This is a genomic window from Mesorhizobium sp. B2-4-7 (genome assembly GCF_006442685.1).
Classification (GTDB): Bacteria; Pseudomonadota; Alphaproteobacteria; order Rhizobiales; family Rhizobiaceae; genus Mesorhizobium.
In genome coordinates this window covers 167856-277967 of sequence record NZ_VFVH01000001.1, presented here as the reverse complement: position 1 = coordinate 277967, position 110112 = coordinate 167856, and the positions used below count along the sequence as shown (strand labels likewise).

Annotated in this window: 115 protein-coding genes, 2 tRNA genes and 1 riboswitch (2 of these 118 running past the window's edge); of the genes, 67 read left to right on the top strand and 50 right to left on the bottom strand. The window is 63.4% G+C overall.

Annotated features, from left to right (window positions below; all coding sequences use genetic code 11):
- Both FJ946_RS01400 and FJ946_RS01395 read left to right on the top strand, forming a co-directional pair.
- Window positions 1–481: the 3' end of a Zn-dependent hydrolase gene (locus tag FJ946_RS01400; protein WP_140565081.1), read on the top strand. Its footprint begins 746 nt before the window's first position; 481 of the gene's 1227 nt are visible here — the last part of the coding sequence; the start codon falls outside the window, past its left edge; it ends in the stop codon at window positions 479–481.
- A gap of 18 nt (window positions 482–499) precedes the next feature.
- Window positions 500–1657, top strand: a complete 1158-nt coding sequence (locus tag FJ946_RS01395) for a M20 aminoacylase family protein (protein ID WP_140494367.1) — start codon at window positions 500–502, stop codon at window positions 1655–1657.
- A gap of 213 nt (window positions 1658–1870) precedes the next feature.
- Here FJ946_RS01395 and FJ946_RS30650 read toward each other — a convergent pair whose 3' ends face one another.
- Window positions 1871–2011, bottom strand: a complete 141-nt coding sequence (locus FJ946_RS30650) for a hypothetical protein (protein ID WP_181165131.1) — start codon at window positions 2009–2011, stop codon at window positions 1871–1873.
- Window positions 2012–2121: 110 nt separating this feature from the next.
- Here FJ946_RS30650 and FJ946_RS30645 point away from each other — a divergent pair, with 110 nt between their 5' ends.
- The 6 genes from FJ946_RS30645 to FJ946_RS01370 all read left to right on the top strand — a co-directional run bounded on the left by FJ946_RS30645 (window position 2122) and on the right by FJ946_RS01370 (window position 6649).
- Complete coding sequence (locus FJ946_RS30645) at window positions 2122–2295, top strand: hypothetical protein (protein ID WP_181165130.1); 174 nt, start codon at window positions 2122–2124, stop codon at window positions 2293–2295.
- A gap of 69 nt (window positions 2296–2364) precedes the next feature.
- Complete coding sequence (locus FJ946_RS01390; protein ID WP_140494365.1) at window positions 2365–4458, top strand: ATP-dependent helicase; 2094 nt, start codon at window positions 2365–2367, stop codon at window positions 4456–4458.
- Window positions 4459–4466: 8 nt separating this feature from the next.
- Window positions 4467–5240 (top strand): 4-hydroxy-tetrahydrodipicolinate reductase, encoded by a 774-nt coding sequence (gene dapB / locus FJ946_RS01385; protein ID WP_140565083.1) that lies wholly within the window; start codon window positions 4467–4469, stop codon window positions 5238–5240.
- Window positions 5241–5744: 504 nt separating this feature from the next.
- Window positions 5745–5948: a DUF680 domain-containing protein gene (locus tag FJ946_RS01380; protein ID WP_140494361.1), complete on the top strand. Its 204-nt coding sequence runs from the start codon at window positions 5745–5747 to the stop codon at window positions 5946–5948.
- A gap of 44 nt (window positions 5949–5992) precedes the next feature.
- Window positions 5993–6220, top strand: a complete 228-nt coding sequence (locus tag FJ946_RS01375) for a DUF680 domain-containing protein (protein ID WP_140494359.1) — start codon at window positions 5993–5995, stop codon at window positions 6218–6220.
- A 189-nt stretch (window positions 6221–6409) separates the two neighbouring features.
- Entirely contained in the window at window positions 6410–6649 is a 240-nt protein-coding gene (locus FJ946_RS01370) for a DUF680 domain-containing protein (protein ID WP_140565085.1), read from the top strand.
- 47 nt (window positions 6650–6696) lie between these two features.
- Here the strand turns inward: FJ946_RS01370 and FJ946_RS01365 are convergent, their stop codons facing one another.
- The 5 genes from FJ946_RS01365 to purM form a co-directional block, all read right to left on the bottom strand.
- Window positions 6697–7206 carry a histidine phosphatase family protein gene (locus FJ946_RS01365; protein WP_140565086.1) on the bottom strand — a complete coding sequence of 170 codons (510 nt, stop codon included), beginning with the start codon at window positions 7204–7206 and terminating at the stop codon, window positions 6697–6699.
- A 51-nt stretch (window positions 7207–7257) separates the two neighbouring features.
- Complete coding sequence (locus FJ946_RS01360; RefSeq protein WP_140494354.1) at window positions 7258–7599, bottom strand: type II toxin-antitoxin system HicB family antitoxin; 342 nt, start codon at window positions 7597–7599, stop codon at window positions 7258–7260.
- Window positions 7596–7829, bottom strand: a complete 234-nt coding sequence (locus tag FJ946_RS01355) for a type II toxin-antitoxin system HicA family toxin (protein WP_224519204.1) — start codon at window positions 7827–7829, stop codon at window positions 7596–7598. Before FJ946_RS01355 ends, FJ946_RS01360 begins: the two co-directional genes overlap by 4 nt.
- An 81-nt stretch (window positions 7830–7910) precedes the next feature.
- Window positions 7911–8624: a phosphoribosylglycinamide formyltransferase gene (purN, locus tag FJ946_RS01350; protein WP_140565088.1), complete on the bottom strand. Its 714-nt coding sequence runs from the start codon at window positions 8622–8624 to the stop codon at window positions 7911–7913.
- Window positions 8621–9697 carry a phosphoribosylformylglycinamidine cyclo-ligase gene (purM, locus tag FJ946_RS01345; protein WP_140494348.1) on the bottom strand — a complete coding sequence of 359 codons (1077 nt, stop codon included), beginning with the start codon at window positions 9695–9697 and terminating at the stop codon, window positions 8621–8623. The genes purN and purM overlap by 4 nt, the downstream gene beginning before the upstream one ends.
- A gap of 172 nt (window positions 9698–9869) precedes the next feature.
- On the opposite strand from purM, the gene FJ946_RS01340 reads away from it, so the two are divergent.
- Genes FJ946_RS01340 through hdaA form a run of 3 tightly spaced genes read left to right on the top strand, consistent with a single transcriptional unit; the run spans window position 9870 to window position 12325 of the window.
- Complete coding sequence (locus FJ946_RS01340) at window positions 9870–10427, top strand: CDP-alcohol phosphatidyltransferase family protein (protein ID WP_140495033.1); 558 nt, start codon at window positions 9870–9872, stop codon at window positions 10425–10427.
- Window positions 10399–11586, top strand: a complete 1188-nt coding sequence (locus FJ946_RS01335; RefSeq protein WP_140494346.1) for an AI-2E family transporter — start codon at window positions 10399–10401, stop codon at window positions 11584–11586. The genes FJ946_RS01340 and FJ946_RS01335 overlap by 29 nt, the downstream gene beginning before the upstream one ends.
- A gap of 34 nt (window positions 11587–11620) precedes the next feature.
- Entirely contained in the window at window positions 11621–12325 is a 705-nt protein-coding gene (hdaA, locus tag FJ946_RS01330; protein WP_140515482.1) for a DnaA regulatory inactivator HdaA, read from the top strand.
- Window positions 12326–12721: 396 nt separating this feature from the next.
- On the opposite strand, the gene FJ946_RS01325 is transcribed toward hdaA, so the two are convergent.
- The 4 genes from FJ946_RS01325 to FJ946_RS01310 form a co-directional block, all read right to left on the bottom strand.
- Entirely contained in the window at window positions 12722–13732 is a 1011-nt protein-coding gene (locus tag FJ946_RS01325) for an ABC transporter substrate-binding protein (protein ID WP_140520617.1), read from the bottom strand.
- A gap of 27 nt (window positions 13733–13759) precedes the next feature.
- Entirely contained in the window at window positions 13760–14548 is a 789-nt protein-coding gene (locus FJ946_RS01320) for an ABC transporter permease (RefSeq protein ID WP_140520616.1), read from the bottom strand.
- Window positions 14545–15414 carry an ABC transporter ATP-binding protein gene (locus tag FJ946_RS01315; RefSeq protein WP_140520615.1) on the bottom strand — a complete coding sequence of 290 codons (870 nt, stop codon included), beginning with the start codon at window positions 15412–15414 and terminating at the stop codon, window positions 14545–14547. Before FJ946_RS01315 ends, FJ946_RS01320 begins: the two co-directional genes overlap by 4 nt.
- Before the next feature lie 308 nt (window positions 15415–15722).
- Window positions 15723–15799: transfer RNA gene (locus FJ946_RS01310), tRNA-Pro, on the bottom strand.
- A gap of 141 nt (window positions 15800–15940) precedes the next feature.
- On the opposite strand from FJ946_RS01310, the gene FJ946_RS01305 reads away from it, so the two are divergent.
- From FJ946_RS01305 to FJ946_RS01285, 5 genes are all read left to right on the top strand, one after another.
- Window positions 15941–16246 carry an ETC complex I subunit gene (locus tag FJ946_RS01305; RefSeq protein ID WP_140494338.1) on the top strand — a complete coding sequence of 102 codons (306 nt, stop codon included), beginning with the start codon at window positions 15941–15943 and terminating at the stop codon, window positions 16244–16246.
- 58 nt (window positions 16247–16304) lie between these two features.
- Window positions 16305–16381: transfer RNA gene (locus FJ946_RS01300), tRNA-Arg, on the top strand.
- Between the two features lie 289 nt (window positions 16382–16670).
- Window positions 16671–16895, top strand: coding sequence for a hypothetical protein (locus tag FJ946_RS01295; protein ID WP_140521601.1), 225 nt, complete (start codon window positions 16671–16673; stop codon window positions 16893–16895).
- A 186-nt stretch (window positions 16896–17081) separates the two neighbouring features.
- Window positions 17082–17870, top strand: a complete 789-nt coding sequence (locus tag FJ946_RS01290; RefSeq protein WP_140494334.1) for a GGDEF domain-containing protein — start codon at window positions 17082–17084, stop codon at window positions 17868–17870.
- Window positions 17871–18023: 153 nt separating this feature from the next.
- Entirely contained in the window at window positions 18024–19244 is a 1221-nt protein-coding gene (locus FJ946_RS01285) for an anion transporter (RefSeq protein WP_140521603.1), read from the top strand.
- A 103-nt stretch (window positions 19245–19347) separates the two neighbouring features.
- Here the strand turns inward: FJ946_RS01285 and FJ946_RS01280 are convergent, their stop codons facing one another.
- The 5 genes from FJ946_RS01280 to FJ946_RS01260 all read right to left on the bottom strand — a co-directional run bounded on the left by FJ946_RS01280 (window position 19348) and on the right by FJ946_RS01260 (window position 23549).
- The gene (locus FJ946_RS01280; RefSeq protein ID WP_140565090.1) at window positions 19348–19668 is read right to left on the bottom strand and encodes a cupredoxin family copper-binding protein; all 321 of its coding nucleotides are present in this window, start codon (window positions 19666–19668) and stop codon (window positions 19348–19350) included.
- On the bottom strand, window positions 19665–20189 hold the full coding sequence (locus FJ946_RS01275) for a DUF4142 domain-containing protein (protein WP_140494328.1): 525 nt from the start codon (window positions 20187–20189) through the stop codon (window positions 19665–19667). Before FJ946_RS01275 ends, FJ946_RS01280 begins: the two co-directional genes overlap by 4 nt.
- Before the next feature lie 116 nt (window positions 20190–20305).
- Window positions 20306–20974 (bottom strand): RNA polymerase sigma factor, encoded by a 669-nt coding sequence (locus FJ946_RS01270; RefSeq protein ID WP_140515501.1) that lies wholly within the window; start codon window positions 20972–20974, stop codon window positions 20306–20308.
- Window positions 20975–21064: 90 nt separating this feature from the next.
- Window positions 21065–22153 carry an HPP family protein gene (locus FJ946_RS01265; protein ID WP_140565092.1) on the bottom strand — a complete coding sequence of 363 codons (1089 nt, stop codon included), beginning with the start codon at window positions 22151–22153 and terminating at the stop codon, window positions 21065–21067.
- A gap of 211 nt (window positions 22154–22364) precedes the next feature.
- A complete protein-coding gene (locus FJ946_RS01260; RefSeq protein WP_140565094.1) occupies window positions 22365–23549 on the bottom strand; it encodes a cystathionine beta-lyase in 1185 nt (394 codons plus the stop codon).
- A gap of 592 nt (window positions 23550–24141) precedes the next feature.
- On the opposite strand from FJ946_RS01260, the gene FJ946_RS01255 reads away from it, so the two are divergent.
- The 5 genes from FJ946_RS01255 (at window position 24142) to FJ946_RS01235 (ending at window position 29185) form a co-directional block, all read left to right on the top strand.
- Window positions 24142–25170: an amino acid ABC transporter substrate-binding protein gene (locus FJ946_RS01255; protein ID WP_140494320.1), complete on the top strand. Its 1029-nt coding sequence runs from the start codon at window positions 24142–24144 to the stop codon at window positions 25168–25170.
- Window positions 25171–25235: 65 nt separating this feature from the next.
- On the top strand, window positions 25236–26423 hold the full coding sequence (locus FJ946_RS01250; RefSeq protein WP_140494318.1) for an amino acid ABC transporter permease: 1188 nt from the start codon (window positions 25236–25238) through the stop codon (window positions 26421–26423).
- A 4-nt stretch (window positions 26424–26427) separates the two neighbouring features.
- On the top strand, window positions 26428–27585 hold the full coding sequence (locus FJ946_RS01245; RefSeq protein ID WP_140565096.1) for an amino acid ABC transporter permease: 1158 nt from the start codon (window positions 26428–26430) through the stop codon (window positions 27583–27585).
- Between the two features lie 15 nt (window positions 27586–27600).
- Window positions 27601–28404 (top strand): amino acid ABC transporter ATP-binding protein, encoded by an 804-nt coding sequence (locus FJ946_RS01240; RefSeq protein ID WP_140494315.1) that lies wholly within the window; start codon window positions 27601–27603, stop codon window positions 28402–28404.
- Between the two features lie 115 nt (window positions 28405–28519).
- Window positions 28520–29185, top strand: coding sequence for a TIGR02117 family protein (locus tag FJ946_RS01235; protein ID WP_140565097.1), 666 nt, complete (start codon window positions 28520–28522; stop codon window positions 29183–29185).
- Between the two features lie 30 nt (window positions 29186–29215).
- Here the strand turns inward: FJ946_RS01235 and FJ946_RS01230 are convergent, their stop codons facing one another.
- Together FJ946_RS01230 and FJ946_RS01225 are read right to left on the bottom strand one after the other, a co-directional pair.
- Entirely contained in the window at window positions 29216–30436 is a 1221-nt protein-coding gene (locus FJ946_RS01230) for an FAD-dependent monooxygenase (protein ID WP_140565099.1), read from the bottom strand.
- Between the two features lie 19 nt (window positions 30437–30455).
- Window positions 30456–30701, bottom strand: coding sequence for a zinc-finger domain-containing protein (locus tag FJ946_RS01225; protein WP_140494310.1), 246 nt, complete (start codon window positions 30699–30701; stop codon window positions 30456–30458).
- 202 nt (window positions 30702–30903) lie between these two features.
- On the opposite strand from FJ946_RS01225, the gene FJ946_RS01220 reads away from it, so the two are divergent.
- Together FJ946_RS01220 and ppx are read left to right on the top strand one after the other, a co-directional pair.
- Entirely contained in the window at window positions 30904–33096 is a 2193-nt protein-coding gene (locus tag FJ946_RS01220; protein WP_140494308.1) for an RNA degradosome polyphosphate kinase, read from the top strand.
- The gene (ppx, locus tag FJ946_RS01215) at window positions 33096–34631 is read left to right on the top strand and encodes an exopolyphosphatase (RefSeq protein WP_140515513.1); all 1536 of its coding nucleotides are present in this window, start codon (window positions 33096–33098) and stop codon (window positions 34629–34631) included. The genes FJ946_RS01220 and ppx overlap by 1 nt, the downstream gene beginning before the upstream one ends.
- 280 nt (window positions 34632–34911) lie before the next feature.
- Here ppx and FJ946_RS01205 read toward each other — a convergent pair whose 3' ends face one another.
- The 4 genes from FJ946_RS01205 to FJ946_RS01190 all read right to left on the bottom strand — a co-directional run bounded on the left by FJ946_RS01205 (window position 34912) and on the right by FJ946_RS01190 (window position 38645).
- Complete coding sequence (locus FJ946_RS01205) at window positions 34912–35316, bottom strand: DoxX family protein (protein WP_140494304.1); 405 nt, start codon at window positions 35314–35316, stop codon at window positions 34912–34914.
- Window positions 35317–35487: 171 nt separating this feature from the next.
- Window positions 35488–35910 carry a DoxX family protein gene (locus FJ946_RS01200; protein ID WP_140494302.1) on the bottom strand — a complete coding sequence of 141 codons (423 nt, stop codon included), beginning with the start codon at window positions 35908–35910 and terminating at the stop codon, window positions 35488–35490.
- A gap of 178 nt (window positions 35911–36088) precedes the next feature.
- Window positions 36089–37486 carry a class II fumarate hydratase gene (fumC, locus tag FJ946_RS01195; RefSeq protein ID WP_140515515.1) on the bottom strand — a complete coding sequence of 466 codons (1398 nt, stop codon included), beginning with the start codon at window positions 37484–37486 and terminating at the stop codon, window positions 36089–36091.
- Window positions 37487–37862: 376 nt separating this feature from the next.
- A complete protein-coding gene (locus FJ946_RS01190; RefSeq protein ID WP_140565101.1) occupies window positions 37863–38645 on the bottom strand; it encodes an NIPSNAP family protein in 783 nt (260 codons plus the stop codon).
- A gap of 119 nt (window positions 38646–38764) precedes the next feature.
- On the opposite strand from FJ946_RS01190, the gene FJ946_RS01185 reads away from it, so the two are divergent.
- The 8 genes from FJ946_RS01185 (at window position 38765) to FJ946_RS01155 (ending at window position 43590) form a co-directional block, all read left to right on the top strand.
- Window positions 38765–39430, top strand: a complete 666-nt coding sequence (locus FJ946_RS01185; RefSeq protein ID WP_140494296.1) for a TetR/AcrR family transcriptional regulator — start codon at window positions 38765–38767, stop codon at window positions 39428–39430.
- 113 nt (window positions 39431–39543) lie between these two features.
- Window positions 39544–40677, top strand: a complete 1134-nt coding sequence (locus FJ946_RS01180; protein ID WP_140561880.1) for a metallophosphoesterase — start codon at window positions 39544–39546, stop codon at window positions 40675–40677.
- Window positions 40678–41168: 491 nt separating this feature from the next.
- Window positions 41169–41378, top strand: a complete 210-nt coding sequence (locus FJ946_RS01175; protein ID WP_010915421.1) for a cold-shock protein — start codon at window positions 41169–41171, stop codon at window positions 41376–41378.
- A 334-nt stretch (window positions 41379–41712) separates the two neighbouring features.
- Window positions 41713–41940, top strand: a complete 228-nt coding sequence (locus FJ946_RS01170; RefSeq protein ID WP_140515521.1) for a hypothetical protein — start codon at window positions 41713–41715, stop codon at window positions 41938–41940.
- Window positions 41940–42344 (top strand): hypothetical protein, encoded by a 405-nt coding sequence (locus FJ946_RS01165; protein ID WP_140494290.1) that lies wholly within the window; start codon window positions 41940–41942, stop codon window positions 42342–42344. Before FJ946_RS01170 ends, FJ946_RS01165 begins: the two co-directional genes overlap by 1 nt.
- A gap of 1 nt (window position 42345) precedes the next feature.
- A complete protein-coding gene (locus tag FJ946_RS30640) occupies window positions 42346–42513 on the top strand; it encodes a hypothetical protein (protein WP_181167560.1) in 168 nt (55 codons plus the stop codon).
- Window positions 42514–42517: 4 nt separating this feature from the next.
- Entirely contained in the window at window positions 42518–42901 is a 384-nt protein-coding gene (locus FJ946_RS01160) for a YkgJ family cysteine cluster protein (protein WP_140521623.1), read from the top strand.
- 77 nt (window positions 42902–42978) lie between these two features.
- Window positions 42979–43590: a LysE family translocator gene (locus tag FJ946_RS01155; protein ID WP_140494286.1), complete on the top strand. Its 612-nt coding sequence runs from the start codon at window positions 42979–42981 to the stop codon at window positions 43588–43590.
- A gap of 100 nt (window positions 43591–43690) precedes the next feature.
- Here FJ946_RS01155 and FJ946_RS01150 read toward each other — a convergent pair whose 3' ends face one another.
- The 4 genes from FJ946_RS01150 to FJ946_RS01135 form a co-directional block, all read right to left on the bottom strand.
- Window positions 43691–43969, bottom strand: a complete 279-nt coding sequence (locus FJ946_RS01150; protein WP_140494284.1) for a hypothetical protein — start codon at window positions 43967–43969, stop codon at window positions 43691–43693.
- Window positions 43970–44075: 106 nt separating this feature from the next.
- Complete coding sequence (locus tag FJ946_RS01145; RefSeq protein WP_140494282.1) at window positions 44076–44450, bottom strand: nuclear transport factor 2 family protein; 375 nt, start codon at window positions 44448–44450, stop codon at window positions 44076–44078.
- Window positions 44451–44467: 17 nt separating this feature from the next.
- On the bottom strand, window positions 44468–44914 hold the full coding sequence (locus FJ946_RS01140) for an OsmC family protein (RefSeq protein ID WP_140494280.1): 447 nt from the start codon (window positions 44912–44914) through the stop codon (window positions 44468–44470).
- Between the two features lie 36 nt (window positions 44915–44950).
- Complete coding sequence (locus FJ946_RS01135; protein ID WP_140565102.1) at window positions 44951–45961, bottom strand: NAD(P)-dependent alcohol dehydrogenase; 1011 nt, start codon at window positions 45959–45961, stop codon at window positions 44951–44953.
- A 97-nt stretch (window positions 45962–46058) separates the two neighbouring features.
- Here FJ946_RS01135 and FJ946_RS01130 point away from each other — a divergent pair, with 97 nt between their 5' ends.
- A complete protein-coding gene (locus FJ946_RS01130) occupies window positions 46059–46670 on the top strand; it encodes a TetR/AcrR family transcriptional regulator (RefSeq protein ID WP_140565104.1) in 612 nt (203 codons plus the stop codon).
- A gap of 100 nt (window positions 46671–46770) precedes the next feature.
- Here FJ946_RS01130 and groL read toward each other — a convergent pair whose 3' ends face one another.
- The 3 genes from groL to FJ946_RS01115 form a co-directional block, all read right to left on the bottom strand.
- On the bottom strand, window positions 46771–48426 hold the full coding sequence (gene groL / locus FJ946_RS01125; RefSeq protein WP_140494274.1) for a chaperonin GroEL: 1656 nt from the start codon (window positions 48424–48426) through the stop codon (window positions 46771–46773).
- A gap of 69 nt (window positions 48427–48495) precedes the next feature.
- Window positions 48496–48792, bottom strand: coding sequence for a co-chaperone GroES (gene groES / locus FJ946_RS01120; RefSeq protein ID WP_006203049.1), 297 nt, complete (start codon window positions 48790–48792; stop codon window positions 48496–48498).
- A 395-nt stretch (window positions 48793–49187) separates the two neighbouring features.
- A complete protein-coding gene (locus tag FJ946_RS01115) occupies window positions 49188–49814 on the bottom strand; it encodes a TetR/AcrR family transcriptional regulator (RefSeq protein WP_181167561.1) in 627 nt (208 codons plus the stop codon).
- 126 nt (window positions 49815–49940) lie between these two features.
- Here FJ946_RS01115 and FJ946_RS01110 point away from each other — a divergent pair, with 126 nt between their 5' ends.
- Genes FJ946_RS01110 through FJ946_RS01100 form a run of 3 tightly spaced genes read left to right on the top strand, consistent with a single transcriptional unit; the run spans window position 49941 to window position 53563 of the window.
- Window positions 49941–51122, top strand: coding sequence for an MFS transporter (locus tag FJ946_RS01110; protein ID WP_140515525.1), 1182 nt, complete (start codon window positions 49941–49943; stop codon window positions 51120–51122).
- A 12-nt stretch (window positions 51123–51134) separates the two neighbouring features.
- Window positions 51135–52427, top strand: coding sequence for a D-arabinono-1,4-lactone oxidase (locus FJ946_RS01105; RefSeq protein ID WP_140565106.1), 1293 nt, complete (start codon window positions 51135–51137; stop codon window positions 52425–52427).
- On the top strand, window positions 52424–53563 hold the full coding sequence (locus FJ946_RS01100; RefSeq protein WP_140565107.1) for an alanine racemase: 1140 nt from the start codon (window positions 52424–52426) through the stop codon (window positions 53561–53563). Before FJ946_RS01105 ends, FJ946_RS01100 begins: the two co-directional genes overlap by 4 nt.
- A 138-nt stretch (window positions 53564–53701) precedes the next feature.
- Here the strand turns inward: FJ946_RS01100 and FJ946_RS01095 are convergent, their stop codons facing one another.
- The 7 genes from FJ946_RS01095 to FJ946_RS01065 form a co-directional block, all read right to left on the bottom strand.
- The gene (locus FJ946_RS01095) at window positions 53702–54157 is read right to left on the bottom strand and encodes a DUF2442 domain-containing protein (RefSeq protein WP_181167562.1); all 456 of its coding nucleotides are present in this window, start codon (window positions 54155–54157) and stop codon (window positions 53702–53704) included.
- Window positions 54150–54377: a DUF4160 domain-containing protein gene (locus FJ946_RS01090; protein ID WP_140494264.1), complete on the bottom strand. Its 228-nt coding sequence runs from the start codon at window positions 54375–54377 to the stop codon at window positions 54150–54152. The genes FJ946_RS01095 and FJ946_RS01090 overlap by 8 nt, the downstream gene beginning before the upstream one ends.
- Before the next feature lie 218 nt (window positions 54378–54595).
- A complete protein-coding gene (locus FJ946_RS01085) occupies window positions 54596–55639 on the bottom strand; it encodes an ABC transporter permease (protein ID WP_140565109.1) in 1044 nt (347 codons plus the stop codon).
- On the bottom strand, window positions 55636–56433 hold the full coding sequence (locus tag FJ946_RS01080; RefSeq protein WP_140560600.1) for an ATP-binding cassette domain-containing protein: 798 nt from the start codon (window positions 56431–56433) through the stop codon (window positions 55636–55638). Before FJ946_RS01080 ends, FJ946_RS01085 begins: the two co-directional genes overlap by 4 nt.
- A gap of 85 nt (window positions 56434–56518) precedes the next feature.
- The gene (locus FJ946_RS01075; RefSeq protein ID WP_140565111.1) at window positions 56519–57526 is read right to left on the bottom strand and encodes a substrate-binding domain-containing protein; all 1008 of its coding nucleotides are present in this window, start codon (window positions 57524–57526) and stop codon (window positions 56519–56521) included.
- Window positions 57527–57611: 85 nt separating this feature from the next.
- Window positions 57612–58517: a sugar phosphate isomerase/epimerase gene (locus FJ946_RS01070; protein ID WP_210240086.1), complete on the bottom strand. Its 906-nt coding sequence runs from the start codon at window positions 58515–58517 to the stop codon at window positions 57612–57614.
- A 2-nt stretch (window positions 58518–58519) separates the two neighbouring features.
- Window positions 58520–59551: a Gfo/Idh/MocA family oxidoreductase gene (locus FJ946_RS01065; RefSeq protein ID WP_140565114.1), complete on the bottom strand. Its 1032-nt coding sequence runs from the start codon at window positions 59549–59551 to the stop codon at window positions 58520–58522.
- Window positions 59552–59732: 181 nt separating this feature from the next.
- On the opposite strand from FJ946_RS01065, the gene FJ946_RS01060 reads away from it, so the two are divergent.
- The 7 genes from FJ946_RS01060 (at window position 59733) to FJ946_RS01030 (ending at window position 67716) form a co-directional block, all read left to right on the top strand.
- Complete coding sequence (locus FJ946_RS01060; RefSeq protein WP_140565116.1) at window positions 59733–60758, top strand: LacI family DNA-binding transcriptional regulator; 1026 nt, start codon at window positions 59733–59735, stop codon at window positions 60756–60758.
- A gap of 62 nt (window positions 60759–60820) precedes the next feature.
- Window positions 60821–61030: riboswitch (cobalamin riboswitch) on the top strand.
- Between the two features lie 256 nt (window positions 61031–61286).
- A complete protein-coding gene (locus tag FJ946_RS01055) occupies window positions 61287–62075 on the top strand; it encodes an ABC transporter ATP-binding protein (RefSeq protein WP_140557112.1) in 789 nt (262 codons plus the stop codon).
- Window positions 62076–62114: 39 nt separating this feature from the next.
- Window positions 62115–63062 (top strand): ABC transporter substrate-binding protein, encoded by a 948-nt coding sequence (locus FJ946_RS01050; protein ID WP_140565117.1) that lies wholly within the window; start codon window positions 62115–62117, stop codon window positions 63060–63062.
- A gap of 8 nt (window positions 63063–63070) precedes the next feature.
- A complete protein-coding gene (locus FJ946_RS01045; RefSeq protein WP_181165125.1) occupies window positions 63071–64090 on the top strand; it encodes an iron ABC transporter permease in 1020 nt (339 codons plus the stop codon).
- Window positions 64091–64218: 128 nt separating this feature from the next.
- The gene (locus tag FJ946_RS01040) at window positions 64219–64698 is read left to right on the top strand and encodes a MarR family winged helix-turn-helix transcriptional regulator (protein WP_140495025.1); all 480 of its coding nucleotides are present in this window, start codon (window positions 64219–64221) and stop codon (window positions 64696–64698) included.
- Complete coding sequence (locus tag FJ946_RS01035) at window positions 64695–65873, top strand: HlyD family secretion protein (RefSeq protein ID WP_140565119.1); 1179 nt, start codon at window positions 64695–64697, stop codon at window positions 65871–65873. Before FJ946_RS01040 ends, FJ946_RS01035 begins: the two co-directional genes overlap by 4 nt.
- Before the next feature lie 310 nt (window positions 65874–66183).
- A complete protein-coding gene (locus FJ946_RS01030; RefSeq protein ID WP_140494247.1) occupies window positions 66184–67716 on the top strand; it encodes a DHA2 family efflux MFS transporter permease subunit in 1533 nt (510 codons plus the stop codon).
- Window positions 67717–67769: 53 nt separating this feature from the next.
- Here FJ946_RS01030 and FJ946_RS01025 read toward each other — a convergent pair whose 3' ends face one another.
- Window positions 67770–68276, bottom strand: coding sequence for a CAP domain-containing protein (locus FJ946_RS01025; protein WP_140565120.1), 507 nt, complete (start codon window positions 68274–68276; stop codon window positions 67770–67772).
- Window positions 68277–68605: 329 nt separating this feature from the next.
- Here FJ946_RS01025 and FJ946_RS01020 point away from each other — a divergent pair, with 329 nt between their 5' ends.
- A complete protein-coding gene (locus tag FJ946_RS01020; RefSeq protein WP_140565122.1) occupies window positions 68606–69430 on the top strand; it encodes a DUF2189 domain-containing protein in 825 nt (274 codons plus the stop codon).
- 22 nt (window positions 69431–69452) lie between these two features.
- On the opposite strand, the gene FJ946_RS01015 is transcribed toward FJ946_RS01020, so the two are convergent.
- The 3 genes from FJ946_RS01015 to FJ946_RS01005 form a co-directional block, all read right to left on the bottom strand.
- Window positions 69453–70085 carry a LysE family translocator gene (locus tag FJ946_RS01015; RefSeq protein ID WP_140565124.1) on the bottom strand — a complete coding sequence of 211 codons (633 nt, stop codon included), beginning with the start codon at window positions 70083–70085 and terminating at the stop codon, window positions 69453–69455.
- 113 nt (window positions 70086–70198) lie between these two features.
- On the bottom strand, window positions 70199–72175 hold the full coding sequence (locus FJ946_RS01010; protein ID WP_181167394.1) for a TadE/TadG family type IV pilus assembly protein: 1977 nt from the start codon (window positions 72173–72175) through the stop codon (window positions 70199–70201).
- Between the two features lie 195 nt (window positions 72176–72370).
- Complete coding sequence (locus FJ946_RS01005) at window positions 72371–74290, bottom strand: pilus assembly protein (RefSeq protein ID WP_140565125.1); 1920 nt, start codon at window positions 74288–74290, stop codon at window positions 72371–72373.
- 249 nt (window positions 74291–74539) lie between these two features.
- Here FJ946_RS01005 and FJ946_RS01000 point away from each other — a divergent pair, with 249 nt between their 5' ends.
- Together FJ946_RS01000 and FJ946_RS00995 are read left to right on the top strand one after the other, a co-directional pair.
- Window positions 74540–75400, top strand: coding sequence for a TIGR01459 family HAD-type hydrolase (locus FJ946_RS01000; RefSeq protein WP_140565264.1), 861 nt, complete (start codon window positions 74540–74542; stop codon window positions 75398–75400).
- A 6-nt stretch (window positions 75401–75406) separates the two neighbouring features.
- Window positions 75407–76387, top strand: coding sequence for a bifunctional riboflavin kinase/FAD synthetase (locus FJ946_RS00995; RefSeq protein WP_140495019.1), 981 nt, complete (start codon window positions 75407–75409; stop codon window positions 76385–76387).
- Between the two features lie 43 nt (window positions 76388–76430).
- Here the strand turns inward: FJ946_RS00995 and FJ946_RS00990 are convergent, their stop codons facing one another.
- Entirely contained in the window at window positions 76431–76985 is a 555-nt protein-coding gene (locus tag FJ946_RS00990; RefSeq protein WP_140494237.1) for an HdeD family acid-resistance protein, read from the bottom strand.
- Window positions 76986–77212: 227 nt separating this feature from the next.
- Between FJ946_RS00990 and FJ946_RS00985 the strand changes: the two genes are divergently transcribed.
- Entirely contained in the window at window positions 77213–77983 is a 771-nt protein-coding gene (locus FJ946_RS00985) for a MipA/OmpV family protein (protein ID WP_224519163.1), read from the top strand.
- A 12-nt stretch (window positions 77984–77995) separates the two neighbouring features.
- Here the strand turns inward: FJ946_RS00985 and FJ946_RS00980 are convergent, their stop codons facing one another.
- Entirely contained in the window at window positions 77996–78430 is a 435-nt protein-coding gene (locus FJ946_RS00980; protein WP_140494233.1) for an RES family NAD+ phosphorylase, read from the bottom strand.
- Window positions 78431–78432: 2 nt separating this feature from the next.
- Window positions 78433–78876, bottom strand: coding sequence for an antitoxin Xre/MbcA/ParS toxin-binding domain-containing protein (locus FJ946_RS00975; protein ID WP_140494231.1), 444 nt, complete (start codon window positions 78874–78876; stop codon window positions 78433–78435).
- A 296-nt stretch (window positions 78877–79172) separates the two neighbouring features.
- Here FJ946_RS00975 and ileS point away from each other — a divergent pair, with 296 nt between their 5' ends.
- Together ileS and FJ946_RS00965 are read left to right on the top strand one after the other, a co-directional pair.
- Window positions 79173–82136, top strand: a complete 2964-nt coding sequence (gene ileS / locus FJ946_RS00970) for an isoleucine--tRNA ligase (RefSeq protein WP_140565127.1) — start codon at window positions 79173–79175, stop codon at window positions 82134–82136.
- Between the two features lie 203 nt (window positions 82137–82339).
- Window positions 82340–83017, top strand: coding sequence for a hypothetical protein (locus FJ946_RS00965; RefSeq protein WP_140494227.1), 678 nt, complete (start codon window positions 82340–82342; stop codon window positions 83015–83017).
- Between the two features lie 43 nt (window positions 83018–83060).
- On the opposite strand, the gene FJ946_RS00960 is transcribed toward FJ946_RS00965, so the two are convergent.
- A complete protein-coding gene (locus FJ946_RS00960) occupies window positions 83061–83510 on the bottom strand; it encodes a nucleoside deaminase (RefSeq protein WP_140495017.1) in 450 nt (149 codons plus the stop codon).
- Between the two features lie 182 nt (window positions 83511–83692).
- Between FJ946_RS00960 and FJ946_RS00955 the strand changes: the two genes are divergently transcribed.
- The 5 genes from FJ946_RS00955 (at window position 83693) to FJ946_RS00935 (ending at window position 90033) form a co-directional block, all read left to right on the top strand.
- Window positions 83693–85714 (top strand): pseudouridine synthase, encoded by a 2022-nt coding sequence (locus FJ946_RS00955; RefSeq protein WP_140565128.1) that lies wholly within the window; start codon window positions 83693–83695, stop codon window positions 85712–85714.
- Window positions 85711–86265, top strand: a complete 555-nt coding sequence (rsmD, locus tag FJ946_RS00950) for a 16S rRNA (guanine(966)-N(2))-methyltransferase RsmD (RefSeq protein ID WP_140494223.1) — start codon at window positions 85711–85713, stop codon at window positions 86263–86265. The genes FJ946_RS00955 and rsmD overlap by 4 nt, the downstream gene beginning before the upstream one ends.
- A 140-nt stretch (window positions 86266–86405) precedes the next feature.
- Window positions 86406–87788, top strand: a complete 1383-nt coding sequence (locus FJ946_RS00945) for a pitrilysin family protein (RefSeq protein ID WP_140557097.1) — start codon at window positions 86406–86408, stop codon at window positions 87786–87788.
- 2 nt (window positions 87789–87790) lie between these two features.
- Window positions 87791–89167: a pitrilysin family protein gene (locus FJ946_RS00940; protein WP_181167395.1), complete on the top strand. Its 1377-nt coding sequence runs from the start codon at window positions 87791–87793 to the stop codon at window positions 89165–89167.
- Window positions 89164–90033: a patatin-like phospholipase family protein gene (locus FJ946_RS00935; protein WP_140494217.1), complete on the top strand. Its 870-nt coding sequence runs from the start codon at window positions 89164–89166 to the stop codon at window positions 90031–90033. The genes FJ946_RS00940 and FJ946_RS00935 overlap by 4 nt, the downstream gene beginning before the upstream one ends.
- A gap of 97 nt (window positions 90034–90130) precedes the next feature.
- Here FJ946_RS00935 and FJ946_RS00930 read toward each other — a convergent pair whose 3' ends face one another.
- The gene (locus FJ946_RS00930) at window positions 90131–90673 is read right to left on the bottom strand and encodes a dihydrofolate reductase family protein (RefSeq protein ID WP_140565130.1); all 543 of its coding nucleotides are present in this window, start codon (window positions 90671–90673) and stop codon (window positions 90131–90133) included.
- 171 nt (window positions 90674–90844) lie between these two features.
- Here FJ946_RS00930 and FJ946_RS00925 point away from each other — a divergent pair, with 171 nt between their 5' ends.
- Entirely contained in the window at window positions 90845–91744 is a 900-nt protein-coding gene (locus FJ946_RS00925; RefSeq protein ID WP_140565131.1) for an HNH endonuclease, read from the top strand.
- 37 nt (window positions 91745–91781) lie between these two features.
- On the opposite strand, the gene efp is transcribed toward FJ946_RS00925, so the two are convergent.
- Window positions 91782–92351 carry an elongation factor P gene (efp, locus tag FJ946_RS00920; RefSeq protein WP_140494213.1) on the bottom strand — a complete coding sequence of 190 codons (570 nt, stop codon included), beginning with the start codon at window positions 92349–92351 and terminating at the stop codon, window positions 91782–91784.
- A gap of 123 nt (window positions 92352–92474) precedes the next feature.
- On the opposite strand from efp, the gene epmA reads away from it, so the two are divergent.
- Window positions 92475–93521: an EF-P lysine aminoacylase EpmA gene (epmA, locus tag FJ946_RS00915; RefSeq protein ID WP_140565133.1), complete on the top strand. Its 1047-nt coding sequence runs from the start codon at window positions 92475–92477 to the stop codon at window positions 93519–93521.
- Window positions 93522–93547: 26 nt separating this feature from the next.
- Here the strand turns inward: epmA and FJ946_RS00910 are convergent, their stop codons facing one another.
- Window positions 93548–93964, bottom strand: a complete 417-nt coding sequence (locus tag FJ946_RS00910; RefSeq protein ID WP_140549176.1) for a VOC family protein — start codon at window positions 93962–93964, stop codon at window positions 93548–93550.
- 157 nt (window positions 93965–94121) lie between these two features.
- Here FJ946_RS00910 and FJ946_RS00905 point away from each other — a divergent pair, with 157 nt between their 5' ends.
- The 6 genes from FJ946_RS00905 (at window position 94122) to lpxK (ending at window position 99720) form a co-directional block, all read left to right on the top strand.
- A complete protein-coding gene (locus FJ946_RS00905) occupies window positions 94122–95465 on the top strand; it encodes a TldD/PmbA family protein (protein WP_140494207.1) in 1344 nt (447 codons plus the stop codon).
- Complete coding sequence (locus FJ946_RS00900) at window positions 95452–96255, top strand: 3'(2'),5'-bisphosphate nucleotidase CysQ (RefSeq protein ID WP_140560525.1); 804 nt, start codon at window positions 95452–95454, stop codon at window positions 96253–96255. Before FJ946_RS00905 ends, FJ946_RS00900 begins: the two co-directional genes overlap by 14 nt.
- A 76-nt stretch (window positions 96256–96331) precedes the next feature.
- Entirely contained in the window at window positions 96332–96577 is a 246-nt protein-coding gene (locus tag FJ946_RS00895) for a DUF4170 domain-containing protein (RefSeq protein WP_140494203.1), read from the top strand.
- A gap of 5 nt (window positions 96578–96582) precedes the next feature.
- Complete coding sequence (locus FJ946_RS00890) at window positions 96583–97374, top strand: lysophospholipid acyltransferase family protein (RefSeq protein WP_140560526.1); 792 nt, start codon at window positions 96583–96585, stop codon at window positions 97372–97374.
- The gene (waaA, locus tag FJ946_RS00885; protein WP_140557085.1) at window positions 97371–98687 is read left to right on the top strand and encodes a lipid IV(A) 3-deoxy-D-manno-octulosonic acid transferase; all 1317 of its coding nucleotides are present in this window, start codon (window positions 97371–97373) and stop codon (window positions 98685–98687) included. Before FJ946_RS00890 ends, waaA begins: the two co-directional genes overlap by 4 nt.
- Before the next feature lies 1 nt (window position 98688).
- Window positions 98689–99720 (top strand): tetraacyldisaccharide 4'-kinase, encoded by a 1032-nt coding sequence (gene lpxK, locus FJ946_RS00880; protein WP_140560527.1) that lies wholly within the window; start codon window positions 98689–98691, stop codon window positions 99718–99720.
- 92 nt (window positions 99721–99812) lie between these two features.
- On the opposite strand, the gene FJ946_RS00875 is transcribed toward lpxK, so the two are convergent.
- The gene (locus FJ946_RS00875; protein WP_140494196.1) at window positions 99813–100046 is read right to left on the bottom strand and encodes a DUF2093 domain-containing protein; all 234 of its coding nucleotides are present in this window, start codon (window positions 100044–100046) and stop codon (window positions 99813–99815) included.
- 172 nt (window positions 100047–100218) lie between these two features.
- Between FJ946_RS00875 and FJ946_RS00870 the strand changes: the two genes are divergently transcribed.
- Window positions 100219–100791 carry a hypothetical protein gene (locus FJ946_RS00870; protein ID WP_140565135.1) on the top strand — a complete coding sequence of 191 codons (573 nt, stop codon included), beginning with the start codon at window positions 100219–100221 and terminating at the stop codon, window positions 100789–100791.
- Here FJ946_RS00870 and FJ946_RS00865 read toward each other — a convergent pair.
- Window positions 100772–101698 carry a LysR family transcriptional regulator gene (locus FJ946_RS00865; RefSeq protein ID WP_140565137.1) on the bottom strand — a complete coding sequence of 309 codons (927 nt, stop codon included), beginning with the start codon at window positions 101696–101698 and terminating at the stop codon, window positions 100772–100774. The genes FJ946_RS00870 and FJ946_RS00865 overlap by 20 nt on opposite strands.
- Before the next feature lie 93 nt (window positions 101699–101791).
- Here FJ946_RS00865 and FJ946_RS00860 point away from each other — a divergent pair, with 93 nt between their 5' ends.
- Both FJ946_RS00860 and FJ946_RS00855 read left to right on the top strand, forming a co-directional pair.
- Window positions 101792–102685, top strand: a complete 894-nt coding sequence (locus FJ946_RS00860; protein WP_140565139.1) for an EamA family transporter — start codon at window positions 101792–101794, stop codon at window positions 102683–102685.
- Window positions 102686–102820: 135 nt separating this feature from the next.
- A complete protein-coding gene (locus FJ946_RS00855; RefSeq protein WP_140565140.1) occupies window positions 102821–103564 on the top strand; it encodes a hypothetical protein in 744 nt (247 codons plus the stop codon).
- 37 nt (window positions 103565–103601) lie between these two features.
- Here the strand turns inward: FJ946_RS00855 and mutL are convergent, their stop codons facing one another.
- Both mutL and FJ946_RS00845 read right to left on the bottom strand, forming a co-directional pair.
- Window positions 103602–105479 carry a DNA mismatch repair endonuclease MutL gene (gene mutL / locus FJ946_RS00850; RefSeq protein WP_140557080.1) on the bottom strand — a complete coding sequence of 626 codons (1878 nt, stop codon included), beginning with the start codon at window positions 105477–105479 and terminating at the stop codon, window positions 103602–103604.
- A gap of 67 nt (window positions 105480–105546) precedes the next feature.
- Window positions 105547–106449 carry a LysR substrate-binding domain-containing protein gene (locus tag FJ946_RS00845; RefSeq protein ID WP_140557078.1) on the bottom strand — a complete coding sequence of 301 codons (903 nt, stop codon included), beginning with the start codon at window positions 106447–106449 and terminating at the stop codon, window positions 105547–105549.
- 92 nt (window positions 106450–106541) lie between these two features.
- Here FJ946_RS00845 and FJ946_RS00840 point away from each other — a divergent pair, with 92 nt between their 5' ends.
- The 3 genes from FJ946_RS00840 to FJ946_RS00830 form a co-directional block, all read left to right on the top strand.
- Complete coding sequence (locus FJ946_RS00840; protein ID WP_140515574.1) at window positions 106542–108089, top strand: trimethylamine methyltransferase family protein; 1548 nt, start codon at window positions 106542–106544, stop codon at window positions 108087–108089.
- Between the two features lie 38 nt (window positions 108090–108127).
- Window positions 108128–109777: an ABC transporter substrate-binding protein gene (locus FJ946_RS00835; protein WP_140565142.1), complete on the top strand. Its 1650-nt coding sequence runs from the start codon at window positions 108128–108130 to the stop codon at window positions 109775–109777.
- Between the two features lie 115 nt (window positions 109778–109892).
- Window positions 109893–110112 carry the 5' end (the start) of an FAD-dependent oxidoreductase gene (locus FJ946_RS00830; RefSeq protein WP_140565144.1) on the top strand. 1763 nt of this gene lie beyond the right edge of the window, so only the first 220 of its 1983 coding nucleotides appear in the window; it begins with the start codon at window positions 109893–109895; the stop codon falls past the right edge of the window.

The following is a 110112-nucleotide window of genomic DNA, read 5'->3' as shown; positions in this document are numbered from 1 at the left end:
CGATCGTGCCAAGGCTTCGAACACGCCGACCGTCGCCACCGTCGGCACGATGCGTTTCGAGCCCAACGCCATCAACGTCATTCCCTCGCGAGCGATCTTCACCATCGACCTACGCGATCCTTTCGAGCACCGGCTGCAGGCGGAGGAAGCAGCACTCGCCGCTCACCTCGAAGAACTCGCCGCCGCCGAAGGCGTGACCATCTCGGTCGAGCGGCTGGCGCGCTTCGAGCCGGTGATCTTCGACAGCCGCATCGTGGAGCTGATCGAGGCCGCTGCCATCAGTCGCGGGCTGGTTTCGAAGCGCATGACGTCCGGCGCCGGCCATGATGCGCAGATGATGGCGCGTATCGCACCTGCCGCGATGATCTTCGTGCCGAGCGCCGGCGGCATCAGCCATAATCCGCGCGAATACACCGAGGATACCGAGCTCGTCGCCGGCGCCAACATTCTGCTCGATGTCGTCACCCGACTTGCAACCTAGTTTGAGAGGGGCGGAGAAATGGCCAAAATCGATCTCGATGCCTTGAAGCAGGAGATGACCGGCTGGCGGCGCGATCTGCATGCCCATCCGGAATTCGGGTTCGAGGAAAAGCGCACCGCGGCCTTCGTCGCTGCCAAACTGCGCGAATTCGGCCTCGACGATGTGACCGAGGGCGTCGGCGGCACCGGCGTCGTCGGCACGCTGAAGCGCGGCAGCGGCAACAGGGCGATCGCGCTCAGGGCCGATATGGATGCCCTGCGCATCACCGAGCAATCGGCTGTGGCCTATGGCTCGCAAAATCCCGGAATCATGCACGCCTGCGGCCATGACGGCCACACCACCATGCTGCTCGGCGCGGCGAAGCTGCTGGCCGGGGAGGGCGGGTTCAACGGCACGGTGCGCTTCATCTTTCAGCCGGCCGAGGAGTGGGGCAGGGGCGCGCTGGCCATGCTCGACGATGGGTTGATGCGCCGCTTTCCCTTCGATGAGATTTTCGGCCTGCACAATCTGCCCGGATTGCCGATTGGCCATTTCGAAACCCGCCCCGGCCCGATGATGTCGGCCGAGGATATCTTCGAGATTGTTCTGAGAGGCCGCGGCGGCCACGCTGCCGGGCCGCAGGACGGCCGGGAGACACTGGTCGCCGCTTGCGCGCTGGTCACCAATCTGCAAACCATCGTCTCGCGCCGGCTGAGCCCGGCCGACATATCGGTGGTCTCGGTAACCGAGCTGATCACCGACGGCACCCGCAACGCGCTGCCCGGCCTTGCCCGTATCCTGGGAGACGCCCGCAGCTTTCGCCCCGAGGTCAGCGCCGAGATCGAGAAGCAGATGCGCACCATCGCCGCCGGCACCGCCGCCGCCTACAACGTCACCGCCGAGGTCGCCTACAGCAGGGAATTCGTGCCGCTGCACAACGACGCCGAATTGGTCGACGAGGCCTTTGCAGCCGCCGGAAACGTGTTCGCGCCCGAAGGCGTCGCCGTCGCCCGCGAGCCGATGACCGGCTCTGAGGATTTTGCCCGTTTCCTCGCTCACGTGCCCGGTTGCTTCGTCTTCCTCGGCAATGGCGACACGGCGCCGCTGCACAATCCGAGCTACGACTTCAACGATGACGGCCTGCTGTTCGGCACGAATTTCCATGCCGCGGTCGTCAGACGGCGATTGGGAGCATGAACGGCGCGGTCGTTCCGGAATGTGGCGGGAAGCCAAAGGGGTGGAATCCCCATGACGCTACGGCAAGACTCAGCTAACATCCATATTGCGGCGGACCTGATATCCGCCTGGCCGGCGCTATCAGGCACCTCCCAAGCGGCGCCGGCCGTCCTTTCCAGGCTGTGCTTTGTGCTGTCCCGCCGTGGTCCGCGGCGTTGCTGCACGCATGTCAACTCATTTGCCGGTCTTATCGGCTACAGGATTGCCGTCGGCGTGCGGGTTTTCCGCTGCCGGAGCCTTGGTTGGCGGGACGTTGTTGTCGCAGGCCGACACGGCCAGAACGATCAGCAGAAGGCCTAGGGAGAGCTTCTTCATCGCTACCTCCTCTCGTCTGACAACGAGACGACTTCCGTTTGGTTGCGACGATCAAGCCGAGGAACAAAAGCTCATGTCTCCGGTTGGATCAGGCAAAGGAGGACTGCTGGATGATCCGTCTGCTCTTGGCCTGCACCATCGCCTTCGTCACTTACCGCCTCGCGCGCAAGCTGATCGAGGACGTACCCGACACCGTAGATCCCCTGTTGCTGCCAGTCCCGAAGAATGATCGGGAGACATTGCGCAGGCAGTCGGCAGCGATGGGTGTCGATCCGGAACGCTGACCTGTCGACCCTGAGCTCGCCGCGCCGCTTCCTTGTTGCGAACAAAGCGGAAACGATGCTTGATGGGCGATGAACCTTGCCGCTCATGATTCGACATTTCGGGAACCGACCGACCAGCCTGCTTATCTCGCAAGGCTGAACGATGCCCAACGCCAGGCTGTCGAGCATGGCGACGGCAGGATCGCCGGACCGCTGCTGGTCATTGCCGGCGCCGGCTCGGGCAAGACCAACACGCTGGCGCATCGCGTAGCCCATCTCATCGTCAAGGGCGCTGATCCGCGCCGCATCCTGCTGATGACGTTTTCACGCCGCGCCGCCTCCGAAATGGCCCGGCGCGTCGAGCGCATCGCCGGCGAGGTGCTCGGCCGTGACGCCTCGATCGTCACTGACGCGCTGACCTGGGCCGGCACCTTCCATGGCATCGGTGCACGGCTGCTGCGCGATTACGCGCAGGAGATCGGCCTCGATCCGGCGTTCACCATCCACGATCGCGAGGATTCGGCCGACCTGATGAACCTGGTGCGCCACGAACTCGGCTTCTCGAAGACGGAAGCGCGCTTTCCCACCAAGGGCACCTGCCTTGCCATCTATTCGCGCGCCGTCAACGCGCAGGCGCCGCTCGGCGAGGTGCTGGGCTCCGCCTTTCCATGGTGCGCCGGATGGGCCGAACAGCTGAAGCAGCTGTTCGCCGGCTATGTCGAGGCCAAGCAGGCGCAGAACGTGCTCGATTACGATGACCTGCTGCTCTACTGGGCACAGATGACCGCGGAACCGGAAATTGCGACGCATCTGGGCGGGCGTTTCGACCATGTGCTGGTCGACGAATACCAGGATACCAACCGGCTGCAGGCCTCGATCCTCATGGCGCTCAAACCCGATGGCGCCGGGCTGACGGTGGTCGGCGACGATGCGCAATCGATCTATTCGTTCCGCGCCGCCGAGGTGCGCAATATCCTGGACTTCCCAAACCAATTCGCGCAGGCCGCCGATGTGGTGATGCTGGAGCGCAACTACCGCTCGACCGAAACCATTTTGGCCGCCGCCAATGCGGTGATCGGCGAGGCCTCGGAACGCTTCACCAAAAACCTGTGGTCGGAACGCAAATCCGCCGCCAAGCCGAGGCTGGTGACTGTACGCGACGAGGTCGAACAGGCCAATTTCGTCTGCGAGGCCATCCTGGCCGAGCGCGAGGCCGGCACGGCACTGAAATCGCAGGCGGTGCTGTTTCGCGCCTCGCACCACAGCGGGCCTCTGGAAATCGAGCTGACGCGGCGCAACATTCCCTTCGTCAAGTTCGGTGGGCTGAAATTCCTCGATGCCGCTCACGTCAAGGATGTGCTGGCGGTGCTGCGCTTTGCCGAAAACCCGCGCGACCGCGTCGCCGGATTTCGCGTGCTGCAGCTTTTGCCGGGCATCGGCCCCTCGGCCGCGGCGCAAGTCGTGGAGACGATGACATCGGCGCTGGACGAGGCGATGGGCCTTGCCGGCTGGCGGCCGCCGCAGCGCGCGGCGGATGACTGGCCGGGCTTCGTCTCGCTCTACTCCGGCCTGCGTGCCGGCGCCAAATGGCCGGCCGATCTCGAACAGGTCAGGCTCTGGTACGAGCCGCATCTCGAGCGCATCCACGAGGACGCAACCACGCGCCGGGCCGACCTTCTGCAGCTCGAGCAGATCGGATCCGGCTACGCTTCGCGCGAACGGTTCCTGACCGAGCTGACGCTCGATCCGCCGGACGCGACCAGCGACCAGGCCGGGCCGCCGCACCGCGACGAGGATTATTTGATCCTGTCGACCATCCACTCGGCCAAGGGCCAGGAGTGGAAGAACGTGTTTGTGCTCAACACCGTCGATGGCTGCATTCCGGCCGATCTCGGCGTTGGTACCAGGGAAGATATCGAGGAGGAGCGCCGGCTGCTTTACGTGGCGATGACAAGGGCCAAGGACAGCCTCAACCTGGTCATGCCGCAGCGCTTCTTTGCGCATGGCCAGGCGGCGCGCGGCGACCGCCATGTCTATGCCTCGCGCACGCGCTTCATCCCGGCCTCCCTCCTTGCGGCATTCGAACAGACGGTATGGCCGGCAGCGCAAGCAGCGCCGGGCAGGGCGCCCCGGCCGGAGATACGCGTCGACATTGGCGCGCGCATGCGCGGCATGTGGAAATAGTCGCGGCGATGGCGCCAGTCAGGATCGCAATTGCCGGTGCGCTCGGCCGCATGGGGCGCCAGATGGCGGACGCCGTGCAGGCCGACTCGCGGCTGGCGCTTACTGCCCGCTTTCATCGACCGGGCGTCGTCGGCGATGGCCTGGTCAGTCGCGACGAGGCGCTCGGCCTGGCCGATGTGGTCGTCGATTTCACCACGCCGGCGGCATCGGCCGATCTGGCGAGAGCCTGCGCCGGCCGTCGCGGGCCTGCCATGGTCATTGGCTCGACCGGTTTCGATGACGCTGAATTGGCAGCCATCGCCGATGCCGCGAAAACCGTTGTCATCGTACGCTCCGGGAGCTTTTCGCTTGGGCTCAACATGCTGGTCGGATTGGTCGAGCAGGCGGCGAGAGCGCTCGGTCCCGCGGACTGGGATGCAGAGATTTTAGAGGCGCATCACCGCCACAAGATCGATGCGCCATCTGGCACCGCCCTGATGCTCGGCCAAGCCATTGCCGACGGACGCGGCGTCGAGCTTGATGCGATGGCGAGGCGTGTTCGCGACGGTGTCACCGGTGCGCGGCCTGCCGGCGAGATCGGCTTCGCGGTGCTGCGCGGCGGCAGCATCGTCGGCGAGCACAGCGTCAGCTTCTGCACCGGGGGCGAGATCGTCACCCTGTCGCATGCGGCCGAGGACCGCGTCATGTTCGCCCGTGGCGCCATCGCCGCAGCCCTCTGGGTGACCGGGCGACCGCCCGGTCAATACGATATGCGCGACGTCCTTGGCTTTGGCGCTTCCTGACGGGCCAGAACCCGCCGCTTTCCATTTCTCCAGTCGCCAAAATGATTGAAAGCTTGAGCCTGCCGCGACCGGAGGCGAAGCCTCCGCGTGGAGAATGCGGGGCGCCTTTTGGCGCGTCCTTCAGCCCGTTTGCAGCGACAATGACGACCCAGCCGCGAAGCAAACGCCCGGATGCGGTCACTCGCGCGGGCATCACGTAGATAAAACCGAACCGTTCGGTTCGATTTATGTTGACGGACCGTACATCAAACGGTGAACGTACGCTCTGCGCAAACGGGTGGGCTCAATGGAATTTTCTAAACAACTCATTGATTTAACGGGACAAAATTGTGGCAGCCAGCGATGTCGTTTCAATTTCAAGGGCCGTCCCACAGCTTTTTTGGCACATTTTCGTGACTGGAAACGACAACACCGCAGACCCATCTCGGGGTGGTCCGAGCGACGCGAAATCCTCCCAAGGGCACGCCACTAGACGGACAGAACAAACATACTGGAGTAACCAAAATGACCAAGATCGCTCTTACCGCCGCTGCCATCCTCGTTGCCACGGGCACCGCTTTCGCCGGCAGCGACAATTATGGTTCGGCCAACGCCAATCAGCCCGCCGCCGCTGTCGACCATTCCGTCACCGCTTCGATCTCGAAGACGAATGGAACCGTCCAGGCCCCGGCTTCGCAGGGCGCCGACCGCAACCTTTTCGGCCGTTGATCGCGACTGCCGACATCAACCAACTTGAACTCAGGAGTAAAGAAATGACCAAGATCGCTCTTACCGCCGCCGCCATTCTCATTGCCACGGGCAGCGCCTTTGCCGGCAGCGACAATTATGGTTCCAACAATGTCAACCAGCCGGTTGCCAACCAGTCGACCTCCAACATCGACACCACGCATACCGGCTCGATCACCAAGTCCATAAAGGCGCAGGGCGACGCGAATGCCAACGTGCCGGCTCAGTCTGGCCAGGGCATCTGGGGCCGTTGATTCTGTAAGTCTTCGACCACAAAGAGCGGTGGGCCCGGCCCGCCGCTCTTGTTTTTTGCGCATGACCAATCCTCCAAGCTCGGCAGAAAACAATCCGAGCCCAGGAATAAAACAGAACTGCCTGGGGTCTTGTCCTTAGCGGAACCGTCCTCCCAAGACGCCGCCTAACGGATGAACCAGGAGATTGAAATGAACAAGATCGCCCTCGCCACCGCCGCCATCCTCGTTGCGACCGGCAGCGCCTTTGCCGGCAGCGACCATTATGGCTCCGACAATGCCAACCAGCCCGTCGCCCCGATAGCGGGCGTGGATCACGTTGTCACCGGCGCGCTCACGGAGACGGGCATGGCCGGCCACGAGACAGGCGATGCCAAGACGAAGCCCGCTACCGACTGGCGCGAACCCGGCCAGGGCATCTGGGGCAACTAGCGGCCCGGGCGCGCAGTGGCCCTGGTTGCCCGCTCAACCCTGGATTTCTAGCGCAGATCCTTCAGACGCAGGCAATGCGTCAGCCGCGCGGACGACAGGTTGGACCAGTCGCCCTGGAAAACGAGGCGCGCAAAGGCTGCCGTTGGAAATTTTCCTTCGAGCCTCCTGCGCGCCTTGGCCTCTGACCCTGGCCCGGCAAGCTGTTTCGCCAGATATTGCAGACCGGGATTGTGGCCGACCACCAGCAAGCTGTCGTTCGACGGATCGGCTTGACGAATCTGGCTCAGAATATCCGTCGCCGAGGCTTCATAAAGCGCCTCGGAGAACGCGACTCGTGGATGCGCTGGCAACTCCGCGTCCACCAGCCGCCAGGTCTCACGGGTGCGCAGCGCCGGCGATACCAGCGCCTGGTCCGGCAGCCACCCGCGCGCCGCGAGTTCGCGCCCTATCAATTGGGCCGCCTTCAATCCGCGTTCGGCGAGCGGCCGGTCGAAATCGGGGAGGTTGGGATCGTCCCAACTCGACTTGGCGTGGCGCAGCACAAACAACTGTTTCACGATACTCCCGGTCGAATGGCGGATGCAGATGGAGGCAGGACAGCTGCTGGTTCAGGCAATTTGCTTTTCGGCGGCCTCGCGCAAGACTTCTTCTCCCCACTGGTTCAGGCTCTTGCCTGCGAGTTCCGCTGCCATTGCGACTTTTGAATGAACCGAGGGGTCAACGCGCAACATGAGATTGCCGGAATAAGGTCTTTGCGGCGACTTACCGATTTTCGCGCAAGTTTCGACATAGTCGTCCACGGCTTCATGGAAGGCGGCTTTTAGCCCCGCGACAGTTTCTGAATGGAAGGATACGCCGTCTCGAATACCGGCAATACGGCCGAAGAAAATCTCGTCATCGTCATCATAATCAACACGGGCCGAATAGCCCTTGTAGGTCATCGCATTCATGGCTTCACTCCGATCCTCGACAAGAATTGGCGAGCATCCCGTACTTGATATCGCTTTGCTTCCTTTGAAGGGTGCGGCCGGTGGAACGTCTCGACTTCGCTCTTAAAGACAAAACGCACGCGTGAGCCGCTTCCTTCGATCACCTGGCAACCAACGGCGACCAGCAAGGTTTCGACGGCAATCCATTCGATACTGCCCGAAACTGGATCGGTGAATATCGCCTTGAGCACGCGCCTATGCTTGCTGTTCATGCAAGCATGAGATAGGCGAGTGCGCCAAAGTTTGCAATCAAATTATGACTGCAAAAATGCCTACGGCGTGATCCGCGCCAATTGCTCGAAATCGATTTCCTCGCGCAGCGGGCTCGGTGCAATGATCATCGAGGTTGCATTGTCGGCATCGTCGGCGAAGCGGGCAAACACGGTGTGGCCCTTTTCCATCCGGGCCTTGCCCTCGGCGACCAGCCCCAGCGCCAGCGGATAGAGCTGGTGTTCCACCTTCAGCACTCGTGCGGCAAGTGTGTCGGCATTGTCGCCGACCATTACCGGCACCGCCGCCTGTGCGATGATCGGGCCGTCATCCATCTCGGACGTGACGAAATGCACCGTGCAGCCATGGATACGCATACCCGCCACCAGCGCGCGCGCATGCGTATCGAGCCCCTTGAAGGCCGGCAGCAGAGCGGGGTGGATGTTGATCATGCGACCCTGCCATTTCTGGACGAGGCCGGTGGTCAAAATGCGCATGTAGCCGGCCAGTGCCACGATCTCGGCATTGAAGGCCGTGAGGGCCGCATCGATCGCGGCGTCGTGCGCCTGCTTGCTGGCGTGGTCGGCCCGGGAAATCACCTGGGTGGCGATGCCGCGCGCCCTCGCCATGCCGAGCCCGGCGGCATCCGCCTTGTCGGAGATGACGCCGACGATTTCGGCGGGGAAAGCCGGGTCGCTGGCGGCGGCGATCAGCGCCGTCATGTTGGAACCGCGCCCCGAGATCAGAACGACAGTGCGTTTCTTCTGCGCACTCATAGACCGATCGAACCCCGATAGATGACGCCGGCGTCGCGGCGCGGCACGATCCGGCCGATCGGCGTCACCGTCTCGCCGGCTTCCTGCAAGACGGCAGCGACCTGCGCCGCCTGGCCGGACGCCACCGCCAGGATCATGCCGATGCCGCAGTTGAAGGTGCGCATCATCTCTTCGGGCGCCACACCGCCGGTTTTGGCCAGCCATGAGAACACAGGCGGCACGTCGATGGCGTCGAGATCGAGCTCGGCCGAGAACTCCTTCGGCAGAACGCGCGGAATGTTTTCGGGGAAGCCGCCGCCGGTGATATGGGCCAGCGCCTTGATGCCGTGCGTGTTGCGGATCGCCTTCAGGATCGATTTCACATAGATCCGGGTCGGCTCGAGCAGCGCCTCGGCCAATGTGGCCTCGTCATTGAAGGGAGCCGGATCGGTCCATGCCAGGCCGCTGGTCGCAACGATGCGGCGCACCAGCGAAAAGCCGTTCGAATGCAGGCCCGACGAACCCAGCCCCAGCAGCACGTCGCCCTCGACGATGTCGTCGGTGGGCAGAAGCTGGCCGCGCTCGGCCGCGCCCACGGCAAAACCGGCAAGGTCATAGTCCTTGCCGTGATACATGCCGGGCATTTCGGCCGTCTCGCCGCCGATCAGCGCGCAGCCGGCCTGCCGGCAGCCCGCGGCGATGCCGCCGACGATCGCCGCACCCTGGTCCGGATCGAGCTTGCCAGTGGCGAAATAGTCGAGGAAGAACAGCGGTTCGGCACCCTGCACGACGATGTCGTTGACGCACATGGCGACGAGGTCGATGCCGATCGTGTCGTGCTTGCCGGCGTCGATGGCGATCTTCAGCTTGGTGCCGACGCCGTCATTTGCGGCGACCAGCACCGGGTCGGTAAAGCCGGCGGCCTTGAGGTCGAACAAGCCGCCGAAACCGCCGATCTCGCCATCGGCGCCCGGCCGGCGCGTCGCCTTGACCAGCGGTTTGATCTTCTCGACCATGAGATTGCCGGCATCGATGTCGACGCCAGCCTCGGCATAGGTGAGCCCGTTCTTACGCTTGACTGTATCGCGCTTCATATCTGGCTTGTCGCTGTTTCCTTTGCGGCTCTTCGCATGAACGGTTTCGGTCCGCAAGGAAAACGGCGCTGAAACTGCCGCTCCCCACCAGGGGAAGCTCGGCAGCTTCTCTCTTGCGTCCATCCCCCATCTCCATCATCTATCGTTCAGACAGAAGCGACGGGACATGCGCTTGACCATCCCCAACCTGATCACAATCATGCGCCTTGTCCTGGTGCCTGCCGTGGTGCTGGCCATGCTCCAGGCGCGCTGGGATTGGGCCTTTGCCGGGTTCCTCGTTGCCGGCATCTCGGACGGCGTCGACGGCTTCATCGCCCGCCGGTTCAACCAGCATTCCAAGCTCGGCGCCTATCTCGATCCGGTGGCCGACAAGCTGCTCCTGGTTTCCGTGTTCGTCGTCCTGGGCTTCATCGGGCAATTGCCGCTGTGGCTGGTCGTCACCATGGTGTCGCGCGACGCGCTGATCATTTGCGCGGTGCTGTTGTCCACCGTGATGGCCCATCCCGTCGAGATGAAGCCGCTCCTCGTCTCCAAGGTCAACACCGCCATCCAGATTGTACTGGCGGCGCTGGTACTGGGTGAGCTTGCTTTTTCGATCCATCTCGATCCACTTCGTCCCGCCCTCATAATGCTGTCCGGGGTCTTGACCGTGGCTTCGGCCGCAGCCTATCTCGTGGCTTGGCTGAGGCATATGAGCGGCTATGGCGAAGGCTCCACCCCGGGCACCTGACAAAGAAGCTGCGGCGAGCGCGCCGGCGGCAGCCGGGGATGATCCATCCGCCGGATTCCGCCGGCAGATCTTCTTCTGGCTTGCCGGCGTCGCCGCGCTCGCGCTTTTCCTCTATGTCTTCAGCGCCATCCTCTTGCCCTTCGTGGCCGGCATGGTGCTCGCCTATTTCCTCGATCCCGTGGCCGACCGGCTGCAGCGACTCGGCCTCAGCCGTTTCATGGCAACGGTGGTCATCCTCATCACCTTCCTTGTCGTGCTGGTGCTGGCCTTTGTCATCCTCATCCCGGTGCTGGCGACGCAGATGGCCGATTTTGCCGGCAAATTGCCTGAGTACCTGACGCGGCTGCAGAGCCTGATCACCTCGTTCGATCCAAAATGGCTGGAACAGAAATTCGGCGTCAACGCCAATGGCCTGCGCGACGGATTGAATTCACTGCTGACATCCGGCTTCGGTCTGCTGACAACCGTGTTCACCTCGATATGGAGTTCGGGCGTGGCGCTGGTCTCGGTGATCAGCCTGTTCGTGGTGACGCCGGTGGTCGCCTTCTACATGCTGCTCGACTGGGACCGCATGGTGGCGGTGATCGACAGCTGGGTGCCGCGGGACAATGTCGCCACGGTGCGCGCCATCGCCAGGGACATCAACACGGCAACGGCCGGCTTCGTGCGCGGGCAGGGCACGCTGTGCCTGGTGCTGGGCGCCATGTATGCCACCGGCCTGACGCTGACCGGTCTCAATTTCGGCATCCTCATCGGCCTGTTCGCCGGGCTGATCTCCTTCATCCCCTATGTCGGCTCGCTGACCGGGCTGGTGCTGGCCGTCGGCGTTGCCTTCGTCCAGTTCTGGCCGGACTGGACCATGGTCGTCGCGGTCGCGGTGGTGTTCTTCATCGGCCAGTTCATCGAGGGCAATATCTTGCAGCCGCGGCTGGTCGGCAAAAGCGTCGGCTTGCATCCGGTGTGGCTGATGTTCGCGCTGTTTGCCTTCGGCGCGCTGTTTGGCTTCGTCGGTCTGCTGATTGCGGTGCCTGCATCGGCCGCGGTCGCGGTCCTGGTGCGCTTTGCCATTGCGCGTTATCTGGAATCGCCGCTCTACAAGGGTCACGGCAAGGCCGTGCCGCCATTGCCGGCCGATCGTCGCAAAGGCATCAATCCATGATCCGGCCTGGCCGGGTCGCGCGGCTGAGCCTGGCATGAGCGACCAGAGGGCCGACCCGCCGCGCCAGCTGCCGCTCGATCTCGGCCATGGCACCGGCTATTCGCGAGACGAACTCGTCGTCTCCGGCACCAACAACCAGGCAGTGGCGCTGGTCGACCGCTGGCCGGACTGGCCCTCGCCAGTGGTCGTGCTCGCCGGTCCGGCCGGTTCCGGCAAGACCCATCTGGCCTCGATCTGGCGGGCACGGGCGGATGCCGTTCAGGTCGACGCGCACCGCGTTGGCGACAGCATTGTAAATCTCGGTGCCCGGCCGGCGCTGATCGACGACGTCGATACCGGCACAGTCGACCAGCAGGGGCTGTTTCATCTGATCAATGCGGTACGCGGCAGCGGCTCGCATTTGCTTTTGACGGCGCGCCGCTTTCCCTCGGCCTGGGGCGTCACGCTGCCGGATCTGGCGTCGCGGCTGAAGGCTGCGGCAACCGTCGAGATCCACGAACCCGACGATCTCCTGCTGGCAGGTGTCATCACCAAGCTGTTCGCCGACCGACAGGTCGAGGTCGAGCCGCATGTCGTGCAATATCTGGTGCGCCGCATCGAGCGCTCCCTGGCGACGGCCATGCGCGTGGTGGAGCGGCTGGACCGCGCCGCGCTCGAACGCAAGACGCCGATCACCCGGGCGCTGGCGGCTGAAACCGTCAGCGCCATGGACGAGGGGCAGGGCGAGTTCGAGGTTTAGGGCGCGATGGTCGGCCGGCCAGCAAACGGTGGTTTCCATGTCCCTTTAACCGTCCCATTTCGGGAAACAAAGCTGGCACCGATCTTGCGATACAAGCTTGCCGGCTGACCCCGGTCCTGATTGCGTTCCAAATCAGGTTGTAGGCTCGCCGGGAGTGGGGCGGTTGGGGTTCTCGCCCGGCGAGCTTACCTTCATGTGACTTCAGTCACCCTCACTATTGCTGCGCGTTCGGCTTGCCCGCGCAATGCCAAGCTAGGTGAGAGAAGAACGGGTATTCGTCAATTGACGGATACCAAAAATGGCGACGAGGCCACCGAGTCGCTGAAATGCCGGCGCTCGGTGAACTCCGTGGCTAAGGCGAACGAGCCATATGCCCGCTGCTTGGCGTTGATCTCGTCAGTTGGCCTTCTTCGCCTTGTTCACATAGTCGTTCGTGTACGTCTGCGTGATATCGATCTTGGCGTTGGCCACATCAGGCGAACCGAGAGAGAAAACGTCGAGCACGGCCTGCGCGCCTTTTGGATCCATGAGCCCGGTGGTCGAATACATGGGGATCGCATTTTTCAACGCGGCCAGATAGGCGTCCTTGTCGCTGCCGATCAGATTGTCGGGAATCTGGGCCATGATCTCTTCGGCGCTGTGGGAGTGAATGTAATCCAGCGTGGCAAGCATGGCATTGGTCAATCCCTGCGTTGCTTGGGGATGCGCGGCCATCCATTCCGGCCGGGTGTAAAGCGCTCCGCCGGGATAGTCGCCTCCGAATACCGCCTCGGTATCTTTCTGGGTGCGCGTGTCCGCCAGGATGGTCAGGTCCTTATGCCTGGCCTGAAGCACGGTGACGGCCGGATCGAGCGTCACCACGGCGTCGATCTGCCCTTGCTCCATGGCGGCGACAGCGGTAGCGCCCAGCCCAACGCCGATCACGGCGGCGGATGTCGGGTCGATGCCGTTCTTCTGCAGAAGGAACTTCAGGAAGAAGTCGGTCGAGGAACCGGGAGCGGTCACGCCGACCTTTTTGCCAGCAAGGTCCTTCACTGACTTGATCTTGCCGGTCTGGCCCGGCGCCACCGCCAGCACCAGTCCCGGGAACTGGTCGTAAACGACGAAGGATTGCAGGCGCTGGTTCTTGGCGGCCAATTTCACCGTGTGATCGAAATAGCCGGACACCACATCCGCGCTGCCACCCAATACTGCGGTCAGCGATTGAGAACCGCCCTTGAAATCGACGAGGTCTGCATCGATGCCGGCTTTTTCGTAAGCGCCGATCTGTTTGGCGAGCACGGTCGGCATATAGCAGAGGCATGACGCTCCGCCGATCGAAATGGTGACCTTTTCGGCGGCCCCCGCGTCTGTGGCCACCGCGAGCAATACGACGGCGGCGGCCGCCAGTTTCGAAATGATCCTCATGATCTCCTCCTTGAGCTGGATTGGGCCCTATCGGCCTGGTTTCGAGAATTCAGGCCGCCAGACAAGCAGCCGCTTTTCGACCAGCGTGACGATCCAGTCGATCAAGAGCACAAAAGCGGCGAGGACGAACATTCCGGCAAAGACGCCCGCTACGTCGAAAACGCCCTCGGCCTGCTGTATCAGATAGCCTAGTCCGCCCGCCGCACCGAGATATTCGCCGACCACGGCGCCGACCACGGCAAATCCGACGGAGATATGGAGCGATGAAAACACCCAGGACAATGCCGATGGCATATAGACGTGGCGCAGCAATTGCCGTTCGTTCATGCCGAGCATTCGGGCATTGGCCAGCACCGTCGTGTTCACCTCCCTCACGCCCTGGTAGACATTGAAGAAGACGATGAAGAAAACCAGCGTCACGCCCAAGGCAACCTTGGACCAGATGCCGAGGCCAAACCAAAGCGTGAAGATCGGCGCCAGCACGACGCGGGGAAGCGCATTGGCCGCCTTTACATAGGGATCGAAGACGGCCGCAAGTCTCGGCTTGCGGGCAAACCAGAAGCCGATCGCGATCGCTGCCAGCGAGCCGATGGCGAAGGCCAGCATGGACTCCCACAGCGTGATCCACAGATGATGCCAGATCGTCCCGGTGGCAAACCACTTCCATATCTGGCCTGCCACCGCCAATGGGGTCGAGAAGAAGAAGGAAATATTGTTCGGATCGCCGATCAGGTGCGTCGTCGACGCTGCCTGCCAGAGCGCGATGACGATGACGGCCACGGTTAGCTGTGCGAAAAGCAGCGTCGTCCTTTTCATCGGATCGCTCCTTCTTCAATCTCGCCGTAAGCCTTGAGCACTTCCTTCTTCAGCATGTGCCAGATGTCGCGATGCAATTCCTGGAAGCGCGGTTCCAGCCTGATTTCCGAAATATCGCGTGGACGCGCCAGCGGGATTGGAAAGTCGCCGATGATGCGTGCCGAGGGACCGGCTGACATCACCACCACGCGATCAGCCAGCGCGATCGCTTCCTCGAGGTCGTGGGTGACGAACATCACCGCCTTGCGGTCGTCCGACCACAGCTTGAGCAAAAGGCCGCCCATGATCAGCCGCGTCTGTGCGTCGAGCGGTCCGAAGGGTTCGTCCATGAGGAGGATCTTGGGATCGCGGATCAGGACCTGCGCAAGAGCAACGCGCTTTTTCTGGCCGCCTGAAAGCATGTGAGGGTAGCGCTCGCAGAAAGCAGCCAGGCCGACGCGTCCGAGCCATGCTCGCGCGCGTTCCTTTGCTTCGGAAGAGGGCACGCCTGCCACCTCCAGCCCGATGGCCACATTGTCCAGAGCGGTCTTCCAGGGCATCAATGCATCCTGCTGGAAGAGGTAGCCAGCCTGTCTGTTGAGACCGCGAAGCGGGGCGCCGAACACACGGACGCTGCCTGCCGAAGGCTCGAGAAGCCCTGCGCCGGCATTCAGCAGCGTTGACTTGCCGCAGCCCGTCGGCCCAATGATCGCCACGAATTCCTGGTCGCCGACTTTCAGATCGGCGCGGGCGACCGCCTGGAAGCTACGCCCGGCCGCCAATGCGAAATCTATGGTCACTCCATCGAGATCGACCGCGATCCCGGTTCCGGCTGGCGGCTGTCTGAATTTTGTCTCCGTGCCGCCCGTGGCGGTTTCCGTCGTCATGCTGAATGCCGCCCTGCGCCGAGACGGGTGGGTGTCCAACTGTCGCTCATGGTTCCTCCGTGAGGCTTTAGCGGAGACCGTCGATGTCCGATGGGCATCTGTTGCCCCGCACCGTGTCGTGTTCCGGCTCACAATAGTCGATGCGGTGGAGCAGGCAACTTTGCCGTCCGCGGCTTTTTGTTGCGACCGTGACATGCAGCAGCAAAGACCACTGGGCGCGCGCGGAGATTGCCGACAGCCCCATTCTGCACCCGACACATTGCCATTCGCAGGCGCCAGCGGCTCTCGATTGCCTTTTCGGTGAAAGGTGGTCGGAGTGGAGAGATTCGAACTCCCGACCCTCTGGTCCCAAACCAGATGCGCTACCAGGCTGCGCTACACTCCGAACGGTCTGTTGCCTATTCATTTCAGTGTTCCATGGCAAGTGCAAAAACCTGCAGGTGCAAAAACCTTGCCGCCGTCGGCATTGCGCAGTAATGACGGGCGAAGAGGCGGCCATGCTGCCTTGCACAGCAATGAGGTGGTCATGTCCGCGCGCATTTTCAGTCCAGCCAAAACCGCGATGCAGTCCGGCACGGCCAAGACCGGCCATTGGGTGCTGGAATTCGATCCCGAGATGCGGAAGAAAATCGACCCGCTGATGGGCTACACCACTTCCGGCGACATGAGGAGCCAGATCAAGCTGACCTTCGATACGCGTGAAGAGGCCGTGGCCTATGCCGAGAAGGAAGGGCTCGCCTACCGCGTCGAGGAGCCGAAAGAGCCCAAGCGCCGCCAGATTTCCTATGCGGAAAATTTCCGCTATGACCGCAGGACGCCCTGGACGCATTGACCGGCAAAGCCCGGGCGGGCGCCAGCGCAGACATCTTACCGGCTCCGAGCCGGCCAGCGGTCCCGTAGCTCAGCTGGATAGAGCACCGGCCTTCTAAGCCGATGGTCACAGGTTCGAATCCTGTCGGGATCGCCAATAATTTCAAGGGCTTAGCTGCTCCGGACGTGAGGAATTTCAACGCGGGCAGGAATCCGGTCGGAACTTTTCATCCCTTTTTGTCTTCCCGAATGCGCTTGCCGGCACGACGGCGGCACGCCGCCGCCGTGGCGCCCTTTCCGTATTATTTCGTGACCTTGTCGCGCGGGAACCTTCGCAAGGATCACGCGTTCGGGGCCTTGTATTCGCGGTCCCTCATAAAAGTAAGCATTCGGGCTGCGAATGGCGGGCAAAACAAGCATGGGTTGGGGAAGGAGAAAACCGCGTCATGTCGAAACGTGAAATTGGAACGTCGCCCGCCTTGGGGCGACGTATCGCCGAGCTCAAAGCCAAGATGCAAACCGCCCGGATTTCCGACCATGAGCTGAAGACCTTCCACAAGGTTGCCGCCATCATGGGAGCGGGCGAAGGCTCTCTAGGCCTGGATGCCGACGATCTGATCGCGGCATCCTTTGTTGCAGATACGCTGGGCGAATCGGCGCCCAACGGCTGACGGCAGGACCCCTCCTGTCGTAGGTCCGGATCGATCATCCGGACAAATCTTCGAGACGCAGGCCGGAGGCGGCCGCCGGTCCGGCGGCCGTGACCCTGCGACCTCTGCCGTCGAATTGGAGGGAAAGTCTTATCGTTTTGTTTGCGTTGGCGCGTCATAGTAGACGCGGCTAACGGAGTTGAAGAGATGAAGCTCGACCTGTCGCCGACGAGTTGGGGCAGGGTGATCGCCGTCACCGCCGCCGGCACGGCGTTCTTCATTGGCGTGGCGTTTTTCGTCGATTCGTTCAATTTCCCGTATCTTTCGCCCGAAGCTGTGTGGCGGGCTCAGCTGACCGACATTCTGTTGCCCCTGGTGCTGGGTGGATCGTTTCTCTTCTTCCTGATGTGGAAGATACGCCAGTTGGCCATTGCCCAGCGCGATCTCACCGTCGTTGCCGCCACCGACAGCCTGACGGCGGTGCTCAACCGCGGCGCTTTCTCCATGCTGGTCGAAGCCTATCTCGAACAGGTCCGCAAACAGGCGTCGGCCAATTCCGGTGCACTGCTGATCATCGACGCCGATCACTTCAAATCGATCAATGACCGGCTTGGGCATGACTGCGGCGACCAGGCGCTCAAACTGATCGCGCAGACGATCAAGGATCAGCTCCGCGGCACCGACATCGTCGGCCGCATCGGCGGCGAGGAATTCGGCGTGTTTCTTCCCGGCGTCGATCCCTCGCAATCCTGGCTGGTTGCCGAAAGCATCCGCCGGCGAATTCGCGAGGTGGAATTTTCGCCGGGCGGCCGGTCCTGTCCGCTTTCCGTGAGCATTGGCGGTACCGCCTTTAACGGGCCGACCACCTATGAGGAGATATTCTCGGCAGCCGACAGGCGGCTCTATGCCGCCAAGTCAAATGGACGCGACCAGGTCAGTTTCGATCCGATGGTTTCCCAGCAAACGCCGCCAGCCGCGACAATCACGGTTCATTGAGGCGGATCCGGCCAGCCACCGGCGCCGGGGGCGCGTCGCTGGGGATTTCTGCAGCCATCACGCAGAAGGTATTTTCGCTTTGCGCGCCGCCCGCTAAAGGTGGTGGCCACAGCTCCGGCCGGGGCTGAATGCATCGGGCAGGGCCTTCTTCGCATGACATTGATGGGCGCGGCGGCACTGCTGATCCTGATCCTGACCTATGCCGGCGTCGCCGTCGGCCGCATACCAGGCCTGCGCCTCGATCGGGCGGGGATCGCACTGCTCGGCGGGGCCGCGATGATAGCCATCGGGGCGATCAGCCTGGAGGATGCCTACCGCGCCATCAATTTCGACACCATCACGCTTTTGCTCGGCATGATGATCGTAGTGGCGCATCTGAAGGTCTCGGGCGCCTTTCGCGGCCTCGGTGCCATCGCGATCGAGCATGCGCATGCGCCGTTCATGCTTTTGGTTATGGTGACCCTGCTGACCGGCCTGCTGTCGGCCTTCCTGGTCAATGACGCCATCTGTCTTGTCATGGCGCCGATCGTCGTTCACGTCACCCGCGCCATCAAACGCAATCCGGTTCCTTACCTCATCGCGACCGCCACCGCGTCAAATTGCGGCAGTGTCGCCACCATCACCGGCAATCCGCAAAACATGGTCATCGGTGCGCTGTCGGGCATCTCCTATCCGGCCTTTTCAGCGGCTCTGGCTCCGGTTGCCCTGTTCGGTCTCGTCGCGGTCATCGCCATTGTTCGCATCGTCTACCGCACCGAATTCGCGCGCAACGGCGAATTGACGCCACAGGTCTCGCGCGGCCGCATGCATCGCCGCCAGGTGCTGAAAGCGGTGGTGGTTTGCATCGGACTGGCCGTTGCCTTCTTCGCCGGTGTGCCTGTCGCCAAGGCGGCGCTCATCGGCGGCGCCATCCTCCTGCTCACCCGCGCCATCAAACCAGAGCGCATCTATCGCGAAATCGACGGGCCATTGCTGTTCATGTTCGCCGGCCTGTTCATCGTGGTTGCCGGCGCCGAAAGAACGCTGCTGACACCGGACATCGTCGCATCGGCCAAGAACCTCGGGCTGGACGACGTCTGGCGCCTGTCGGGCTTCACCGCCTTGCTCTCCAACATAATGAGCAACGTGCCGGCCGTGCTGGCGCTGCGGCCCTTCATCCCCGGCCTGGAAAACCCCGAGCGCGCCTGGCTGGTCGTCGCCATGAGTTCGACGCTGGCCGGCAATTTCACGCTCCTGGGCTCGGTCGCCAATCTGATCGTTGCCGAGCAGGCGCGCGCCGCCGGCACGTCGCTGTCGTTCGGCGCTTTCTTCAAAGTCGGCCTGCCATTGACGCTGCTGACGCTGGCGGCTGGCACGGCATGGCTGGCGCTCTGATCCCTGGCGCGACTGTTCCGTGCTCAATTGCTCCGGAGTGACGGGTGCTCCGGAGTGACGGGGCTTGGTATTTGCGGCCAAGTCCCGCCACCGGCCCAGATTTTCAGGGCGCTACTACCAATCGGCCTTTCATGTTGGGATGGAAGCGGCAGAAATAATCAACCGCTCCCGCCGTCTTGAGGGTCAGTTTTCCCTTCGCCTTCGGCGGGATCATCACCTCCCAGCTGCCCTTCACCGTGGCCGTGTGGGCGAATGCGTCCTTGTTCACCCACTCGATCGTGTCGCCGACCCTGGCCTCGACGCTTGCGGGCGAGAAGACGAGCTTCTCGATCGTCACCTCGATCGTCGCGGCCGGCGCCGGGCCGGCGGCAAGCACCAGCGCCAGCCAGGCAAGGAGCGGTCGGATCAGCACGGCCGCTTTCATTTCAACATGCCGGCGACATGTTCGGCATGCTGCTCATGCCCCTGGAAGATTTTGAGGCCGGTTTCGAGCAGGCTCTTCAGCTCGGCATTGCTGGCCGACGGAATGAGCAGGGTTTCGAGCGCTCCATTGACCTGCTTGTGGTAGGCCACCTCGTTTTCGATATAGGCCTTGTCGAAGGCAGCCCCTTTCAGCTTGGCGAGCTTGGCATGTTCCTCTTTCGCCGCCTTGGTCAGCGCCTGGCTGGTGGCATTGTCTTCCGGCTTCACCTTGAGCTTCTTGAGCAGGTCGAGCGCCTGCTTGTTCACCGCTTCGTGGTCGCGCTCCATGTCCTTGGCGAAATCGACGACTTCCTTGTTCTTGGATTTCTTGATTGCCTGCTTGGCCGCCTCGATGTCGATCATGTCGGCTGTGTAGGCGATGTGGGCGATCTGCGGGTCGGTCGGCTTGTCGGCAGCTTGCGCGAATGGGGCAGCGCCAAGCAGCAAGAGGGCGGCAAGCGCTGCGGTGTGTCTGATAAGCATGGCATCTCCTTCCGCCCGACAGCCTGGGCAGCGGGCTTCATCTGGGTTGACATTCATTGGATGAGGATGGCGCGGAAACGTTCCCGACAAATCGGCGAAAGATCTGGCTTTGAAGATCACCCCTCGAATCCGAGCCGCTTCATCACGGCCTGCGTCAGCCGTTCGCAGCGCCGGCCGGCGAAGGGGAAGGCGTCGAGCAGCACCGGCCCGATCTCGTCGTCCAGCGCCTTGCGCAGCAAAGCGCGGGCGCGGTGCAGTCTCGTCTTGACGGTCTCGGGCCGCACGCCGAGCAGGTCGGCGGTCTCCTCGATGCTCAGGCCCTCGATGACGCGGGCCACGAAAACCGCGCGATAGGCGTCGGGCAGGCTGTCGGTCGCCCGCTCGACAAGCCCGAGGATCTGCCGCTGCGCCATCGTCCGCTCCGGATCGTCGCTTGGGTTAAGGGGAAACCGGATGATCTGCGCTTCCGGGTTTTCAGGCATGGCCACGGTTCGCCGTCCTTTGCGAAGCCGCCCGAGCGCCTCGTTGATGACGATGCGCGACAGCCAGGTGGAAAGCGAAGCATCGCCGCGATAGGTGCCGAGATTGGTAAAGGCCCTGACATAGGCCTCCTGCACGATGTCCTCGGCCTCGCTGTCGTTGCGCACCATGCCGCGCGCCAGTCGGTAGAGCCGCTGGTTGTTCAGCTTCATGATCTTGCGAAAGGCATCGCTGTCGCGGGCAAGCGCGCGGGCTACGAGCCGGAGCTCGTCCGTCGCTGTTGATGTTGCCGTCAGCGCGGGCATGTGTCCTCCATCGATCCTTGCACGAAAGATTGGATGCAGGTTTCGAAAAAAGGTTCCCGAAAAATCACGCCAGGCGATCCGCCTGGCTGCCTATGCTAGCACTTTGGCCGGCTCCCTGCCGGTGTTTTGCATCCGCGCCGTCGCGGCCAGCAGATCGGTCTGCGTGATCAGCCCGAGGATGTGGTTTTTATCGTCGACGATGATGACGGCGTGGCTGCGCCCGTCGGTCAGCACTGGCAGCAGCGCCATGGCGTTCGAGCCGGCAGTTGCGGTTGCCGCCGGCGAGATCACGGTTCCGACCGTGCCGGCCGCCAGCGTCAGTTCCCGCAAGCCCACGGTTCCGGCCAGCCTTGCCTCGGCATCCACCACCGGCAAGGTGCGTATGTTGTGGTCAAGCAGCAATTGGCGCGCAGCGGCGGCTGGCGTGTGCTCGTCCACCGAGATGACGTCGCGCGACATGATGTCTTCGCACCGCAACGTCGCATGCTCGCGCACCATGGCCTGCAATTCGACCTGCCGCAGCAGCCGGTCGAGATCGCCCCGGTCGATGTCGAAGGTCTCGTCGAGCGCTCCAAGCGCGGCATCGATGTCCTCGGAGCGAAAACCGACACGCAATTGCGCCGGCGGGTCGATGGTGCCGTGGCTGTTTACCGGCGCCGGGGCCGGCACGTGCGGGTAGTTGCGCCGGGCCAGCTTGTGGAAGCTGTAGCCAAGCGCCACCAGCAGCATCGAATTGACCGCCACCGGCACGAAGGGAAACAGGAAGCCGGCGCTGATCACGGCTGGACCGCCGAACACCGCGGTCAATGCCGCCGCACCCCCGGGTGGATGCAGGCAGCGCGTGAACGACATTGCGGCGATCGCCAACGCTACCGCAATACCGGTGGCGAGCACCGGCTGGTGCACGAATTGCACCACGATCACGCCGACAAGCGCCGAGATCGTGTTGCCGCCGATGATCGACCAGGGCTGCGCCAGCGGGCTGGCGGGCACCGCGAACAACAGCACCGCCGATGCTCCCATTGGCGCCACCAGCAGCGGCACATGTGGCCCGCTACCCAGTGTGAGTCCGCTGATCGCGCCAGTCAGCGCAATGCCGATCATCGCACCGACGCAGGCGATGATGCGTTCGCGCAGCGTCGCGCCGGCAAGAATGGGAACAAAGAGGCGGAACGCCATGGGCAGGCTCTTGGTGCGGTGGCTGGGGAATGATTTCCGCTGCCGCAATGAAGCGGAAGCCGGCAATTTGGAAGTCAAACAAATCCGCAAAACTGCGGATGGGGAGAATAATATTGCCGACATGGCCGGACCGGGGCGCCGCGTGCGCCCCCGTTTGCTCAATCGCGTCAAGGCCTTGCGGACGCTGCTGGTATCGGTCCGAGAGGTCGCGTCAGGCCGCTGCGGCGGCGGTGAGCCCGCGAAGAATATCGGTCATGAGGTCCTCGACATCCTCGAGGCCGATCTGGAGACGAATCAACGGCCCTTCATAGGGGCCCTTGGCAACGACGCGGTCGCCGAGCCAGACCGGCACGGCAAGGCTCTCGTAACCGCCCCAGGAGTAGCCGAGACCAAAGATCCGCAATGCGTCGAGGAACGCGTGCTGCTGTTTCTGGCCGCCGCCGGCAAGCACGATGGAGAAGATGCCGCTGGAGCCGGAAAAGTCACGCTTCCACAGCGCGTGGTCGGGATGACTGGGAAGGCCAGGGTGGAGCACGCGCGCCACGCCCTTCTGGCCCTCCAGCCATGCCGCGATGGCGAGCGCGCTGCGCTGATGGTGGTCGAGGCGCACGCCCATGGTGCGCAAGCCGCGCAGCACCTGGTAGACGTCGTCGGGTCCGGCGCAGCAGCCAAGCGTGCAGAAGCTTTCATACAGCTGTTTCCAGCAGGCCTCGGTGGCCGACACCGTACCCAGCAGCACGTCCGAATGGCCGGCGGGATATTTCGTCGCCGCATGGATCGAGATGTCGACGCCATGGTCGAGCGGACGGAAATAAAGCGGCGTCGCCCAGGTATTGTCCATCATGACGATGGCACCGGCGGCGTGCGCGGCCTTGGCGATGGCTGGTATGTCCTGCACCTCGAACGTGTTTGAAGCCGGCGATTCCGTGAACACCACCTTGGTGTTCGGCTTGATCAAGGCGGCGATGCCCGCGCCGACGCCGGGAGCATAATACTCGACTTCGACGCCGAGCCGCTTCAGCATCGTATCGGCGAAGTTGCGCGTCGGATGATAGACGCTGTCGACGATCAGCAGGTGGTCGCCCGCCGAAACGAAGGCAAGCAGCGGCACCGTCACCGCCGCCAGGCCCGACGGGACCACGATCGTGCCGGCCGACCCCTCCAGCGCGTCTATGGCCTGGGCCAAGGCGTCGGTGGTCGGTGTGCCGCGCGTGCCGTAGGTGTATTTCTGGTCCCGTCCAGCCATCGAGGCGGCATTGCGGAACAGCACCGTGGAGGCGTGCACGACAGGCGGATTGACGAAGCCGAAATAGTCGCGCGGGTTGTTGCCCGAATGGGCAAGCCGCGTGTTGATGCCCATTTTGCCAGTCACCGGCTCGTTGCCGTCTTTTGCCATTCGTCGTCGCCTTTTTTGGTAAGCCGCTAGCCATAGTGCGGCGACATGGACCGCGCAACAGCCGGCTTTCGCCAGGACCCCGACTTCGAATGTGCCAATTGCCGAGCCGCCGCAGGCCGACTGCAAGCGGCAATGCCGGCGGCCAGAAAGCCCGCCGCCGGCAGCGGCATGCGTCGCCTGATAGCGCAAAGCGCACCTCACCATGACCCAGATCCAGCCAGAGGGCGCAGACATCGGCACGCAACCGGCCGGCAGAGCACAGTAACGCAGAGTAATCCCGGCGGATGGACTTTTGCGGACAGAGCGCAGCCTGGCGTAGGGCGAGCTTCGCCGGCTTTATTCGCGCTTCTGACTAAATTGCGGGCGCGTTTGTCTGCTATTCAGGCAATTGCGGCAAACGATTTTCAAACCCATCTGAATTCGGTCATTTTCCTTGACCTCACAGGAATTATCGCCTTCGATGCTGTTCGTGAATGGGAGGCGGCGCGTCGACTGCGATGCGGAGTTCCGGAAATGGGCCGGAACGAAAAGCTGCGTTCACGCGGGAAAAAAAGATCAGGTTTGCCTGAAAACAGAAAAGGGTCTGTGGGTCATGAAACACATTGCAATCGGCATCCTTGGAGCCGCCGCGCTTGGAGCCGTGGCTTCAACGGCTTCAGCCACCACGCTCGACACGGTCAAGCAGAAGGGCTTCATCCAGTGCGGCGTCTCGACGGGCCTGGCCGGCTTCTCCGCGCCGGACGACAAGGGTGACTGGCAAGGCATCGATGCCGATTTCTGCCGCGCCGTGGCGGCCGCCGTCTTCGGTGACGGCTCCAAGGTCAAGTTCACGCCGCTCAGCGCCAAGGAGCGCTTCACCGCGCTGCAGTCGGGCGAGATCGACATCCTGTCGCGCAACACCACCTGGACCATCAACCGCGACACGGCACTTGGCCTGAACTTCATCGGCACCACCTACTATGACGGCCAGGGCTTCATGATCAACGCCAAGAAGCTGCCGGGCGTCAATTCGGCGCTTCAGCTGTCCGGCGCCGCCGTCTGCGTGCAGAGCGGCACCACCACCGAGCTCAACCTCGCCGACTACTTCAAGGCGAACAAGATGGAGTACAATCCGGTCGTTTTCGAGAAGCTCGAAGAGGTCAACGCAGCCTATGACGCCGGCCGCTGCGACGTCTACACCACAGACCAGTCGGGCCTTTACGGCATCCGCCTGACGCTGGGTGCGCCGGCCGATCACGTCGTGCTGCCGGAGATCATCTCCAAGGAGCCGCTCGGACCGGCGGTGCGCCAGGGCGACGACCAGTGGTACCATATCGTCAAGTGGACCTATTTCGCGCTGCTCGACGCCGAGGAACTCGGCATCACCAAGGCCAATGTCGACGAGATGAAGAACTCGGCCAGCCCTGAGATCAAGCGCGTGCTTGGCCAGGAAGCCGACACCAAGATCGGCACCGATCTCGGCGTCTCCAACGACTGGGTCGTCAACATCGTCAAGGCGGTCGGCAATTACGGCGAAATGTTCGATCGCAATGTCGGCTCGGGCAGCCCGCTGAAGATCGCCCGCGGCATCAACGCGCTGTGGACCAAGGGCGGCCTGCAATACGCTCCGCCGATCCGCTGATCGAAATGTGATCCGGAAGGCAGATGGTTCTGCCTTCCGGTTTCTCTTTCACAGGGGACGGTGATATGGCATCGCAGGAAGTCCTTCGCGAGGACACAAGTCGCGGCTCCTTTATCAACGACCCGAAAGTCCGCAGTCTCTTCTTCCAGACACTGGTCGTCGTCGTTCTGTTCGGCTCTGTCTGGTGGATCGTGCAGAACGTCATCGACAATCTGCAGCGTCTTCACATCGCCTCCGGTTTCGGCTTTCTCAGGGGCCGCGCCGGATTCGACATCTCGGACACGCCGATCGCCTACACGTCCGATTCGACCTACGGTCGCGCCATCATTGTCGGCCTGATCAACACCATCATCGTCGCCGTGGCCGGCATCGTCACCGCGACCATTATCGGCTTCGTCATCGGCATCGGCCGGCTGTCGCAGAATTGGCTGATCCGCAAGATCTGCACGGTCTATGTCGAGATCTTCCGCAACATCCCGCCGCTGCTGGTCATCTTCTTCTGGTATTCGGGCGTGCTGGCCGTGTTGCCGCCGCCGCGCGAGAGCTATAACCTGCCTTTCGGTTCCTTCCTCAACCAGCGCGGTTTCTATTTCCCGCGCGCCGTCTGGGGCGAGGGCTCCTGGCTGATCTTCGTGGCGCTCATCGTGGGCATCGCCATGGCTTGGTTCGTCGCCCGCAAGGCGCGCCAGCGGCAGATGGCAACGGGTCAGCAGTTTCCCGTGTTCTGGACATCCGTGGCGCTCATCGTCGGCCTGCCGCTGCTCGCCTACGCGCTGAGCGGCTTTCCGCTGAGCTTCGATTTTCCGAAACAGTCGACCTTCAACCTGACCGGCGGCTTCCAGGTCAAGCCGGAGTTCCTGTCGCTCTATCTGGCGCTGTCCTGCTACACGGCGGCCTTCATCGCCGAGATCGTGCGTGCCGGCATCAGGGGTGTCAGCAAGGGCCAGACCGAGGCCGCCGCCGCACTTGGGCTGCGGTCGGGATCGATCCTGCGGCTGGTCGTGGTGCCGCAGGCCATGCGCATCGTCATCCCGCCGTTGACCAGCCAGTATCTCAACCTGACCAAGAACTCCTCGCTGGCCATCGCCATCGGCTATCCGGACCTGACGGCGACCGCCGGCACGGTGCTCAACCAGACAGGCCAGGCGGTCGAGGGCGTGCTGATCATGATGATCGCCTATCTCATACTCAGTCTGGTGACCTCCGCCGTGATGAACGTGGTCAATGCCAGAATGGCGTTGGTGGAAAGGTAGGGCCATGCAGGAACACGACATGTCCTGGGTGCGCACCGAAATGGCCCTGGCGGAGGCGGCGCCGATCAGCGAGCGTGGCCTGTATGCCTGGGTCCGCAAGAACCTCGTCGGTTCGGTCGGCGACACCATTCTCACCATACTCGGCATCATCATCGTCGCCTGGGTCCTGCCGCAGGTCATCAACTGGGCCTTCATCAATGCCCAGTGGACCGGGCCGGACCGGACCGTCTGCGCGACAGTGGCGCAGGGCGGCATCCAGCCCGATGGCTGGAGCGGCGCCTGCTGGGCCTTCGTCAACGCTAAGTTCGGCCAGTTCATGTTCGGCACTTATCCGGTCGAGGAGCGCTGGCGGCCGATCCTGGTCGCTATCCTGTTCGCGGCGCTGCTGGTGCCGATGCTGGTCCCCAGCGTGCCGCGCAAGGGCCTGAACGCCATCCTGCTTTTCCTGGTGCTGCCGATCGTCGCCTTCTTTCTTCTGGTGGGCGGCGTGTTCGGTCTGCCGCATGTCGAGACGTCGCGGTGGGGCGGACTGCTGATCACGCTCAGCCTGTCCTTCGTCGGAATCGCCGTGTCGCTGCCACTGGGCACCGTGCTGGCGCTCGGCCGGCGCTCCAAGATGCCGATCGTCAAGATGCTGTGCATCATCTTCATTGAAGCTGTGCGCGGCATCCCGCTGATCACAGTGCTGTTCTTCGTCAGCGTCATGCTGCCGCTTTTCCTGCCCGCCGGGGTCACCTTCGACAAGTATCTGAGGGCATTGATCGGCGTGTCGCTGTTTGCCGCCGCCTATATGGCGGAAGTGGTGCGCGGCGGCCTGCAGGCGATCCCCAAGGGCCAATATGAGGGCGCCGATTCGCTCGGCCTCGGCTATTGGCAGAAGATGGGACTGATCGTGCTGCCGCAGGCGCTGAAGCTGGTCATTCCCGGCATCGTCAACACGTTCATCGGCATGTTCAAGGACACCAGCCTGGTCCTCATCATTTCGATGTTCGACCTGCTCGGCGTCGTCAAGCAGAACTTCTCGGACGCCAACTGGGCGACGCCGCAGACCGCGAAATCCGGTCTCGTGTTCGCCGCCTTCGTGTTTTGGCTGTTCTGCTTCGGCATGTCGCGCTATTCAATGTATACGGAACGCCGGCTCGACACCGGTTACAAACGATAAAAAGGGGATTGGTTCATGGCCACCGAAAACGCCGTCAGCGCGGAAGAGATCAAGGTCAATGCCGCGAAGATGCACATCTCGACCACCGATGTCGCCATCGACATCATCGCCATGCACAAATGGTATGGCGAGTTCCATGTGCTGAAGGACATCAACCTCAAGGTGATGCGCGGCGAGCGCATCGTCATCTGCGGCCCGTCCGGCTCCGGCAAGTCCACCATGATCCGCTGCATCAACCGGCTCGAAGAACACCAGAAGGGCAAGATCTTCGTCGACGGCAAGGAATTGACCAACGATCTCAAGAAGATCGACGAGGTGCGCCGAGAGGTCGGCATGGTGTTCCAGCACTTCAACCTGTTCCCCCACCTGACCATCCTGGAGAACTGCACGCTGGCGCCGATCTGGGTCCGCAAGACGCCGAAGAAACAGGCCGAGGAGATGGCCATGCATTTCCTCAAGCGCGTCAAGATCCCCGAGCAGGCCAACAAATATCCGGGCCAGCTCTCCGGCGGTCAGCAGCAGCGCGTGGCGATCGCCCGTTCGCTGTGCATGAACCCGCGCATCATGCTGTTCGATGAGCCGACCTCGGCACTCGACCCGGAAATGATCAAGGAAGTGCTGGAGACCATGGTTAGCCTTGCCGAGGAAGGCATGACCATGCTGTGCGTCACCCACGAAATGGGCTTCGCGCGGAAAGTCGCCAACCGGGTGATCTTCATGGATCAGGGCCAGATCGTCGAGCAGAACACGCCGGCCGAGTTCTTCGATCACCCGCGCCACGAGCGCACGAAGCTGTTCCTGTCGCAGATATTGCACTGAGCGCTGCTTCGTCGAAATGGAAGGAGCCCGGCCGCGCCACGGTCGGGCTTTTTCACATTTGGCCGATCGGATCGTTTCGATTGAAACGTGATGGAATCGCAAGAACTATGCCCGGATGAGAAAACGCGTTCGTTTCCTGGCCGTGGTGGTTGCCGCGGTGGTGCTGGTCGCGGCACTCGGCACGCTGGTGCCGCGACCACTCTGGCCGGCTGCCGCGGCCGGCGAGGGCGCCAGGCACATTCTGGTGCTGAGCAATCCGATCCACACCGACATCGCCATTCCCGTCGATGATGGCGTGCGCCGGCGCTTTCGCTTCCTCGCCGCTGCCGGCCAGCCTTCCGACGCGCCCGAGGTGCGCTACATCGTCTTCGGCTGGGGCGGCCGCGCCTTCTACCTGGAGACGCCGACCTGGTCGCAGCTGAAGGCGATGCCCGTATTCAAGGCCCTGACGCTTGACGCTTCAGTGATGCATGTCGAGGTCGCCGGCGATATCTCCGGGCCCGATGTCGCCGGCTTCGACATCCCGGAAGACCGCTTTGCCGCATTGCTCGACTTCATCGATGCGAGTTTTCAGCAAGGACCAGGCGGGCCGATCGTCATCGCCGGGGCCGCCTATTCCGATTTCGACCGCTTCTATGAGGCGAACGGCCATTTCAATGCGCTGGCCGGCTGCAACACCTGGACGGCCGCCGCCTTGCGAACCGCCGGCCTGCGGACCGGTTGGTGGAACCCGCTGCCGGTCTCGCTTGGGTGGTCGTTGAAGCTGTATAATGGTAGGTAGCGCAGATAACGCCAACGCCTCGTTCGAGTTCTAGGCCCGCCACCCATAAAGCCAGTCCAAATCCGCGGCGAGCTTCTCCGGCGCCCGCATTTTCAGGAAAAGGTTGCGCGCCAACGCCACCGGACCCCAGGCATGCCAGGCAAGGCGGTTGAGGGCGCCGCGACGTGCCACTCTCACGACGCGCGGCCGGCGCAGGCCTTCCCAGATTTGAAGACTTCCGGCCAGGTCGGCAGGGGAGGCGGCCATGACGTCGGCAAGCGTGGCGGCATCCTCGATGGCCATCGCGGCGCCCTGTGCCGCGAACGGCGTCATGGCATGCGCCGCGTCGCCGACCAGCGCGATGCGGCCCGACCTTACCCATGGCTGCTTCTGATCGACCGTATGGATCGGCCAGGCCGCCCACGGGCCGGCCAACTCCGCAAGCCTTGCCAGCGCCGGCGCGGTGCCGCGCACGGCGCCGGCCAGGATTGCGGGATCGGCATGGCCGGACCAGCCTTCGGCGATACGCTCGCCCCTGGTGAAAGCGACGAGGTTGATGGCGCTGCCCTTGCTGACGGGATAGGCGACCATGTGAAAGCCGGGATGCAGGAAGGTGGTGACGCAGTCCGGCGCACCGATCTCTGCAAAAGCTTGCCCGGCAGGACTGTCTGCGCTGACGGTTGCCCGCCAGGCCAGTTCGCCCGAGAAGTGGCTTTTCGCAGGGCTGGTTCTTGCTGGGTCGGCAAGTCCGCGGACCGACGACCAGACGCCATCGGCGCCGACCAGAAGGAAACCTTCCGCCGCGACGGGCCTGCCACCCACATCGGCTGCCGCGGTGATGCCTGAACTGCTGATCGTGACGCTGTCAAGGCGCGCGCCGGTGGTGAGATGAACATCGGGCATGGCAGCCACGCGCGCCATCAGCGCGTTTTGCAGGTCCGCTCGATGCGCCACGAGGTAGGGCGCACCCCAGCGCGCCTCGCCTGCTCGTCCAAGAGGCACGCGCGCCAGTTCGCCCAAGGTTGCCGCATCCTTCAGCACCACGGCTTCCGGCCTGACGGCATTGGGAAGAAGTGCGTCGAGTACGCCGAGCTCACGCAGGATGCGTGTCGCGTTGGGCGAAAGCTGGATGCCGGCGCCCGCCGCTTCGAGGCGCTGCGCCTGTTCGAAGATCCGTACGGGATAGCCGCGCTCGGCGAAAGCCAGTGCCGCGGTCAGCCCGGCAATACCCGCCCCGGCGATGATGACTTGCCGGGACTGTGCGTCTGCCATTGGCCCGGCCCGCTGGAGGTCAGGCGGCCTGATCGATGTAGAGGCAGCCGGCCGGCAGCGTTTCCATCGCCGTCAGCTTCGGCGAATAGCGGTAGAGCGTCGAGCAGTAGGGGCAGACCTTCTCATTGTCGTCGCCCATGTCGAGAAACACATGCGGATGGTCGAAAGGCGGGTTGGCGCCGGTGCACATGAATTCCTTGACTCCGATATCGATCGCCGGATGGCCCGCATCGTTCTGGAAATGGGGAATGGAACCGCCTGCCATCGTCGTCTCCTTTAGCGCAGTCTGCTCAGCGTTTGGATCATAACCGGTCTGTTTGCAAGTTCGATGAAATGAAACTGTCGCAAAAGCCTGTCAGAGGATAAGTTAAGCCGGTTAACCGGCTGGAGCATCGCAGCCAGGCGCAACAGCCTGGGCGCCGCCCGAAAAAGCGGCGAAGCAACCAGACGTGGGAAGAGCAGGAACCATGAACGAACTGAAGCCGGTCCAGAGCGAGTTCATCAATGCGGAAGCGGCAAGCCCGGAAGGCAATCCGGATCGTTTCGTCAATCGCGAGTTCTCCTGGTTGCAGTTCAACCGCCGCGTGCTCGAGGAATCGCAGAACACAAACCATCCGCTGCTGGAGAGGGTACGTTTCCTGTCGATCTCCGCGGCCAATCTCGATGAGTTTTTCATGGTGCGCGTCGCCGGCCTGGCTGGCCAGGTTCGCGAAGGCATCGTGTTGAGAAGTCCGGACGGGCGTACCCCCGAACAGCAGCTCGAACAGCTGCTGCGTGAGGTCGAACGGTTGCAGGAAGACCAGCAGAAGAGCCTTTCGGCGCTGACCGTGCTGCTCAACAAGGAAGGCATCGAGAGCATCACCCGCGACGCGCTGACCAAGGACGAGAAGGCCTGGCTGGAGGAGCACTTCCAGGACCAGGTGTTTCCTGTTCTCACGCCATTGTCGATCGACCCGGCGCACCCATTCCCGTTCATCCCCAATCTCGGCTTCTCTATGGCGCTGCAGCTTCGCCATCGCAAGAACGGCGAGGAGATGAGCGCGCTCTTGCGCCTGCCGGTGGCGCTGAAGCGCTTCATCCGCCTGCCGGACCGCAAGCACCATGTCCGCTTCATCCCGCTGGAAGAGGCGGTCGGCCTTTACATCGGCAAGTTGTTCCCGGGTTACGAGGTCAAGGGCTCCGGCACGTTCCGCATCATTCGCGACAGCGACATCGAGGTCGAGGAGGAATCGGAAGATCTCGTGCGCCTGTTCGAGACCGCGCTAAAGCGCCGCCGCCGCGGCTCCGTCATTCGCATCGAGTTCGACATGCTCATGCCGGCCGAACTGCGCGAATTCGTCGCCGGCGAACTCGGCGTTTCGTCGAGCCGCATCAGCGTCCTGACCGGCCCGCTGGCGCTCAGCCAGATTTCTGAGATCGTCGCCGTTGCCCGCGACGACCTCAAATTCACGCCCTACAATCCGCGTTTCCCCGAGCGCATCCGCGAGCATGGCGGCGATTGCTTCGCCGCTATCCGCGAGAAGGACATCATCGTCCACCACCCCTACGAATCCTTCGACGTCGTGGTGCAGTTCCTGCGCCAGGCGATGGCCGACCCGGAAGTGGTGGCGATCAAGCAGACGCTTTACCGAACCTCCAACGACAGCCCGATCGTGCGTGCGCTGGTCGACGCCGCCGAGGCCGGCAAGTCGGTGACGGCACTGGTCGAGCTCAAGGCTCGCTTCGACGAGGAGGCCAACATCCGCTGGGCGCGCGACCTCGAGCGCGCCGGCGTCCAGGTCGTGTTCGGCTTCCTCGAGCTCAAGACCCACGCCAAGATGTCGCTGGTGGTGCGGCGCGAGGACGGCAAGCTGCGCAATTATGTGCATCTGGGCACCGGCAATTACCATCCGGTGACCGCGCGCATCTACACCGACCTGTCCTTCTTCACCACCGATGCAACGATCGCACGCGATGTCGCCCAGCTTTTCAACTTCATCACCGGCTATGCCGAGCCGACCGCCGAAATGCGGCTGGCGATCTCGCCCTTCACGCTGAGGAACCGTATCCTGCAGCACATTTCCGATGAGGTCGCCCACGCACTCGAGGGACGGCCGGCACGCATCTGGATGAAGATGAACGCCCTTGTCGATCCGATCATCATCGACGCGCTCTACGACGCCAGCCGAGCGGGCGTCGAGATCGACCTCGTCGTGCGCGGCATATGCTGCCTGCGGCCGCAGGTGCCGGGCCTGTCGGAAAACATCAGGGTCAAGTCGATCGTCGGCCGTTTCCTCGAGCACAGCCGCATCTATTGCTTCGGCAATGGCCACGGCCTGCCGTCGGACGAGGCGGTGGTCTACATCTCCTCGGCCGACCTCATGCCGCGCAATCTCGACCGTCGCGTCGAGACCATGGTGCCGATCACCAACCCAACTGTGCATGAACAGGTGCTGGGCCAGATCATGCTCGGCAACATCATGGACAATCAGCAAAGTTTCGACGTATTGGCTGATGGAACCTCCCGGCGCGTCGTGCTCGAGGAGGGCGAGGAGCCGTTCAACGCACAGGAATATTTCATGACCAATCCGAGCCTGTCGGGACGGGGTGATGCGCTGAAATCGCATGCGCCGAAGCGGATCGCGCAATTCAAGCGCCGCAAGAAGAACGCCGCCGCCTGATGCTGTCCGATTCCCAGGGCCGGCTGCAGGATCGCCGACCGCTGTCCATCATCGACATCGGCTCGAATTCGATCCGCCTTGTCGTCTATGAGGGGCTGGCGCGCTCGCCGACCATGCTGTTCAACGAAAAGATGCTGGCGGGCCTCGGCCGCGGCATTGTGTCGACGGGGAAGCTCGACCCCGAGGGCGTGACACGGTCAATGGAGGAGTTCCGCCGCTTCCGCGCGCTCTCCGACCAGGCCGGCGCCGAGCACATGTACGTGCTGGCGACCGCGGCCGCCCGCGAGGCCGTCAACGGCCCCGATTTCATCCACCGCGCCGAAGACGTGCTCAAGACCGAGATCCGCGTGATCAGCGGCCGCGAGGAAGCCTACTATTCCGCGCTCGGCGTCATCTGCGGCTTTCATCCGGCCAACGGTATCGCGGGTGACCTCGGCGGCGGCAGCCTTGAACTGGTCGACGTCAATGGCGAAGCGATCGGCGACGGCATAACGTTGCCGCTGGGCGGCCTGCGCCTCCAGGATATGGCCAAGAACTCCCTCACGCAGGCAGCGAAAATCGTGCGCGACGAGCTGGGGCGGGCGAAGCTGCTGAAAGGCGGGCAAGGCAGGCCTTTCTATGCCGTCGGCGGCACCTGGCGAAATCTCGCCCGGCTGCACATGGAGATGACCAACTATCCGCTTGGCGTCATGCACCACTACGAGATCGGCGTCGAAAGTGCCGCCAATTTCCTGCGGCAAGTGGCCAAAGGCGAGATCGAGAAGATCAAAGGCATCGAGGGCGTTTCGAAGAACCGCCGCTCGCTGCTGCCTTACGGTGCCATCGTGCTGCAGGAGATCATGGCGGCGATGCAGCCGTCGAAGATCATCGTCTCGGCGCTCGGCGTGCGCGAAGGCTTCCTCTATTCCCTGCTCGACCAGGCCGAGCAGAAGGCCGATCCCCTGATCTCGGCATCGGAGGAACTCGCCCGGCTGCGCTCGCGCTCGGTCACCCATGCGCATGAACTCGTCGACTGGACGGCCAAGACCTTTGCCGCTTTCGGCATCGACGAGACCGAGGACGAGGCGCGCTACCGCCACGCCGCGGCATTGCTGGCCGACATCGGTTGGCGCGCGCATCCCGAATATCGCGGCAAGCAATCGCTCAACATCATCGCCCACGCCTCCTTTTTCGGCGTGGACCACCCTGGCCGCGCCTACCTGGCGATGGCCAACGCCTATCGGCACGACGGCATCTTCAACGAAGCCATCGCGCCCGAAATCAAGGCGCTGGCGACACCGCGCTATCTGGAGCGAGCGCGGGTGCTGGCGGCATCGATGCGCGTCGTCTACCTGCTGACCGCCTCGATGCCCGGCGTCATGCCGAGACTGAAATGGGAGCAGCGCGGCAATGGCGTGCTGGCGCTGGTCTTGCCGGCATCGCTGGCAGATCTCTATGGCGAGCGCCCGGCCGGGCGCCTGGCGCAACTGGCGCGAATTACCGGCCGCCGCCTGGTACTGGCGGTCGAAGGTGGGCCGAGCGTTTCGGTGAAATAGGTACGGCCTACCAGAGCGTGAGTTATCTGATCCACGCCGATATTGACCAACTCAATCGCGCCACTTGTTCAGCGGCTTCGTGTTTGAAGACCGGCTTCCCCCACTCCGTCTTGGCTTCGCCAAGCCACCTCTCGCCCGTCGATCGGGGGAGAGGTGTCGAGCGCAGCTCGACGGAGTGGGGGTCGACTTGACACGGGCGTTGGCTTGGCTCGGGCATTGAGAGTCCAACCCGGGGCATTTGTCTGGTTGGTTCCGGGCCTGCCCTTGGATTTAGGCGATATCAAACAGCAGCCCGCCCGTCGACCGACCAGGCGCCGGCGCCGGCCATGGCGAGCGCCAGAAAGCCGCCCGATATCGCGATGTCCTTCATCAGCATCTGCTGGTGCAAGAAGGCAAGCGTCGCATCATCGGCGCCCTGGCCGTAATGGCCGATGAAGCCGGCAACGATGCAGAAGGCGGCCAAAAGCAGAGCCACGATCCTGGTCTGGAAGCCGATGAGTATCAGCAGTCCGGCGATCAGCTCGAACAGGCCCGTGCCCCACGCGGCGAGCCCCGGGAGCGGCAGGCCAAGGCCGGCGAAATAGCCCGATGTGCCGGCAATGTCGGCGAGCGCATGGAAGCCTGACGGTACGAACAGCGCGGCAAGCAGCAGCCGCGAAGCCAGAAGCAGTGCGTTGCGAGGCATGGTCACCTCCGTTGTCGGTTGGCCGGTTTGGGCCTTTACCCACCCGGACCGATCGATCCTACCACCAATGCCCCGGCAAATCCGGGCGCTGAATTGAGGCTTCTGGACCGACAACGAAACAGTGGCGCGGAAAATTCCGCGCCACTGCTGTCAAAGACGGGGGAGGGAAGTTCAGCCGCGCTTGGCGTCGACCGAATAGGCGCCGGCGCCTGAGGAAGCCAGCACGAGGAAGCCGCCGGTGATCGCCAGGTTCTTCATGAAGTTGATCATCTGCATCTGGTCGGCCCAGCCGGTGTGGGCGACCAGGGCCGTGGCGACGGTGAAGATCGCCAGCACCCAGGCGGCAATCCGGGTCTGGAAGCCGACGAGAATGGCCAGACCGCCGAGCAGTTCGATGAGGCCGACGACGATGGCCGTCACGGTCGGCAAGGGCAGGCCGAGGCCGCCGAAATAGGCCGCGGTGCCGGAAAGGGCGCTGAGCTTGCCGAAACCGGAAAGCAGGAAAATGACCGCAAGCAGGATGCGGCCGAGCAGGATGGTGACAGAACTGTTGGACGCGGTGCCGGTGCCGGCGAAGGACGTGTTGGTGGACATGGTGGCTCTCCGAATGGGGTTGATCACCCGTCAGATAGACCATGCTGACTGTTCACCAAAGCCGCCTGTCTGGCGACACATTGTTCACAGGACATACGTTTCCGTGAACCGGTGAAAGACGGAAATTCGTGTCGCTCGATGCGGTGGCGGGAGGATATTCTCCCGCCGAAAAATGCTTTTATCCCGGATGGGTCATATCTTCGGGCCGCACGAGCCGGTCGTAGTCGGCTTCGCTGACCAACCCGGTGGCCAGCGCTTCCTCGCGCAGCGTGGTGCCGTTCTTGTGCGCGGTCTTGGCGATCTTGGCGGCGCTGTCGTAGCCGATGGTGGGCGCAAGCGCCGTCACCAGCATCAGCGAGCGGTCGAGGGCCGCCTTGATGTTGTCTTCGCGCGCCTCGATGCCGACGACGCAATTGTCGGTGAAGGAGACCGAAGCGTCGGCGAGCAACTGCACCGACTGCAGGAAGTTGTAGGCCATCAGCGGGTTATAAACGTTGAGCTCGAAATGGCCCTGGCTGCCGGCGAAGGTGAGGGCTGCATTGTTACCGAACACCTGCACGCAGACCTGGGTCATCGCTTCGCACTGCGTCGGGTTGACCTTGCCCGGCATGATCGAGGAACCCGGCTCATTTTCCGGCAACGACAATTCGCCAAGGCCGGAACGCGGGCCGGAACCGAGGAAGCGGATGTCGTTGGCGATCTTGAACAGCGCTGCGGCAGCGGCGTTGATGGCGCCATGTGAGAACACCATGGAATCATGGGCTGCCAGCGCCTCGAACTTGTTCGGGGCAGTGACGAAGGCGATGCCGGTGATGGCGGCGATGCGGTCGGCCACCCGCTCGGCGAAGCCGACGGGCGCGTTGAGGCCGGTGCCGACGGCGGTGCCGCCCTGCGCCAGTTCCTGCAGGCCGGGCAACGTCAGCTCGATGCGCTTGATCGACGAAGCGACCTGCGCGGCGTAGCCCGAGAATTCCTGGCCCAGCGTAAGCGGGGTGGCGTCCTGCGTGTGGGTGCGGCCGATCTTGATGATATGGTTGAACTCCCTGCTCTTGGCGGCGAGCGCCTTGTGCAGGTGCTTCAGCGCCGGCAACAGGTCATGCACGATGCGCTCGGCGCAGGCGATGTGCATGGCGGTCGGGTAGGTGTCGTTCGACGACTGGCTCATATTGACGTGGTCGTTCGGGTGCACCGGCTTCTTGGAGCCCATGACGCCGCCCAGCATCTCGATCGCCCGGTTGGAGATCACCTCGTTGGCGTTCATGTTGGATTGCGTACCCGAGCCGGTCTGCCAGACCACCAGCGGGAAATGGTCGTTGAGCTTGCCGTCGATGACTTCTTGAGAGGCTTCGACGATCGCCTTGCCGATCGCCGGATCGAGCCGCTTCAGCTCCATATTGGCTTCCGCCGCCGCCCGCTTGACGATGCCGAGCGCGCGCACGACGGATGCCGGCTGCTTTTCCCAACCGATCTTGAAATTGCCGAGCGAACGCTGCGCCTGCGCGCCCCAATAGCGGTCGGCGGCGACCTCGATGGCACCGAACGTATCGGTTTCGGTTCTGGTCTTGGCAGCGCTCACGGCAAGTCTCCGGTCTGTCGATTTGGGCAACGGCGTATCGCGTTGCACAAAACGCATCAAGCGGAGATTGCGGGCGGTGAAGATGCAAATCGGTTGAAGACGGAGCCAATCTCCCCGCTCGTGGGGAGATGCCCGGCAGGGCGGCGGGGGCGCGAAGGAACGCTATCTGTCGTCATTCAACTGCGTTCAGGTTAGAACAAGCGCGGAAGTGCAATCGAATGAGAGATCGGCGGGACAGCGCCCCCCTCTGGCCTGCCGGCCATCTCCCCCACGAGGGGGGAGATCGGCTGTCCACTCACTCCGCCGTATACCCGCCGTCCACCGCAAAGACGCCGCCCCGCCTCTGATCAGACGCCGTCTCCGGGCGGACTGGAGATCAGCAACAAAGCCGCGAGCGCGATGTCGCCGACAGGCGCATGGTTTCGGTCGGTCTGGTCAGGTCATGTCGGACGGCGTGCGAGAAGGCTTGCCATGCAGGTGAGGCGGCAAGCGCGGTTTCATGCTGGGCCTGCGCTTCTTCGCCATCAAAACCCATCACACTGATGAAAACATTCTCACTCGCTCGCACCGGCAGGCGTGGAAAGCTGTTTTCCGCATGCTCCGTGACGAAAGCGGCGAGCAGCCGCGCACCGGGTGACGCCGTCATCGGCGCGACTTCGGCCTCGAAGCGGCTGGCGAACGCGGCCTCTGTGCCCGGCCGCAAATGATAAATCCGAATCACGACCATGCCTGACAGCGGCGTGCTTCTGCCTGGCTTTTCGTCTACGGCCAAGCCCGCGCGCAAGGCGCCAGAGAGATCGAAGCCAGCCCCGGTCCACGCAGGCTTGAGCAGCAGCACATCGTCGGAATCGATCATCGTGGCATTGGCTGAATTGCGGTGCGCTGCCCATACCGGACCGTCATAGAAGGCGCTCAGGGCGCCTTTGCGCACCTCCATGTCCTCGAAGCCGCGCAGCCAGACGAACATGTCGGGGCGATCGAGGTCCCGGAATTGGCCGATGATGGTCATCCCGGCCTCTTCCTGGCCTTCAATCAGCTTGCCGTCAAAGAGGTCGATAAGAGTATCGCGTTTGCCGGGTTTCAGCGTGTACTGGCGCAGTTCGACGACCGGGGAGGCGAGCGCTGCTGTCTCCGATGTGGCACTCAGGGGCAGGCTCATAAGCTCGTCTCCAAAAACAGGGTGATCATCCTGTTTTATAAAACAGACCGGTTGTCCTGTTTTGTCAATCTGCTAGCTTCTTTTTCTTCCCTCCTGGAGGGGCACGGTGGAGATTCCCGATGACAGGGCATGCCCAGAAGCGCACCAATGATCCCGAAGGCATGCGCAACAGAGTGCTCGATGCCGCGCAGGAGTCCTTTCAGGTACGCGGCTATCACGCGTCCAGTCTCGGCGATCTGATGGCGGCGGCGGGTGTCAGCGGCGGCGCGTTGCATCATCATTTCCCGACCAAGAAAGCGTTGGCGCTGGCGGTGATCGAAGAGCGTGTGGCCGCGGCGGTCGAAGAGACATGGATGGCGCCTTTGCGGGCGGCCGCTTCGGCGCGCGAAGGCGTGGGTGCAGCCTTCGAAGCCGTGGCGGCGGAACTTGAGCAACAAGGCTTCGTGCGCGGCTGTCCCCTCAACAACCTTGCACATGAACTGTCGCTCGTCGATGCCGAATTGCGCGCCGCCCTTGCCGGCATTTTTGCCGGCTGGCGCCAGGCGATCGCCGACAAGGTCCGGGCTGATCAGCAGGCGGGCAGGGAGCAGGACACCGACCCGCAGCGTTTCGCCGCCCTGGCCGTCGCGGCCTATTCCGGCGCGATGTCGATGGCCAAGACGGCGCAGGATGCCGGCATGTTGCGCGATTGCCTGGCGGGGCTGGAGCAGAATGTCGCCCAAGCTTCGCCCATGGCCGCAACGAGGCGGCGTCGCAGGATATTGCTGCCACCGGGAAACCTTTGATGCCGAGGACGGGAACGATCCCTACAACTCAGTTCCGTTCTGGGGGAGGGCAGCAGCCGTGGACCGGGCGCTGAACTTTACTGCTGACCGGTGTCCGTGCTGAACTTCAACCCATGATGAAGCGCTTCTCACCAAAATCGGTATCACGACGCCGTTTTCTGGCGCGGGCCGCCGGTCTTGCCACGGCCCTTGCGCTTCCACGCCCGGCGCTCGGCCAGACCGGGCAGCGCATTCAGCCTGTCGACGCCACCTTCCTGTTCATCGCCGATGTCCATGCCTGCCGCATGGCCAGCGGCTTGAGTCCCAATTGCCAGCAGGAAGGCAAGACCGACGCTGCCTTGCTGCGCAATGTGGCGGCTCTGAACGGCATTGGCGACAAGACATGGCCCGTCGAGATCGGCGGCGTCCCGACGGGCCTACGCTCCGCCGGCAGCCGAATCGGCACGCCGCTCGGCCTCGTCATCGGCGGCGACATGACCGACGATGGCGGTGGTCAGATCACCCAGCCGAGTGAAGGCACGCAATTGCTGCAATTCAGCCAGCGTTACCAGCAAGGCATGGGGCCTGACCGCGTGCATGTTCCAGTCTATGTCGGGCTCGGCAATCATGACCTCGACCAAAACGGCCCGCGGCATCACGTTGACTGGTACCGGCGCGAAATGCGCGACTATGTCGAAGTCAATCACCGTGCCGGCGTGTTCTTCAAGCCACCGGTTCCAGCCACCGACTACGATGTCGAGACCGACTGCTATGCGTGGGACTGGGGCGGGCTGCATCTCGTCCAGACCCACCGTTTCGCTGGCGACACCGGCCATGGCGCGGACAGCAGCCTGCCCTGGCTGAAGCAGGATCTGGCGACCTATGCGGCGGACGGCCGCCCGGTCATCCTGTTTCAGCATTATGGCTGGGATAATTTTTCGACTGGGCGATGGGATCCCGCCAAAAAGGCGTTCGACGACGACGGCAAGGGGCCGCCGCATTGGTGGAGCGATGCGGACCGTCAGGCACTGCTTGCGGCCCTGAAAGGCTACAACGTGATTGCCATCTTCCATGGCCATCAGCACGAGGTGCCGATGATCTATCAGCGCGACGGCCTTGATCTCTTCAAGCCAAAGGCGGCCTATATGGGCGGGTTCGCACTGGCGCGGGTCACCAATGATGGCATGGATGTCGTGCTGGGCGAAGCCAGCGACGATCACGGCGGGGTCACATTCACCAACGCCTTCAGCAAACCGTTCCAGACATGAAAGCCCGCGGCGGCCTTTTCGTCCCGGACGCTGACTGACGTCGACCTGGCAGTGCGCTCGGGCCTCGGCCTCCGCTACGAGATGCCGCCGATGATGACCGCCGCGATGTAGGGGCCGAAAGAAAACGCCCCTCGCACCTTTTATCGTGCGGGGGGCGTCTTTGCCGTTCGCTTTTCCTTCGATTGCTCTCGTGAATTGCTGACGACAACCATGAAACGTGCTTCGACCGAAATGGCTCCCGGCGCGTCCAGATTTTTTTAGGGCCGCTTTGTTCAGTGCCCGATTGGCGTGAACCGTCGCGGCGGGTGAGCCAAGAATTGACATGGCCGTTTAAATAGCTTACAAGACCTTTGTCGATATTTGTTGACTGACTTTTGTTATCCGCGCTTTGCAGCGCGCCTTTGACGAACTTCCCACATCAAAAATCGAGACAAACGACGTTGTGCATCCGCATGACGGCGAACGAGTATTTGCCATGGAAAGGGTTCGTCATGAGCACCGGCACAGTTAAATGGTTCAACGCCACCAAAGGTTTTGGTTTTATTCAGCCTGACGACGGCTCTGCCGACGTTTTCGTCCACATCTCGGCCGTAGAGCGCGCCGGCATGCGTGACATCGTCGAGGGCCAGAAGCTCGGCTACGAGATGGTCCGCGACAACAAGTCCGGCAAGATGTCGGCCGACCAGTTGAAGGCGGCCTGAAAAAGGATTCAGCCTTCCCGGTGACCACGGATGTACTGGCACTGGTGAATGGCGAATTCGGGCGCATGGCGGCGGAAACCTGAGTTTTCGCACGCTGCGTGCCGGAGCGTCCTGTGCGTCCACTGGATGCGCGACGCTCTCATGGAAGGTCAGGCGGTGCCTGGCCTTTTTCACTTTGTGGGTCTCGCCGCCGAAAATGCGCTGCGCGTCGGCCTGAACGTGCTAAGGGACGCTCCAGCAAGTTGAATCCGCCGCCCCAATGCTTTTGTGCGTGGGTCCTGACTGAAGACCGGTCTTGCCCTATCGGCACGAGACTCCTGACAGGAGAAAGATTTTGACCGCCAATTCGAAAACAGCTGCTGATCAGGCAGTGCCCTTGTTCAGCAAGACGCAAACCCAGTCGATGTCGCTCAACCGCATCATTTCCGAACGCGATGCCCTTACCCAGGCGCGTGAAGCCAAGACCGCGCGTTTGCGCGAACTGCGCCTGGAAAAAGAGGCAGATGAAATGGCTGCGGCGGCCGCACAGGCGGCGTTGCCGAAACGGGCCGGAAGACGCTGATGGCGACGAAGCGTGTGCCGGCGACACCAATCGCCGCTGATGCGACCATCGCCGATATGGTCGAAACATTGGACAAGCCAGTCGAATATGTCCGGCGTGTGCTGGAAAAACTCGAACGCTGCAAGCGCGTCCATGGCGATGCACAGGTGCGCGTCGGCGTGCGGGGCCGCGCCGAGTGCCCGAACTATTTGATCGAATATGTCCGCCAAGACGCCAAGACCCGCGAGCCGGTGACCCATCAGGACGCCGCCTACAGCGGCAGCACGCATCGCGAACTGGCGCCGCATCACATCGCGGAGGCGAGGAACTGGTCGCCTGAGGAAATGAACATAACGGCGGTTTCGGCCCTGATCGGCCGTTTGCGCAGTCCGCGCGCACCATCGCGCTTCGCCGACGAGGACTGAGATGGCCATAAAATTCTCCGCCAAGGACCAACCGCCGGCGCCCGCCGCCGCTGCAAAGCCAGTCAAGCCGGCTGCCGCGCCGAAGGCCGATGCAGCTGCCGAGGCCGCGACCGATCTATTCAAGTCGCCGGCCGAGGCGCCGTCGCGCAAGGCAGGCAAGAAGAAATAGCGCCTTGCCGCAAGACGCCGACCGCAATCCTGCTGCGCAGGGGCTGTTCAACCCGGTGGCCGCAGCCAGCCTTTCATCGTCGCAACGAGGCACCGTCCCGGCATTTGATTGCCAGAGCTGCGGCGCCTGTTGCTCCTACTCGGCCGAGTGGCCGCGCTTTTCCACCGAGGACGACGCGCACCTCGACCGTATCCCGGACAAGTATGTCGCGACCGATCTGTCGGGTATGCGTTGCGAGGGCCCGCGCTGTTCGGCCCTCTGTGGCGAAGTGGGCAAGGCAACCGCTTGCGGCATCTACGAGCTGCGCCCGGATGTCTGCCGCGCCTGCATGCCCGGCGACGAGGATTGCCTGATGGCGCGTCGGGCGCACGGGCTGCCTGTCCTCTGATCTGACGGCGCCGCGGCTTGTGCGCGGGGATTTCGCTGCTACGCTGCCCGCCGGGCAGCACAGCGGAGGACCAAATCGTGAGCATCGAATTCTTGTTGACGTCGCTGATCGTGGTGGCTTCGCCCGGCACCGGCGTCCTCTACACGCTGAGCGCCGGGCTTTCCCGCGGCGCCCGCGCCTCAATCGTCGCCGCTTTCGGCTGCACGCTCGGCATCATCCCGCATATGGCTGCCGCCATCACCGGCCTCGCCGCGCTCCTGCACACCAGCGCGGTCGCCTTCGAGACGCTGAAATATCTGGGCGTCGCCTACCTCCTTTACATGGCCTGGAACACGCTGAAGGAGAGGGGTGGTCTGAACGTCGAGGACAATGTCGCGCCGCGCTCCACCGGCAAGGTGATTGCGAGAGGCATCCTCGTCAATGTGCTCAACCCGAAGCTGTCGATCTTCTTCTTTGCCTTCCTGCCGCAGTTCGTCAGCACGACCGAGCCGCACGCGCTGTCGAAGATGCTGGAACTGAGCAGCGTCTTCATGCTTTTGACCTTCGTCATCTTCGTCGGCTATGGCATCTTCGCCGCCTCGATCCGCAGCCATGTCGCGTCGCGGCCGAGGGTGCTGACCTGGATGCGCCGCACGTTCGCCGGCGCTTTCGTCATGCTCGGCGCCAAGCTTGCGCTGGCGGACAGGTAGAATTCGTTCGCCTCGCCTTGGCACGAAATCGATGCCGAACAATGAGAAGGCGAGCCTTGGCCCGCCTTCTTTTGTTCTTCAACTCCGGACTAGCCGGCAATCATTTGTTCGCGCCGCCGAGCGCCTTCAATTTTTCGCAGAACGGGGCATACGGCTTGCTCATCGCCGCATCCTGACATTCCTTCATCATCATGGCTTGGTCGTCCTTGGACATTTTTGCCCAGGCGGCTTTCATCTCGGCGTCGGATTTCATCGTCTTCATGCTCGCATCGGTGAAGAACGGTTCCATCATCTTGGGCGAGTCGAGCGCTCCGGCAAGTGCCGTGCCGCTGAGAACGGTCAACGCGAGTGCTCCAAAGCAGGCGGTTCTGATGTTCATGACATTAGTCCTCCCTATGGTCTTTCTCGATCGTCGAATGGCGGTCGGACTCTATTCCTAGCACAAACCGATGTGTATTAGGAGTAACTCATATGGTGAAGCCGGCCTATCCCTTGACGTAGCCCATCGCCTCGACGATACGCCCGCCCTCGACGCGCATCAGATTGACGCCGCGCAGCGAATTGCCGTCCGCCATCCAGTAGCGCCAGCGGATCGTCGCCCGCTCGCCGGCGACGAAGGTCTCCTCGATGTCGAAGCGCGTGCCGGGCTGGGTCGCGATCGCCGTCCATAGCCCGACGCAGGCCGCCTTGCCGGCATGGCGCGCACCGTCCGGTGCCGGCACGGTGTTTTCAATCACGCAGTCCTCGCCCACCAACTCGGCAAGCGCCGACGGATCGTGCAACTGGAACACATCGTTGAAGCGCCGCATGATCTCGGCTGTCCGCCGCGACTCTGGATGACCGTCCATGATGCTGCTCATCTCGTACTTCTCCTGATTCATTGTTGCGCGGCGGTACCCACGAGGGTCGCCTTGAGGTTGATCTGGGCCACGCCGGCCAGCGCGCGCGAAACGAGACAGCTCGCCTTGGCGGACTGGGCAAGGCGCTCGAACTGGTCTTCGGCGAGCCCCGTGACCTCCACCGCCGTTTCAAGGTCGATGCGGGTGATGGTCGGCCCGGCCTCGGTCGCTCCGAGGTGCACCCTGGCGATGGTGCGGATGTCCCGGGGAACATGACCTCCCTGGCCAAGGATGAAGGTCAGCGCCATCGAGAAACAGCCGGCATGCGCGGCCGCGATCAGTTCTTCCGGGTTGGTGCCGGGGCCGTTCTCGAAACGCGACGGAAAGGAATAGGCGCCTTCGAACACACCGCTGCCGAGCCGCAGCCGGCCTGAACCTTCCCTCAGCGTGCCTTGCCACTCGGCCGAAGCTTCACGAATTGTCATTGCTGTTCTCCCTTCTGGTTCGATCGATATGAAAGATCAGGCTCCGTCGATGACGACCTTCCCGAAGACGTCGCCCTGCTGGAAATAGCGGTAGGCGTCGCGGGCCTCGGCGAAGGGGAAGACCTTGTCGATGACCGGTCTCAACCGGTGCGCCGAGACGGCGTTGAGCATCGTTTCGAGGTTTGCGCGGCTGCCGACGAACAGACGGCCGATTGTGACGAGGCTGCGCTGATAGACGGCGCCGGGGATCTGCACCGTTGCGCCCTTCGCATCCTGAATGGTGAGCAGCACGATGCGCCCATAAAGCGCGCTGGCGATCAGCGACTGCGCGAAGGTCGGCGGGCCGCCGGTTTCGACGGTAAGGTCGATACCGCCGGTTTCGCCACGCACCATCGCCCCCCATTCCGGCATGTCGGTCGAGGAGACGACGAGGTCGGCCCCCATCGCCCGCAGCTTGCCGACCTTCTCGGCGCGAGAGGTGACGGCGACGACGCGGCAGCCGAGCAGCTTGGCGAACTGCAACGCGAACAGCGAGACGCCGCCCGAGCCTATGACTAGAACCCATTGGCCGGGCTTGGGAATCTCCGCCCCGGTCAGTGCGTTCCAGGCTGTCAGGCCGGCGCAGCTCAGCGTTGCCGCCTCGCGCCAGTCGAGATGCTCGGGAACTCGCACCGCCCATTGCTCGTCAAGCACGGCGTACTCGCCGAGCATGCCATCCAGCGTGCAGCCGAGCTGGTCGATCAGTCCGGCATTGATGCGGCCATCGATCCAGCGGGCGAAATAGCTGCCGGTGACACGGTCGCCGACGGCAAAGCGTGTGACATCATCGCCGATGGCGACGACCTCGCCGGCGCCGTCGCTGAGCGGAACGATCCCGCGGCGCGGTGTCAGGGGGTAGGTGCCATTGAGGATCATCGTATCGCGTCGGTTGAGCGAGGTGGCGCGCACCCGCACCACGATCTCCTGGGGCCTTGGCTCCGGTCGCACCTCTTCCCGCATCACCAGACATTCGGTTCCGCCCAAACCCTCAAGACCATAGCTGCGCATTTCGGCTCTCGATTATATAGACTGATCTACATATTATGTAGACCAGTTGTCATATTTCTGGCAAGGCTTATAAGGATCTCTCCTGACAGAGGTTGACATGGCGAACGATACGAGAGCCCGCATACTCGAAACGACCGGATTGCTGCTCAGGCGGCGCGGCTATCACGGCACTTCGCTCAATGACATACTGAGCGCCAGCGGCGCCCCGCGCGGCTCGCTCTATTTCCACTTTCCCGGTGGCAAGGATCAACTGGTCGTCGAAGTGACGCGCGCCAGCGTGGCCGAGGTGACTGAGAGGCTTGGTGCCGAGCTGGCGGCGGAAAGCGATCCGGCGGTCGCCGTTCACCACATTTACCAGTCGGTCGCTCGCATGCTGGAGGACAACGAATTCTCGCTCGGCTGCCCGATCGCGCCGGTCGTGCTCGATGCGCCGAACGACGTGCCGGACTTGGAGGAAATCTGCCGCTCCGCTTTCGAGCAGTGGATCGGCCTGCTGCGCCAGGCGTTTGTCAGGGCAGGGGTGGTCGAGCGCCGCGCACGGGCGCTGGCGCTGTTGGTCGAGTCCTCGCTGGAAGGCCTGATGGTGATTGCCCGAGCCACCCGCGATCGCTCATCGATCAACGTCGTGGCCGATGAGGTGACTACCCTGATCGAGCAGGCAGTCCTCGCCGGCAAGGCGACGCGGCAAGCGGAGAGCACTGCTGTCTGACGCTGATTCCAACCGACTACGCTGAAGCAAGGCATGAATGTGCAAAGAAAAGGGCGGCATCGCTGCCGCCCTTTCCACATGCATAAAGCAGATGGCTGGATTAGAAGTCCATGCCGCCCATACCGCCCATGCCGCCGCCGCCCATGCCGCCAGGCATGCCGCCGCCAGCCGACTCCTTCTTCGGAGCCTCCGCGATCATGGCTTCGGTGGTGACCAGCAGGCCGGCGACCGAGGCCGCGTCCTGGAGAGCCGTACGCACGACCTTGACCGGATCGACGATACCCATGGCGATCATGTCGCCATATTCGCCGGTCTGGGCGTTGTAGCCGAAGGTCGCGCCCTTGTTCTCGAGGATCTTGCCAGCAACGATCGATGCTTCCGCACCGGCGTTGGCAGCGATCTGACGGGCCGGGGCCTGCAGTGCGCGGCGAACGATGTTGATGCCGGCGGCCTGGTCGGAGTTGACGCCGGTGGCCTTGAGGTTGCCCGAAGCGCGCAGCAGGGCCACGCCACCGCCGGCAACGATGCCTTCTTCTACGGCCGCGCGGGTCGCGTTGAGGGCGTCATCGACGCGGTCCTTCTTTTCCTTCACTTCCACTTCGGTCGCACCGCCGACGCGGATAACGGCAACACCGCCGGCGAGCTTGGCCAGACGCTCCTGCAGCTTCTCCTTGTCGTAGTCCGAGGTGGTCTCCTCGATCTGCTGCTTGATCTGGGCAACGCGGCCCTGGATCTCGGCCTTCTTGCCGGCGCCGTCGACGATGGTGGTGTTCTCCTTCGAGATCGACACCTTCTTGGCGCGGCCGAGCATGTTGAGGCCGACATTCTCGAGCTTGATGCCGAGGTCTTCGGAGATGACCTGGCCACCGGTGAGGATGGCGATGTCTTCCAGCATGGCCTTGCGGCGATCACCGAAGCCCGGAGCCTTGACGGCGGCGATCTTCAGGCCACCGCGCAGCTTGTTGACGACCAGCGTGGCCAGGGCCTCGCCTTCGACGTCTTCCGAGATGATGAGCAGCGGCTTGGAGGTCTGCACGACCGCTTCCAGGACCGGCAGCATGGCCTGCAGGTTGGAGAGCTTCTTCTCGTGCAGCAGGATGTAGGCGTCCTCGAGATCGGCAACCATCTTATCGGGGTTGGTGACGAAGTAGGGCGAGAGATAGCCGCGGTCGAACTGCATGCCTTCGACGACTTCCAGCTCGGTCTCGGCGGTCTTGGCTTCCTCGACGGTGATGACGCCTTCGTTGCCGACCTTCTGCATCGCTTCCGCGATCATCTTGCCGACCGACTCGTCGCCATTGGCCGAGATGGTGCCGACCTGGGCGACTTCCTCGGAGGTCTTGATCTTCTTGGCGGCCTTGCCGAGAGCTGCGACCACTTCGGTCACGGCCAGGTCGATGCCGCGCTTCAGGTCCATCGGGTTCATGCCGGCGGCAACCGCCTTGTGGCCTTCCTGGACGATCGACTGCGCCAGAACGGTCGCGGTCGTGGTGCCGTCGCCGGCGATGTCGTTGGTCTTCGAAGCGACTTCGCGGACCATCTGCGCGCCCATGTTCTCGAACTTGTCCTCAAGTTCGATTTCCTTGGCGACAGTGACGCCGTCCTTGGTGATGCGCGGTGCGCCGAACGACTTGTCGATGACGACGTTGCGGCCCTTGGGGCCGAGCGTGACCTTCACCGCGTCGGCGAGGATGTTGACGCCGCGCAGCATGCGCTCACGGGCGTCGCGGGAGAATTTTACGTCTTTGGCAGCCATGTTCAACTCCTGGCAGGGGCTCGGATCGAGCCCGAAGATTCAAGATTCAGTTGATGGAAAGGCCGATATTCAGCCGATGATGCCCATGATGTCGGATTCCTTCATGATCAGAAGGTCTTCGCCATTGAGCTTGACTTCGGTGCCCGACCACTTGCCGAACAGGATGCGGTCGCCAGCCTTGACGTCCAGGGGCACGAGCTTGCCAGCTTCGTCGCGGGCGCCGGAGCCGACGGCGATGATCTCGCCTTCCTGCGGCTTTTCCTTCGCCGTGTCGGGGATGATGATCCCGCCGGCGGTCTTGGATTCGGATTCGACCCGGCGTACAACCACGCGGTCATGAAGCGGGCGGAACTTCGACTTTGCCATGTTTTCTTCCTCGATGAGAACGGTGAGAAACAGTTCCTCCGTCCGGCGAAGCCGGACAATCTACAAAGCCCGGCGGTACCGGACCTGTGGTTAGCACTCACCCAGGGCGAGTGCTAACGTGGCGGTGAAATAGGCTGCTGGCTGGCGAGAGTCAAGGCGCGCGCGAGCGGGCAGCGGCGCGAAATTTTGTTTTCCGCGAAAGCCCGCTCGCAGAACGTGCCAGTTGCCGCTGGCCTTTCATGCGAAATGCGCCGGTTCCTCCCGCAATCGACGGCAAAACAAGGCGCGGAGGGGTGCTCTGCCGCTATCGGTCAGAGATCCTGCCGCCCGATACTTCGATACGCAAGACGTGTCGATGTCACGGGAGAGAGGGGCGCGAAAGCCGCCGCCGAAAACTACAGAAACAATCTCAGCTGCGTATGGATGATGGACCTGTAGTCGTCGATCGTGCGGCGGCCTTCCTTCTCGTCCTGCGTCAGCGCTAGCCGCACGACGCCGCCGGCAAGCTGGAAGATCAGGAACACCACGCGCGCGAAGTCTTCGCGCCGGTCGGGCCGCAGCATCGGAGCGACGTGGTCGCAGAACATCTTGGCCTGGTGCCTTGTCTCAGCAATGTCGAGGTTCTGCAGCGCCTTGTCGGCCTGTATCGCGTTCTGCAGATCCTGGATGGCCCGGTCGTCGGCCACGCGCCGGTAATAGTCCTCGATCATGCGGTCCGCGGCAGCCGTCACGTCCTCAAGCCCACTTATTTCGGCGATGATCTCGCCGAAGCGTGCGCGGCTTTCCTCCGAGAAGCGCTCATAGAGCATCGCCAGGATCGCCGATTTGTTGGGGAAATAATGGTAGACGGTGGCGATCGGTCCGCCCGCCAGTGCGCCCACTTCCTTCATCGTCACCGCGTCGATGCCTTTTTCGCCGATCAGCCGCATGGTCGTCGAAAGGATCGCGTCGATGCGTTCGCGGCTCCGCTCCTGCTTGGGCCTGCGCCTCGGCGCCGTCGCCATCCGCCTTGCTTCCGCCATGCGCCCAATCTCTCGCGAGAGCTTCAAAATTCCCGGTTGACAAGAAACATGATCAAGTATCAGTTTCGTAATGCTGACAAGTTGTCAGCTTTTTTATCGCACTGCAAGGACGTTGGGAGGCGCCTCGTGACTGCGACGCAAGCCGTACAAGCGGAAAATGGCGATTGGCTGGTCGGCAACCCGACCGGCGTCGAGCTCGGCTCCGCATTATGGATCGGCTCGGTCGGGCTGCTGATCCTCGGGCTTCAGCCCGTGCTGCTTGGCGCGCTCTACACCGAGGGCCATGTCAGCGGCGATGAACTGGCGCTGGTCGCCACGGCGGAGATGATCGCGATCGCCATCGGTTCAGCCGTGGTGGCGATGCTGCTTTCCGCGCGCAACATGCGCTGGAAAAGCGCCGTCCTTTTGATCCTGCTGGCCCTGGCGAATGTATGGACCGCCCATGCCGCAAGCGCCAATGCGTTGATCGCCGCCCGCGCCATCGCCGGGCTGGCTGAAGGTGGTCTGGTCGCGATCGCCACCGAACTGATCGCCCGTTCGCGCCGGGCGGAGCGCATCGGCGGCTATTTCGTGACGCTGCAGACCCTGGCGCAATGTGCGCTCGCTCTGCTTTTGGCACTCTATGTCATTCCCAAGGCGGGGTCGTCCGGCGGCTTCATCGTGCTTGCCGTCGTCTGCGTCGTTTCGCTGGCGGCCGCTTTCACCGTACCCGGTGACTACGCCGACCTGCCGAAAGAGGAGAACCTGGCCAATGTGCTGACGGTTCCGTCGATCACCGCGCTATTGTCGGTCTTCTGCTACTTCATGTTCTTCGGCGCGATCTGGGCCTTCCTGGAACCGCTCGGTGCGCAATATGGGATTGATAGCTGGACCGTCGGTCTGATCGTCTCGGCCAGCCTGGCGACGCAGGTCCTGGGCGCGATGACGGCGACCGTGTTCGAGGCGCGCATCGATTACCGCATTGCCATTACGGCCATCGGTGCCGTCGCGCTGGTCTCCTCCCTTGTTCTTGCCAGCGCACCTGGCCTGACGACATTCTGGATCGCCGCCTTGGTCATGGGCTTCATCCTGTTGTTCATCGTACCCTATCAGATCCGGCTGGCGATCACGGCGGACGAGACGCGTACCGCCGTGCTGCTGGTGCCGGCTGCACAGCTCTTCGGCCTGGCGATCGGGCCGGTCGCGGCGTCGCTGCTCATCAATGGCAAGGATTTCCGGCCCGTGCCGGAATTCGCCGCGGCAAGCGCGTTTGCCAGCGTGGCCCTGCTTGGCCTGTTCGTGGCCACTATGCGCCGTCGGCGCGTCTGACGGGACGGCTGGATGTCGACGATCACCGCGCGGAACTGGAGCAACTGGTCGGGCTTCGTGCGCGCCGAGCCGAAGCTGATCGCCACTCCAACCGACGCCGGCGAGCTTGCCGATCTGGTGCGCACGGCACCTGGGCCGCTGCGGGTGGCGGGTGCTGGCCACTCCTTCACGGCGCTGGTGGCATCGCAAGGCTCGATCGTTTCCCTGGAGAAGATCGAGGGGCTGGTCTCGCACGACATACAAAGCCATCGCGCGCGGGTGCGGGCAGGGACCCGGCTCGGCCCGCTAATGCACATGCTGCACGGCATCGGCCAGGGCCTGCCAAATATGGGCGACATCGACCGCCAGGCGATCGGCGGCGCGCTGGGCACCGCCACCCATGGTTCCGGGCTGACGCTGGGCGCTTATCACACCCAGTTGGAGACGGTGCAGATCGTGGACGGGCGGGGCGAGTTGCGCGAATTCGATCGGACCCGCGACCAGGATATGATCCATGCGATGGGGGTCGCTCTCGGCGCCTTCGGCATCTTGAGCGAAGTCACGCTGAACAACATCGCGACCTACCGGCTGCGCCGCCGCAAGTGGGTGCTGCCGATCGCCGACATGCTGCGCGATTTCGAGACGATGATGGCCGCGCACCGGTCGGCCGAATTCTACTACATCCCGTTTTCCGGCTACGCGCAGTTCATCGCCAGCGACCTCAGCGACGCGAACCCGACCACCAGGCCGACCGACGACGACGAGGCCGGCCTGGCGACGCTACGCAAGCTGAGCAGGGCGCTGCGCCGGCTGCCATGGCTGCGCCGCTCCTTGATCCGCGGCGCCGTGAAGAAAGTGCCGGCCGAGGATTATGTGCAGGACTGGCTCAACGTCTATGCCAGCGACCGGCAGACCAAGTTCAACGAGATGGAGTATCATCTGCCCTTCGAGGAGGGGCCGAAGGTGATCACGCAGATCATCGAGCTGACCGAGAAGCACTTTCCGGAAGTTTATTTTCCGATGGAGGTGCGCTCGGTGGCACCCGACATGTTCTGGCTTTCGCCCTTCTACAAGCGTCTGACCTGCTCGATCGCCATTCACCACGATGCCGCCAACGACCCTGAGCCCTTCATGCGGGCGGCCGAGCCGATCTTCCGCAGGCATGGCGGCCGGCCGCATTGGGGCAAGATGCACAGCCTAAAGGCGGCGGATCTCAAAAAGCTCTATCCGCGCTGGGATGATGCCATGGCCGTTCGGGGAGACATCGATCCCGAGAACCGTTTCGTCTCGCCCTACATGGCCGGCCTGTTCGGCATCGGCCAATGAGCGGCTATTTCACCGCGCTGTCGGATGCGTTGAGGGCGGCCGGCGTCTTTCAGCCTTGTCTCGTGCTCGACCGCGACCGGCTGGACCGCAACATCGACCTGGTGAAGCAGAGACTGGCGCCCGGCCTTGCCGTGCGGCTGGTCGACAAGTCGCTTGCTTGCCTGCCGCTGCTTTCGCACATCGCCGGGGCGCTCGGCACCCATCGCTTCATGACGTTTCAGCCGCCGATCACAAGGGCCGTGCTCGACGCTTTTCCCGATGCCGACATGCTCTACGGCAAGCCGATGCCGGTCGGCGCGGCAAGGCAGGCGATTTCAAGCAGTACCGCCGACTGGTCGCGTATCTGCTGGCTGATCGACAGCGAGGAGAGACTGGCGGAATACGGCGCTCTGGCCGCCGAACTGGACATCGGGTTGCGCATCGCTTTCGAGATCGATGTCGGGCTGCATCGGGGCGGGTTCCCGGAACCGCGCGCGCTGTCGAAGGCATTGAACGCGCTGCCCGCCCGGCTGCGCTGCGAAGGCGTCATGGCCTACGAGGCGCACGCGCCGCACATTCCCGGTCTGTTCGGCGGTCCCAAAAAGGCGCTGGCAGAGGCGTCGCAGCGGGCTGCGGCGTTCATCGCGGCTCTCGGCGAGGACCAGCGCCGAACACTGAACATCGGCGGCTCGAAGACGGCACTGCTTCACCATGGCGGCATGGCCAACGAAGTGTCGATCGGGTCGGCCTTCGTGCTGCCCGGGGATTTCGACACGCCCGGCCTCGACGGCTTCCAGTCCGCGGCCTTCATCGCCACGCCTATCCTCAAGGTGGTCGAGCCGATGCTGCCAGGCCCGCCGGCGGTCACCCGCCTGCTGCAGACGGTCGGCCGGTTTCCGCGCAAGGGTTGCTATCTCTATGGCGGCAAATGGATGGCCGAACCGGTGTTTCCCGAAGGCATGGAGACCAATGGCCTGCTTGGCCTTTCCTCGAACCAGCAATTCATGGGCCTGCCCGGCGATGCCACCACCAGGTCAGGCGACTACGCCTTCCTGCGTCCGACGCAAAGCGAGGCGGTGCTGCAGCAGTTCGGATCGATCGCGGTTTTTTCGGGCGACAGGCTCGTGGACCGCTGGCCCGCGCTGCCAATGGGGTAGGCATGGTGCCTCGTTACGATGAGTCCAAACCAGACGCTTCGATGTAACAGACCGACCGTCAACCCAAAGCCACGATGCGCCGGCGACCAGCAGCCGCATGCTTGGAACAGTCAGCGAGCCTATCCGCCTCCAGACGGGTCATCGTTGACCGGCCTTCTCGGCGAGATATCGAGTAGCCAACGCGATTGAATTGGGGATAGGTGTCGATCCTCTATAGTTGGCAATTTGGCGCCTGGAGATTTCCAACTGGAGCGCCATCCCCTCAAGCGAGAATTTCAGCAGATCGTCCATGATATGGCGGAATTCCCGGTTCTCCATACCAATTGAGGGCAGGGTATCGATCCATTCGGCTGTCAACTCGACTCCCCCGTCCCACTCGATTGCATTGCCGTCTTCGTTAACCCGCATGGTTCCAAACAGCTCGTCATTGTCGCGAAGCGGAATGAAGTGTCGATGGCTATTCAATACTGGATTCAGGTCAACCGTATTGGAGCGGCCGTCTCGCCAGGTGATGCGCACGCGGCGGCCATCAATCATGGTGACCGAGGCGATCCTGGGGAGCGGATTGCCGACTGTTACGATGTCGTCAACCATTGAGGCGGGTCCATTCATTGCGCAACTCCTCTTCATGCGAGTTAGCCCAAGCGATTACGGCATCGAGGTCTTTGCGACGCATTTGGCCACGCAACACGTTCCATGAGCCAATCCTGATCAGGACTTCATACTCACCCTTCAACGCGTGAAAGTGAGGCGGGTTATGGTCATCCGCAAAGACCTGAATCTTGATGCCGTCGAGAACCTTCAAAGTGGGCATGTGGCTGTTCCATCGCGCCAAATTTAATGCAGAGGGTGCACTAAATCAAGCGAAAGTGCACTGGGTGCACCAAAGCGTCGCATTTCATCAGTTTGATCGATATTGCGCGTGACGTAAATCGACGACCCCGGCCCTGCGTTCTCGTCCGCGCGGCCGCCGTTGTAGCTACCGGATTGAGCTCGGACGGTCGCGCCGAACGGCCGGCCTTGGGTAGCGTTTCAGCGGTAGCGCGCCTGGTTCCAGCGGTGGCCAAGCAGCGACAGGATGATGATCAGCCCGTTGAAGAACTGCACATAGAAGCCGCTGAGGCCGGCAGCGACGACGCCGGTCTGGATGAACGCCACCGTCAGCGCGCCGATAGCGCCGCCAAACACGGTACCGATGCCGCCCCAGGTCGGCGTGCCGCCGACGAACACCGAAGCCAGCACCGGCAACAGATAGCCGTCGCCGGCGGTTGGCCACCAGGTGAAGTTGATCATCGTCGAGAAGGTGCCGCCGATCGCGGCCCCGATGCCGACGAAGACGAACACCTTGACCTTCACCCGCTTGACGTCGATGCCCATCTGCTGGGCGCTGTCGGGATTGTCGCCGACCACCTTCACCTGCGCGCCGAAGCGGTGGCGGTTGTAGAGCAGCGCGGCGAACACGACGAAGGCGAGCGCCCACAGGATCTGTACCGGAATCCCGTAAACCTGGCTGGAGAAGATCGTATAGGTCCAGCTTTGCCCGAGCGTCGGCAGCGCGGTCGACTTGCCTTCGTTGATGATCTGGATCAGCCCGCGCAGCAGGAAGTTCATGCCGAGCGTGGCGATCAGCGACGACAGGCTGCCATAGACGACCAGCACGCCGACCAGGAAGCCGAGCAGCATGCCGGTGGCGAGTGCTGCGACGATGCCGAGGAAGGGATCGTAGCCGGCCTGAACGACCAGCGCGAAAACCCAGGAGGCAAAACCCATCGTCGCCGGAAACGACAGGTCGATTTCGCCGGCGGTAACGACAAAGACCAGCGGCACGACCACGAACAGCGCCACCGGCAGCGTGGTCAGCACCGAGCTGTAGAGGAACCAGGTGGTGAACACCGTCGGATTGGCGATGGTGAAGGCGACCATCATCACCACGAAAACGCCGAGCGTGCCCAGCGCCGCGCGATTGTCGAGAACGAAGCCGCGCAGCAAATGATCCGACGGGTGCTTCCACGCCGCTTCGCCCATTTCGGTATGGGGCGAGGGAGCCTGGCGATTGGGCTCGGCGATGTTGCTCATGGCCTTGTGTCCTCCGCGCGCTGGGCTTCGCCCAAGCCGGGCAGTCCGCCGGGATGCGCGAGGTCTTCCATGAAATTGACGAGCGTGTCGGCCGACTTGATGTCGCGCTTGTCGGCCTGCAGCGCCACAGTGCCACGATCGAGCACGACGAAACGGTCGGCGATGTCGAAGACATGGTGGATGTTGTGGCCGATGAACAGGATCGAGCGCCCGCTCGCCCGCACCTGGCGCACGAAGTGGAAGACCTTGGCGGTTTCGGTCAGCGACAGAGCCGTTGTCGGCTCGTCGAGGATGATCAGGTCGGCCTGCTTGTAGATGGCGCGCGCGATCGCCACGCCCTGGCGCTCGCCGCCGGAAAGCTGGCCGACGACGGACTGCGGCGTGAACACTTTCGAAGTGAAGCCGATCTCGCGCATAAGCCGGCTCGCCTCCCTGATTTCGGTGCCGACTTTCAGCCAGCCGAGGAAGCCGGTGAGTTCGCGTCCCATGAAGATATTGCGCACGATGGTCTGCTGCACGGCCAGCGCCCGGTCCTGGAACACGGTCTCGATGCCGGCGTCGCGCGAGCGCGCCGCGTTCCAGCCGGTGACCGGCTTGCCGCGAACGAGGATCTCGCCGTTGGTCGGCTTGACCGCGCCGGCGAGGATCTTGATCAGCGTCGACTTGCCGGCGCCATTGTCGCCGATCAGTCCGACCACCTCGCCGCGGTCGACGCTGAGATTGACCCCGCCAAGCGCGTAAACCTGGCCGTAGGATTTCGTGATGTCGCGCAGTTCGATGATGCGTTCGGCCATCGGGTCCTCGCTTGCTTGTCGCATGCCGGGCCTCGCCGGCGGTCCCGCCGGCCGGGCCTGAGCCCCCGGCCGGCGGCTTGGGAGGTCAGCGCAGTGCCTGCTTGGCCAGTTCGGCGACGATCTTGTAATTCTCAGGCGTGACGAAGCCGGCGCCGGTATCGACATTCATCGGTGCCAGCCCCAGCACCACTTGCTGGCAGAGGCTGAGGATCGGCAGATAGCCCTGCATGAACGGCTGCTGATCGGCGGTCAGCTGCACCCAGCCGCCCTTGAAGGCCTCGACGATCTGCGGGCTGGTGTCGAAGCCGAAATTGAAGATGTCGCCCGGCTTCCGGCCCGCCGCCGTCATATAGGTCTGGACGTTGCCGAGCATCTGTCCGCCGGGGTAGCCGACGGCCTTTACGCCGGGGTTGTTGAGCAAGGCGGCGGTGATCACCGGGATCGCCAGATTCGGATCGGCCGCCCATTCGGTTGCGGAATTGATTTGAACGACATCGATGCCGGCCTCTTTCAAGGCGGAGACGGTTCCTCGCTCGCGGGCGCCGCGGCTCTCATTCTCGAACGGGCCGATCATGATTGCCTTGTCACCGGCCTTGAGCTTGGCCAGCTTGAAGGCTTCCGCGCCGAGCGCGCGGCCCTGCTGTTCCTGCTGCGCGCCGACATAGCCGCCGCCGAAGGCCGTCACCACCGTCGGCACCGGCACGTTCTGGTACATCATCTTGATGCCGTCCTTATGCGCTTGTTCGGCCAGCGGCATGATGGCGGCGTCGCCGGGGTGGCCCATCATGGCAATACCGTTGGGCTTGACGGCGACCGCCTCGCGCAGCTGCTGGACCATTTTTTCGATGTCCCAGCCTGAGAAGATGTAATCCACTTTCGGTCCGAGATCGGCCGCAGCCTGCTTGGCGCCATTGTAGACAATGGTGCCGAAAGCGTCGCCCTCGGCGCCGCCGACGAAGAAACGGATGTGGACGTCCTTGCACCATTGCGCGTCGAGCGCCTGTGCCGGCAAGGTGGAGATGGCGGCGGCGAGCGCCGTGGCGGTCGCCACCACGGTCGTGCGCAGAAGTGTCGTTCTCTTGGCGATGCTCATGCACGTTCCTCCCTTTTGTCCTCGCGAGCGAGGGTTTCGACATCTGCTTCGGCAATCCCGTCCGGCTCCTCCCGCCGGCCAATCCTCACGTCGGGTTCGGCAGGTAGCTCAGGCCTCCCCTGCATTGCTGGAGGTATTCCAGCGCGCGGACCTGGCCTGTCATTTCAAGATCGTCGCGATAGACCGGGTCGTGCCAACCTTCAATGTCGATGGCGCCCTTGTATCCGGCCAGCCGCAATTCGCTGATCACCCGCGTCCAGTCGCTGTCGCCGAAGCCGGGCGTGCGCATCTGCACGAAGGGCAGGCGGCCGAAGACGCCGTGCTCGCGTATGACATCCCAGCGCACCGTCGCGTCCTTGCCGTGGATATGGAAGATGCGCGGCGCCCATTTGCGGATCTGCGGGATCGGGTCGATCAGATAGACCAACTGATGGCAGGGCTCCCATTCCAGACCCAGATTCTCATCCGGCAATTCGTTGAACATCAGCTCCCAGGCGTCCGGATTATGGGCGATGTTCCAGTCGCCGGCGGCCCAGTTGCCATCCATGGCGCAATTCTCGAAGGCGATGCGCACGCCCTTGTCGGCCGCGCGTTTGGCCAATTCGCCCCAGACTTCGCGGTAGCGCGGCAGGCTGTCGGTCAGCTGCTTGCCGCGGATGCGGCCGGTAAAACCGCTGACCAGATTGGTGCCGAACAGATGCGCGCTGTCGATCACCGTTTCCCAGGCCTTGAGCACGCCGCGGTCGGTGTCGCCGCTCTCGAGTGGATTGCCGAACACGCCGATCGAGCTGACGCTGACATCGGCATCGCCGATGGCGTCGCGGATCTCGCCGGCGAGCCGCCCTAGGTCCTTGCCGCCCAGCGTCTGCCAGAAGAAGGGCTGGACGCTCTCGAAACCGAGCGGCAGGATCTGCCTGACATAGGCGGCCGGATCTTCGAGATTGGCCCGCACCATGGTGCCGATCCTGATGTCGAGAAGCGGGTCCGCCATGGTCATCCTTCCTGCCTGGGGATTTCGATCCGGCGCCCGGTCTCGGCGCTTTCGATCGCCGCGAAAACCATGGCCAGGCTCTTGATATTGTCGGCGCCGCGCGTCTCCGGCTCGGTGCCGGTTTCCACGGCGCGGACGAAATCTTCCATGACGCCGAGATGCCCGCCGATGCGGTCGGCAGGGTCGAGCGGCGGCACCGCTACCGGCACGACCTTGTCGAGCAGGCCTTCGCGTTCCGGCAACACGGCTTCGGCCTTCAACTCGTCATGACCATCCCAGGTCAGGCTGCCGCGTTCGCCGACGATGCGCCAACTGCCTTCCCAACTGGTGCGGAAACCGTCGGCGCACCAACTGCCGCGATAGGTGAACATCTTGCCCTGGCCGAGCTCGAAGGTGGCGCTTGCGGACGATCCCTGCCGGTACCAGGAATTGGCCGGCTCCCATTCCCGGCAATACACTTCGGTCGGCTCGCCATCGACCATGTAGCGGGCGGCGTCGAATGTATGGATCGCCATGTCGAGCAGCAGCACATGGCGCATGCCTTCGCGGAAACCGCCGAAATGCGGCGCAATGAAAAAATCGGCATGGATGCTGGTCGCAGCGCCGATGGCGCCGGAGCCGAGGAAGCGCCGGATGCGCCGGACGTTGGCGACGTAGCGGCGGTTCTGCACCACGGCATGGACGCGCCGGGCGCGCCGCGCATCGTCGATGATGGCGCGCGCATTGTCCGGGCTGTCGGCCAGCGGCTTTTCCGTCAACAGATGACAGCCATGGGCAAAGGCCGAATTCGCCACGGCGCGACGGGCGGCAGGCACGACCACGTCGAACACCGCATCGGGTCTGGTCTGGGAGAGAACGACGTCGAGATCGGTCCCGATCGCGACCCCGGCGAGGTCGTATTCGCGTGCCCGCTGGCGCGCCCTGTCGGCGTCGAGGTCGACGAGACCGACGATCTTGACGGCAGGGGATTGGCTGATGGCCTCGAGCCAGGTTTTGCTCATGGCTCCGCACCCGACCAGGACGACGTGCATCATCCAGCGCTCCTCCGGCCAACCCCTCCTGGCTGGCACCCACGGCAGTCCGTAAATGACTTCCGTAAACGTTTACGATGACACACCCGATGGCATATATTGTCAATCGGATTTGTACCGTCGGCTCTGAAACGCCTTGGCCGCACGACCGGCTGGTGCTAGCCAGAAGCAGGAGGGGGAGGTCTTGGCGTCCAGCATTCACGATCTTGCGCGGCACCTGAACATTTCGATCGGTACGGTCTCGCGCGCGCTTAACGGGCGCGCCGACGTGAACGCCGAGACACGCCAGCGCGTGCTCGAGGCGGCCCGGAAGCTCAATTATTCACCGAACCACTCGGGCAGGAACCTACGCCGCGGCACCACCCATGCCGTGGCTTTCATGCTGCAGCCGCATCCGGGCGACCAGCAGTATGGCGAGCCGTTCTTCATTCCGTTCCTCACCGGACTGCAAGCGACATTGGCCGAGTGCGGGCTGGACCTGATCATCGTCATGGGCGCGCCGGCGGATTATCAACAGGAGCGGCTGCGCCGCGTCGTCGAGACGCGTCGTGCCGATGCCGTCGTACTGGCCTGGACGCGGCGCGAGGACGATCGCATCGACTATCTGAGCAAGGCCGGCTTTCCCTTCGCGACGCTCGGCCGAAGCCGGTCCGGCGACGACAGCTATCCCTCTCTGGATCTGGATTTCGAGAAGGCGGGCGCCGATGCGGTCGACCGGCTGGTTGCGCGTGGCCACCGCCGCATCGCCGCCATCCGGCCGTCGCTTGACCTGAATTTCGGTTATCTGTTTCTGGAGGGTTATTGCAAGGCGCTGCGGCGGCACCGCATCGAAGTCGATCCCGGCCTGATTGTGGACGGTTTTATCAACGAAGCCGGTGGCTACGCGGTGACACCGCAAGTCATGCGGTCGAAGGATCCGCCGACCGCGATTATCTTCAACAACGACTCGATGGCGCTCGGCGGCTGCAAAGCGCTCGCCGAAATGGGGATCAAGCCCGGGCAGGATGTCGCGGTGATCGTCATCGTCGACACGCCGCTCTGCCGTTATTTCTCGCCGGCGCTGACCGGCTTTCGTCCGAGCCTTGACCCGATGGGGCGGCGGCTCGGCGAAATCCTGCTCGCCTCGCTCCCGGCTTTCGCCGGCGCGAAAGGGCCAGAGATCATTCGCGAGGTCTGGCCGCTGGAACTGGTGGCGCGCGATAGTGATTGACCACACGTTTGTATCGTTATAACAGAACATGCATCGACCTTGCCTCGACGCTGCCTGCATCCTAGGCTGCGACTCGTGATGGTCCCCGCGCCGCAAGGCGAGGGGTGAAAAGGGAACATGGTGAGGCCCGATTTTCGGGTCGAAGCCATGGCTGCCCCCGCAACTGTAAGCGGCGAGCAAAATCCGAGAAGCCACTGGCCGGCAAGGCTGGGAAGGCAGGATGGCGCAACGACCCGCGAGCCAGGAGACCTGCCATCTGCATGGGTTGACCGGACGGGGTGTGCCGGGAGGAGACGCGGGGTTCGGTCTTGTCGACCGGTTCAAGCCAGCTTCCTTCCGTCGCCATTTTTGAAAGTGACGGAAGTTGGACGGCTCCATCGATCGCATTCACTGCATTCCCATGCATCGCATCATCGTGTGCACGCTTTGCCGCGATATCGCCACCGAGGTGAATTCAGGCCAGCGTCCGGCAGGATTGGCAAGCAAGACGCTGGCCCGTATTCCGGCAGGCCCTGCAAGGAATTGCCCATGACCGCGCCGCTTCTCGAGGCCCGCGACCTGGCCGCGGCGGCGGATGGCCTGCATCTGGTGCATCCGGTCAGCCTTTCGGTGGCGGCGGGCGACCGTCTCGCCATCATCGGTCCCAACGGCGCCGGCAAGACGACATTGCTGCGCATGCTGTCGGGCATGCTGCGGCCGAGTTCGGGCGAAGTGAAGCTCACCGGGCGCCTGCTGGACAGGATTTCGACCGCCGAGCGGGCGCTGCACATCGCCGTCGTCGGCCAGACCGATCAACCGGATCCACGGCTGGCGGTGATCGATTATGTCGAGCTCGGCCGGGTTCCGCATACCGGCCGCAGGCACAGGAGCGAGGAACGCGACATTGTCGTCGAGGCGCTGCGTCGGACCGGGCTGTTGCCGCTGCTTGGCCGCACCATCGGCTCGCTGTCGGGCGGCGAGCGCCAGCGCGCCCAGCTTGCCCGCGCCATCGCACAGGAGCCGAAGATCCTGTTCCTCGACGAGCCGACCAACCATCTCGACCCGCGGGCGCGCAGCGAGTTGCTCGAACTGGTTGCAGGCCTCGGCATGACCGTGATCGCGGTGCTGCACGATCTGGCGCTGGTGACGCCTTTCGCCACCAGGGTCGCGGTGATGAGCCATGGCCGGTTGCATGTGCTGGCGCCGCCACGCGAAGCACTCACTCAGCAGCTGATCCGCGAGATCTTCGGTGTCGACGTCTTTAGGTTGCGCCACCCGACGGAGGACCGCGAGCTGACGGTGTTCGAGGTTCCGAACCGTGCCGCGCCATCTTCGTGAGCGCAGATCCAATTCCCGTGCAACGAAGGAGCAACATCCGTGAAACGCCTTGCCGTATCTCTTGCCTTCTCCCTGCTGGCCTCTACGGCCTTCGCCTTTCCGGTGACGGTCGACAGCTGCGGCAAGTCGCTGACCTTCGACGCGCCTCCAAAGCGCGCTGTCATTCACGATCTCAACATGGCCGAGATGGCCTTCGCCCTGAAGCTGCAGCCGTCGATCGTCGGCCTGACCGGCATCACCGGATGGTACAAGGTCGGCCCCGAATTCAAGGCCGAGCAAGGCTCGATCCCGGAACTGGCGCCCAAATATCCGACGCTGGAAAACCTGGTCGCTGTCGAGCCCGACTTCTTCTTCGCCGGTTGGTACTACGGCATGAAGCCGGGCGGCGAGGTGACGCCCGATACGCTGGCGCAACACGGCATCAAGACCCTGGTGCTGACGGAAAGCTGCGTCCATCTCGACAAGAACCGCCCCGCCGCTTCGATGGACCTGCTCTATGGCGATGTCGAGAAGCTGGGCAAGATCTTCGGCAAGGAGGCCGAAGCGGATAAGCTCGTCTCCGGCTGGAAGGCGCAGCTCGCCGAAATCACGGCCAAGGTCGGCGCCCGCAGGGGAACGCGCGTGTTCCTCTATGATTCCGGCGAGGACAAGCCGTTCACATCAGGCAAGTTCGCCATTCCCAACGCCATGATTTCCGCGGCCGGCGGCGACAACATCATGGCCGACATGGACACCAGCTGGGGCAACACGGATTGGGAGACGGTGGCCTCGCGCAATCCGCAATTCCTCATCCTGCTCGACTATCAGGATGGCGGCGGCTACCGGAAGCTGCTCGATTTCCTGAAAGCGCATCCGGCAATGAAGGAGACGGACGCGGTCAGGAACGAACGCTTCGCGGCGCTTCGCTATGCCGAACTGACACCCGGGCCGGCCAATATCGACGCGATCGGCAAGATTGCCAGGGCGATGCATCCGGAAGCGTTTTAACCGGGAACATGACTTTGCGGCACAAGGCATTCCTATTGGCCATGACGGCGGCGGCGTTGGCAATCGCCGCGTTCGCGCTGCTGTCGATCGCCTATGGCTCGACGATGATTCCGTTGGGCGACGTCGTTGCAGCACTTGGCCATGCGATCGGATTGAAGGGGCATGACGTGTCCGGCCCGGTCGGCAGGATCGTCGTCGACCTCAGATTGCCGCGCATAATCCTGGCCATCTGTGTCGGCGGCGGCCTGGGCGTGGTCGGCGCGCTGTTACAGACGGTGACGCGCAACGATCTTGCCGATCCGTTCCTGTTCGGCCTCTCGTCGGGAGCCGCCGCCGGCGCTGTCTCCGTCATCACCGTCTTCGGCGACAGTTTCGGGATCTGGACGCTACCGATCGCTGCGTTCACCGGCGGTATTCTGGCGGCTTGCGTTGTGCTTTTGCTGGTTGCGCGGGTGAGGGGACAAGGCCCCGAACGGCTGATCCTCGCCGGACTTGCGGTCTCCTTCATGTTCACCGCATTGACCAATTACCTGGTCTTTGCCGGTGACCAGCGCGCCGCCCATTCGGTGCTGTTCTGGACGATGGGCGGGCTCGGCCTTGCGCGGTGGGACAATATCTGGCTGGGTGCGCTTGGGGCCGGCACGATTGCGGCGTACGGGCTGTGGAATCATCGCCGGCTGGACGCTTTCCTGGCCGGCGAAAATGCCGCCGAAAGTCTTGGCGTGCCGGTGGCGCGAATGCGACGGACGACGTTTCTGGTCGCCGCTTTTTCGACCGCGATCCTGGTTTCGGTCGCTGGCGTCATCGGCTTCGTCGGCCTCATGATCCCGCATCTGTCGCGGCCGCTGGCCGGCGCGCTGCATCTGCGCCTGATCGTAAGTTGCGCGCTGTTCGGGGCGGTGCTGTTGCTGGCAAGCGACCTTCTGGCGCGCACATTGCTGCCGCCGCAGGAACTGCCGATCGGCATCATCACCAGCTCGCTCGGCGCCTTCTTCGTTGTCACCATGCTGATCCGCAACCGCTTGTAATGGGTGTCGCGGCGGCCGAAATCATCGGACGCAGCCATGATTGTGCTGCACGGCTGCCATGCACGTTTGCCGGCTTCTGGAACAATGCCGGACTTGAATGATAAGCACGCTTATTATATATGCCACTCATGGTTTCCGAAGGCGTAGACAGATTGGGATTTTTGATCCACGACGTGCAGAGGCTGATGCGAAAGCGCTTCGAAGCGCGCGCCAGCGGCCTTGGCCTGTCCTCGGCGCAATGGCGCCTGATGGTTCGCGTCGCCAAGGAAGCGGGCGTTTCGCAGGCGCGGCTTGCCGAACTGCTTGAAATCGAGCCGATCAGCGTCTCGCGGCTGGTTGACCGGATGGAGGAGGGCGGCTGGATCGAGCGCCGCTCCGACGCCGCCGACCGCCGCGTGCGCATGATCTTCCCAACTCCCAAGGCAAGTGCCGCGTATGCGGAGGTCAAGAGCCTCGCCGGCGAAGTCTATGAGGAGTCGCTGACCGGCGTTTCGCCGGACGATCGCCGCGTCCTGATCAGGGCATTGGATGCGATGGCACAGAATCTCGCGGATGGCGATTCACCGTCCTGCGACAAGGTCAAGAATACGGAAGGCGCAGCAGCATGAACGCGGTAGCCAAGGTCGACGAAAACGCCGCCAAAGTGGAAATGGAAGCGCCGCAGCAGCCGGCCGCGGCCCCTGTTACAATGACACCTCCGGCAGAGCCGGCGCCGGTGCCAAAGAAGAAGCGCCGTCTCGGCCGCTTCTTGTTGATGTTCGCCCTGCCGGCGGCGTTGGTCATTGGTGGCGGCTATGTCTGGGTCACTGGGGGGCGCTACCAGGAGACGGAGAACGCCAACCTGCAGCAGGCCAAGGTATCGATCGCCTCGGATACGGCGGGCCGCATCGTTCAGGTCGCCATCTCGGACAATCAGAGGGTGAAGCAAGGCGATCTTCTCTTCGCCATTGACCCCGAGCCTTACCGGATCGCACTTGCGCAGGCCGACGCGGCGGTGGCAGCGGCGCGGCTCAACGTCGAGCAGCTGCGTGCCGCCTACAGCCAGGCCATGGCGCAGGAGAAATCCGCCAGCAGCGAAGTTGCCTATGCCCAGTCGCAATACGACCGTGCCGCCGATCTCGCCCAGAAAGGCATCAACGCCAAGTCTTCGCTCGATGAGGCCAGGAACGATCTCGACAAGGCAAAGCAGCAGCTTGCCGTCGCCGAACAGGGTATCGTCAGCGCCAAGGCGGCGCTTGGCGGCAATCCCGATATCGAGACCGACAAACATCCGACCGTGATGTCGGCGCTCGCCGCGCGCGACAAGGCTGCCTACGACCTAGCGCAGACCACCGTGAAGGCGCCCGCCGATGGCGTCGTCTACCAGGCTGCTTCCTTCAAGGTCGGCCAGTATGTCGGCTCCGGCACGCCGCTGTTTTCGCTGGTCGAGACCGGCGATACCTGGATCGACGCCAATTTCAAGGAAACGCAGCTGACCAATATGAAGCCGGGCCAGAAGGCCGAAATCGTGGTCGACACCTATCCGGGCAGGACCTTCGAAGCGACCGTCAAGGCCATCGGCGCCGGCACCGGTGCGGACTTCTCGCTGCTGCCCGCCCAGAACGCTACCGGCAACTGGGTCAAGGTCACCCAGCGTATTCCGGTCCGTCTGGAGCTGAGCGATCCCGACGCCAAGATGATGCTGCGCACAGGCATGAGCGCGGCCGTTACCGTCGACACGGGCGTGGCGCGCGGCCTGCCTGGCATTTTCGGCCACGCCACGGCTGGCGAGGTCGCGAAGTAAATCAGCGGAAGCCCGCGGGGATCATGCGGGTGGACGCACTGAGCAGGGGGATTGGTCTGATGGGAGGAGTTAAAGGGTCAGCCTTCGGGGCAAACCGCATCGCGGCTTGATTGAAAGCTGAAATCTTCGACACGGACCCGTCGGTCCTCATGTTTCCGGGCGGCAGGCATCCGCTCAATCGAGACTTTCGGTCGATGTAACCCCCACATCGATAATCGCGTCCCACCGCGATGAGGGTCTCTCAACGGAAGGCTTTGCCGCCCGGAAACCCTGTGTACACGTTTTTGTTACCGGCTGGAAGTTCCGCATCATGAGCACGCCAGAACCTTTCAAAGAAGTGCCGCATCGTGGCCTGATCACGGTTGCGCTCATGCTGGCGACGATCATGCAGGCGCTCGACACCACGATCGCCAACGTCGCGCTGCCGACCATGACCGGCGATCTCGGCGCCTCGCCCGACAACATCAACTGGGTGCTGACCTCCTACATCGTGGCGGCGGCGATCATGACGCCGGTCACCGGCTGGCTTGCGGACCGTTTCGGCCGCAAGGAACTGTTCCTGACGGCGGTGGTCGGCTTCACCATCTTCTCGATGCTGTGCGGCCTGGCCTGGAGCCTTGAAACCATTGTGTTGTTCCGGCTCATGCAAGGCGTGTTCGGCGCCGCGATCGTGCCCCTGTCGCAGACCTTCCTGCTCGACATCAACCCGAAGGAACGCCACGGCCAGGCAATGGCCATCTGGGGCGCCGGCATCATGCTGGGGCCGATTCTGGGTCCCACGCTTGGTGGCTGGCTGACCGAGAATTTCAGCTGGCGCTGGGTGTTTTTCATCAACCTGCCGGTCGGCATCGTCGCCTTCCTCGGCATGGCCGCTTATCTGCCGGCCATTGCGCGGCGGGTGCGAAGCTTCGATTTCTTCGGCTTCGCCATGATATCGCTCGGCGTCGGCGCTCTGCAGCTGCTGCTCGATCGTGGTGGCGAGGTCGACTGGTTCTCGTCGGTCGAGATCTGGATCGAGCTTGGCCTTTCGATAACCGGCTTCTGGGTGTTCATCATCCACACGATGACGGCAGAGCATCCCTTCATCGACCCCAAGATCTTCCTCGACCGCAATTTCGTGACCGGGCTGGCGTTCATCTTCGTCATGGGCGTGCTCATCCTGGCGAGCATGTCGCTGCTGCCGCCGATGCTGTCGACCATCTTCGGCTATCCGACCATCACCATCGGCATCGTGATCGGGCCGCGCGGCGTGGGGACGATGATCTCGATGCTCGTCGTCGGCCGGCTCATGAGCAAGGTCGACGCCAGAATCCTCGTCGTCATCGGCTTCCTCCTGACCGCGCAGTCGCTCTACACGATGGCCGGCTTCTCGCCCCAGATGGACAACTGGCTGATCATCACTTCAGGCATCATCCAGGGCCTGGGAATGGGAATGGTATTCGTGCCGCTGTCGACGGTGGCCTTCGCCACGCTTGACGTACGCTTCCGCACCGATGCCACGGCTTTGTTCAGCCTTGTGCGCAACCTCGGCTCGTCCATCGGCGTATCGGTCGTGACGGTGCTCATGGTGCGCAACACACAGATAAATCACGCCGAGCTTTCCACCTTTATCAATCCGTTCAACCCCAACCTGTGGGCGGTTTCGCCGGCGGCGGCCGGCGGCGACCAGATGGCATTGTCCCAGGTCGACAGGATGGTGAACATCCAGGCGATGATGATCTCTTACGTCAACGACTTCAAAATCCTGATGATAATGACGCTGGCCGCCATTCCGTTCGTGATCCTGCTGCGCAAGCCGAAGACGGCGCCGGCTGGCGGCGCGCCGGCGGCACATATGGACTGATATTCGCCGACGGCTGTCCGCTGCCGGCGATGCCGCTGCCGGCGATGGCTTTGCTACCTTCCGAGCACCAGGGCCCAGTAGCGGAGGCCGGGGTCGCGGCCGTCGCGGACATAGGCAAGCCCGAAACGACTGAAGTCCGGGTCGAGTATGTTGCGCCGGTGGCCGGTCGAATGCATCCAGATATCGAACAGTTTCTGCTGGTCGAAGCGGCCTTCGGCGATGTTCTCGGCCGCAGCGCCGTGCACACCATTGTCCTTCATGCGCGAGGCGAAATCCTTGCCCCAGCCGGTGGTGTGACTCATGCGCGTCCGCGACGCCATGTAGCCGGCCTGCTGCAACGCCGCCTGTTCGAGCTGGGTGTCCGCGGTCAGCGGAGTCCGCCCGGCCGCAGCGCGCAAGTTGGCCAGGGTGGCCGTGGCGGAGGAAGAGACACCTGCGCCCTCACCGGTGGGCACGGAAACGGTGGTGCAGGCGGCAAGCCCGGCAATGGCCGCAAGGCCGATCAGCAAGGAGCGCCTTGTCCGGCACGGTTCTGGAGGGAGGTCGATGACAGTGTTCATTCCTACCTGCATAGTCGCGATCATGGCTTTTGACGGGCAAGCCGAAGAAACTGTCGAGGAAATTGATGCCTTGGCCTTCGCTGATCGCACCGCGTAGTCTTCAAACGTTGCGTTTGGCCATCCAGCTTCGAATGGCCCATCGTCCGGGAAATCCGATGCCGAAGATCGCGCGGCTTCTGCCGGGCAGCGATGACAATCCCGTGATAGCCTGTCCGGAACCATCGATTTGGCGACAGCCCCTGGCAAATCGGGTATGCTGTTACATCTACTAGTGGCAGCTACGGGCGGCCATCACGGTGGTGACCGCCCCCGACAACGGGAGGAAGCTTATGGCTAGCTTTCATGTCATGGCGGACGCGCGTGGTATGCATGTGCAGCCCACGGTGCGCCACATCACCACATCGGACCTCTGGGATGCGCTGCGGCTCGGTGCCGAGGATTTCTGGGCAAAACCGTCTCACTACGTTTTCCTGTGCTTGATCTATCCGATCGTCGGCCTGATCCTGACGCAGTGGACGTCTGGCTCCAACGCCATTCAGCTCGTCTATCCCTTGATGTCGGGTTTCGCCCTTGTCGGCCCTTTCGCCGCGCTCGGCCTCTACGAGATCAGCCGCCGGCGCGAGCTCGGCATGAACACCAACTGGCGGCATGCCCTCGATGTCCGCCACTCGCCGGCGGTGCCTTCGATCGCGGTCATCGGCATCATGCTTTTCGTGCTGTTCCTGTTGTGGCTGTTCACCGCGCAGTCGATCTACACCAGCCTGTTCGGCGACCAGCCGCCGGCTTCGATCGGCGCCTTTGTCGGCGACGTGCTGACGACCAGCAAGGGCTGGACGTTGATCCTTCTCGGCAACGCCGCCGGCTTCGTTTTCGCCGTGATCGTGTTGGCCACCACTGTCGTCGCCTTCCCGCTGCTGCTCGACCGTGACGTCGGCGCCGTTTCGGCCCTAGAAACCTCGGCCCGGGCGGTGATGGCAAATCCGCTGCAGATGGCTCTTTGGGGCCTGACGGTCGCGGTGCTGCTGGTGATCGGTTCGATCCCGCTGTTTGCCGGGCTCGCGGTCGTTATGCCTATCCTTGGCCATGCCACCTGGCACCTCTACCGCAAGGTGGTGGAACCGGAGCGGACCCAGCAGACAAGGCGGCCGATGTAGACCAACGCCGGGACCGCCGCCCTCAGCGCTGTGCGTCGGTCGCCATCTTCAGCGCCAGCGCCGTCAGCACCCCTCCCATCATCCAGCGCTGGATGACCAGCCACAAAGGCCGCCCGGCGAGAAACGCGGCGATCGAGCCGGCCGTCACCGCGATGATGGCATTCACGGTCAGGCTGATCGAAATCTGCGTCGCGCCGAGCACAAGAAGCTGAGACAGGACATGGCCTTTGCCAATGCTGATGAATTGCGGCAGCAGCGACAAATAGAGCACCGCCACCTTCGGATTGAGCAGATTGGTCATCAGGCCCATGGCGAACAGCTTGCGCGGCCTGTCTTTCGGCAGGTCGCGCACCTGGAATGGCGAGCGTCCGCCCGGCTTCACGGCCTGCCAGGCCAGCCACAGGAGATAGAGCACGCCGGCAAAGCGCAGCGCGTCATAGGCGAAGGGTACGGCCAGCAGCAGCGCCGTGATGCCGAATGCCGCCGACAGCACATAGAAGAGAAAACCTACGGCGACCCCGCCAAGCGAGATCAGGCCGGCCTTCGGCCCTTGCGACAGGGAGCGCGAGATCAGGTAGATCATGTTTGGACCCGGCGTCAGCACCATGCCCAGGCAGACCAGCGCGAAGGCGAGGTGGTTGGCGGTATCGGGCATTGTTCGTCCCCAGGCGTGCCGCGATGGATGCGATCCAGCGTGCGGCATTATGTGCCTGTTGCGGCAGGCGCCCACAAGGGCTTGGCGGCGTCAGGCGTTGCGCCAGAGTCCAGTTAACCGACCACGCGCAGGTTCGACAATTCGTTGCCGATTTCCTTGAAATCGTTGGACAGGCTGGCGCCCGTCGCATTCCAGAACAGCTTGGCGGGTTTGCTCGGATCCGCCGGGTCCTTGCGGAAGCGCGAGTCCGACGAGCATGATTTCAGCGCATCGATGGCGTTCTTGTCGGTGGTCTTGGTCGTGGACAGGTCGAGAGCCACCGTCATCACCATGATGTCGGCCGCCTTGGCGTTGTTGCAAAGCGTCGTCATCTGCTCGTTGAGCGCGCTGGTGTAATTGCCGTTCGAATAGTCGAACTGGCCGATGGCGCTCGATGTACCCATGAACAGGCGCCCGACCGAGGTGCCGGCATAGCCGGGCTTGAGATAGCCGTAGGACGCGTAGGTCGACTTCGAATCGGCGGGGTCGGAATAACTGAGCGAGGAAGGCGTGTAATAGGTGTTGGCGCCGTCGGTCAGCACGATCACCACCTTGTCGTTGCCTTTTTCTGTTTCCGGGCGCCCCTGCGTGAACGGCTCGCCGCTCGAGACCACCCGCCAGCCCCAGCCCATGCCCTCGGGAACATTGGTGCCGCCATCCGGCTGCATCAGGTCGATCGCGGCTTTGATCGTAGCGAGCCCATCGGCGACGCTGACGTCGGTCAGCGGCGTGATCGGGTTGGTAGTGCAACTGTAGTTCGGGCCGTTGCCTGCGGGCAATACCGGTGCATCGATCGGCCGCGGCTGGAAATACTTGGTCATGTTGCGCAGCCGGGCTTGGCCGCTGCTGCTCGAAGGATCGTCGTTCCACCAGCTGTTGATGGCGCCGTAGGTCTTTGGCGCGGCTTCGTTGGGATCCTGGGTGATCTTCCAGTGATTGCCGGGTTCATCCGGGGCGAACATCGGCACGAACATCGTCGCCGGATCGCCCACGCCTATTCCGGTGTTGGCCGAGCCGCCGGACGGCGGGGCGTCGTTGACATTGTAGGGGTAGGGCCGGGCTTCGACACAGCCTTGCCAACTGGCGAACGGACCGTAGGAATCGACATAGTCGTATGCGTCGTAACTGCGCTTGCAGGTATTGTTCCAGTTGTATTCAGCACAAACAACGTGCTTGCTGTTTTTAACACGCTCATGGCTGGTGACGACCTTCATGTCGCGGTAGAGCGAAAACCGGGTCAGCATCTGGCCTTCCTCGTCGCCCCAGCCGGTGCCGCGTTTGTACCAGATGCCGTTGGTCTGCTGGGCGTATTTGTTGGCGGCGTTCAGCGTCGACCAGTCGAAATTCTCGTTCGACACCGGTGACAGGCCCTCGGTGTCCATCCAGGACGCATTGCCATTGCCAGGACCGACATTGACCGAGGCGGCAAAGGGTACGAGGCCGAACTGCACCGGCTTGTCGACCTGCTTGATCATCGCGGCCTGTTGGGCAAGCGTGTCGACCAACTGCTTCGCCGCGGTCTTGAGGAGATCGATGCGCTTCTGCCCCGAGCCGGTTCCGGGCGTGACCATCGATCCGGAATTGTCGAGCACCAGCGCTACTTCGAGCGTGTTCTTCAGCCGCACCTCCGAGCACGCGGTGAAGCCGATATTGGTGGCGCCGGTGCCGCCGAGCAGTATCTTCGCCGTCGGCAGGAAGTAAGGATTATAGGTCAAGGTGCCGCAAAGCTTCATTGTTCCGCCGCCAGCGGCGTTGCTGGGCAAAGTGAGGTTGAGCGTCGTGTTGGCGGGATCGACATCGTTCAGATTGGCATTGAAGAAGTCGAGCGCATAGGCCCTCAGCTGGTCGTCGGTGGCGCCTTCCGTCACGCGGCGCGCCGTGGCGAAGTTGGCGGCGTCGAGCGCGTTCAACACCGTCTGCTTTTCGCGGTTCATTTCCGTGAAGTCGACCGCGAGCGCCAGCCCGCCCATCAGCGGGACCATCGCGAAGGCCGTCACGAGAGCATAGTTGCCGCGCCTGTCGCGGCGGAATTGACGCCAGATTTCACGCATGTCTTGCAGCGGCCCCCGCCGGCGGATTCTCGTTCGACGCCAGCTTTCCACAAAACGCTGAAGGACGGGTTTGGGAAACCGCTCGATTGCTTGGTTCGCGCTTCACCAAGCACTAACCAATCTGGAGCGGCCCCCCGGTGCCTCCAAAAAACGACACCCCGCCGGATGCAGGGCGTCGACGTGGAATTCGTCGGATCAGCTGACGATGCGCAGGTTGGACAGCTCGTTGCCGATCGCCTTGAAATCGTCGGACAGCGTTGCGCCCGTCGAATTCCAGAACAGCTTCATCGGCTTGCTCGGATCGGTCTTGTCCTTGCTGAAGCGGGAATCCGAAGAACAGGCCTTCAGCGCATCCATCTGCGTTTTCTCCGCTGTCTTGGTGGCGTCCAGATCAAGCGCGATGGTCATGACCATGACCCCGGCGGCCTTGGCGTTGTTACACAGGGCGGTGAAATGCTCGTTCATCGCTTTGGTGTAGTTGGCGTTGGAATAATCGTCCTTCGCGACATTGGCGCTGGTCCCCAAGAACATGCGGCCATAGCTGTAGCCGTTGCTGTAGGGGACGACGTAACCGAGAGCCGAATAGATCGCCTTGCTGCCAGCCAGGTCGTTACCGCCAGAACTCCAATTGGTTCCAGAGTAGGTCTGCGCCGTCACCGAGGTCGGCGTGTAGTAGGTGTTGGCGCCGTCGGTCAGCACGATCAGCACCTTGTCGTTGCCTCTTTCCGTTTCGGGCCGGCCCTCGGTGAAGGGTGCCGTGCTGGAAAGGGTCCGCCAGCCCCAGGCCATGCCTTCCGGCACGTTGGTGGCGCCGTCGTCGGCCATGGCATCGATGGCGTTTTTGATCAAAGTTGCGCCGGCTGTCGTGGAAACATCGGTTAGTGGCGTGATTGCCGTCGTGCTGCAGCTTGTGTTCGGCCCGGCGTCCATGCCGTAGGCCGGCGTGACCTTGTTCACCCAGTCGAAATATTTTGGCATGTAGCGCTGGCGTGCGGCGTCGGACGCGCCTGAACTCACTGGGGCGTCGACATCCCAATTGTTATTGGCTGGCCTTGAAGAGCTATCGACGCGGTCGGTTTCGTCGGGCGCGAACATCGGCACGAAAAGCGTTGCAGGCAGTGTTGTCGATGCAGCTGTGTCCTGGATATTGTATGGATATGGGCGCGACTCGACGCAGCCACCCCAACTCGCGACCGGCGCATAGGTGAAGGTCGCGTTCGATGCACAAGTACCGTCCCCATTCTTGAGACTGCACGCTGAAATGCGTTTCATCTGTTTGTAGATCGAGAACCGGGTCAGCGGCTGGTCTTTCTGGCTCGCGTCCCAGCCGGTGCCTTTCGCGTACCAGATGCCGGCAATCTTCTGCGCGTATTTGGTGGACGAAAAGGACGAACTCATGGTCGTCCAGTCGAAATTCTCATGATGGATAGGCGATATGCCGGTCGTGTCCATCCACGCCGCCGAAGCGTTGCCCGCACCGACATTCACCGAGGCGGCAAAGGGAACGAGGCTGAACTGGACCGGCTTGGTGACCTGTCTCATCTGCTGGGCCTGGCCGGCCAACTGGTCGACCAACTGCTTGGCGGCGCTCTTGAGAAGGTCGAACCGCACCTTGTTCGAGCCTTTGCCGAGCTCCTTCATTGAACCGGAATTATCAAGCACCAGCGACACTTCCAGCGTGTTCTTCAGGCGCACTTCGGAGCAGGTGCTGAAGCCGATATCGGTGCTGCCGGCGCTGCCGCCCAGCAGTAGTTTAGCCGTCGGCTCGAAATAGGGCTTGTAGACCAAGGTCGCGCAGAGCTTCAGCGTCCCGCCGCCTGTGTTGTTGTTGGGCAGCGTCACGGCCAGCGTGGTGTTGGCCGGATCGATATGCGCGAGATTGGCTTCGAAGAAATTCTTGGCATAGGCCACGGCGTCGGCGTCGCTGGCGCCGGCAACGATCTGCTGGGCCGTGGCGAAGCCGGCCGCGTCCAAGGCATTCAAGGCGTTTTGCCTTTGGCCCACCATTTCCGTATAGTCGACGGCGATAGCCACGGCGCCCATCAGCGGCACCATGGCGAGCACGGTCATCAGCGCATAATTGCCACGCCGGTCGCGTCCGAATCTTCGGATCATTGTCACAGCTGCCCCGCCAAATCGATAGTCAGTGGGGACGGTGTCATAAATCGTTAAATTTCAGGTTTCTGGAATATATCCAAGGTCAGGATGCATTTTCAAAGCTCGTTAACCAACCAGTGAACGGTGGTGGATGCCGGTACAGGCGGGCGAAAGCTGGTGACAGGCTGGGCCGGTTCGGATAATTCCAACCGGCTGCGGCGAACCGTCGGCTGCGGCACCGCAACGATCATGACTGAAGGATACGGCATGGCGGCCTCGCCTGACATCATCGGTTCGCTCGAAGACGTGTCGAAGAACTATTCGGCCATTCTCTGCGATGTCTGGGGCGTGGTGCACAATGGCGAAAGGCATTTTCCCGCGGCTGCGTCGGCGCTGACGGCAGCCCGTACGGCCGGCATTCCCGTCGTCCTGATCACCAATTCGCCGCGCCGCAGCACCGACGTCGTGGCCCAGATGAACGTCATCGGCGTTCCCCCATCGGCCTACGACCGCGTGGTCACCTCGGGCGACGTGACCCGCGACCTGATCGTGGAAGGCCCGCGAAAGATCTTCCATGTCGGCGCCGAGCGAGACTTGACCCTCTATGACGGGCTCGACGTCGATCTCGTCGAGGAGTTCGAGGCATCCGGCGTCGTCTGCACCGGCCTGTTCGATGACGAAGTGGAGAAGCCCGAAGATTATGCGGAGCTGCTGCGGCGGTTGCGCACCAGGAACCTGCCTTTCATCTGCGCCAACCCGGATATCATGGTCGAGCGCGGCGAACGCATCATCTGGTGCGCCGGCGCCCTGGCACGCGACTACGCGCAGCTCGGCGGTCGCACGCTGATAGCCGGAAAGCCTTATGCGCCCGTCTATGATGTGGCGATGAGGGAGGTGGCGGAGATCCTTGGCCGGCCGGTCGAGCGCCGCCAGGTGCTGGCCATCGGCGACGGCATGCTGACCGATATCAAGGGCGCCGCCGACAACGGTTTCGACGTTCTCTATGTCTCAGGCGGCATTCATGCCCGCGACTATGGCGATGCATCGCAACCGGATCCCGCAAGGCTCGCCGCGTTTCTTGACAGGCACGCCTATCATCCAGTGGCCGTCATTCCCAGGCTGCGGTAGATGGCGATGGACGCTTTCCAGCACCTTTCGGCAACCGCTCCGCTGCCCGCGGATTTGCGCGGCGGCGTTGTCGCGATCGGCAATTTCGACGGTGTCCATCGCGGTCATCAGGCGGTGCTCGAACGGGCATTGGCGGAGGCGCGGCGGCGTGGCGTGCCGGCGCTGGTGCTGACTTTCGAACCGCACCCGCGAAAGATATTCAGGCCCGAGATACCGCTGTTCGTGCTGACGCCGCCGCCGATGAAGGCGCGGCTCCTGTCGCTGCTGGGCTTTGCCGCGCTCGTCGAACAGCCTTTCACGCGCGACTTCGCCTCGCTATCGGCGGAAGCCTTCGTGACCGACGTGCTTGAGAGAACGCTTGGCATCACCCATGCCGTGACCGGCTTCGATTTCCATTTCGGCAAGGACCGCCAGGGCGGGCCGGCCTATCTGATGGCGGCTGGCGAGCGCCATGGCTTCGGCGTCACGCTGGTCGATGCATTTCGGGACGAAAGCGCCGAGGTGGTTTCATCGAGCCGCATCCGCGCCTTGCTTTGCGAAGGCGCGGTGGCCGAGGCCGCCGGCCTGCTCGGCTATCGCTTCACGGTGGAGAGCGAAGTCGTGGGCGGCCAGAAACTGGGGCGAACGCTCGGCTTTCCGACCGCCAACATGAGGCTTCCCGCCGAGGCCACCCTCAGGGAAGGCATCTATGCCGTTCGCTTTCGCCGCGCCGACGGAAGGCTGCATGATGGCGTTGCCAGCTTTGGCCGCCGTCCGACCGTCGACGATGATGGCGCGCCGCTTCTGGAAACCTTCGTCTTCGATTTTTCCGGTGACCTCTATGGCGAGATCTGCCAGGTGTCGTTCTTCGGTTACCTGCGCAGCGAGGTGAAGTTCGACGGGCTTGATGCGCTGGTCGCGCAGATGAAGCGCGACGAGGCTGAGGCGAGAGCACTGCTGGCCGGCGTCAAGCCACTTTCGCAACTCGACGCGGCCATGGCTTTTTGAAGCATGGTCCGGTTTTCGGGTTAGATCATGCTCGAATCAGACGTTACTTTTTCAGCGCCAGACCGACGGCGATGAAGGTCCAGCCCTGGAAGATCAGGTCGATTGCCAGGAACAGGCCGAGCACCCATACGCTGTTGACCGGCCAGCCCATGGCTATGATCAATCCTGCGATCGCGCTGATGGCGCCGGCCGCGACGATCCAGCCCCAGCCGCGCTCAGGCCGGTGGCTGTAGCCGACCCAAGCGCGCAGCACGCCGGAAGCGACGAGCGCGACGGCCAGCAGGAAGGTCAGCACCGCCGAGGCCAGCAGCGGGTTGTCGAAGGCGAAAAAGCCCGCGACCGCGTAGAGCAATCCGCTGAGCAGCCAGTAGAAGAAGCGGCCCCACGTCTTGACCCCGAAGGCATGCATGATCTCGATGATGCCGGCCACCAGCATCAGCCACCCCACGACATAGACGGAAGCCACCGTGGCAATGAAGAGGTTGCCGAACGCAATGCCGCCGAGGATCAGCAGCAACACGCCCAGGCCAACAAACCACCCCCACTTTGCTCGCGTCTGTCCGATCGCGTTCTTCAGTGCATCGCCGTGCAAGGTCATGTCGCCACCTCCATCGAGGACCGCCAGCAGGGAATGAAGTTACCCTTGGTGCCGACCCGCGTCCAGCCGACGGCGGCCGGATGGTGAGCAATGCGAGCCGGACGTCTCGACCTTAAATCAAATTTTACCAAAGCCTCTTCAAAGCTGTGACCGAAAGACAGTCGTATCGTGTTAATGGGGTAGTCATGAGTCCGGTCGGGAAAATTTCTGCAGCCTTGGCTACCGTCATGCTGGCTACCTCGGGTGCGGCCGATGCCGGCGAGGGCGCCTTCGGCTGGCTGTCCGGCGATTGGTATCTGACGGTCGGCGCCACCGGCATGGTGGCGCCTAATTTCGAGGGCGGCAAGAAGTACCTGCTCAGCGCCTCGCCGATCATCTCCTTGGGCAAGGCTGGCCCGGCGGCCCGCTTCACCTCACGCAACGACAACATTTCGCTGGCGCTGGTCGATGACGGCGGCGTTCGCGCCGGCCTGACCGGCAAGTTCCTGTTCTCGCGCGACGATGGCGATGCCGACGAGTTGAAGGGCCTCGATCCGGTCCGCTGGGGCGGCGAGGTGGGCGGCTTCTTCGAATTCTATCCGACGGACTGGATACGTGCGCGTGCCGAGCTGCGGCACGGCATCCGCGCCCATAACGGCTTCGTCGCCGACATCGCCGCCGACGCCTTCTACGATGTGACGCCAACCGTCAGGATCTCTGGCGGGCCGCGCGTCTCGTTCGCCTCCGCCAAATATTTCGACGCCTATTACGGCGTCGACGCGCAGGAAGCCGTGGCCTCGGGGTTGAACCAGTATAATCCCGGCGGCGGCCTGAAATCGGTCGGCCTTGGCGGTGCGGTGACGTGGAAGGTGACCGACCCGATGACCGCCAGCCTGTTCGGGGAATATTCACGCCTCGAAGGCCCGGCCGCCGATTCCAGCCTGGTCAAGGAGCGCGGCGACCGCAACCAGTTCATGATCGGCGTATCGACGACCTATCGCTTCGATTTCAAGATGTAGCCGGTACCGGCCTTATTCCAGCAATCGCGTATCGATCTGATGACTTGTGGTGCCGACGATGGCGATGCCTTCGCGTTCCAGCAAGGCGGGATTGAGAATATAGTTTCTGGCGAAGGGAACGATCACGCAAGGAACTTCCATGACTGGATGGCTGGCGGCACTGACAAAATCGCTGCCAATCTCGCGTGTCTTGGCCGGATTGTCTTTCCAGCCCTCGGGCAAATCGGGGACGGCAATGGAGACGCCGTCAGGCACTTCGATTTCCAGGAGCTGGAACGTGGGCGGCAAATCTTCCACGTCGACATGAACGAGAATTTCAAGAAGCGCCGTGGCGGGATGATCCGCGCAGTACACAATGGCGGTGCCCTTGATGTTCCAACGGCCGGAGCTGAGCATGCCGCCCCGGCCGGACAGGTCGGCGAAGTTGGAGATACGCCATAGACGCATCGTCAGGCGAAAATGCCATAATCGATGCGATGCAGTTCCTCTTCCACCAGGGAAGCACCGGTTTCCGACTGCAGGAGCGTGATAGGCGCTTCGTTGAGCACCCGGCTGCGTTTGCGCAACCAACGTTGCGCTTTTTCGTGGTCTCCGAAAACACGATCCGCCATTGTGGAAATGCGCTCGATGCGCATGACGCGATCGGACTCGGCAATACTCAGTTTCTCATTGCGTTCTTTCCTGCGCGCCAAAGTGCGCCGCGATCCTACGATCTTGTAGATTTCGTCATTGCTGAACCCACGGTGGCGGAGTTCTTCCACCTTGGTGAAGCTGACCAGGAATTGCCCCGTTGCGGCATCCCGGACCAAGCCATCCTGCGCACGCTCGACCTTCTCCTTACGGGCGGCCCGTCTGGCAGCCGGCACGTGGACCTTGCGATGCGGATTGGACATGACGCGCCTCCGGTGCCATTTGCCCAAACATATATGCGCAATTGGCACAAGCGGCAAGGCGAGTGCCTTGGAGTTCGGGCTTTCCAAGCTGGCCCACCTCGTTTAAAAGCGCGGCCATGACAGTGGTCTCGCGTTCCGTCGCGATTACGATACGAATTACCAGCCCGGTGTTCCGGACGGCCTGAGAGCTGTCGGAGCCGCCGGGAATCTTGCGCGCGACCCCTCGCGCTTTTTCCAGATCATGATAGTTCAGGCCCGAGCTCCCTTGCCGCCGGGCAATCCACAATGGCAGACCAATGACCGATACAGCTGAAACGATCGACTATTCCAAGACGCTTTACCTGCCGCAGACGGATTTCCCGATGCGTGCCGGTTTGCCCGAGAAGGAGCCGGTGCTGGTCAAGCGCTGGCAGGAGATGGATCTCTACCGCAAGCTGCGCGAGGCCTCCGCCGGTCGCCCGAAATACGTGCTGCATGACGGCCCGCCTTATGCCAACGGCAACATCCATATCGGCCATGCGCTGAACAAGATCCTCAAGGACGTCATCAACCGCTCCTTCCAGATGCGCGGCCGCGACGCCAATTACGTGCCCGGCTGGGACTGCCACGGCCTGCCGATCGAATGGAAGATCGAGGAGCAGTACCGCGCCAAGGGCAAGAACAAGGATGAGGTGCCGGTCAACGAGTTCCGCAAGGAATGCCGGGATTTCGCCGCTCACTGGATCGGCGTTCAGGGGGCGGAATTCCAGCGCCTTGGCGTCATCGGCGACTTCAAGAATCCGTATACGACCATGGCCTTCCACGCCGAGGCGCGTATCGCCGGCGAACTGTTGAAATTCGCCATGTCGGGCCAGCTCTATCGCGGCTCCAAGCCGGTGATGTGGAGTGTCGTCGAGCGCACCGCGCTCGCCGAGGCCGAGATCGAATACCAGGATTATGAGTCGGATACGATCTGGGCGAAGTTCCCGGTCGCCAGTCTGGTGCGCCCCGTGGCTGACGGAGAGGCCGCACTGACCGAGGGCGCTCTCGATCTGCTGCAGGCCCACGTCGTCATCTGGACAACGACGCCTTGGACGATCCCCGGCAACCGTGCCGTCAACTATTCGCCGCGCATCGACTACGGTCTCTACGAGGTCACGGCAGCCGAGAACGCCTTCGGCCCGCAGCCGGGCGAAAAGCTGATCTTTGCCGATACGCTGGCCGAAGAGGCTTCGGTCAAGGCCAAAGTCACCTTGAATCGTCTTCGCAGCGTGTCGGCGCAAGAGCTTGGAAGTCTTACGCTTTCGCATCCCTTCAAGGGTCTTGGGGGCGGTTACGAGTTTCCGGTGCCCATGCTTGCCGGCGACCATGTCACCGATGATGCGGGCACCGGGTTCGTTCACACGGCGCCAGGCCATGGTCGCGAGGATTTCGACGCCTGGATGGAGGCGGCCCCGGATCTGCGTGCGCGCGGCGTCGACACCGCGATCCCGTTCACCGTCGACGATGCCGGCTTTTTCACCAAGGACGCGCCGGGCTTCGGTCCGGACCGTGAGGGTGGCGCGGCGCGCGTCCTTGACGACAACGGCAAGAAGGGCAATGCCAACCAAGCGGTCATCGATGAGCTGATCAAGCGCAACGCGTTGTTCGCGCGCGGTCGGCTGAAACACTCCTATCCGCATTCCTGGCGGTCGAAGAAACCGGTCATCTTCCGCAACACGCCGCAATGGTTCGTTTACATGGACAAGGACCTCGGCGACGGCACGACGCTGCGCAGCCGTGCGCTGAAGGCGATCGACGACACCCGTTTCGTGCCAGGGGCGGGGCAGAACCGCATTCGCGCCATGATCGAGGAACGGCCCGACTGGGTGCTGTCGCGCCAGCGCGCCTGGGGCGTGCCGATCGCGGTCTTCGCCGACGCCGACGGCAATGTGCTCCAGGACGAGGCGGTCAACCAGCGCATCATGGACGCTTTCGAGAAAGAAGGCGCCGATGCCTGGTTCGACGCCGGTGCCAAGGAACGTTTCCTCGGCAATCACGATGCCTCCAGATGGAAGCAGGTCACGGATATCCTCGACGTCTGGTTCGATTCAGGCTCGACCCACGTTTTCACGCTGGAGGATCGTCCCGATCTCAAATGGCCGGCCGACGTCTATCTCGAAGGCTCCGACCAGCATCGCGGCTGGTTCCACTCCTCACTGCTCGAAAGCTGCGGCACCAGGGGCAGGGCGCCCTACGATACCGTCGTCACGCATGGCTTCACCATGGACGAGGACGGCCGCAAGATGTCGAAGTCGCTCGGCAACACCGTCGTCCCGCAGGACGTGATCAAGCAGTCCGGCGCTGATATCCTGCGGCTCTGGGTGGTGACGACCGACTATTGGGAAGACCAACGGCTCGGCAAGAACGTGCTGCAGACCAACATCGACGCCTACCGCAAGCTGCGCAACACCATCCGCTGGATGCTGGGCACGCTCGCCCATGATGATGGCGAGGAGGTGCCGCTGGAAGGGATGCCGGAGCTGGAACGGCTGATGCTGCATCGCCTCGCCGAACTCGATGAGGTGGTGCGCCAGGGCTACGATGCCTTCGAGTTCAAGCGCATCACCCGTGCGCTCCTCGATTTCATGGTGGTCGAGTTGTCGGCCTTCTATTTCGATATTCGCAAGGACGCGCTCTACTGCGATGCGCCGTCGAGCGCGAAGCGCAAGGCCTCGGTGCAGGTGGTGCGCCACCTTTTCGACTGCCTGGTGAGATGGCTGGCGCCGATGCTGCCCTTCACCATGGAAGAGGCCTGGCTCGACCGCCATCCCGATGCCGTCTCGGTGCATCTCGATCAGTTCCCGGCGATCCCGGAAAACTGGAAGAACGAGGCGCTGGCGGAGAAATGGCGTAAGGTGCGGCAGGTGCGCCGCGTCGTCACCGGTGCGCTGGAAATCGCGCGTGCCCAGAAGGTGATCGGCTCGTCGCTGGAAGCGGTTCCCGTCGTCACCATCGACGATGCGGCGCTCGAGGCGGCGATATCGGATGTCGACATGGCCGAAATGGCGATCACCAGCGATCTCATCATCGCCCATGGCGAGGTGCAACAAGGCGCCTTCACGCTCGAAGACGTCAAGGGCGTCGCCGTGGTGATCGAAAAAGCCGAGGACCGCGGCCTGGTCAAATGCGCGCGGTCGTGGCGTTACACCGCCGATGTCGGGCAGGATCCTGCCTTTCCCGATGTCTCGGCGCGCGACGCCGCGGTGCTGCATGAGCTTAGGGCGCTCGGCCGGCTTTGAAGGCCAGGCATATCGGTGCACAAATGCCACGCCGGTCGGTGCAAATCCGTCCGCGCGTTGCCCTTAACGAGTGGTTGAGGTAAACACGCGAAACTCCGGAAGACAAATTGTCGCCGGATTTTCGGCGCAAGTGCTTGGACGATGGGGACCGGACCTTGGGACCGGCGGCGATCGAGAGGCTGTCTAGAGTGGGACTTTTTGGCATGACCGAGAGATTTAACGCGCGCCTCGCGCTGTTGGCGCCGCTTGTCGCATCGGGGCTCGCTCTGTCCGGCTGTGTCGGTTCTCCGACCTACGGCACCGACAAGACCGCCGGCGAACAATTGGCCGGCGATCTCACGGGCGCTTTTTCGTTCGCGCCGAAGCGCAAGGAACACATCGATTACAAGCCGCGTCCCACCCTGGTGAAGCCCGCGCCTGGTCAGAAGGAAGCGCTGCCGGCGCCACAGGATAGCATCGAGACCGCAAGCGCCGAATGGCCAGAATCGCCCGAGCAGCGCCGTGCCCGCCTGCGCGCCGACGCCACCGCACACCAGGATGATCCGTCCTACCAGTCGCAGATCGTCGACGACGTGCAGACGGATCCCGCCTCGGTGAAGAAGGCGATGGAAGAATCCGGCTCGAGTCACCCGCCGCGTTGGACGCCTGCCGATTCCGACAAGGGCCGCGCCGCCGATATCCAGCGCCGCCTTGCCGAAAGCAAGCAGGGCGATCCGAATACCCGCAAATATCTGAGCGAACCGCCCCTTGCCTATCGCGTCGCATCCGGCACGGCGCCGCAAAACGAACTCGGCGAAGACGAGTACAAAAAGGAACGCCGCCTGAAGAGAGAGGCGGAAGGCAAGAAGGGCGGCTGGTTCGACTGGCTGCCGTCCCTGTAAAAAGCGGGGCGCATTTGCTTTGCTGACGGGTATCGCACCCCGTTCAGTCGCGGCGTTCCCGAAAGAAATCCTTCAGCAGCAGGGCCGATTCGGCCTCCGCGATGCCCGCATAGATGTCAGGCGTGTGATGGCAGGTCGGCGAAGCGAAGAAGCGCACGCCGTTGACCACCGCGCCGCCCTTTTCGTCCGCGGCGCCAAAGTAGAGCCGGCGCAACCTGGCGAAGGAGATGGCGCCGGCGCACATGGCGCAAGGCTCCAGCGTCACATAGAGATCGTGTCCGGAGAGCCGCTCGCTCGACAGCCTTCGGCAGGCTTCGCGGATGGCCAGCATCTCGGCATGGGCCGTCGGATCGGCAAGCTCCCGGGTGCGGTTGCCGGCACTGGCAATGACCGTGCCGGCGCTGGCGATGACGGCGCCGACCGGCACTTCGCCGCGCGAGGCTGCCGCTTGCGCCTCCTCCAGCGCCAGCGCCATGAAATCGGGCCGCTTCACGCGGGTTTCCATTCCGATTATCTCCTCGCCACTCGACGGTGATCCTGTTATTGAGCGCATAACCTCGAAAATCGGGTACGGTTTTCGGAAATGATCATGCGCCAAATCAAAAATGCTACAGCGTTCGTTGCGCGCCCGAAAGGATGCGCCACGCTGTAGCAGCGCAAACGGACAAAGGCCACATGGACGACAACGACAAGAAATCTCCGCGCCAGAAGGGTCCGGGCAAAAGCGGTCCGAAACCGGCGGCCGCGCGTGGGCGCGATGCCGGCAAAGGCGGCAAGCCGGCCTTCGGCGCCAAGAAACCGTTTGCCAAGCGTGGCGACGGCGGCAAGCCCTTCGAAAAACGCGAAGGGCCGCGCAAGCCCTACGCGCCGCGCGGCGAGCGGCCGATGGCCGCCGATGGCGAACGGCCCCAGAAGCGTGAGTACAAGCCGCGCGAAGGCGGCGAAGGCGGGCGCCCGGAGCGGCCCTTCAACAAGGGTCCGCGTCCGCAAGGCAAGCCTTATGAAAACCGCGAAGGCCCGCGCAAGCCCTACGCACCGCGCGGCGAGCGTCCAATGGCCGCCGATGGCGAACGGCCCCAGAAGCGTGAGTATAAGCCGCGCGAAAACGGGGAAGGCGGGCGCTCGGAGCGACTCTTCAACAAGGGTCCGCGTCCGCAAGGCAAGCCATATGAAAACCGCGAAGGCCCGCGCAAGCCGTATGCACCGCGCGGCGAGCGGCCAATGGCGGCTGAAGGTGCGACGGGTGAAAGACGCTTCGATCGTCCTAAGCGTGATTTTGCCGATCGGCCCAAGCCCGACTTCTCTGACCGTCCGAAGCGCGATTTCGCTGCCGACCGGCCGCAAGGCGGTTTCAAGTCCCGTCCGCGTCCTGCGGAGGCGCCCGAGGAAGCCGGCGAGCGGATCGCCAAGCGGCTGGCTCGCGCCGGGCTTGCCTCGCGCCGCGACGCCGAGGAGTTGATCGCGGCCGGCCGCGTCAAGGTCAACGGCCGGGTTTTGTCTTCGCCGGCCTTCAATGTGATGCCGGGCGACATCATCCATCTCGACGGCATGGAGATCCCGCCGATCGAGCGCACTCGGCTGTTCCTGTTCCACAAGCCTGCCGGTGTCGTGACCACCAACCGCGACCCAGAGGGCCGCAAGACCGTCTTCGACGTGCTGCCGGCTGAATTGCCCCGGCTGATGACCATCGGCCGGCTCGACATCAACACCGAAGGCCTGCTGTTGCTGACCAATGATGGCGGCCTGTCTCGCGTGCTCGAACTGCCGGCCACCGGCTGGCTGCGCCGTTACCGGGTGCGCGTCCATGGCAAGGTCGAGGAAAGTGCGCTTGCGGGTTTGCGCGAAGGCATTGCCGTGGACGGCGTCTTCTATGGCGCCATCGAGGCGAGCCTCGATCGCGAGCAAGGCTCGAACGCCTGGCTGACGATCGGCTTGCGCGAGGGCAAAAACCGCGAGGTCAAGAACATTCTCGGCGCGCTCGGCCTCGACGTGACGCGGCTGATCCGCATCTCCTACGGCCCGTTCCAGCTCGACGAGCTCCCCGAAGGCCATGTGCTGGAGATCAAGGGCAAGGTGTTGCGCGATCAGCTCGGCGAACGCCTGATAGAGGAATCCGGTGCCAATTTCGATGCCGAGATAACAAAACCGTTTTCCAACTCGCCGGTGCGGCGGGTCGAGCCGCGCCGCGAGGAGGCCGAGCGGCCGAGATTTTCGCGCGAGGGTGACCACCGGCCGATCGGCGAGGGTGGCCTGATCAAGAACCGTAAGCGCCGCGAAGGCAGCCGTGACGAGGCGCTGGGCAAACTGTCGACCAGCCCCGACAGAGGCGCGAGGCCGGAAAAAAGCTTTGGTGACCGCGGCCCGAGACCCGAACGCGGTAGCTTCGGCGACAAGCCGCGCGGTGGTTTTGGCGGCAAACCGGGCGGCAAGAAATCCGAGCGCGAGCAGCGGCCGATCGAGCCGCCCGGCCAGCGCAAGGCCAATGTCTGGATGGCGCCGGGCGCGCGCCCAATCGGCAAGGGCAGGGCGGAAGCGGACGCTGCCAAAGCCGCTGAGGCCAAGGCCCGCAAGGCGTCTTTCAAGCCGGCCTATGGCAAGCCCGGCGGCCCCAAGCCGTTCGGCAAGCCGCGTGGCGAACGTCCGGGTGGCGGCGGCGAGCGGCCGCGCGGCGGTTTCAAGGGTCCAAGGGCGAAATGAGGATCGTCGGCGGCGAGTTTCGCGGGCGCCCGCTGGCGACGCCCCGCGGCAGCGCCATCCGCCCCACCACCGACCGCACCCGCGAGGCTGTTTTCAATGTGCTGGCGCATCGCTTTGCCGATCGGTTGCAGCGCGCGCGCGTGCTCGACCTGTTCGCAGGCACAGGCGCGCTCGGGCTCGAGGCGCTGTCGCGCGGCGCGTCCTATGGCGTCTTCATCGAGGAGTCGGCCGAAGGCCGCGGCCTGATCCGCGACAATGTCGAGGCCTTCGGCCTGACCGGCCGCACCAAGATATTCCGGCGCGACGCGACGGCTCTGGGCGAGGCCGGCACGCTGGCGCCGTTCGACCTCGTTTTCGCCGATCCACCTTACGGCAAGGGTCTTGGCGAACGCGCGCTGAGGTCGGCCAAGCAAGGCGGCTGGCTGCGTCCCGGCGCGCTGTGCGTGGTCGAGGAGGCAGCGGCGGCGCCTTTCGAGCCGGGACCGGGATTTTCAGTTGTCGACGAGCGCCACTATGGCGAGACGCTGATCCGGCTTGTCGAGGCCGCCTGAGTTAAGCTTCATTTGCGGGCGAAGATGGAATGCGAGCCCTCTTCCCAGGGGAGCAGGTCGTGCCATGCCAGTAATCAACAATTCACTTTCACAACATCGGCTCGCCGCCTATCGTCCGTCATGAGAAACCGGAGCCATTGATGACATTTCAGGCTGAATGGCTGCGCAAGACGCTCTTGGCCACATCGCTGGCTTTGGTCATTGCCGGACTGGCCCCGGCGACCTTCGCCGCCGACAAGCGGCCGGCCGAGTTCAAGGTAACGGATTTTCTGCTCGACAATGGCATGGAAGTGGTCGTCATTCCCGACCATCGCTCACCGATCGTCACCCATATGGTGTGGTATAAGGTGGGCAGCGCCGACGAGCCGCCAGGCAAATCCGGCATCGCCCATTTCTTCGAGCATCTGATGTTCAAGGCGACGGCCAATCACGCCGCCGGCGAGTTCGACCGCGCCGTCTCCGACATAGGCGGCTCCAACAATGCCTTCACCTCCTACGACTACACCGCCTTCCACGAGACGGTGGCGCCGTCGGCGCTCGAGCTGATGATGAGCTTCGAGGCCGACCGCATGCGCAACCTCATCCTCACCGACGATGTCATCAAGACCGAGCGCGACGTCATCCTGGAGGAGCGCCGTTCGCGCATCGACAACAGTCCCGAGGCGGTGCTCGAAGAGGAACTCGACGCCACGCTGTGGCAGAACCAGCCCTACCGAATTCCGGTCATTGGCTGGATGCAGGAGATGGAGCAGTTGAACCGCACCGACGCCATCGCCTTCTACAACAAATACTACCAGCCCAACAACGCGGTGCTGATCGTGGCCGGTGACGTCGAGCCCGACACGGTCAAGGCTCTGGCCGAGAAAACCTACGGCAAGATCGCGCGCGGGCCCGACCTGCCGCCGCGCGTCCGCCCGGTCGAGCCGGAGCAGAACACCAGGCGCACGGTGACGCTGTCCGACGCCCGCGTCAGCGTGCCGAATTTCTCCACCCAATGGGTGGTGCCGTCCTACCACACGGCCAAGCCCGGCGAAGCCGAGGCGCTCGACCTGCTGGCGGAAATACTGGGCGGCGGCAACCGCAGCCGGCTGTATCAGGCGCTGGTGGTCAGGCAAGGCATCGCTTCCAACGCCGGGGCCTATTTCCAGGGCACCATGCTGGACGACACCAACTTCACCGTCTATGGCACGCCGCGCGGCGACGCCAGGCTCGTCGATGTCGAGGCGGCCGTCGACGCGGAGGTCGTGCGCATCGCCAGGGAAGGCGTCACCGTCAAGGAGCTGGACAAGGCCAAGGACCGCTATGTCCGCTCGATGGTTTTCGCCCGCGACAAACAGGATTCGATGGCCAATATCTATGGCGCCGAGCTTGCCACCGGCGGCAATGTGCAGGACATCGAGCAATGGCCGGAGCGCATCCGCAACATCACTCCCGGCGAGATCAAGGCCGTCGCCGCGCGCTATCTGGTGCTGGCCCGGTCGACGACCGGCTATCTCTTGCCGCAGCAACAGGCGGGGAATTGATGATGAAGAGCGAGCAACACGGCTCTTTCCCGTCTCCCAAACGGGGAGAAGGGAGGGCACGCGCAGCGCTTGTCACTTTGCTCCTTTCCATCTTCTTCCTGGTCCTGCCGGCGCTTGCCGCCCGCGCCATGGACATCCAGCAGGTCACCTCGCCCAAGGGCGTCACCGCCTGGCTGGTCGAAGACTATTCGGTGCCGATGGTGGCCATCCGTTTCGTCTTTGGGGGCGGCTCGACGCAGGATCCGCCGGGCAAGGAAGGGCTGGCCAATCTGATGACCGGTCTGTTCGACGAAGGCGCAGGCCCTCTGGACAGCGACGCCTTCCAGGTGAAGCTCGACGACGCCGGCGCCGAGATGAGCTTCGAGGAGACCCGCGACGGCATCTACGGTTCCATGCGCATGTTGGCCGAGCAGCGCGACGAGGCGTTCGACCTGCTGCGGCTGGCGGTCAACGAGCCGCGTTTCGACCAGGCGCCGATCGATCGCATCGGCGCTCAGATCCTGTCCGGCATCATCGCCGGAGAGAACGACCCCGACACGATCGCGCAGGACAGATGGGCGCGCGCGCTCTATGGCGATCATCCTTATTCGCGCTCCGATCAGGGCACCAGGCAGAGCATCGCCGCCATCACGCGGGACGATCTGAAGGCGCTGCACAAGGCGGTCTTCGCGCGGAGCGGGCTGCATGTCGCGGTGGTCGGCGCCATCGACCCGGAAACGCTGAAGAAGAAACTGGACATGGTGTTCGGCGGGCTGCCGCAGAACCAGGCGCTCGCGCCGGTTGCCGACGTCGAGCCGAATCTGGCGCGGCATATCGAGGTCGACTACGACCTGCCGCAGACCTCGCTTCAGCTTGCCTGGCCTGGCGTGAAGCGCAAGGCGGCGGATTTCTTCCCTGCGGTTCTGATGAACGAGATTCTCGGCGGCGGCACCTTCACCTCGCGCCTGTTCCAGGAGGTGCGCGAGAAGCGCGGGCTGGCCTACAGCGTCAATTCCTCGCTGATCAACCAGGACCATGCCGACGCTCTGATCGTCACCACCGGCACACGATCGGACCGGGCCGCCGAAACCCTTGGCATCGTGCGGGACGTGGTCAAGCGGCTTGCCGAGGACGGCCCGACCGACGCGGAACTGGCGGCGACCAAGAAATACATGATCGGCGCCTACGCCATCAACAACCTGGATTCCTCCAGCGCCATCGCCGCGACCCTGGTCGAGCTGCAGCTCGACGACCTCGGCGTCGATTACATTCAGCGCCGCACCGGCCTCATCAACGCGGTGACACTCGACCAGGTCAAGGCCGCGGCGAAGAAGCTTTTGTCGGCCGAGCCGACCATCATGGTCGTCGGACCGCCCTTGGCCGGAGCCAATAAGGGATGAGCCTCACCTTCGGCATCGCCTTTGGCGGCGGCGGCGCGCGCGGTCTGGCGCACATCCATGTCATCGAGGCGCTGGACGAACTGGGCATCAGGCCGGTCGCAATCGCCGGCTCGTCGATCGGCGCCATCATGGGCGCCGGCATGGCCTCCGGCATGACCGGCAAGGACATCCACGATTATGCCCGCTCGATCCTCGGCCGTCGCGCCGAGGTGGCGAGCCGCATGTGGCGGGCGCGGCCCGGCACCATCGCCGAGGCCATGCAGGCCGGCATCCGCGTCAGCCAGTTCAATGTCGAACGCATCCTCAAGGCATTCCTGCCCGAAGCCATTCCCGAAACCTTCGCCGAGCTGAAAATCCCGCTGAAGGTGACGGCGACGGACTATTTCGGCCACAAGCTGGCCGTGTTCGCCGAAGGCGACCTGCATTCGGCGCTCGCGGCGTCAGCGGCCATTCCTGCCGTGTTCCGCCCGGTGATGCGCGACGGCCGGCTGCTGATCGATGGCGGCATCTACAACCCCGTGCCCTTCGACCTTATCGAGGATGATGCCGACATCATCATCGGCGTCGACGTGGTCGGCGCGCCGGAAGAGGCCGACCACAGGCGGCCGACCTCCGTCGACCTGATGTTCGGCGCCACTCAATTGATGATGCAGTCGATCATCGCCAACAAGCTGAAGCAGTGCCAGCCCGACATCCTGATCCGCCCGGCGGTGTCCAAATACCGCGTGCTCGACTTCCTCAAGATCGAGGTCCTGATGACCGAGACGGCGGATATCAAGGACCAGCTGAAGCGCGAGGTGGAGAGGGTTGTGGAGGCTAGGGAAAGTGCTGCTGTCGAGCAAAGACGGGGAAAGCAGACCGGGTGACGCGAGGTCCACACGTTGCCTCACGTCACCGCTATAGTTTTGATCCCGAAAGCCAGGCGCCCTCCAGTCCTCTCTGGAAGAAGGGCACTCTAACCGATTACGATTTCGCCAGCACCGGCGCATACTCCAGCGCCACCACCCCATTGCTGAATGGCTTGGCGGAAATCAACTCAAACGACACCGGATCGCCGGCCGGAAACAGCTTTTTGCCTTGGCCAACGGTGCCGGGGTAGCTCAGCAGCCTGACGCGGTCGACCAGACCATGGCGCATCAGTTCCTGCGCGACGCTGAGGCTGCCATGCACATAGATGTTGCCGCCGCTGCCTAGCTTCAATGTCCTGACCGCCTCCGGCAGCGGCCCCCTGAGCAACTCGGCCGGTTCCCAGTCGAGCACCTTCAAACTGCTGGACGCGACATATTTCGGCAGCGCGTTGAACCGGTCGGCGAAGTCTCCGGTTTCGCTCGGCCACGAGCCGGCGAAAATCTCGTAGGTCGTGCGCCCCAAAAGCATGGCGCCGCTGTCAGCCAGCTCGTCCTCCTTGAACCTGTTCATCTCGTCGTTCCAGGTTACGCCGGGAAGTTTCTCGACCTCGGCGATGCCATCGACGCTGATGAATTCGGTGACGATAAGCTTTCTCATTGGCGTTCTCCTTCTTCACCCAAAGGACGAACTGCGCGAGCCATTTGCGACAGCTCTGTAAAAATCCGGGGAAGTTTATCGGAGAGGGGAGTTTCTCAAGGTAGAGTAAGCTCCCAAGATCGAGTTTTGGTGCTACATCTCCACGGATATCCCCCAAGCTGCAGGAAGATAATGGGATTCGGGGTCTTCATTCACCGGTCAGATTCGATCTACGATGACAGTCCCGCTGAGCGATATCAGTTTCCTAGCCAGTATCTGCGTCGTGTGGAAGCATGCGTCGGTGACTGGATCATCTACTACGAACCTAGCAAAGTAGACGATACCCGTGGCTATTTCGCCGTAGCCAAGGTCCAGCAGGTTCTCCCAGATCCAGTAGCGCCTGGTATGTATCTGGCTCTGATTGAGCCGGGAACCTACCTCGATTTGGCCACTCCTGTTCCCTTCAATGGGACGGATGGTCTCGTTGAACGCGGCCTGCTTAACGACCAAGGAAGGATTTCTGGTCGCGCCCAATCGGCCGTCCGACCAATCAGTCCAAGCGACTTCAATCGCATTATCGATCTGGGCTTTGACGACCATGAGCCGTTGCTGCCACGTGTGGATCAGATCGGCATTTCATCCGGGTTTCAGGACGAAAAGGCTCCATTCCAGTTCGAGGAGGGCCGTAGTCGTATAAGCTATATCGGATCGCGAATTGTGCGGGATCGCATTTTTCGTCGCGTTGTCTTGCGCGCCTATGACGAGCGTTGCGCGATCTCAGGTCTCAAGTTGATAAATGGCGGCGGCCGGGCGGAAGTTTCTGCCGCCCACATTCGACCGGTTGAAAAGAACGGACCCGACATCGTCAACAATGGCATCGCGCTATCCGGCACAGCGCATTGGATGTTCGATCGCGGATTGATCAGCCTGTCCGATGATCTGGAAATACTGGTATCAAGGCAGGTTAACGACCTGGAGAGTGTGCAGGGATTCATAAACAGGAGCCGCCGCGCGCTTCCACCCCGTCGGCAGGTCGAGCGCCCACATCCTCGCTTCCTGCAATGGCATCGCGAACACTGTTTCAAACAGTGAGGCGGCGCTGGCTTCCGGGTAGACGTAAGAGCTCGCCTCAGTCCTTCGCGCGCTCCACATAGGACCCATCGGCCGTCATCACCACCACGCGGGTGCCTGGCGCGATATGCGGCGGCACGGCGGTGCGCACGCCGTTGGAGAGCAGGGCGGGCTTGTAGGAAGAGGACGCCGTCTGGCCCTTGGTCGTGGGCTCGGTCTCGACCACTTCGAAGGTGGCCCGCTGCGGCAGCACCAGGGAGATGGCGATGCCGTTGAACTGCGAGACCTGAACCGGCATGCCTTCCTGCAAATAGGGGGCGGCATCGCCGACGACGGCTTCCGACACCGCCACCTGGTCGTAGGTCTCGGGGTTCATGAAGTGATAGCCTTCGCCGTCGGCGTAGAGGAAGGTGTGCTCGCGCTCCTCGACATAGGCGCGCTCCACCTGTTCGGTGGTGCGGTAGCGTTCCGAAACCTTCACCCCGTCGCCGATGCGGCGCATGTCGAGCTGCGTCACGGGCGTGCCCTTGCCTGGGTGGATGTTTTCGGCAAAGAGGATCACATAAAGCTTGCCGTCCTTGTCGACGACATTGCCTTTGCGGAGCGAACTGGCGATGACTTTCACCACGGTTTTTTATCCTGCGAGAGTTGACGGGTCTTTGCCGGCTTGTGCGGCTTTGGATGGGGGCCTAGCGCATCTCGGCGCGAACCGCCAGCCCCCAACGCAAACCAGCGCGCCTTCAAACCGCCCATGACCGCCGCTTCGCCCTGGTGGACGCCGCATGTGCATGCCGATCGCCGTTCGCGCCTGATGCTGCGCAACGGCCTTGCCGCCGCCTTGCGCGACTGGTTCGCCCGTCGCGATTTCATCGAGGTGCAGGCATCGGCCCTGCAGATATCGCCCGGCAACGAGGCGCATCTGGCGGCCTTCGCAACCGAGGCGGTCGCGCCGGACGGGCAGCGCAAGCCGCTCTATCTGCACACGTCGCCGGAATTCGCCTGCAAGAAGCTGCTCGCTGCCGGCGAGACCAGGATCTTCAGCTTCGGCCCGGTCTATCGCAACCGCGAGCGTGGCCCTTTGCACCATCCCGAATTCACCATGCTCGAATGGTACAGGGTCGGCGAAGCCTATGAGAGCCTGATGCGGGATTGCGCGGATCTGCTGGCGCTGGCCGCGACAAGGGCAGGGGCCACGCGCTTCAGCTTTCGCGGCCGCGACTGCGATCCTTTCGCGGAGCCGGAGCGGCTGACGGTGGCGGACGCCTTCGCGCGCCATGCCGGGATCGATCTGCTTGCGACGGTCAGCGCCGACGGCATCACCGACCGCGATTCGCTCCATCAGGCCCTGACCGGTGCCGGCCTGCGTACCGCGCCCGACGACGGCTGGGCCGACCTGTTCAGCCGGGTGATGGTGGAGAAGATCGAGCCCAATCTCGGTATCGGCCGCGCGACCATCCTTTGCGAGTACCCGGTCGCCGAGGCGGCTCTGGCGCGACCGAGCCCACGCGACCCCCGCGTCGCCGAGCGCTTCGAGCTCTATTGCTGCGGCGTCGAACTTGCCAACGGCTTCGGCGAGTTGACGGACGCCGAGGAGCAGCGCCGGCGCTTCATCATGGAAATGGACGAGAAAGAGCGCGTCTATGGCGAGCGCTATCCGCTGGACGAGGATTTTCTCGCGGCACTCGCGGTCATGCCACAGGCCAGCGGCATCGCGCTCGGCTTCGACAGGCTGGCGATGCTGGCCACGGGCGCGCAAAAAATCGAGGATGTGATCTGGACGCCTGTTGCCGGGTCCTGAGTCCGCGCGCCACGGCTTGCACCATGTCAATGCGCGAAAATCTGCTCCAGCGAACGAAAGCCCTTGAATTCCAGCGCGTTGCCCGAGGGATCGCGGATGAACAGCGTCGCCTGTTCGCCGGGCTCTCCCTTGAAGCGGATCATCGGCCGCTCCAGCCAGTCTATGTCGGCGCGTGCTTCCAGCCGCGCGGCAAGCCGCTGCCAGTCATCCATCAAAAGCACGGCGCCGAAATGCGGGATCGGCACCGCCATGCCGTCGACCTTGCCGTCGCTGGCAGCCGGCGCGGCCCGTGGCCGCAGATGCGCCGACATCTGGTGGCCGAACAGGTCGAAATCGACCCAGGTCTCCGAAGAGCGGCCGATGGCGCAACCCAGCACCTCGCCATAGAAAGCGCGTGTTTCATCGAGATCACGGACCGGGAAGGCAAGATGGAAAGGCGTCATTGGAAATGCTCCGTGCTGGCGATGCGGTGCCGCGCTTCGCGATGGGCGGCTGAACCGATGCATTTTGATTGAAGCTTGTGCCATTGCACAAGCCGGACCGGAACAATAGATGGGGGACGGCGGCTCTCGGGCCAGCCGCAACAGCAGGATCACGCGCATGAGCGATATATCGGACGCATCAAGATTGACCGACCGCGTCGCGGCCCTGGTCGAGGCTGCCAAAAAAGCTGGCGCCGATGCCGCGGATGCCGTCGCGGTGCGTGGCCGCTCGACCGGTGTGTCGGTGCGGCTGGGCAAGGTCGAAAACACCGAGGCCTCGGAAGGCGACGACGTTTCGCTGCGTGTCTTTGTCGGCCAGCGGGTGGCAAGTGTTTCCGCGACTGCCGCGTCCGACCCGAAGGCGCTTGCCGAACGTGCCGTCGCCATGGCCAGGGTCTCTCCCGAAGATCCCAACCAGGGCCTCGCGGATCCGGCGCTGCTGGCCAGGCAGACGCGCGATCTCGACCTGTTCGATGCAACAGAAGTATCGGCCGACCAGTTGAAGGAAGCGGCACTGGCCGCGGAAGCGGCGGCCCTGGCCGTCAAAGGCGTGACCAATTCGGCGGGCAGCAATGCCAGCGCCGGGCTCGGAGGGCTGGTATTGGCCACCTCGCACGGCTTCCTCGGCCATTATGTCGCCTCGCGCTTCTCGCGCTCCACGAGCGTCATCGCCGGCGAGGGTACCGGCATGGAGCGCGATTATGAATTCTCCTCGCGCCAGCATTTTGCCGACCTGGATGCGCCGGAAGACATAGGCCGCAAGGCCGGGGAACGCGCCGTGCGCCGGCTCGGCGCGCGCAAGGCCGCGACCGGACCGGTCGACGTGGTGTTCGATCCGCGCGTGGCGCGCGGCATTGCCGGCCATCTCGCGGGCGCCATCAACGGCGCTGCCGTCGCACGCAAGACGTCGTTCCTGCGCGACATGATGGGCAAAAAGGTGGCTGCATCGGCCATTACCGTCACCGACGAGCCGCTGAGGCGGCGCGGCCAGGCCTCGCGTCCGTTCGACGGCGAAGGCGTCGAAGGCGACAAGCTTTTGATGATCGAGAACGGTGTGCTCAACCACTGGTTCCTGTCGACCTCGGCGGCGCGGGAACTGGGTCTCGTTACCAATGGACGCGGTTCGCGCAGCGGCTCGTCCGTCTCGCCGTCTTCGACCAATCTTGCCATCGAGCCGGGCGAGCGCTCGCCGGAAGAACTGATCGCCTCGCTCAAGACGGGCTTCTACGTCACCGAGGTGTTCGGGCAAGGTGTCGACATGGTGACCGGCGAATACAGCCGCGGCGCTTCCGGGTTCTGGATCGACAACGGCCAGCTTGCCTACCCCGTCGCCGAAGTCACGATCGCCTCCAACCTGAAGACGATGTTCCTCAACATGGTGCCGGCAAGCGATCTCGATCGCAATTTCGGCACCGCCGCCCCCACGTTGCTGATCGAAGGCATGACCCTTGCCGGAGCATGATCTGACCACGACTGGCGCCACGGAGGATCTGCCGCTGCTGCGCGACGCTGCCCGCGAGGCCGGCGTCATCGCCATGCGTTACTTCGGGAACAGCCCGCAGGTCTGGATGAAGGGCGGGACCTCGCCGGTCAGTGAGGCCGATCACGCCGCCGATGCGTATTTGCGCCAGACCCTGCTTGCGGCGCGGCCGGATTATGGCTGGCTGTCCGAGGAGACGGTCGACGATCCAGTGCGGCTTTCGGCGCGCCGAACCTTTGTCGTCGATCCGATCGACGGCACCCGCGGCTTCCTGGAAGGCCAGCGCACTTGGTGTGTCAGCGTCGCCGTCGTGGAGCATGGCCGCTCGCTTGCCGGCGTGCTCGAATGTCCGGCGCTTAACGAGACTTATTGGGCCCTGCCTGGCCAGGGCGCCTTCCGCAACGGCAGCCGCATCGCGGTGCGCCAGCCCGGCGACAAGGCCGAAATTTCCGGGTTGAAGCAGTTGCTCGACAGGATACCGGCCGGCTGGCAGGAACGGCTGAAGCGGGCGCCCTACAGCCCTTCGCTTGCCTATCGCCTGGCAATGATCGCCAACGGCACGCTCGATGCCACTTTCGTAAAGCCGAACGCGCACGACTGGGATATCGCCGCCGCCGACCTTATTCTGCGCGAGGCAGGCGGCCAGTTGCTCGACCCGTATGGCCGCGCGCCGCTCTATGCCGGCGAGGTGACCCGCCACGGCGCGCTCGCCGCCGGCAGCGGTGAACTGCTGGCGGTGCTCGTGGGCGTCATTGCCGGACTGGATGATTGAAAGCATTATCGAAGGTTCCAAAGTCGGCGGCTTTGGTCTAGACCTGTCACAAACTCACAATATGTGAAGGACCGAAATGGCCGCGGAAGACGGAAAGAAACAGCTTTTGCACCTGGTGTTCGGCGGCGAACTGAAGAAGCTTGGCGGCACCGAATTCCGCGATCTTGACGCGCTCGACATCGTCGGCATCTATCCCGACTATCAATCCGCCCATACGGCATGGAAAGCCAAGGCGCAGGCTAGCGTGGACAATGCCCATATGCGTTATTTCGTCGTGCACCTGCATCGGCTCCTGGACCCCGACCACAAGGCTGTCGGTTGACGTCGATGGATAATGATCTGGCGAAAGCGCCGCCCGGCCAGGCTACGCCGACGGGCAGGGGTCGCAGCCGCGCCACCAAGGCCTTCTGGCGCAGGATCCGCAAGCCGCTGGCGCAGTCGCGATTCGTCAAGAACATCATCGTCGGCCTGCTGGCGCAGTTCGTTCGGCTGGTGCGCCTGACCAACCGCGTCGTCGACGGCTCGGCGAAATTGACCGGCGGTGCCTATGCCCATTTCGAGCCCGGCATCATTGCGCTCTGGCACGGCCAGCATCTGTTGACGCCGGCCTACTACCCCAAGGGCAGGCCGCTCGTCGCCATGGTGTCGCGCAGTGCCGATGCCGAACTCAACGCCCTGATGATCGAGAGATTCGGCATCGAGGCCGTACGCGGCTCCGGCGGGCGCGATAATGCCAAACATCTCGACAAGGGCGGAGCCAAGGCACTGATCGCCCTGAAAAAGTCGCTCGTCGCCGGCAAGAACGTCGCCATGATCGCTGACATCCCCCATGGCACGCCGCGCGATGCGGGGCTTGGCATCGTGCTCCTGGCGCGGCTCTCCGGCCGGCCGATCCTGCCGGCGGCCATTGCCACCAGCCGCCGCAAGGTGCTGGAGAAGAGCTGGGACAAGACGACCATCAACCTGCCGTTCGGCCGCTCGTCCATCATCATCGGTACACCGGTTTTCGTGCCGGCCAATGCCGATGACGCCGAGATGGAGCGCAAGCGCCTCGAAGTGACGGCCTCGCTCAATGCCGCGACCGCCGAGGCCTACCGTCTCGTGGATGCCCCGCGATGAGCGGTCGCTGGGCGCGTACCATGCTGACGGCATATCGTTTGGCGGGCGCTGTCGCCTATCCGCTGGTCGGACCCTATGTTGCCTGGCGCACCTCGCGCGGCAAGGAAGACCGCAACCGCCGCCGCGAACGCTACGGCGTCGCCGGCCGGCCTCGCCCCGATGGGCCTGTTATCTGGATCCACGCCGCGAGCGTCGGCGAAACCATAGCTGTCGTTCCCCTGGTCGAGAGCATACTCGACTACGGCGTCAATATCGTGCTGACGACCGGCACCGTAACGTCGGCCAAGGTCGCCGACGAGAGATTGGGCGACCGCATCATCCACCAGTATGTGCCGCTCGACCTCAAGCCGGCGGTCAGCCGTTTCCTCGACCACTGGAAGCCGGATCTGGCGATCATCGCCGAATCGGAGATCTGGCCGATGACGATTCTCGAGCTTGGCGCCCGCCACGTGCCGCAGGTTCTGGTCAATGGCAGGCTGTCCGACCGCTCCTTCACGTCCTGGAAGAAGCGCCCCAACATCGCCGAGGCGCTGTTCGAGAACCTTGCCCATGTCGTTGCCCAGTCCGATGTCGACGGCGAGCGTTTCCGCGCGCTCGGCGCCCGGCCGGTAACCGTTTCCGGCAATCTCAAGGTCGACACCAACCCGCCGCCCGTCGACGAACGGGCGCTGGCCACCTTGCAGCGGCAGATTGGCGGCCGTCCGACCTGGGCGGCGATCTCGACCCATGACGGCGAGGAAGTGGTTGCCGCCGAGGTCCATGCGATGCTGCACAAGCGTCACCACGGCCTGCTGACGATCGTAGTCCCGCGCCATCCCGACCGCGCCGAGGCCCTGGCCGAGCAGATTTCCGGCATGGGCCTCAAGGTCGCGCGGCGCAGCAAGGCCGACAGGATCGGGCCCGACGTTGACATCCTGCTCGGCGATACGATCGGCGAGATGGGGCTCTATCTCAGGATGACCGAGATCGCCTTTGTCGGCCGTTCGCTCACCTCCGAAGGCGGCCAGAACCCGCTCGAGCCAGCCATGCTCGAGACGGCGGTCCTTGCCGGACGCAACGTGCAGAATTTCCGCGAGGCCTACCAGCGCCTGCTCGACAGCGGCGGCGCCAAGCTGGTGCGCGACCGCGACATGCTGGCCGGTGCGGTCAACTTCCTGCTCACCAACGAAGTCGCGCGCCATGAGATGATGGCGGCCGGCGCCGCGACCGTCGATGAGATGCGCGGCGCGCTGGCGCGCACGCTGAAGTCGCTTGAGCCCTATATCCAGCCGCTGGTCGTCAAGGCGCGCCTGAAGGGCGCGAACGGGCGCTAAAATGGCCTCCGAAGCACCGCCGTTCTGGTGGGAGGAGCCGGACTGGCGCGTTTTCGCGCTGTCGCCGCTGTCGGCCGCCTATGCATTCGTCGCCGGCCGTGGCATGCGGCGGGCCAGACGCGAGAAGATCGAAGCGCCGGTTCTGTGCATCGGCAATTTCACCGTCGGCGGGACGGGCAAGACCCCGGTGGCGATCGCCATGGCCGAACACGCCAGGCGCATGCGGCTCAAACCCGGTTTCCTCTCGCGCGGCCATGGCGGCTCCTTCGCCGAGCCGCATGTCGTCGACATCAAACACGACAGCGCCAGGCATGTCGGTGACGAGCCGCTGCTGCTGGCCGAACACGCGCCCGTGGCAGTGACGCCGCACCGCGCCGCCGGCGCCCGACTGCTCATGGAAAATCATGGCTGCGATTTCCTGATCATGGATGACGGTTTCCAGAGCGCGCGCATCCATATCGACTATGCGCTGGTCGTCGTCGATGCGCGGTACGGCATCGGCAACGGCCGTGTCATCCCGGGCGGGCCGCTCAGGGCCAAGGTCGTCGATCAGCTGGTCTTCACCAGCGGGTTGCTGAAGATGGGTGACGGCACCGCCGCCGACGCGGTGGTGCGCCAGGCGGCGCGCGCCGGCCGGCCGATCTTCGAGGCTCACACCGAGCCGAGCGGCAAGGAACGCCTCGCCGGCAAACGCTATCTTGCCTTCGCCGGCATCGGCCACCCCGAGAAATTCTTCGACACGGTAGAGGAGGCCGGCGGCGAGGTGGCTTTGAAGCGGCCGTTTCCGGATCATCATTTCTACGCCGAGGATGAGCTTGCCGAACTGGCGGCCACCGCGCGCGCCGAAGGGCTCGGCCTCATCACCACCGCCAAGGATGCCGCCCGGCTGCGCCACGGCGCCTCGAAGGACTTTCTCGATCGTCTCGACGTGCTGGAAATCGACGCGGTCTTCGAGCTCGACCACGTTCCCGAACGTATCATCGGGGAGACGCTCGATGCCTGGCGCCAGCGTAAGCTTAAGCTTAAGGGCTAAGGCGTTCAGCCTTCGATGGAATCGCCGACCCGCTCTGCCTCTTGGTTTTTACGCAACGGCGGACAGAAATCGCTGCGCATTCCTGGATTTGCTCAGCTTCGCTTGCGCAATTCCGGATGCGCCTCGATCTCGCGGCGCAATGAGGCCGCGGCGTTGATGTAGGGCTCCTGCCTCTCGACGCTCCAGTACTTCAGCTCGTCGAGCGGAATGCTTTCGCCGGTCACGGCGCAGCGCACGAACGCGCCGGGGCTCGTCACCTGGAAGTCGCCGTCGAGATAGCGGATACGGGCTTCCTTGCCGCCGGGGCCTTCGAAACGGTTCATCATGCTTTGGTGCCGAGCTTCATGCCGAGTTCATCGCCACAAATTGCCGGCAAGGTCAAGCATGGGACAAGCTCGAGGCAATGCTGATATCCTATTTGATGAGCCGAAGAGTACCATTGGTGGGGACATGATGGACATTTCTTCCGCTCGGCCGGCTTCCTTGCTCAAGGAGGCGATGACGCCGCAGGCGGTGCCGTCGGCGAAACCCGATGCGCTCAAGGCAGCGCTGGTCAAGATGGCCATGCAACCGCCGCTGCCGGTCTTACGCCCGCAACCGGCCTTGGAAGCGTTGGCGGCCCTGCCGCCCGCGTCGGCGAGACGTCGCAGCAATTGGCCGCACCGCAGATCGTACGGGGCCTATCAGGCGGCGATGGAGCCGGATATGGACACCGCCAGAAAGGCCGTTTCCGAGATTGCGGCGCGCAAGCAGACGTCGCCAGGCGACGAGGCTCAGCGCGGCGTGCCAGTGGCCGTCACAAGAGCCGAAGACGGCGGCGCTGCCCGGCCCGCGCCGCTCTCGTGGCCGGCGTTCGTCTCGCCGCGGGTATCCGTCGTGCAAAAGGCGCCGGCCGACAATGTGGTGCCGGGGCGCATGACCGGCCAGCCAAGTGACGCCGCATCGGGGGGGTCGCAAACAAGGCACGGCCGGTATCGGGCGAGCTTCGGTTGCGATGGGGCTGCTGGTTGCCGCGCTCATTGCATTTGCCTGGCTGGCCATTCGCTGAAACCTACGTGTCGGCTTCGATGAAGTGTTCGATCTTTTCCGCCGACACCCCGGCCTGCGCCGCGATGCGGCGCGACAGGTCGGCGGCAGCGGCGCGGGGCCTTCCGGCGGGACGATCGAGCCAGTAGGAAACGGGATTGAGCACAACACGATCGTCGACGGCCACGACACGCCTCGACCGTATCTGGTGTTCGGTGAGCGGCGGGCGTGCCAGCGCGATGCCCAGGCTGTGTGCGGCGGCATCGAGCACCAGATTGTAGTCTTCGAAGCGGCGGTCCTGCGGGCGCGGCCGGTAATCCATGTCCTGCGCGGCGAACCAGGCGCGCCAGCCGGATGCGTCGGAATCGTTGATCAGCGGGAATTTGAGCAGCCGGGCCGGGTCGCCGCCACCGATCTCCGGCGCGAGGCTCGGCGAGGCGATCGGAAACAGATACTCCTCGAACAACTGCATCGAAACGCGGCCTGGGATGCGGCCGCGTCCGCAGCGCACCGACAGATCGATGCCTTCATCGGCGAGATCGGCCTGGCGGTTATCGACATCCAGCACGATGCGCAGGCGGGTGGGATCATTCTCAAGCGCCGCCATGCGTGGCATCAGCCACAAGCCGCTCACCGAAGGGATCGAAGCCAGCCGCACCACTGCGGTGCCGCGCGGTTCAACCCAACGGTCCGAATTGACCGAGATCAACGCGAAGGCTTCTGTGGTCCTGAGATGCAGGCGATTGCCTTCGTTCGTCAGCGTCACGCCGCGCGCCCCGCGTTCGAAAACCTTCAGGCCAAGCCAGTCCTCCAGCTTGGCAATCTGCCGGCTGACAGCGCCATGGGTAAGGTGGAGCCTCTGCGCGGCTGCCGAAAAACTCCCCGTGCGTGCCGCTGCATCGAAGGCGCGCAGTGTCTCGAGCGGCAAGATGTCGTCTAAGCTGTGATCCATAGTCACAGCTGACCCTCGATTTGGTCGTTTGTCAATTGGTCCGAAAAAGCGTTTTCTCCCCATCGAGAGGCGAAAGAACGGGAGGACGATGAGATGAGGGCGATGACGAGCACGTTGAATCCAGCACAGCGGATGGACACCACCGCGGCCGTAGCGGTGGCGCTGACGGTGATTGGCTGGGCCTCGGCCTTTCCGGCGATCCGGGCTGGCCTCGCCGCGTTCGGGCCGCTCGAACTCGGCGCCCTGCGCTTTGCCATCGCCGCGGTACCTGCGGCGATCTTCCTTGCTGTCAGGCGGCCGACGCTGCCGCGCATAGGCGAGTTGTGGCGCCTGGCCTTTGGCGGCGCCGTTTTCGTCGCGCTCTACACTGCCATGCTCAATTTCGGCGAACTGACGGTTTCGGCCGGTGCTGCCGGATTCATCATCAATGTCAGCCCGATCTTCACCGCCATCATGGCGATGGCGCTGCTCGGCGAACGATTCTCGACGATGGCCTGGGTCGGCACCGCCATTTCCTTCAGCGGCATCGGCATTATCGCCATGGCCGACGGACAGGGCCTGCATTTCGACACGGGTGCGCTTCTGGTGCTGGGATCGGCGCTCTGTTCGGCCGTCAACACCATCGTCCAGAAGCCGCTGTTCGCCCGCCACCATCCACTGACCATCGCGGCCTCGAACATGGTGCTCGGCGCGCTCTGCCTGGCGCCCTTCCTGCCGGCAGCTTTTTCGCAGGCCGCGGTCGCCGATACGGCGGGACTGGGCGCGGTCATCTATCTCGGCGTCGTGCCGAGCCTGATCGCCTATGCCGCCTGGGCGACGGCGCTTTCGCGCCTGCCTGCGGCGCGTGCCTCGAACTTCCTTTATCTGGTCTCTCCCATGTCCGCCCTGATCGGCTTCTTCTGGCTGGGCGAAGTCCCGACGCTGCTCGGCCTGCTTGGCGGCGCGCTGGCGCTAGGGGGCGTCATCGTAGTGAATTTGAAGCGATAAATCAGAGAGTTGCGGCTGTTTTCCGACTCAAATCCACAAGTCGCGCTGCTTCAACCGGCAACCCCTGTGATACGGGCATAAGGCGCGCTATCCTGATTTGCGCTGATGGAGGGGATCGGGATGGGAAGAGCGTTCGTGGCCGCGTTTTTCTGCTTGCTGCTGCTGAGCCAAAAGGCCGTCGCCGGCTGGTATCACGTGGAGAACTACGAAGGGTCGATAGGACCCGATCCCGTTCATCTATCGCTTCAGACATATGACAGCTTCGGCAGCGGCATAACGGTCGAGGGGAGCTACTTCTACGACGCCAGGCAGAGTCCGATCGCGCTCTACGGCACGGTCAGCGGCACCAGGCTCTCGCTGTGCGCGATTTCGGACGACCAGGAATTTGAACGCATCATGGTGATGGGATCGAAGACACCAGTCGATACCACGAATTGCCCGTTTTCCCTCGACATCGGCGAAAGCGGTGCGAGAGGGACCTGGCGCAAAGGCGCGGACAAATTTCCGGTCACGCTGAAGAAGGTTGCAAGCCTGGACGACACGGGCGAGGCGAAACTCGACGGAACTGTCGAAATTCCCTTTTGGGCTGAGACCGCTGCCGACCGGTTTGCCGGACTTTACACAAACACCGGTTCAGGGATTTGCATGACGAAAATGCAGGTCATCAAGAAGACCAGCGGCAAGGTCGTCCAGCAAATCCCTTTCGATGACGATGGTTGCGATGCGGGCATGTTGATGACGCCTATATACATGAACGTCCAGAAATGGGTGGAGCGTCGCAAGGACATCATCTCCGTGAACTTTCGTGGCGGCGGCAACGGACACACGATGGATTACATTTTCAATCGTTCCGCCAGGAAATACCAGCAAAAGAAGTGACCGATGGCGCCCGGCCTTGCCGACATAGGGCCAAACTTCACCGCCGCCCGAACAGCCTTTCGATGTCCGCCAGCTTGAGTTCGATATAGGTCGGGCGGCCGTGGTTGCAGGTGCCGGAGCCGGGCGTGGCCTCCATCTGGCGCAGCAGCGCGTTCATCTCCTCGGCCTTGAGCAGGCGGCCGGAACGCACTGAACCATGGCAGGCCATGGTCGCCGCGATTTTGTCCAGCCTTTCCTTCAGCGTGTCGACGGTGTCGTTGTCGGCGATCTCGTCGGCGAGGTCGCGCACCAATTGCTGGACGTTGGTCTCGCCCAGCATCGACGGTGTCTCGCGCACGGCCACGGCGCCCGGCCCGAAACGCTCGATGCCGAGCCCGAAGCGGGCGAGCGTTTCGGAATGCGTGGCGAGCCGTTCGGCATCCTCTTCAGGCAGGTCGACGATCTCCGGCAGAAGCAGCATCTGCGACGGCACGGCGCGCGCGTGCAGCGCGTTCTTCAACGCCTCGTAGACCAGCCGCTCATGCGCGGCATGCTGGTCGACGATGACAAGTGAGTCCCTGGTCTGGGCGACGATGTAGTTCTCATGCACCTGCGCCCGTGCCGCACCGAGCACCGTGCCAAGCAGCGTCTCCGCCGCTTCGCCCTGTCCTGCCCGGGCGTCGGCGCTGGCGATCGGGCCGGCATCGAACGCCGCCTGCTCGTTTTCGCCGAACCCGCCGTTTCGTTCGAATCCTGAACCCTGGAACTCCATGTCGAGTGGCCGTTGCGGCGAGCGTGCGTGGTCGAAACCGGCAGAGCCCGAGGCGCGGTAGGCCGCTTCGTAGCTGCGGTGACCATTGGCCGGGCCGCCATGGGCGTATGACGCCGCTCCCGGCCGGAACGCCGCCATCATGCCGGCGGCACCGGAAGTGGCGGCGCGGATGCCGGCTTCGGCAAGCGCCTGACGGATGGCGCCGACTATCAGCCCGCGCACCAGGCCGGGGTCGCGGAAGCGGACATCGGCCTTGGCTGGGTGGACATTGACGTCGACGATCGCCGGGTCGAGTGTCAGGAAAAGCACCGTGACCGCATGGCGGTCGCGTGGCAGGACGTCGGCGAAGGCGCCTCTGATAGCGCCGGCGATCAGCTTGTCGCGCACTGGCCGGCCATTGACATAGGCATATTGCTGCAGCGCGTTTGCGCGGGTGAAGGACGGGATCGATACATGGCCGGTCAGATGCACGCCTTCGCGCATCGCATCGATGGCAATGGAATTGTCGGGAAACTCGGCCCCCATCACCTGGGCGATGCGGCGCAGGCGTCCGTCCGCGCTGTCATCGGTCGCCGGCAATTCAAGCGTCGAGCGGTCGGAACCGCTGAGCGTGAAGCGAACGGTCGGAAAGGCGATCGCGATGCGCTTGACCACGTCGCTGGTCGCCGAGCTTTCGGCGCGCTCGCCTTTCATGAATTTCAGCCTTGCCGGGGTGGCGAAGAAAAGGTCGCGCACCTCCACGGTGGTGCCGCGATTGGCCGCCGCCGGCCTAACGGGCGAGATCCTGCCGCCCTCGATGCCGATCTCGGCGGCGCTGTCGCTTGCCGCCGTGCGCGAGCGGATCGACAAGCGCGATACCGAGCCGATCGATGGCAGCGCCTCGCCGCGAAAGCCGAGCGAGCGGATGTCGTGGATGTCTTCGGCAAGCTTGGAGGTGCAATGGCGTGCGATCGCCAGCGAAAGCTCCTGTTCGGGGATGCCGAAGCCGTCGTCGGTGACACGGATCAGGTTCAACCCGCCGCCTGATGTGACGACCTCGACCTTTCCCGCACCGGCATCAAGCGCGTTCTCGACCAGTTCCTTCACCACGCTTGCCGGACGCTCGATGACTTCGCCGGCGGCGATCTGGTTGATCATCGTTTCGGAAAGCTGGCGTATGGGCATGGTGACAGTATAGGCGGATTCGTGCCGAGCGGGCGAGGGTGAAATACGGTGAAAACAGTGAACGACCTCACGCTTGCGCTGCCAGCCAATCCCGTACCTTGCGGGCATTCTCGCTAAGCTCCCGGTTCCTCGGCCAGATGACATAGAACGCCTTGCCGGTCTTGAGCACATGGTCCGTCACCGGCACCAGCAGTCCCGTCGCGAGCATCCGCTCGGCAAGGTGGCGCCAGCCGAGCGCGATGCCTTGCCCTTCCATGACGCCCTGGATTACCAGCCCGTAATCGTTGATGCGCAGGCCGCGCGCGGTATCGCCGAGACGGGCGCCGGCCGATTCGAACCACTCATTCCAGCTCGCCGCCTCCCGATAGGGCTCCTCAAGATGGATGAGACGGTGCGTGGCCAGTTCCGCGACCGATTTGGGCAGGCCGAACTTCGCCGCGTAGCTGGTGCCGGCGACGGGAAAGATCTCTTCGTCGGCAAGCGGCAGCGAATGATAGTCCTGCCAGTCCCTCGGTTCGCCGCCGCGCACGGCAAGCGGGATTCCCTCTGCGATGATGTCGAGGTCGCGGTCGGCGGTCTGGATGCGCAGATCAATGCCCGGCAGTTCGTCGCGGAACTGCTGCAGCCGCGGCATCATCCAGAAGGAGCCGAACGCAGTCGAGGCGGCAAGCGTCACGTGGCCTCCGGTCGCCTGCAGGCGCAGATCCTCCGCCGACTTTCGGATGTGGGACAGGCCCAGCGAAACGTCGGCGTGGAAACGCTCGCCGGCCTCCGTCAGGCTGACCTGCCGGTGACGGCGCTGGAACAGCTTGGCGCCGAGCTGTTCCTCCAGCCCGCGCACCGCGTAGGAAACGGCGGCCTGGGTCATGCCGAGCTCTCGCCCGGCGGCGGTGAAGCTCGACAGGCGGCCCGCCGCCTCGAAGACGATCAGGCTGCCGGCCGAGGGAAGGAGGTGGCGCAGGTTTCGCATAAGCAGAGCTTATACAAGAGATCAGGATTTTCCAGCGTCACATTCCTGTTTTGTGCGTCTAGGCTGCGAGGTATAAGAGGAATGGAGTTGCCATGAACGCACCGGCCGCTGTGACCGAACACGCCAATCGTCGAGCCGGCGGCCGCCTGGGGCGCAAGGCGCTGCGGGGAGCTCCGGTAACGTCGTTTCCGACACTGGTCCGCCAAATCCCCGTCTATCAGATGGTGCCGGACGAGGCAGTGGAACTCATACACCAGGAATCGCTCGCCATCCTGGAGGACGTGGGATGCGAGTTCCGCGACGATGAGGCCATCGAGATGTGGAAGGCCGCCGGCGCGGACGTCTCCGAGACAAGAGTGCGGATCGACCGGGCCTTGCTGATGGAGCTCGTCTCGAAGGTGCCGTCGGAGTTCACGCTCAACGCGCGCAACCCTGAGCGTACGGTGCGCGTGGGCGGAAAGAATTCCATCTTCGTGCCGATGTATGGCGCGCCTTATGTGCGTGACCTCGACAATGTCAGGCGCTACGGCACGCTCGCCGACCTCAACAATTTCCACAAGCTCGCCTACATGGCGCCAGCCCTGCATTCCTCGAGCTCGATCATCTGCGAGCCGATGGAAATAGCGGTGCCCAAGCGTCACCTCCACATCATCCATTCGGCGCTGAAGCATTCCGACAAGCCGTTCATGGGCATCGTGACGTCGAAGGATCGGGCGGAAGACACGATGGCGATGGCGGGCATCGTGTTCGGTGAGGATTACGTGCGCGACAACCCTGTGCTGGTGTCGATCACCAACTGCAATTCACCGCTGGTATGGGATGCCACCATGCTGGATGCGATGAAGGTCTATGCCCGTCACAATCAGCCGCTGATCCTGGCGCCCTTCGCGCTCTGCGGCGCCTCGACCTCGGCCTCGGCCGTGGGCGCGGTGGCGCAGGTCAATGCCGAGGCGCTTGCCGGTGTAGCGTTCACCCAGCTCCTGCGTCCCGGCTCGCCTCAAATCTACGGCCAGTTTATGGTCACGGTCGACATGAAGACCGGCGCTCCGATGGGCGGCACGCCGGAGGCCGCGCAGATGATGTATCTGATGGGCGCGCTGGCGCGGAAATACGGGCTGCCGTGGCGCACGTCCGGCTTCCATGTCGGCTCGAAGCTGAACGATGCCCAGGCCGGCTACGAGGCGAACATGCTCATGCATGCCGCCATCCTTGCCGGAGCCAACTACATCTGGCACTCGGCCGGATGGCTCGAGGCGGGTCTCACCTGCGGCTATTCGAAGTTCGCGACCGATTGCGAACAGCTCGTCGGCTGGTACAAATATGCCGGCGGGCTGCCGTTCGACGATTTCAAGGAAGCGATGGCCGCCATCCGCGAGGTGGGGCCGCAGGGCCATTTCCTCGGCACCCAGCACACGCTCGAGCATTTCGAGCGGGCCTTCTTCATGCCCAGCATCATGGATTTCAATTCCTATGAACAGTGGAAGGCCGAAGGGGCGAAGGACCACGACACGCGCGGCCGGGAGAAAGCGCGCAACATGCTGGCCGATTATGAGGAGCCGAAGCTCGATGTGGGCATCGCCGACGGTCTCAGGGATTTTATCGCGCTGCGCGAGGAGAAATTGCCGGACAGCGTTAGCTGACGGGACGAAGATCTGACGGGAACCACAGGGAGGAAAAAATGACGCTTTTCAAAAGCAATGGTGATCGTGTTCCAAGCGCCATAGAGGAGATGGCCAACGAGGCGCGTGCGGGTAGGTTCGATCGGCGCGAATTCCTGGCGTTGGCAAGCGCCTTCGGGGCATCGACGGCTCTGGCCTATGGCATGATCGGCCTTGCCGCGCCGACGGACGCCTTGGCCGAGGAGCCGAAGAAGGGCGGAACGCTGCGTGTCTCGATGTCGGTCAAGGCGCAGAAGGATCCGCGCACCTACGACTGGGTTGAGCTTGCCAACATCTCGCGCACCTGGCTGGAGCCGCTTGTGCGCTATACCAGGCAGTTCACCTTCGAGCCGGTGCTGCTCGAAAGCTGGGACATCAACGACGACGCCACCGAATATACGCTGCACGTGCGCAAGGACATCACCTGGAACAATGGCGATGTCTTCAACGCCGATGATGTGGTGCACAATCTGACGCGCTGGTGCGAGAAGGGCGTCGCCGGCAACTCCATGGCCGCGCGTGTCGGCGCGCTGATCGACGCCAAGACCGGCAAGGCGAGGGACGGCGCGATCACCAAGGTCGACGACAACACGGTCAAGCTGAAGCTCTCCGAGCCCGACATTTCGCTGATCCCGAACTTCACCGACTATCCGGCGCTCGTCGTCCACCGCAATTTCGATGCCGATGGCGCCGATCCGATCAAGAAGCCGATCGGCACCGGACCCTTCGAGCTGGTCTCTTACGATGTTGGCCAGAAGGCTGTCGTCAAGCGCCGCGAGAACGGCAAATGGTGGGGCGGCGAAGCTCCGCTCGACGGCGTCGAATTCATCGACTACGGCACCGACTTCAACGCCACGGTGAATGCCTTCGATTCCGGCGAAATCGACCTCAATTTCGAGTCGCCCGCCGATTTTATCGACATCCTCGACAAGATGGGGCTGGAGAAATCGGAGGTGGCGACCGCGACCACCCTGGTTGCGCGCACCAACGTCACGCACAAACCCTACGACGACAAGCGTGTTCGCAACGCGCTCCAGATGGCGGTCGACAACAACGCGGTGCTGCAGCTTGGCTACAGCGGTCGCGGCACGGTCGGCGAAAACCACCATGTCAGCCCCATCCATCCGGAGTATTACCCGCTGCCCAAGAAGGAGCGTGATGCCGCTGGCGCCAAGAAGCTGATGGCGGAGGCGGGTCAGGCCGACTTCGAGCATGAGCTGATCACCATCGAGGACGATTGGCAGAAGAACACCGGCGATGCCATCGCGGGCCAGTTGCGCGAGGCCGGAATCAAGGTGAAACGGACGGTGCTGCCGGGCTCGACGTTCTGGAACGACTGGACGAAATATCCCTATTCGATGACGATCTGGTACATGCGCCCGCTCGGCGTCCAGGTGCTGGCGCTCGGCTATCGCACCGGCGAGGCCTGGAATGAATCGGCGTATTCGAATCCCGATTTCGACGCCAAGCTCAAGCAGGCGCTATCGCTGATCGACGTCGCCAAGCGCAAGGAGGTGATGAAGGATGTCGAGCAGATCCTGCAGGATTCCGGCGTCATCATCCAGCCGTTCTGGCAGAAGCTCTACAGTCATACGAGCAAGAAGGTGAAGAACTACGGCGTCCACCAGACTTTTGAAATGGACCTCCAGAATGTCTGGCTGGACGCCTAGCTGCAATGGTTGGCGAATGCCGGCACCCTTTCAGGTGCCGGCTGTCCGGCAAATCGATTATGGCTGCGGGCGCTGGCGCTCGGGTGCTGCCGCTAGGGCTTTTGAGGAGCGGTACATGTCTGGGCAGGTCTTCAACCGGTTGTTCACGCCGATTGCTCTGCGCGGCAAGACCTTACGCAACAGGATCGTGTTCGGAGCCCATACCGCGAACATGGCAGTAGAGGGACTGCCGACAGAACGGCATGTCGGCTATTATGCCGAACGCGCTATCGGCGGCGCGGGCATGATCGTCGTCGAGCCGATGCCGGTGCACCGGGCCGCGGTTCTTACCCGCG

Bases quoted from the DNA above. Each gene is read 5' to 3' on its own strand.
- FJ946_RS01395 (WP_140494367.1), top strand. From the start codon at position 500: ATGGCCAAAATCGATCTCGATGCCTTGAAGCAGGAGATGACCGGCTGG.
- FJ946_RS30650 (WP_181165131.1), bottom strand. From the start codon at position 2,011: ATGAAGAAGCTCTCCCTAGGCCTTCTGCTGATCGTTCTGGCCGTGTCG.
- FJ946_RS30645 (WP_181165130.1), top strand. From the start codon at position 2,122: ATGATCCGTCTGCTCTTGGCCTGCACCATCGCCTTCGTCACTTACCGC.
- FJ946_RS01390 (WP_140494365.1), top strand. From the start codon at position 2,365: ATGAACCTTGCCGCTCATGATTCGACATTTCGGGAACCGACCGACCAG.
- dapB (WP_140565083.1), top strand. From the start codon at position 4,467: ATGGCGCCAGTCAGGATCGCAATTGCCGGTGCGCTCGGCCGCATGGGG.
- FJ946_RS01380 (WP_140494361.1), top strand. From the start codon at position 5,745: ATGACCAAGATCGCTCTTACCGCCGCTGCCATCCTCGTTGCCACGGGC.
- FJ946_RS01375 (WP_140494359.1), top strand. From the start codon at position 5,993: ATGACCAAGATCGCTCTTACCGCCGCCGCCATTCTCATTGCCACGGGC.
- FJ946_RS01370 (WP_140565085.1), top strand. From the start codon at position 6,410: ATGAACAAGATCGCCCTCGCCACCGCCGCCATCCTCGTTGCGACCGGC.
- FJ946_RS01360 (WP_140494354.1), bottom strand. From the start codon at position 7,599: ATGAATGCGATGACCTACAAGGGCTATTCGGCCCGTGTTGATTATGAT.
- purN (WP_140565088.1), bottom strand. From the start codon at position 8,624: ATGAGTGCGCAGAAGAAACGCACTGTCGTTCTGATCTCGGGGCGCGGT.
- purM (WP_140494348.1), bottom strand. From the start codon at position 9,697: ATGAAGCGCGATACAGTCAAGCGTAAGAACGGGCTCACCTATGCCGAG.
- FJ946_RS01335 (WP_140494346.1), top strand. From the start codon at position 10,399: ATGGCGAAGGCTCCACCCCGGGCACCTGACAAAGAAGCTGCGGCGAGC.
- hdaA (WP_140515482.1), top strand. From the start codon at position 11,621: ATGAGCGACCAGAGGGCCGACCCGCCGCGCCAGCTGCCGCTCGATCTC.
- FJ946_RS01325 (WP_140520617.1), bottom strand. From the start codon at position 13,732: ATGAGGATCATTTCGAAACTGGCGGCCGCCGCCGTCGTATTGCTCGCG.
- FJ946_RS01320 (WP_140520616.1), bottom strand. From the start codon at position 14,548: ATGAAAAGGACGACGCTGCTTTTCGCACAGCTAACCGTGGCCGTCATC.
- FJ946_RS01315 (WP_140520615.1), bottom strand. From the start codon at position 15,414: ATGACGACGGAAACCGCCACGGGCGGCACGGAGACAAAATTCAGACAG.
- FJ946_RS01305 (WP_140494338.1), top strand. From the start codon at position 15,941: ATGTCCGCGCGCATTTTCAGTCCAGCCAAAACCGCGATGCAGTCCGGC.
- FJ946_RS01295 (WP_140521601.1), top strand. From the start codon at position 16,671: ATGTCGAAACGTGAAATTGGAACGTCGCCCGCCTTGGGGCGACGTATC.
- FJ946_RS01290 (WP_140494334.1), top strand. From the start codon at position 17,082: ATGAAGCTCGACCTGTCGCCGACGAGTTGGGGCAGGGTGATCGCCGTC.
- FJ946_RS01285 (WP_140521603.1), top strand. From the start codon at position 18,024: ATGACATTGATGGGCGCGGCGGCACTGCTGATCCTGATCCTGACCTAT.
- FJ946_RS01280 (WP_140565090.1), bottom strand. From the start codon at position 19,668: ATGAAAGCGGCCGTGCTGATCCGACCGCTCCTTGCCTGGCTGGCGCTG.
- FJ946_RS01275 (WP_140494328.1), bottom strand. From the start codon at position 20,189: ATGCTTATCAGACACACCGCAGCGCTTGCCGCCCTCTTGCTGCTTGGC.
- FJ946_RS01270 (WP_140515501.1), bottom strand. From the start codon at position 20,974: ATGCCCGCGCTGACGGCAACATCAACAGCGACGGACGAGCTCCGGCTC.
- FJ946_RS01265 (WP_140565092.1), bottom strand. From the start codon at position 22,153: ATGGCGTTCCGCCTCTTTGTTCCCATTCTTGCCGGCGCGACGCTGCGC.
- FJ946_RS01260 (WP_140565094.1), bottom strand. From the start codon at position 23,549: ATGGCAAAAGACGGCAACGAGCCGGTGACTGGCAAAATGGGCATCAAC.
- FJ946_RS01255 (WP_140494320.1), top strand. From the start codon at position 24,142: ATGAAACACATTGCAATCGGCATCCTTGGAGCCGCCGCGCTTGGAGCC.
- FJ946_RS01250 (WP_140494318.1), top strand. From the start codon at position 25,236: ATGGCATCGCAGGAAGTCCTTCGCGAGGACACAAGTCGCGGCTCCTTT.
- FJ946_RS01245 (WP_140565096.1), top strand. From the start codon at position 26,428: ATGCAGGAACACGACATGTCCTGGGTGCGCACCGAAATGGCCCTGGCG.
- FJ946_RS01240 (WP_140494315.1), top strand. From the start codon at position 27,601: ATGGCCACCGAAAACGCCGTCAGCGCGGAAGAGATCAAGGTCAATGCC.
- FJ946_RS01235 (WP_140565097.1), top strand. From the start codon at position 28,520: ATGAGAAAACGCGTTCGTTTCCTGGCCGTGGTGGTTGCCGCGGTGGTG.
- FJ946_RS01230 (WP_140565099.1), bottom strand. From the start codon at position 30,436: ATGGCAGACGCACAGTCCCGGCAAGTCATCATCGCCGGGGCGGGTATT.
- FJ946_RS01225 (WP_140494310.1), bottom strand. From the start codon at position 30,701: ATGGCAGGCGGTTCCATTCCCCATTTCCAGAACGATGCGGGCCATCCG.
- FJ946_RS01220 (WP_140494308.1), top strand. From the start codon at position 30,904: ATGAACGAACTGAAGCCGGTCCAGAGCGAGTTCATCAATGCGGAAGCG.
- ppx (WP_140515513.1), top strand. From the start codon at position 33,096: ATGCTGTCCGATTCCCAGGGCCGGCTGCAGGATCGCCGACCGCTGTCC.
- FJ946_RS01205 (WP_140494304.1), bottom strand. From the start codon at position 35,316: ATGCCTCGCAACGCACTGCTTCTGGCTTCGCGGCTGCTGCTTGCCGCG.
- FJ946_RS01200 (WP_140494302.1), bottom strand. From the start codon at position 35,910: ATGTCCACCAACACGTCCTTCGCCGGCACCGGCACCGCGTCCAACAGT.
- FJ946_RS01190 (WP_140565101.1), bottom strand. From the start codon at position 38,645: ATGAGCCTGCCCCTGAGTGCCACATCGGAGACAGCAGCGCTCGCCTCC.
- FJ946_RS01185 (WP_140494296.1), top strand. From the start codon at position 38,765: ATGACAGGGCATGCCCAGAAGCGCACCAATGATCCCGAAGGCATGCGC.
- FJ946_RS01180 (WP_140561880.1), top strand. From the start codon at position 39,544: ATGATGAAGCGCTTCTCACCAAAATCGGTATCACGACGCCGTTTTCTG.
- FJ946_RS01175 (WP_010915421.1), top strand. From the start codon at position 41,169: ATGAGCACCGGCACAGTTAAATGGTTCAACGCCACCAAAGGTTTTGGT.
- FJ946_RS01165 (WP_140494290.1), top strand. From the start codon at position 41,940: ATGGCGACGAAGCGTGTGCCGGCGACACCAATCGCCGCTGATGCGACC.
- FJ946_RS30640 (WP_181167560.1), top strand. From the start codon at position 42,346: ATGGCCATAAAATTCTCCGCCAAGGACCAACCGCCGGCGCCCGCCGCC.
- FJ946_RS01150 (WP_140494284.1), bottom strand. From the start codon at position 43,969: ATGAACATCAGAACCGCCTGCTTTGGAGCACTCGCGTTGACCGTTCTC.
- FJ946_RS01145 (WP_140494282.1), bottom strand. From the start codon at position 44,450: ATGAGCAGCATCATGGACGGTCATCCAGAGTCGCGGCGGACAGCCGAG.
- FJ946_RS01140 (WP_140494280.1), bottom strand. From the start codon at position 44,914: ATGACAATTCGTGAAGCTTCGGCCGAGTGGCAAGGCACGCTGAGGGAA.
- FJ946_RS01135 (WP_140565102.1), bottom strand. From the start codon at position 45,961: ATGCGCAGCTATGGTCTTGAGGGTTTGGGCGGAACCGAATGTCTGGTG.
- FJ946_RS01130 (WP_140565104.1), top strand. From the start codon at position 46,059: ATGGCGAACGATACGAGAGCCCGCATACTCGAAACGACCGGATTGCTG.
- groL (WP_140494274.1), bottom strand. From the start codon at position 48,426: ATGGCTGCCAAAGACGTAAAATTCTCCCGCGACGCCCGTGAGCGCATG.
- groES (WP_006203049.1), bottom strand. From the start codon at position 48,792: ATGGCAAAGTCGAAGTTCCGCCCGCTTCATGACCGCGTGGTTGTACGC.
- FJ946_RS01115 (WP_181167561.1), bottom strand. From the start codon at position 49,814: ATGGCGGAAGCAAGGCGGATGGCGACGGCGCCGAGGCGCAGGCCCAAG.
- FJ946_RS01105 (WP_140565106.1), top strand. From the start codon at position 51,135: ATGTCGACGATCACCGCGCGGAACTGGAGCAACTGGTCGGGCTTCGTG.
- FJ946_RS01100 (WP_140565107.1), top strand. From the start codon at position 52,424: ATGAGCGGCTATTTCACCGCGCTGTCGGATGCGTTGAGGGCGGCCGGC.
- FJ946_RS01095 (WP_181167562.1), bottom strand. From the start codon at position 54,157: ATGGTTGACGACATCGTAACAGTCGGCAATCCGCTCCCCAGGATCGCC.
- FJ946_RS01090 (WP_140494264.1), bottom strand. From the start codon at position 54,377: ATGCCCACTTTGAAGGTTCTCGACGGCATCAAGATTCAGGTCTTTGCG.
- FJ946_RS01085 (WP_140565109.1), bottom strand. From the start codon at position 55,639: ATGAGCAACATCGCCGAGCCCAATCGCCAGGCTCCCTCGCCCCATACC.
- FJ946_RS01080 (WP_140560600.1), bottom strand. From the start codon at position 56,433: ATGGCCGAACGCATCATCGAACTGCGCGACATCACGAAATCCTACGGC.
- FJ946_RS01075 (WP_140565111.1), bottom strand. From the start codon at position 57,526: ATGAGCATCGCCAAGAGAACGACACTTCTGCGCACGACCGTGGTGGCG.
- FJ946_RS01070 (WP_210240086.1), bottom strand. From the start codon at position 58,517: ATGGCGGACCCGCTTCTCGACATCAGGATCGGCACCATGGTGCGGGCC.
- FJ946_RS01065 (WP_140565114.1), bottom strand. From the start codon at position 59,551: ATGATGCACGTCGTCCTGGTCGGGTGCGGAGCCATGAGCAAAACCTGG.
- FJ946_RS01055 (WP_140557112.1), top strand. From the start codon at position 61,287: ATGACCGCGCCGCTTCTCGAGGCCCGCGACCTGGCCGCGGCGGCGGAT.
- FJ946_RS01045 (WP_181165125.1), top strand. From the start codon at position 63,071: ATGACTTTGCGGCACAAGGCATTCCTATTGGCCATGACGGCGGCGGCG.
- FJ946_RS01040 (WP_140495025.1), top strand. From the start codon at position 64,219: ATGGTTTCCGAAGGCGTAGACAGATTGGGATTTTTGATCCACGACGTG.
- FJ946_RS01035 (WP_140565119.1), top strand. From the start codon at position 64,695: ATGAACGCGGTAGCCAAGGTCGACGAAAACGCCGCCAAAGTGGAAATG.
- FJ946_RS01030 (WP_140494247.1), top strand. From the start codon at position 66,184: ATGAGCACGCCAGAACCTTTCAAAGAAGTGCCGCATCGTGGCCTGATC.
- FJ946_RS01025 (WP_140565120.1), bottom strand. From the start codon at position 68,276: ATGAACACTGTCATCGACCTCCCTCCAGAACCGTGCCGGACAAGGCGC.
- FJ946_RS01020 (WP_140565122.1), top strand. From the start codon at position 68,606: ATGGCTAGCTTTCATGTCATGGCGGACGCGCGTGGTATGCATGTGCAG.
- FJ946_RS01015 (WP_140565124.1), bottom strand. From the start codon at position 70,085: ATGCCCGATACCGCCAACCACCTCGCCTTCGCGCTGGTCTGCCTGGGC.
- FJ946_RS01010 (WP_181167394.1), bottom strand. From the start codon at position 72,175: ATGCGTGAAATCTGGCGTCAATTCCGCCGCGACAGGCGCGGCAACTAT.
- FJ946_RS01005 (WP_140565125.1), bottom strand. From the start codon at position 74,290: ATGATCCGAAGATTCGGACGCGACCGGCGTGGCAATTATGCGCTGATG.
- FJ946_RS01000 (WP_140565264.1), top strand. From the start codon at position 74,540: ATGGCGGCCTCGCCTGACATCATCGGTTCGCTCGAAGACGTGTCGAAG.
- FJ946_RS00995 (WP_140495019.1), top strand. From the start codon at position 75,407: ATGGACGCTTTCCAGCACCTTTCGGCAACCGCTCCGCTGCCCGCGGAT.
- FJ946_RS00990 (WP_140494237.1), bottom strand. From the start codon at position 76,985: ATGACCTTGCACGGCGATGCACTGAAGAACGCGATCGGACAGACGCGA.
- FJ946_RS00985 (WP_224519163.1), top strand. From the start codon at position 77,213: ATGCTGGCTACCTCGGGTGCGGCCGATGCCGGCGAGGGCGCCTTCGGC.
- FJ946_RS00980 (WP_140494233.1), bottom strand. From the start codon at position 78,430: ATGCGTCTATGGCGTATCTCCAACTTCGCCGACCTGTCCGGCCGGGGC.
- FJ946_RS00975 (WP_140494231.1), bottom strand. From the start codon at position 78,876: ATGTCCAATCCGCATCGCAAGGTCCACGTGCCGGCTGCCAGACGGGCC.
- ileS (WP_140565127.1), top strand. From the start codon at position 79,173: ATGACCGATACAGCTGAAACGATCGACTATTCCAAGACGCTTTACCTG.
- FJ946_RS00965 (WP_140494227.1), top strand. From the start codon at position 82,340: ATGACCGAGAGATTTAACGCGCGCCTCGCGCTGTTGGCGCCGCTTGTC.
- FJ946_RS00955 (WP_140565128.1), top strand. From the start codon at position 83,693: ATGGACGACAACGACAAGAAATCTCCGCGCCAGAAGGGTCCGGGCAAA.
- rsmD (WP_140494223.1), top strand. From the start codon at position 85,711: ATGAGGATCGTCGGCGGCGAGTTTCGCGGGCGCCCGCTGGCGACGCCC.
- FJ946_RS00945 (WP_140557097.1), top strand. From the start codon at position 86,406: ATGACATTTCAGGCTGAATGGCTGCGCAAGACGCTCTTGGCCACATCG.
- FJ946_RS00940 (WP_181167395.1), top strand. From the start codon at position 87,791: ATGAAGAGCGAGCAACACGGCTCTTTCCCGTCTCCCAAACGGGGAGAA.
- FJ946_RS00935 (WP_140494217.1), top strand. From the start codon at position 89,164: ATGAGCCTCACCTTCGGCATCGCCTTTGGCGGCGGCGGCGCGCGCGGT.
- FJ946_RS00930 (WP_140565130.1), bottom strand. From the start codon at position 90,673: ATGAGAAAGCTTATCGTCACCGAATTCATCAGCGTCGATGGCATCGCC.
- FJ946_RS00925 (WP_140565131.1), top strand. From the start codon at position 90,845: ATGGGATTCGGGGTCTTCATTCACCGGTCAGATTCGATCTACGATGAC.
- epmA (WP_140565133.1), top strand. From the start codon at position 92,475: ATGACCGCCGCTTCGCCCTGGTGGACGCCGCATGTGCATGCCGATCGC.
- FJ946_RS00910 (WP_140549176.1), bottom strand. From the start codon at position 93,964: ATGACGCCTTTCCATCTTGCCTTCCCGGTCCGTGATCTCGATGAAACA.
- FJ946_RS00905 (WP_140494207.1), top strand. From the start codon at position 94,122: ATGAGCGATATATCGGACGCATCAAGATTGACCGACCGCGTCGCGGCC.
- FJ946_RS00895 (WP_140494203.1), top strand. From the start codon at position 96,332: ATGGCCGCGGAAGACGGAAAGAAACAGCTTTTGCACCTGGTGTTCGGC.
- FJ946_RS00890 (WP_140560526.1), top strand. From the start codon at position 96,583: ATGGATAATGATCTGGCGAAAGCGCCGCCCGGCCAGGCTACGCCGACG.
- waaA (WP_140557085.1), top strand. From the start codon at position 97,371: ATGAGCGGTCGCTGGGCGCGTACCATGCTGACGGCATATCGTTTGGCG.
- lpxK (WP_140560527.1), top strand. From the start codon at position 98,689: ATGGCCTCCGAAGCACCGCCGTTCTGGTGGGAGGAGCCGGACTGGCGC.
- FJ946_RS00875 (WP_140494196.1), bottom strand. From the start codon at position 100,046: ATGATGAACCGTTTCGAAGGCCCCGGCGGCAAGGAAGCCCGTATCCGC.
- FJ946_RS00870 (WP_140565135.1), top strand. From the start codon at position 100,219: ATGACGCCGCAGGCGGTGCCGTCGGCGAAACCCGATGCGCTCAAGGCA.
- FJ946_RS00865 (WP_140565137.1), bottom strand. From the start codon at position 101,698: ATGGATCACAGCTTAGACGACATCTTGCCGCTCGAGACACTGCGCGCC.
- FJ946_RS00860 (WP_140565139.1), top strand. From the start codon at position 101,792: ATGAGGGCGATGACGAGCACGTTGAATCCAGCACAGCGGATGGACACC.
- mutL (WP_140557080.1), bottom strand. From the start codon at position 105,479: ATGCCCATACGCCAGCTTTCCGAAACGATGATCAACCAGATCGCCGCC.
- FJ946_RS00845 (WP_140557078.1), bottom strand. From the start codon at position 106,449: ATGCGAAACCTGCGCCACCTCCTTCCCTCGGCCGGCAGCCTGATCGTC.
- FJ946_RS00840 (WP_140515574.1), top strand. From the start codon at position 106,542: ATGAACGCACCGGCCGCTGTGACCGAACACGCCAATCGTCGAGCCGGC.
- FJ946_RS00835 (WP_140565142.1), top strand. From the start codon at position 108,128: ATGACGCTTTTCAAAAGCAATGGTGATCGTGTTCCAAGCGCCATAGAG.